Origin of the sequence: Tenacibaculum bernardetii, from assembly GCF_029125915.1 — a bacterium.
GTDB lineage: Bacteria > Bacteroidota > Bacteroidia > Flavobacteriales > Flavobacteriaceae > Polaribacter > Polaribacter bernardetii.
This window is the reverse complement of the sequence record NZ_JAQJCU010000008.1, coordinates 1-115,343: the sequence shown is the minus strand read 5'-3', so window position 1 is coordinate 115,343 and position 115,343 is coordinate 1. Positions and strand designations below refer to the sequence as shown.

Genomic DNA, 115,343 nt, shown 5'->3' with positions numbered 1-115,343 from the left:
TATAGATAGAACAGATAGAAAACCTGAACGTTGGAAAAACATGGCTAAAATAGCCTTAGGACAATATAAAATGGTACGTCGCCCAGTTTCTGGAATTTTACACGTAGTAGTTTATGTAGGTTTTATTTTGATTAATATCGAAATGTTAGAAATCGTTATAGACGGTTTATTTGGTACACATCGTGTTTTTCAACCAATCTTAGGAGATGCTATCTATGGATTCTTAATTGCTAATTTCGAAATTTTAGCAGCCTTAGTTTTTGTAGCTGTTGTTATATTTTGGTTTAGAAGAAATATCGAAAAAGTAAAGCGTTTTTGGAGTAAAGAAATGACAGGTTGGCCTAAAAATGATGGAAACATTATTTTATATTTCGAAATGGTTTTAATGTCGTTATTCTTAATAATGAATGCTACGGATGCTGCTTTTCAAGAATCAGGAGCGGGAAATGTAGTTTCTCAATTTATAGCGCCTTGGTTTTCTGGGTTTTCACCAGAAGTATTACACACTATAGAAAAATCAGCTTGGTGGGTACATATTATAGGTATTTTAGTTTTCTTAAACTACTTATATTACTCTAAGCACTTACATATTTTATTAGCTTTCCCAAATACATTTTTCGCAAATTTAAAGCCAAAAGGACAGTTTAATAACTTAGAAGCTGTTACGAATGAAGTAAAAATGATGATGGATCCAGATGCAGATCCGTATGCAATGCCAGAAGAAGGAGCAGAAGAGGAAGTGCCAGCAAAGTTTGGTGCGTCGGACGTTACCGATTTAAACTGGGTACAGTTAATGAATGCATATACGTGTACAGAATGTGGGCGATGTACATCTTCTTGTCCTGCAAGTTTAACGGGTAAAGAGTTGTCGCCTCGTAAAATTATGATGGATACCCGAGATCGTTTAGAGGAGGTAGGGAAAAACATCGATGCAAACAACGGTATATTTAAAGATGACGGAAAGCAGTTATTAAATGATTATATTTCTCCAGAAGAATTATGGGCATGTACAAGTTGTAATGCTTGTGTGCAAGAATGTCCTATAGGTATTGATCCTTTATCTATTATTATGGAAATGCGTCGTTATTTAGTAATGGAAGAATCTGCAGCTCCACAAGAGTTAAATGCAATGATGACCAATATCGAAAATAACGGAGCACCTTGGCAGTATAGTCAACAAGATAGATTAAACTGGAAAGACGAAGATTAATCAATACATCAATTTGACAGTGTAATTATTGTCAGTTCGAGTGATTTTTCTGGAGAATGAAGAAAAATTGTATAGAGAATATTTAGAAAAAAAAGCATATCAATTAAAAAACATAAAATTATGAACGTACCAACAATGGCAGATATGATGGCTCAAGGAAAACAACCAGAAGTGTTGTTTTGGGTAGGAGCAGCTGGAAGTTATGATGATAGAGCAAAGAAAATAACCAAATCGTTTGTAAAAATATTAAATACAGCAGGAGTAGATTTTGCTGTTTTAGGGACAGAAGAAAGTTCAACTGGTGATGCTGCTAAGCGTGCAGGAAACGAGTTTTTGTTTCAAATGCAAGCAATGACAAATATCGAAGTTTTAAATGCTTACGAAGTAAAAACAATAGTTACCTGTGACCCACATTCATTTAATACATTAAAAAATGAATACCCTGGTTTGGGAGGTAAGTATGAGGTATATCACCACACGCAGTTTATTAGTAAATTAATAAGCGACGGTCGTTTAGCTATAGATGACGCTAATTTAAAGGGAAAACGAGTAACCTATCACGATCCTTGTTATTTAGGTCGCGCAAACGATGTATATGAAAGTCCGCGTGCTTTAATTCGTAGTTTGGGTGTTAAAATGACAGAGATGAAGCGTAGTAAGTCTACTGCTTTATGCTGTGGTGCTGGTGGCGCACAGATGTTTAAAGATGCCGAAAGAGGAGACAAAGAGATAAATATTTTAAGAACAGAAGATGCTTTAGAAACCAATCCGCAAATCATCGCAACCGGTTGTCCTTATTGTAATACAATGATGACTGATGGTGTAAAGTTTAAGTTAAAAGAAGATCAAGTAGTTGTAAAAGATATTGCCGAACTAATTGCAGAAGCAAATAATTTATAAAATAAAAATATAGTGAATAATTCTCGACTGCGCTCGAACAGACACTAAAATAGGTCTTTTCGAGCGCAGTCGAGAGGTTTTAATCAAAATTTAAAATGATAAAAAACTATATAAAAGCAGCACGTTTACGAACCTTACCATTATCTATTTCAGGAATTGTTGTGGGGGCTTTTTCAGCAAAATTTTCAGTTCCTCTTATAGGCGGAGTTGAATTTGACGGGCTTTTAGATGTTAATTTTTTGAATGAAAAAAACTATTTAATTTTTATTCTTGCGATACTCACAACGATTGGTTTTCAGGTTTTATCTAACTTTGCGAATGATTACGGAGATGGTGTAAAAGGAACAGACGATAATAGAGAAGGGGAAGCTCGTATGGTTTCATCGGGGGCAATTACGCCAAAACAAATGAAAATGGCAATGATCGTTACCGGAGCAATAACTTTGGTAATCGCACTTTTACTTATTTATGTTTCTTTCGGAAAAGACAATTTTTTGTATTCATTGATTTTCTTTTTATTAGGAGCCACATCTATCGTTGCAGCAATTAAATACACCGTAGGTAAATCAGCCTATGGTTATAGTGGTTTTGGTGATGTTTTTGTCTTTATTTTCTTCGGATTATTAGCAGTTGTAGGAACTTATTTTTTATATACAAAACAGTTGAACCTTGTTGTTTTTTTACCCGCAATAACTGTCGGTTTACTAAGTACAGCAGTTTTAAACTTAAATAATATGCGAGATCGTTTAAACGATGCAAAGGTTAATAAAAATACATTAGTAGTTAAAATAGGTGCGAAATCTGCTAAAAATTACCATTATACTTTAATTATTTTATCGCTTATAACAGCAGTATTATATGTGGTAATAAAGTACCAATCGCCATGGCAGTTTTTATTTTTAATAGCCTATATACCAATAGTAAAACACGTAATATTTGTGTATAAAAATAAAGAAGAAGTATTGTTAGATGGCGAATTAAAAAAAGTAGCATTAAGTACGTTCTTGTTTGCAATACTATTCGGATTGGGTAATATTTTGTAAACAGAAAAAACAATTTTAAAGAACAATTATGAAAACAATAAAGATAATTTTAGGAATCGTTTCTGCTTTAGTAATCATGTTTTTACTAACAGGAGTAGTTATTACCGAGGTTACTTATACTGCCGAAATAGAAATAGATAAACCAATAAGCGAAGTTTTCGAAAACGTTGCAAATGTCGATTTAATGAAAAACTGGTTGCCAGATATTAAGTCCATCGAAGTAATCGAAGAAGAACCAGGAATGGTAGGAAGTACTTATACTATTACTGCGATAAATAACGGACAAGAAATAAAAATGATTCAGAAAATAACGGCCTATATTCCGAATCAAAAAATCACTTATCAGTTCGATTCAGCTCAAATGATAAAAACAGATGATTTTAACTTTATCGCCAACGGAAATAAAACAAAACTAGTCCAAAACTGCAGTGTAAATAGTAAATCATATATGACCGCTTGTTTGTTTCCTTACTTTAAAGGAACTTTTAAAGAGTTAAGTTTAGGCTATATGAATCAATTAAAAACAACGCTAGAAAAATAATTTTTTGGGCGTTCGAGCGGGCTTTACATTACAACCTTTTGCTCGTGCCTCACAAAAGGATTTTCATTGCAATCCCTAACGCAAACCAATAATCGGTTAAAATGATAACAGCAACATATCATAAACACATTCTTAATTTTAAACAAGCTAGCGGAACATCTCGCGGTGTTTTAAAAACCAAAGAAACTTGGTTTATCAAGTTGTCAAAAGATAACAAACAAGGTTTTGGTGAATGCGGATTGTTTAGAGGATTAAGTGTTGATGATACACCAAATTACGAAGAGAAACTAAAATGGGTTTGCCAAAATATTAATGTAAGTTTAGTAGTTTTATTAGCAGAAACGATTCATTATCCGAGTATTCAATTCGGATTAGAACAAGCGTTTTTATCGTTAGAAGCTAAAAATCCGTTTGAATTATTTCCATCAGATTTTACAGAAGGAAAACAGAATATATCCATCAACGGATTAATTTGGATGGGCGATAAATCTTTTATGCAACAGCAAATAAAAGATAAATTACAACAAGGCTTTTCAACAATTAAAATGAAAATTGGTGCAATTGATTTTGATACAGAAATCAACTTGTTAAAATCGATACGAAAAGAATTCTCATCAAAAGAAATCACTTTACGCGTTGATGCAAACGGAGGATTTACACCAGAGAATGCTTTAGAGAAATTACATAGATTGGCTGAATTGGAAATACATTCAATCGAACAGCCTATAAAGCAAGGTCAATGGCAAGAAATGGCAGCTTTGTGTGAAAACACACCATTACCAATTGCTTTAGACGAAGAGTTGATAGGTGTTTTTACATCCGAAGAAAAAGAAAAATGCATCCAAACCATACAACCACAGTATATTATTTTAAAACCGAGTTTAGTAGGCGGATTTAAAGGTAGTGAAGAATGGATTTCTATAGCCAAAAAATACAATGCCGATAATTGGATCACGTCAGCATTAGAAAGTAATATTGGGTTAAACGCCATTGCACAATGGACGTATATTTTAAACACTAAATTGCCACAAGGTTTAGGGACTGGTAGTTTGTTTACCAATAATTTCGAGAGTCCGTTAGGAGTTTTAAACGGGAGTTTAGCATACGATCCATTAAAGAAATGGCAATTTAATTTAGACTAACGTCATTCTGAACTTGTTTCAGAATCTCATAAATATTTATAACATATGAATTTCATACAGCAAGCATATAAAGGGCGAAATGATTGGATTTATTATTTAGCGGGTATTTTGTTTGTTATATTCGGTTGGCAATTTATAGGCATTATTCCTTTGTCAGTTGTTGCGGCATTGCATTCGGATGATTTTGCTGAATTTTCTCGTGCTGCAAATGATAGCTTTATGAGCTTAGGAATCAATAAAAACTTGTTTTTGTTTTTAATGATATTCATGTTTGCTATCGGTTTACTTTTTTTATTCTTAACGATAAAGTATATTCATAAAAGAGCTGTAAAAACACTAATAACAAGCAGAGAAACTATTGATTGGAATCGATTTTGGTTCGGATTTATAACTTGGGGAATTGTAGCTTTAAGTATTACATTATTAGGCGTTTTTTTAGAACCAGAACATTACACATGGAATTTTAAGCCGCTTCCGTTTTTTACTTTAGTAGCTATTTCTTTTTTGTTTTTGCCATTGCAAACAAGTTTCGAGGAATTGTTATTTAGAGGTTATTTTATGCAAGGAATAGGAACTTGGTTTAAAAACAGATGGATGCCTTTAATTATAACTTCAGTAGCTTTTGGTTTGTTACATGGTGCAAATCCTGAAGTTGAAAAATTAGGCTATATTTCTATGGTATTTTATATTGGAACAGGTTTCTTTTTCGGAATTACAACTTTAATGGATGAAGGGACAGAATTGGCTTTGGGTTTACATGCCGTAAATAATATTATAGCAGCTTTTTTAGTAACTACCGATTGGATGGTTTTTCAAACAGATGCTTTATTTATTGATACTTCTGAGCCTTCAGTTGGTTCTGAAATGTTTTTATCTGTTTTTGTGTTGTATCCGTTGCTGTTGTTTTTGTTTTCTAAAAAATACGGTTGGACAAACTGGAAAGATAAGTTAGTGGGGAGAATTGAAAAACCATTAGAAATAGAATCTTTATAGTTTACGTATTGTCTTTTCTTTATGATAAATGCAATTCGTTCAACCTGAACTTGTTTCAGGTTTTCATAATAAGGAGCTGTTTTTAATTGATGAGGTTCCGAAATAAATTCGGAACGACGTAAAAAGTGTAATTATAACCGGAAAATAAATCCTAACGTCATTACGAGGCAGAATAACGAAGTAATCCCTAACTTGATATTAGTTTATTTTAGTAAAAATAGATACATGAAAAATCAGTTTCATAAAAATTTTAAATTAAACGGAGCATCATTTTCATCCGAAGAAGAACTGATTGCTTTTTCTGAAAATATTTCAAGTTCGGTAACTTCTTTTTTAACGGACTGGTTTAATGAAAAGGATTTTGTAATTGTACAAACATCGGGTTCTACAGGAAAACCAAAACCAATACAGTTACAAAAAGAGTTTATGAGAAACTCGGCTTTTGCTACAGGAGCTTTTTTTACATTAAAAGAAAATACAACAGCGTTGTTGTGTTTGTCTACCGATTATATTGCGGGTAAAATGATGTTGGTACGCGCTTTAACTTTAGGTTGGCAGTTAGATGTTGTTACCCCAGGTTCTAGCCCGTTAAAAGGCTTAAAAAAGCAGTATGATTTCTCAGCAATGGTTCCGTTACAGCTAAGAAATTCGTTGAATGAATTGCATAAAATAGATCAATTAATTGTTGGCGGTGGCGTAGTATCAAATGATTTAATTTCAGCGATTCAAAACATTGCTACAAAAGTATTTGCTACATACGGAATGACAGAAACGATTACGCATATTGCTGTTAAGAATCTAAATAATTTGTCACTTCGAGCGGAGTCGAGAAGTCTTTATAAAACACTTCCAAATGTTTTAATAAGTCAGGATGATAGAAACTGCCTAATAATCGAAGCTCCAAAAGTAACATCAGAAATAATTACGACGAATGATGTTGTAAAACTTCTTTCTAAAACGGAGTTTGAATGGTTGGGTCGTTATGATAATGTTATAAATTCAGGCGGAATAAAACTACATCCAGAGAAAATAGAAGAGAAGTTATCAGAAATTATCGAGCAACGTTTCTTTGTATCAGGAATTAAAGATGAAGTTTTAGGAGAAAAGTTAATATTAATTATTGAAGATATTACTTCAAGCGAAGTAGAGAGTTTTTTGTTATCAGAAATTAAAAAAGAGACATCACTTTCTAAATTCGAAATCCCTAAAGAAATTTATTTTCTACCTCAGTTTATAGAAACGGAAACAAAAAAAATCCAACGAAAAAAAACGTTGGATTTAGTTAAGTTTTAAAATATTTCTATGATTATTACATAACCATACTGTGATATACATTTTGTACATCATCATCTTCTTCTAATTTTTCTAAAAGCTTTTCAACGTCAGCCTGCTGTTCTTCTGAAAGCTTAGTAGTAGTAGTTGGAATTCTTTCAAACCCTGAAGAGATAATTTCTATATTATTTTCTTCAAAATAAGATTGAATAGCGCCAAATTGTTCAAACGGAGCATAGATAATAATACCTTCATCGTCGTTAAAAACTTCTTCAACCTCAAAATCGATTAATTCTAGTTCTAACTCTTCTAAATCGACTTTAATATCTTCTTTTTTAACTGTAAAATTACAAACACGATCAAACATAAAAACTACGGATCCTGATGTACCTAAGTTACCATCACATTTATTAAAAATAGCACGTACATTTGCTACAGTTCTGTTATTATTATCGGTTGCAGTTTCTACAACAATCGCAATACCGTGTGGCGCATAACCTTCAAATAAAGCTTCTTTGTAATCGCTTGTATCTTTATCGGCAGCTTTTTTAATAGCGCGTTCTACATTGTCTTTAGGCATGTTTGCTGCCTTTGCGTTTTGCATTACAGCTCTTAAACGCGAATTTGTATCAGGATTCGGACCTCCGTCTTTAATTGCCATTACAATATCTTTACCAATTCTGGTAAATGTTTTAGCCATTGCAGACCAACGCTTCATTTTACGTCCTTTTCTAAGTTCGAATGCTCTTCCCATTTTTTAAGTTTTGTTTATGCAACGGCAAATGTAACTATTGCATTATTTAATTACAATTAAAATCTTTTTTTGATAATCAGATTATTTTCTTTTTCGTCGTAAGCTCGCCATGTACCCGATTTCTTTCCGTTTTTGTAGCTTCCTTTTATTTTTATATTTCCATTAGGGTAATACATTTTATATCTTCCGTCTAGTAAACCATCATCTAGTTGTACTTCAAACTTTAGTTTTCCGTCACTATAATATTCCTTGTACTCATTCGCGCTTAAATCAGAAGGATTAATTTCTTTGATGTTAAAAATAGCATCAGCAGGTTTTACAGAAAGGCTGTCTTTTTTGGGACTTAGTTTTAAAGTGAGTTCTTTTTTTAATTTTTGATTAATAGATACCTGTTCTTTAACATATCCTGGTTCATTAAAAGTAGTTGTGATATTACTTTTAAAAATATTTCCTTCAGAAGTTAGTTGAATACCAAGTTGATTGAAACAGATAAAATAATCTTTGTTTTCCTTTATTTGAAGCTGTGTTTTTTTATCAACAAAACTAACTAAATCATTATAAATGTAAGGCGTATTTATATAGGTGAAAATGGTAGATTTATCATCAAATAGATAGTTGAATTCTTTAAATTCTTTTGAAGACGCTAAAGTGTAATTGGTAATGTTGTTATTTATAATTTCTTTTAAAGTATTCGGATTCGCACTAAAAACAACATAATCATTAATGATAGTAAAGTATGGTTTTTCCATTTTTTTAAACATATTACCAGCAACTATTTTAAAGAAGCCTTTAAGGTCTAAAAAATTAATAGTGTGCTTTTTGTAGGTAATTTGTTTAAACTGTAAAGGTGTTTTTTCTTTGATTTTTGATAAAATGAAATTCAAATTTTCAGAAGCGTCATCAATATCGGTAGTTTTAAAAATCGCCGCAACATCTTTTTTGTTTCTAGAAAGCGAAGAATTGAAGTGTATCAATGCAACTTCGTCACCAATCCAACTATACACATTCTCTTTTATATTGATGTCGAGTGTGTTTTCGATTTCTTTAATTTGCTGATTATAAGTTTCGAACTCTAGAGGCTTTTCTTTTTTTAATTCTTCGAAGTTTTCTTGAAAGGTATTAAAGCTATCAAAAGCAAAACTTACGTATAACGCAGTATTTTTTGGAGCGACATTGGCAATAGTTCTTTTCCCTTTTCCTGATCTTTGAATAGCGGTTAAATAGCTTTCTGAATTTTCTTGCACATTGGTAAATCCTTCTGCCTGAATAATAGTTCCTTCGATTAAAGAAACATCAAAACCAGAATAATAAAGTGAGTTTTGAATATTTTCAACGACTTCTTTGTTGGCTTTATTTGTAAAACAAGAAAGATATTTATGTAAGTATTTGTACTGAAAAAACACTTTAAAAAATCCGTCTTCAGGAGTTTCTTTAGTAATCTCCACAAAATTAACATCTCTACCAATTACGGGTTTTTGATATTGATTTATTGAGTTTTCTACTAAAATATGTGTGTACGAAGCTATTAACTGATTTTTAATAAAAGCGATATGTAATGTTTCTCTTTTATTCTTGTCGTACAGCTCTGTTATTTCATGGTTTTGAAATATTCTTTTTGTAATTTTAAAACCATCGCCTGTTAGTTGTGATATACTGCTTTTAAAAAAATCGAGTTTCGAAAGTTTCTCTAGGTCAACAATATATAAAAAGTCATAATTTTTAGGTTTGTAAACATGTGCAGATATTAATACATCTCGCTCGCCAATAAAATTAAGAATGCTTTTTTGCTCTTTTACAATATTATCGAGTGTATTGGCACTTTTACTAATGTCTTTAAAATAGGCGTTCTTTTTAAGATGTTGCAATATTTCACTAGCATTAATTTCTTCCCAAGTATCAATAGGTCTTTCGGTATCTAAAATAAAAACAGCATCATTAGGTACAAGGTAAATAGGCTTTATATTATCTTCTTCAGCAAGTGTAAAAACATAAGTTTGATACGCTAAAAACCCCAAAAAGGCTAGTAGCAAAGTCCATAAAATCTTTTTTCTCATAACTAATGATGTGTGAAATTATACTTGAATAACGCCTAAATTAAATTTCTTTTCGATAGGAGCATGATCAGCAGCTTCAATACCCATAGAAATCCACGTTCTGGTATCTAACGGATTTATAACTCCGTCTGTCCAAATTCTTGCAGCTGCATAATACGGTGAAATTTGCTTATCGTAACGAGATTTTATTTTGTCGAATAATTCAGCTTCTTTTTCAGGAGTAATTTCTTCTCCTTTTTTCTTTAAAGAGGCAGTTTCAATTTGTAATAAAACCTTTGCAGCAGAGTTTCCACTCATAACAGCTAATTCAGCACTTGGCCAAGCAGCAATTAATCTTGGGTCGTAAGCTTTACCACACATAGCGTAGTTTCCTGCTCCGTAAGAATTACCAATAACGATGGTGAATTTAGGAACAACTGAATTACTTACAGCGTTTACCATTTTGGCACCGTCTTTTATAATTCCGCCATGTTCAGATTTAGAACCTACCATAAAACCGGTAACATCTTGTAAGAAAACTAAAGGGATTTTTTTCTGATTACAGTTCGCTATAAAACGTGTTGCCTTGTCGGCAGAATCGTTATAGATCACTCCACCAAATTGCATTTCGCCTTTTTTAGTTTTTACTAACTTTCGTTGATTGGCAACAATACCAACAGCCCAACCATCAATACGACCGTAACCTGTAATAATTGTTTTTCCGTAACCTTCTTTATATTGCTCAAATTCAGAATTATCAACCAAACGATTGATAATTTCTAACATGTCGTATTGTGCATTTCTTTCTTTCGGAAGAATCCCAAAAATATCTTGTTCGTTTTCTTTTGGAGGAAAAGCTTCTTTACGGCTGTAGCCAGCTTTGTCGTAATCTCCAATTTTATCAACAACAAATTTTATTTTATCTAAAGCATCTTTGTCGTCTTTTGCTTTATAATCGGTAACACCAGAAATTTCGCAATGTGTTGTTGCGCCACCTAATGTTTCATTATCAATACTTTCGCCAATTGCAGCTTTTACTAAATAACTTCCTGCTAAGAAAATACTTCCTGTTTTGTCTACAATCATAGCTTCATCGCTCATAATTGGCAAATAAGCACCACCAGCAACACAGCTACCCATTATAGCAGAGATTTGGGTAATTCCCATACTGCTCATAATTGCATTGTTTCTGAAAATTCTTCCGAAGTGTTCTTTGTCCGGAAAAATTTCATCTTGTAATGGTAAATAAACACCAGCAGAATCTACTAAGTATATAATTGGTAATTTATTTTCTATTGATATTTCTTGTGCTCTTAAATTCTTTTTTCCTGTAATAGGAAACCAAGCGCCAGCTTTTACAGTGGCATCATTTGCAACAACAATACATTGTTTACCGCTAACATAACCTATTTTTACAACCACACCACCAGATGGGCATCCGCCGTGTTCTTTGTACATTTCTTCGCCAGCAAAAGCACCGATTTCTATCGATTTAGTATTGTCATCTAAAAGATATTCAATACGCTCTCTTGCGGTTAATTTCCCTTTTTCGTGATGCTTATCAATACGTTTTTGTCCGCCACCTAATTTTACTTTGGCAAAGCGTGTGCGTAAGTCTGATGCTAAAAGTTTATTGTGGTCTTCGTTTTTGTTGAAGTTAAGATCCATTTGTAAGTTATTTGTTTGCGATTGCTAAAGTAAGAAAAACAGTTTATACTACAAGTCGTTTAAGTGTAGGATTGAATGATGTTTTCTATGGTTTTTGCAATTTCGTTGTTTCTAGATTGTTTGTTTAAAATGCGTGGTTCGGCTACACGTTCTTTACAGTTTTTAATAGCGCAAGTTTCACAAGTAACACCTACCGTTTTTTTTGTAAAGGTGTCTTCTTTAAAAAACTGAATTTTTTTCTTTAAATGAGGTGAAAGTAACATCCCTATGTTTACACTTCGGTTGTTGTTATCTTTAAAAGGATCGGCAGTTGCGGCAGATAATACTAAGTATTCGTTTTTAGTGTTTTCGTAAGAGGAAATTTGTATTCCGTAAGAAGAGTTTTTATCTGTCGATTTTTCTAATTCTTTTATTGTTTCTATAGAAAGCCATCTTCTGCAATAATGTTCGTTGTTTCTATTGGCATGTGGTGCTTGTTGCTGTGTAATATGTAGTTCTTTAGATAGTTTAAAAAATTCTGAGTTTTCTTTATGTGTAAGCCGTAAAAAGAATAAATTTTTTATATTAAAATGCTTCGGTAAAATATTAGTTAATCGCTGATAAAACGTTTCGTCAGAGCAATTATAATTTTTAGTTATTTTATGTAACTGTAGCGGTTGCCATTCTTTTAATGAGAAAAAATGAGTTAAGTTTTTAATAAGATTTTCTTTCGGAATTATTAAAGCACCAGCAAAATAAGAGGCTATAAAATTATTTAAAACCTGATCGAAACTCTCGAATTTTATCCAAGGAAAAGTATATAAACGGTTTTCAATTTTTAAATAGTTATACGCTATTTCTTTGGCGTATATGAATGTTTTTTGAGCTTCGTTTACAGTGTCGTAAATTAATAATGTTTTGTTTTTAGGGATGTAAATAGTTCTTAATTCCGATAATTTTCGATGCTTAGAAAGTTCCTCGTTATTAATAGTATAACCATATTCGCTAACTAAAATATCTTCTAAATCTTTAGAGTTGATAGGTTTGTTTAGGTTTATGTGGTATGCTTTGGCAAAAGCGACAACATTGTTTTCTATATCTTCAAAATAATTATTATGCGCCTCTTGGTAAGAGCGTAATGAAGCTAAGAAGAAATTTTCTCGAGTTAAATTATAGTTCTGAGATATTTTTATAATCGTACTAATAAAGGCATTTACTTTAGCTGGAGCATTTGCTACAATATCTATTAAGTTGCTTTCTTTAATCCCGAATAAATCTAACGGAATTTCTTTTAAAATTTTAGATTGTAAAATCTCACCAATAGGAGCCAGATTTTTATCAAGTTTTAAAGAAACTAAATGATCATAAGCAACTTCTAACTTTTCTGAAAGAATAACAATTTTATCTGTTTTAGGATATTTCTTCCCCTTTTCAATCTCGTTTAAATAAGATTTTGATAAACCGGTAAGTTTAGCTAGCCCGAAAAGGGATAGTTTTTTGTCTGTACGTATTTGTTTTAGTTTTAATCCAAAAACAAGTCTAATATATTCTTCTTCCAAAATTTAAAATTAAAAGATTCGCAATTCAAAGGTATTAAAATTAGCGAATTAATAAAAACTAGAATATTTTATGTATTTAGCGAACGTTCGCTATTTATTTTCATTTATTTTTTATATCATTGAACTATCAATAAAAAAATAAGTGGTTATGAGTCAGGATGTTTTAGTAAAAGGAATTCAATATGTAGGTTTTAATGAGGCTAATTATAAAAGTGTTTTAACAGATGAGGCAAAACTGTTTTTAACTAATCTTCATGAAGAATTCAACAAAAAACGATTACAATTATTAGAGGAAAGAGAAATTGATCAGGCTTATTTTAATATGGGTAATTATCCTTCTTTTCCTTCAGAAACAAAAGCTATTAGAGAAGGTGATTGGGTGTGTGCAGAATTGCCTCACGATTTATTGGATAGAAGAGTTGAGATTACTGGGCCGGTAGATCGTAAAATGGTTATTAATGCTTTAAACTGTGGTGCTAAAACTTTTATGGCAGATTTTGAAGATAGTAATTCTCCTAATATCTTAAATAATTTAGAAGGTCAGATTAACTTAAGAGATGCAAACAATAAAGTAATCTCGTTTTATAATGAGAAAAAAAATAAAACATATTCATTAAATAATCAAACCGCAACGTTATTGGTAAGGCCAAGAGGCTTGCATTTAAATGAAAAACATTTTGTTATAGATGGACAAGAAATGTCTGGCTCTTTAGTTGATTTTGGATTGTATTTTTTTCATAATATTAAAACCTTGCAGGAGCAAAACTCAGCAACTTATTTTTATTTACCAAAATTAGAACATTATAAAGAAGCTCGTTGGTGGAACGATGTTTTTGTGTTCGCGCAAGACTATTTAAACATTCCGCAGAAAACAATAAAAGCAACGGTGTTGATTGAAACAATTACGGCTAGTTTTCAGTTAGATGAAATTATATATGAGTTAAAAGATCACATGGCTGGTTTAAACTGTGGTCGTTGGGATTATATTTTCTCATATATTAAAAAGTTTAGAAATCACAAAGGTTTTATGGTTCCTAATAGAGATCAGGTAACAATGAAAACTCCGTTTATGGAAGCGTATTCATTACGTGTAATTCAAACATGTCATAAACGAAAAGTACATGCAATGGGAGGTATGGCTGCTCAAATTCCGATTAAAAATGATGAAAAAGCTAATGACGCTGCCTTTGCGAAAGTATTTGTAGATAAGGAGCAAGAGGTGAGGAATGGGCACGATGGTACGTGGGTTGCACATCCAGGCTTGGTAAAAGTAGCAATGGATGTTTTTAATGAAAATATGACTACGAAAAACCAAATTCATGTTTCTAGAGATGATGTAAAAATTTCTGAAGCTGACTTAGTTGAAATGCCAAAAGGAACTATTACTGAAGAGGGAATTAGAAAAAATATAAATGTTGGGGTCTTATATATCGAAAGTTGGTTGCGCGGAAACGGAGCGGCAGCTTTGTATAATTTAATGGAAGATGCTGCTACTGCAGAAATTTCAAGAACTCAGGTTTGGTTGTGGTTACATCGTAATGTAAAGATTGAAGATGGTAGGAATTTTAATCTTTCGATGTATCAATCATTAAAGAAAGAAGAGTTAGAAAAAATTAAAGATTTAGTAGGCGAAAGTAATTTTATAAATGGAAAATTTACACTAGCAATTGAGCTGTTTGATGAATTAGTTGTATCAAAAGAATACAAAGAGTTTTTAACGCTTTCGGCATACAAACACATATAAAAAAAAGTGTCTCGCAACTACGGCAATAGTTTGCGAGACGGAATTATCAAAATCTAGAGAACTTTAATAATTAAAAACAAACTTATGAAAAATTTAGCGCAAGGAAGTTATAATTCGGCATTAGAAACCGTAAAACTTCTTAAGAAAAAATACGGTAGTACTTGGGATGCTATTACTTCTGAAAATGCAGCTAGAATGATTACACAAAATCGTTTTAAAACAGGTTTAGAAATTGCTAAATATACAGCAGGTATCATGAGAAAAGATATGGCTGAATATGATGCAGATTCATCAAAATATACCCAATCTTTAGGTTGTTGGCACGGATTTGTGGCGCAGCAAAAAATGATAGCAGTAAAAAAACACCATCAAACAACTAGTAAAAGATATTTGTATTTATCGGGTTGGATGGTAGCAGCGTTACGATCTGAATTTGGACCACTTCCTGATCAATCAATGCACGAAAAAACAGCTGTTTCTTCATTAATTAGTGAGATTTATGATTTTTTACGTCAAGCAGATGGAATTGAGTTAAATGATTTATTTAGAAGATTAGAAAACGGTGAAGACGTACAAGATAAAATAGATAATTTCGAAACTCATATTGTACCAATTATTGCAGATATTGATGCAGGTTTTGGTAACGAAGAAGCAACATACCTTTTGGCTAAAAAAATGATTGAAGCTGGAGCTTGTGCTATTCAAATCGAAAATCAGGTTTCTGATGCAAAACAATGTGGTCATCAAGACGGAAAAGTAACGGTTCCTCACGAAGATTTTATAGCGAAGTTAAATGCAATTAGATATGCATTTTTAGAATTAGGTGTAGAAGACGGAGTTATAGTGGCGCGTACCGATTCTGAAGGCGCAGGTTTAACTCAAAAATTACCAGTAAGTCAAGAACCTGGAGATTTAGCATCGCAATATTTAGCTTTTGTAGAAGCAGAAGAAATTGCAATTGACCAAGCTAAAGAGGATGATGTTTTATTGAAGAGAGATGGAAAATTAGTGCGTCCGGTAAGATTGGCTAACGGATTGTATAAATTTAAGGAAGGTTCTAATATTGATAGAGTTGTGTTAGATTGTGTTACGAGTTTACAAAATGGGGCAGATTTATTATGGATCGAAACGCCAACTCCGCATGTAGGACAAATTGCAAATATGGTTAATAAGGTAAAAGAAGTGGTACCTAATGCCAAATTAGTATATAATAATTCACCTTCTTTTAATTGGACTTTAAACTTCCGTAATCAAGTATATGATGCCATGTTTATTGATGGAAAAGATATGTCTTTTTATGATAAAAATAATTTAATGGATGTTATGTATGATGGCTCGGAATTATGTAGAATAGCGGATGAGAAAATCAGAACTTTTCAAGCAGATAGTGCGCGTGAAGCAGGTATTTTTCATCATTTAATAACTTTACCAACATATCATACAACAGCGCTTCACATGAATGATTTAACGGAAGGTTATTTTGGAGAGGACGGAATGTTAGCTTATGTAAAAGGAGTACAAAGGCAAGAAATTAGAAAAGGAGTTTCGTGTGTGAAGCATCAAAGAATGGCAGGTTCTAACCTAGGAGATGATCATAAAACCTTTTTTGCAGGTGATAATGCTTTAAAAGCAGGAGGAGAGAAAAATACGTCAAATCAGTTTGAAGTAAAACAAGTAGAAAAAAGAAAAATTAAAATGGCTGTTTAATAAATTAGAAATGTATAATTAGTTAATTATATATTTTATTTTGAAGTGAAAACTCCAGCGAAAGCTGGAGTTTTTTAATTATTTAGATGTAGTTCCATTTTAATATTGCAACGTTCGTATGGACAATTTTCTTCAACCGGAATTTCTATAAATCCATATTTTTTATAGATGTAAATAGCGTTTTCTAAGGCGGTATTAGAATATAAAATTAGGTTGTTTAATTGTAAATCAGTTTTAGCAAAATTTATACAATGCTTCATTAATTGTTGTCCGATTTTAAAACCTCTGTGTTTTGGTGAAACGGCCATTTTCGTTAACTCGAAAGTAGTTCCTTTAGGCATTAAGGCAACTGTACCAACAATTTCATCATTTAATTTTGCAAAAAATATATGTCCGCCTTTATTAATGATGTATTTAGTAGGGTTGCTTAAAACCTCTTCATCAAAAGGTTCAACAAAAAAAAAGGTTTTCAGCCATTCTATATTCAGGTCATAAAAATGAGCAGAATATTGAGTTTTAAAATTTTCTATTTCTATTGTATTCATTTTACAAAAGTATAAAATACTATTGTTTTAAAATATTGAAATTTACCTTGAAATTAATATCCATGGAAAATAAAATATAATTTAGTATCTTTGTGTAAGGTTTTAAACATATGAAAATGAAAAAAAATAAAATTATATATTACGTAGCAACAGGTTTATTGTCATTATTAATGTTGTTTTCTGCAGGAATGTATTTGTTTAATCATGAAGCAGTAATGCAGATGTTTACAAACTTCGGATACCCAACATATATTATTTATCCGTATGCAGCGGCAAAAATATTAGGGCTAGTTGCTATTTGGTTTGTAGCAAATAAAACAATTAAAGAATGGGCGTATGCAGGTTTTTTCTTTGCATTTATACTTGCTTTTTTTGCACATGTTATGATTGGTGATGGTGAGCAAACAGCGGCATTGGTTGCAATGATTTTATTAATAATTTCATACGTGTATAGTAAAAAAATATAAAGACAAATGGCAAGTAAAGTATCTTCAGAAACCATATTAACAACTAATAATTATTTTGCAGAGGCAACTATGCGAAATTATAAGGCGGTAATTGATGTGCCAACAAATAAAGGAGGTAATGATAAAGGACCAACGCCTGTAGAGTATTTATTAACAGCAATTGGAAGCTGTGTCTCAATTACATTACGAATGTATGCAGAGCGTAAAAACTGGGATGTTGGTAAAATAACTGTGAATGTAACTCAGAAAGAAGAGTTAACATCCGAAGGAATTAAAAAAACACTAACAGAAGAAATATCTTTTGAAAAAGAAGTTACAGAGATGCAAAGAATTAAGTTGTTAGAAATGGCAGCGAAATGTCCTGTTGCAAAAATGGTAAAAGGAGCAACTCCTATAACATCAAAAATAATATAAGAATGAAAAAAATAATAGCATTTGCAGGAAGCAATAGTAAGAAATCAATTAATAAAGAATTAGCAATTTATGCTGCTAGTTTAGTTGATGGGGCAGAAATAAATGTCTTAGATTTAAATAACTTTAGTTTACCTGTGTATGGAATCGATGAAGAGAATGTAAATGGAATACCGAAGAATGCTCAGAAGTTTTTTGATTTAATTCAAGATGCAGACGGAATTATCTTATCGTTAGCAGAACATAATGGGAATTTTACCGTGGCATTTAAAAATATGTATGATTGGATGTCTCGTATTAATTCGAAATTATGGAATAACATTCCGATGTTATTAATGGCAGCATCTCCAGGAGCAAGAGGTGGAGCATCTGCTTTATTAATAGCTAAAAACGGATTTCCACATTTGGGTGGAAACATAGTTGCAGATTTCTCTTTACCTAGTTTCTTTGATAATTTTAAAGAGAATACTATTGTTGATGAAGCTTTAAAACATCAATTAGAAAAAGCTGTTTTAATATTTAAAAAATCATTGTTATAAATTACGTGAACTGATTTTATATTCCTTGGAATTTAAAAGTGTTTTTGTGTAAATTTGTATTAATTAAAGAAATAAAAAATGAAGATTGTTATATACGGAAGAAAAGGACACGCCCACACGGTAGCTTTTAAAAACTATTTACGAATGGCAGATATTCCATTTGAATATAAGGATGTAGCAACTGATGAAAAAGCCAAACAGCATACAAAAGAATTATATGATGGCGTTTTAAAATACCCAACATTATTTATTAATGATGAGGTGTATTTAACACCAACTTCTGATGATTTTAATAAAATATTAAAGGAAGCTAGCCTAAAAGGTTAAGCTGACTTTATACTAATTACGATTAATTAAAAATGGGAGATATTTCTAAAGACATAAAATCTAAATTTCCAAGTAATAAAGTAAAAGCATTAATAAATATTAAATATACTGCAAATTGGTTAAGTAGTAACGAAAATGAATTTTTTAAACCTTACGGAATTTCACCGCAGCAATTTAATATTCTAAGAATTTTACGAGGAGCAGGAGAAGCTATAAAAGTACAGGTTATTAAAGACCGAATGATAGAGCGTGCTCCTAACGCAACTCGTTTAATGGATAAGTTATGCGAAAAAAAATTTATAGAAAGAATTCGTTGTGAACATGACAGGAGGGTAGTTTATATTAATATTTCTAAACAAGGATTAGAATTATTAACTACAATTGATAAATCATTAAATTTAGATTATTTAGGTAATTTAACCGAAAAAGAAGCTGCTCAACTAAGTGACTTATTAGATAAAATAAGATAATATATTTAGTAGTTAATATATTGAAATTGAATAATTATGTAAAAGTATTTTCCATGGAGATTATTTAGTGTTAAATCAATATAAAATGAAGAAACTAAAAACAATACAACATAAAGTAGCGAGTCCTTTAGTTAACATGGGGCCAATAAAACTGCGACAACCATTGCCAACAGAAGGGATCGAAAATGTAGATCCTTTTTTATTATTACACCATTACGGACCGTATGCAATTAGTGAATTTAACAATCCGTTTGATTTACCACCGCATCCACATCGTGGTTTTGAACCTATTACATTGTTATTTAAAGGCGAGCAATTACATAGAGATTCTTTAGGAAATGAAATGATTGTAAAAGCGGGAGATGTACAATGGACAACTGCTGGAAGAGGAATAATTCATGGAGAAGGACCATCAAAAGAATTTATTAAAAAAGGAGGTGATTTAGAAGGAATCCAATTGTGGTTAAACTTACCAGCGTCAAAAAAAATGATGCCAGCTAATTATCAACATTTAAAAAGTGAATATATCCCTGTAATTGAAAACGATGATGAAACTATTCAGTTAAAAGTTATTGCCGGAGAGCAGGCTAGTAAAAAAGGTGTGATAAAAACGCAAACAGCAGTGAATGTTTTTACGTTAAAAGCTAAAGAATCAGGAAGTGTAGAAATTAATATTCCTGAAGATCATCAGTCGTTAGTTTATTTATTAGATGGGGAAATTCTGATAAATGAATCAACAATATTAAAAAAAGGAGAAATACAAATGGTTGTTTTTAATAAAGACGGAAACTTAATAAAAATTGAAGCAAAAGGTACATCCAACTTGTTGGTACTTTCAGGAGCGCCTATTAAAGAAAAAATAACGCAATACGGACCTTATGTAATGAACACGCAAACCGAAATTATGGAAGCTATGCGTGATTATCAAAAAGGAAAGATGGGTTATTTATATTAATATTTTAGAAAATACTTTTGGTTCTAACAAACACCATTATATACTTTATGAACGCGATAAATATTTAAAACGATGAAAAAAATAATTCACAAAGCAGCCTCTAGAGGTTATGCAGATCATGGTTGGTTAAAGTCTAATCACACGTTTAGTTTTGGAAGTTATCAGGATTTTGAAAGAATGAATTTCGGAATGCTCCGTGTTTTAAATGATGATATTGTACAACCAAAAATGGGCTTTGGTACCCATCCTCATAAGAACATGGAGATTATTTCTATTCCAATTTCAGGTGCATTGTCTCATAAAGATAGTATGAATAACAAGCGTTCGATAGAAGTAGGAGAAGTGCAGGTGATGAGTGCCGGAACAGGAGTAACACATTCTGAATTTAATGATAGTAAAACAGATGAAGTTAATTTTTTACAACTTTGGATTATTCCAGAAATAGAAAATGTAACACCATATTACAATCAAAAAATGTTTGATGCTTCCGGAAGAAAAAATAAATTTCAAACATTAGTATCGCCAAGAAATAAGCAAATAGCAAACTCTTTACCTATAAATCAACAAGGATATTTAGCAATGATTGATTTAGATAAAGGTATAGAAGTTACCTATGAATTAAAAAATGCAGATTATTTTTTCTTAATAGGCGGATCTATTGATATAGAAAATGACACGCTAGAAACAAGAGATGCAATAGGTATTTATGATGTAGATGTCGTAACTATTACTGGTAACAAAAACAGTAAATTATTGGTTATTGATGTACCCATGAATATGTAATAATAATTGAATTTATTTATTCAAAAACCTTAGTTCTCTTTTAAGATCTCTTTAGCAGAAGAAAAGAGGTATAAATATATTAGTTTAATATATCCGTTATAATTTATCTTCCTTAATAGATCTTAATATGATAGGATTTATTTATTAATATTTTATGATTTTGTAATTAGTTGTTTTACTTTTTAAGTTCAAAAAATAAACATATATTGCAAAGTATTATGCATGCATAATACTTTTAAACATTCAATTCATGAAATACAAACATATATTTGAGCCATTAGATTTAGGTTTTACAATCTTAAAAAATCGAATTTTAATGGGATCTATGCACACTGGTTTAGAGGAAGAAAAAAACGGAACTGAGAGAATTGCAGCATATTATGCAGAACGTGCTAGAGGAGGAGTAGGATTAATTATTACAGGTGGAATATCACCAAATATTCAAGGTTGGACAGCGCCATTTTCTGCTCGAATGAGCACAAAAAAACATGCAAGAGAACATAAAGTCGTTACAGATGCAGTGCATAAAGAAGGTGGTAAAATTTGCATGCAAATTTTACACTCAGGTCGTTATGGCTATCACCCATTAACAGTAGCACCATCAAAAATACAAGCACCAATTAATCCGTTTAAACCGTTTGCTTTAAAACAATCGGGAATTCGAAGAACGGTTAAAGATTTTGTGAACTGTGCAAAACTATCACAAGAAGCTGGTTATGACGGAGTAGAAATTATGGGTTCAGAAGGTTATTTAATTAATCAATTTATTGTAAAAAGAACCAATAAAAGAACCGATAACTATGGAGGTAGTTACGAGAACAGAATTCGTTTAGCAGTTGAAATCGTTGAGAAAATTCGTAAAAGTGTAGGTGAAAATTTTATTATCATTTACCGATTATCAATGTTAGATTTGGTAGAACAAGGAAGTTCATGGGAAGAAGTTGTTCAGTTAGGTAAAGAGATTGAAAAAGCAGGAGCCACTATAATAAATACAGGTATTGGTTGGCACGAAGCACGAATTCCTACCATTGCAACATCGGTACCAAGAGCAGCGTTTACTTGGGTAACACAAAAAATGAAAGAAGAATTATCAATTCCGTTGATAACTTCTAACCGTATAAACATGCCAGAAACGGCAGAGAAAGTATTAGCAGAAGGACATGCAGATATGGTTTCTATGGCGCGTCCGTTTTTAGCAGATCCTGAATGGGTAAATAAAGCGAGAGAAGAAAAGGATGATGAAATAAATACCTGTATTGCTTGTAATCAAGCGTGTTTAGATCATGCTTTTCAGAAAAAAGTAGCTAGCTGTTTGGTAAATCCGAGAGCTTGTCATGAAACAGAATTCAATTATAATCCAGCAGAAAAAAAGAAAACAATCGCAGTTGTAGGAGCAGGACCTGCAGGTTTGGCAGCGTCAACCATTGCTGCTCAAAGAGGACATGATGTAACACTTTTTGATGCTGATAAAGAAACTGGAGGTCAGTTTAATATCGCAAAACAAATTCCGGGTAAAGAAGAGTTTTATGAAACAATCCGTTATTTTAATAAGCAATTAGAACTGCATAATGTAACTGTAAAATTAAATACAAGGGTATCTGCAGATGATTTAGAAAAAGGTAATTTTGATGAGGTTGTAATTGCAACAGGAATAAAACCTAGAGAGTTAAAAATTAACGGAATTGATCATGAGAAAGTATTAAGTTATATTGATGTCGTTAAATTAAAAAAATCAGTAGGCAAAAGAGTTGCCGTTATTGGTGCAGGAGGAATTGGGTTTGATGTATCAGAATACTTAGCACACGAAGGAGAAAGCACTGCTTTAAATATTGATGCTTGGTTAAAAGAATGGGGAATCGATAAAACTCTTACCGCAAGAAGTGGAATAGAAGGTGTTAAAGCAGCAATACATCCATCACCAAGAGAAATTTTTATGTTCAAACGAAGTAAGGGTAAGTTTGGTGCAAATCTTGGAAAAACAACAGGTTGGATTCATCGTGCAACTTTAAAAAAGAAAAAAGTACAATTTATTAATGAAGTGCAATACACTAAGATTGATGATGAAGGATTGCATTACACTCAAAATGAAGAACAAAAAGTATTAGCAGTTGATCATGTAATTATTTGTGCAGGTCAAGTTCCGTTAAAAGAATTACTAGAGCCTCTAGAGGCCAAAGGAATAAAAACCCATGTAATTGGAGGTGCAGATTTCGCATCAGAGTTAGACGCTAAAAGAGCTATAAATCAGGGTAGTAGGTTGGCTGCAGAAATATAGCAACAAGTAAAATTAAAATATTAAGAATCCTACATCAAGTAGGATTTTTTTGTTGCATAATTAAACAGTATTTTTAGCAAACTAATCAGAAAAAACAAACATGAAATCATTCACAATAAAAGAAATTAACTCATTATTAAAGGGGGAATTAATCGGAGATTGTTCCGAAGAAATTACCGCTCCAGAGCAAATTGAAAAAGCAAAAAAAGGTCAAATTACTTTTATTGGAAATAAGAAATTTGCTCGTTTATGGGATAGTTCTAACGCTAGTGCCGCAATTATTGATGCTAAAATAGAAATTGAACCAGGAGTTGATAAAGCATTTATAAAAGTAACAAATGCGGATCTAGCAATGGCAACATTATTAGAAGTATTTCAAGAAGATGGTCCTCATTTTGAAACTGATATTCATCCAACGGCAGTAATTGATAAAACAGCAAAAATTGGTGTAGGTTCTAAGGTTGGTGCTAACACATATGTTGGTAAAAATGTGGTTATATCAGAAGGCGTTATTTTGTATCCGAATGTTTCAGTTTTTGATGATACTACTATTGGTAGTAATACAATCGTTTGGTCGGGTACCGTAATCAGAGAGCGAAGTGTAATTGGTAATGATTGTATTTTTCACGCAAATGTAAGTATTGGAGCAGACGGATTTGGTTACAGACCAAGTGAAAAAGGTTTAACTAAGATTCCACATATAGGAAATGTTATTATCGGAAATCAAGTAGAAATAGGAGCAAATTCTTGTGTAGATAGAGGTAAGTTTAGTTCTACTATATTAGGAGATGGATGTAAGATTGATAATTTAGTGCAAATCGGTCATAACTCTGTGTTAGGTAGATTTTGCATCATGGCAGGAAATAGCGGTTTAGCAGGTTCGGTAACATTAGGTGATGGCGTTGTTATTGGAGGAAGTGCTTCAATAAAAGATCATACAACAATTCATTCAGGTGCAAAGGTAGGAGCAGGATCAGGAGTTATTGCAGATGTTGCCGCAGGAAAAACAGTAGTTGGTTATCCTGCAACAGATGCTCGTGAAATGATGAAACAATGGGTTGCTTTACGTAAGTTAGCAAGAAGTTAAAAAATAAATTTACTTTTAAAAATCTTACTTCTGGTAAGATTTTTTTATGCGAATTATTTAAAGAGAAAATAAATGTCGATATTTGCAGTTCACATTTTTTATAAAGAGTAAATTATGGCAATGAATAAAAATACTGTCCTAGCTTGGGCAACGTTTATAATGATTTTAATAGGTCTTTTACTAGTAGGTTTAGGGGCTTTTAGATATGATGAAGTAGCTGGCTATGGATTTGCAGCAGTAGGTTTAGGTTTCTTTGCAAATGCATGGGTTTTTAATGCATTAAAAGGAAGAGTTTAATTAATAAAAAACAATAAAATGTCAGACGATAAGAAGGTCATTTTTTCAATGAATAAGGTTTCAAAGACCTATCAAAGTACTAATAAACAAGTTTTAAAAGATATTTATTTAAGCTTCTTCTACGGAGCCAAAATTGGTATTTTAGGTTTGAACGGATCGGGTAAATCTACCTTATTAAAAATCATCGCAGGAGTTGAGAAAAATTTCCAAGGAGATGTAACTTTTTCACCAGGATATAAAGTTGGTTATTTAGAGCAAGAGCCTAAATTAGATGATAGTAAAACAGTTATCGAAATCGTAAAAGAGGGAGTTGCTGAAACGGTGGCTATTTTAGAAGAATACAATAAAATCAACGATATGTTTGGTTTAGAAGAAGTGTATTCTGATGCAGATAAGATGGATAAGTTAATGGCGCAACAAGCAGAGCTTCAAGATAAAATTGATGCTTCGAATGCTTGGGAACTAGACACCAAACTAGAAATTGCCATGGACGCATTGCGCACTCCAGATGGTGATACACCAATTAAAAACTTATCAGGAGGGGAAAGAAGAAGAGTTGCTTTATGTAGACTTTTATTACAAGAACCTGAAATTTTATTGTTAGATGAACCAACAAACCACTTAGATGCAGAATCTGTTCACTGGTTAGAGCATCATTTAGCACAATATAAAGGAACTGTAATTGCGGTAACGCACGATAGATATTTCTTAGATAACGTTGCAGGTTGGATTTTAGAATTAGACAGAGGTGAAGGAATTCCTTGGAAAGGGAATTACTCTTCTTGGTTAGATCAAAAATCTTCAAGAATGGCACAAGAAAGCAAAACAGCTTCTAAGCGTCAAAAAACATTAGAACGAGAATTAGAATGGGTTCGTCAAGGAGCAAAAGGTCGTCAAACAAAGCAAAAAGCGCGTTTGAAGAACTATGATAAATTGATGAGTCAAGATCAGAAACAAACTGATGAGAAATTAGAAATCTACATTCCTAACGGACCTCGTTTAGGAACCAATGTAATTGAAGCGAGTGGAGTTTCGAAAGCGTTTGGAGATAAATTATTATATGATAATTTAGAATTTAATCTTCCGCAAGCTGGAATTGTTGGAATTATTGGACCAAACGGTGCTGGTAAAACCACCATTTTTAAAATGATTATGGGAGAAGAAACTCCTGATGGCGGAAACTTTAAAGTAGGTGAAACAGCTAAGATTGCTTATGTAGATCAGGCACACTCTAATATCGATCAAGATAAATCTATTTGGGAAAACTTTTCTGAAGGTCAAGATTTAGTAATGATGGGCGGTAAGCAAGTAAATTCTAGAGCTTATTTAAGTCGTTTTAATTTCGGTGGAAGTGAGCAAAATAAAAAGGTTTCTACACTTTCTGGTGGTGAGCGTAATCGTTTGCATTTAGCGATGACTTTAAAAGAAGAAGGAAACGTTTTATTATTAGATGAGCCAACAAACGATTTAGATGTAAATACTTTAAGAGCCTTAGAAGAAGGTTTAGAGAATTTTGCTGGTTGTGCGGTTGTTATTAGTCACGATAGGTGGTTTTTAGACAGAATTTGTACACACATTTTAGCTTTTGAAGGAAACAGTGAAGTATATTTCTTTGAAGGTGGTTTCTCTGAATATGAAGAAAATAAGAAGAAACGTTTAGGAGGAGATTTAATGCCGAAACGTATTAAATATAGAAAGCTAATTAGATAATTACTTACTATATTTTATTATAAAAAACAAAAACTCGAAGCTAGCATACTTCGAGTTTTTTCTTTCCTTTTCATTTAACAATTCTCCCACCAATAATAAAAACTGTTTAGTAGATAGTTTTTCATAGTTTGTGTTTTATGTTAAAGAATTGTTAACTACAATAAATGTGCCAAAAAATAACAATATTTATTACAAATACATAAAAAGTTTATAAATAGTGTTTATTTTTAACATTTAAGAAGTGTATTTTGTATTGTTGCTAAAGGTTTTAAACTAAGAGTAAGTGCTCTATTTAATATTTTAAAATAGTTTTATTAAAAATGATAAAGAAAAAGTATCAAAATAGTATAAAGATTTTAAGTGTTTTATTACTATTATTAATAGGAGTAAATTTTTATATATCAACTAAGGTAGAAAAATTTCTTTTAAAAAAATCGATTGAAAATAAAATTACATTTACAGGTAATGTATCAACAAATGTATTGCTTGGTAATGTATCAGTAAACAATATTGTAATTAAAAAGGATAGTTTAGAGGTAGAAGTAGAAAGTGTATTATTAAAAGGTTTTTCATATTACTCATATTTTAAAAACAAAAAAATATCAGCAGATTTAGTACAGTTAAATACATTAGAACTTGAAGGAAAACTATTAAAAGATATTGTAAATAAATCAACAAAAGGCAGTACTAAAACGAATGCGACAGAAATAGAAATAGGTGCTGTAGAAGTAAATGGTTTAAAAGTAGATGTTATTGATTTAAAGAATAATTTTCTTAAAGTAGAGGAAGTTGTATTAAAAGTTACGGAAGTTAAATATGATGCATCTCTAAAAAACGCTATTCCTTTTTTGTATAAAGAAATGTTTGTGTCTGTAAATAATTTTGAAAGAAAAACTTCAGAAACGCAAGCTTTTAAAATAGGTAATTTATCTTTTGAAAATTCAAAACTTACAATTGATAGTCTAGAAATAGTACCGTTAAAATCTAGAAAAAATTATATATACCATGTTGCTTATGAAACAGACTTATTAAGTCTTTTTATAAAAAAAATTAATATACCTGAATTAAAAGTTATTAATAAAGAGAAATTATTTTTTGAAGCAAAACAGTTATTTATAGATGAAGGTGATTTTAATGTATACTTAAATGGAACAGTTTTAGAGGATGCAAATGAACGAAAAGACTTATACAGTAAAAGTTTACGAGAGTTGCCGCTTGAACTTAAATTAGACACGGTAAAAATTAGTAATAGTAAAATTGTATATGAAGAGTTAGCGGATGTTGAAAGAAAAGCCGGACTTATTAGTTTTCATAAAATAAATGCAACTATAAGTAACTTATTAAACATAAAAGTAAAAGATAGTTTTCCTACAACTAAAGTAATAATAAACTGTAGTTTTATGAATACATCTCCTTTAGAAATTGATTGGAGGTTTAATGTAGGTAGTTTAAATGATGCTTTTCAAATTAAAGGAAAGTTAGGAGCAGTGTATTCAGATAAAATAAATTCATTTATAAAACCAAATTTAAATGTAGAGTTAGATGGAGAAATTTCAAAATTATTTTTTAATTTCTATGGAAATGATACTGAATCTAATGGAGATTTTGCAATTCAGTATAAAGGATTAAAAGTAAAAGTATTAAATAAAGATAGACAAATAAAAAAATTAGTGTCTTGGATTACTAGTTTAATAGTGAAAAACTCCTCTAAAGATGGTATAGAAAAAGTGAAAATTTTAAAACTTGAGCGAAATAAAACTCGTTCTTTTTGGAACTTTTTATGGGAGAATATTAAAGAGTCTTTGAAGAAAATTTTACTATAAAAAAACCTCACCAAATAGGTGAGGTTTTTTTATAGTAAAATTTATATTTTTTCTTTCTAACTATGAAAAGCAGCGTTATGTGCTAAATCTCCAGCACAACTATTACATTTACCAGCGGCATCTCCACCTCCTGCACATCCATTAGCACAAGTATAGTGGTATTGGCCAGCAGCGTTTGGTCCGGCAGCTGTTGGTGCTACAGGAGTAGATATTGGTGTTGTAACGGGTGTTTGTGATGTGTTATGAAAAGCTTGGTTATGAGCAAGCGCTGTGTTACAAACCGGGCAAGCACCTTGAGCGCTTGAGCTTCCTCCTTTACATTTCTTAGGGCATATATAATGTGCACCACCTACAACATTAGTAGCGGAATTATTCATGCTTGGAAGTACAGGAACAGGACGTTCGTTAAAAGGAACGTTTAAAGGATGTGTAGCAGCTTTTTTTTCTTCCGTTTTACAAGAATAAAAACATACTACTAACAATGCGAATATAGGGATCAATTTTTTCATCCTCAAAGATAAAAAAAAAAACCTCGCCTAATAAATAGGAGAGGTTTCATTTATATAAACTTTAAGAGTTTTATAAGTGAATTACTTCATCATAAGCATCAGCAACAGCTTCCATCACTGCTTCACTCATTGTTGGGTGTGGGTGGATAGTTTTTAATACTTCATGACCTGTAGTTTCTAATTTACGGCCTAAAACAGCTTCAGCAATCATATCGGTAACACCAGCACCAATCATATGGCAACCTAACCATTCACCATACTTAGCATCAAAAATTACTTTTACAAAACCATCAGGAGTTCCAGCTGCAGTAGCTTTACCAGAGGCAGAGAAAGGAAATTTACCAACTTTTAATTCGTAACCAGCTTCTTTTGCTTGCTCTTCTGTGAATCCAACAGAAGCAATTTCTGGAGTAGCGTATGTACAACCAGGAATGTTTCCGTAATCGATAGCTTCAGTATGTACACCAGCTAATTTTTCAACCAAAGTAATTCCTTCGGCAGAAGCAACGTGTGCTAATGCAGGTCCAGGAGTAACATCTCCAATAGCATAATAACCCGGAATGTTAGTTTGATACCAGTCGTTTACTAAAATTTTATCTCTATCAGTTATAATACCAACATCTTCTAAACCGATGTTTTCAATATTCGTTTTAATTCCAACAGCCGATAATAAAATATCTGCTTCTAAAGTTACTTCTCCTTTTTTAGTTTTAACGGTCGCTTTTACGCCGTCACCAGAAGTATCAACAGATTCTACAGAAGAACTTGTCATTACTTTAATTCCAGCTTTTTTGAAAGAACGTTCCATTTGCTTAGAAACATCTTTATCTTCAACAGGAACAATATTTGGCATAAACTCTACAACAGTAACCTCAGTTCCCATTGAGTTGTAAAAATGCGCAAATTCAACACCAATAGCACCAGAACCTACAACTATCATAGATTTTGGTTGGCTTGGTAAGCTCATTGCTTCACGATATCCAATTACTTTTTTACCATCTTGTGGTAAATTAGGTAATACTCTAGAGCGAGCACCAGTAGCGATAATAATATTATCAGCGCTATATTCAGTTATAGTTCCGTCTTCGGCAGTAACATCAACTTTTTTACCAGTTTTAATTTTACCAAAACCGTTAATAATATCAATTTTGTTTTTCTTCATTAAAAAAGAAACACCTTTACTCATTCCTTCAGCAACACCACGACTACGTTTAATAACAGCTTCGAAATCTTTATCGATTGCTTCTGCCTTTAAACCATATTGGTCTACATGTTTTAAATAATCATAAACCTGAGCAGATTTTAACAATGCTTTTGTAGGAATACATCCCCAGTTTAAGCAAATTCCACCTAAGCTTTCTTTTTCAATTACTCCAACCTTAAATCCTAATTGAGATGCTCTAATAGCAGTTACATAACCTCCAGGACCACTTCCGATTATTAATACGTCGTATTTCATGTCGTTTATTTTTACTTGTTGTTTGTTTATTCGTTTTTATTTATGTCATCTCGAGTGATTTTATTTTTAAAATCATATCGATAAGTTGGGCGTTCGAGCGGGCTTTCACTACTCGCTTTTTTAGTTTTGTTCTCGATACAAATTTATTCATTCTTCATAAATTTACTCGAACTGACAACTAAAAAGAGCTCAAACACACCGTTCAATCCCTAACGCGTGTACTTGTTAATTATCTACATTCTTTCAGGAACCTGAATTCCTAATAAGTTAAATGCTGATTTTATAGTATCGGCTACCTTTTTAGATAACTGAACTCTAAATACTTTTTTATCTTGATTTTCTTCTCCTAAAATATGCACGTTTTGGTAAAAAGAATTAAACTCTTTTACCAGCTCATACGTGTAATTAGCAATCACTGCAGGTGAATAATTTTTTGCAGCTTGCTGAATTATTTCAGGATATAATTCTAATTGTTTTATTAATTCTTTTTCTTTAGGGTGTAATTCTATCTCGGCTGCGCTCGATATGACATTGTAGTCGAAATCTGCTTTTCTTAAAATAGATTGAATTCTAGCATACGTATATTGAATAAAAGGTCCTGTATTTCCTTGAAAATCTACCGATGCTTTTGGGTCAAACAAAATACGCTTTTTAGGATCTACTTTTAAAATAAAATATTTTAAAGCACCTAAACCTATAATTCTATATAACTCTTCTTTTTCTTCGTTAGAATACCCTTCTAACTTTCCTAATTCTTGCGAAATAGTTCTTGCTGTTCCAGTCATTTCATCCATCAAGTCATCAGCATCTACAACAGTTCCTTCACGAGATTTCATTTTTCCAGAAGGTAAATCAACCATTCCGTAACTTAAATGATGTAACTGTTCTGCCCAAGAGTATCCTAATTTTTTTAAGATTAAGAACAATACTTTAAAGTGATAATCCTGTTCGTTACCAACTGTGTATACCATTCCGCCAACATCAGGCATGTCTTTAGAACGCTGAATAGCGGTACCAATATCTTGAGTCATGTAAACTGCTGTTCCGTCTGAACGCAATACTAATTTTTCATCTAAACCATCATCTGTTAAATCGCACCAAACAGAACCGTCTTCTTTTTTAAAGAAAACACCACTTTTTAATCCTTCATCGATAACATCTTTACCTAAAAGATACGTGTTACTTTCGTAGTATAATTTATCAAAATTAACTCCGATGTTTTTATAAGTAACGTCAAAACCTTTATAAACCCAAGAGTTCATTGTTTCCCAAAGAGTAACAACTTGTTCGTCACCAGCTTCCCATTTACGTAACATTTGTTGTGCTTCAATAAATAAAGGTGCTTGTTTTTTAGCATCATCTTCAGAAATTCCTGAAGCAACTAAAGTTGCTATTTCTTTTTTATATTCTTGATCGAACTTTACGTAGTAATTACCAACTAATTTATCACCTTTTAATCCGGTAGACTCAGGAGTTTCTCCGTTTCCGAACTTCTCCCAAGCCAACATCGATTTACAAATATGAATTCCGCGATCGTTTATAATTTGTGTTTTGTATACTTTTTTACCTGATGCTTTTAAAATTTCAGCAACCGAATATCCTAATAATACATTACGAACATGCCCTAGGTGTAAAGGTTTGTTGGTGTTTGGTGATGAATATTCTACCATACGAGAAGAGTCATCCGCCGAAGGCGAAACAAATCCGTAAGTAGTATCTGTAGCTATTTTATTAAAGAAATCAGTATAAAAACTATTTTCAATTACTAAGTTTAAGAAACCTTTTACCACATTAAAATTAGTAATTTCAGTAACGTTTTCAACTAAATAAGCGCCTAAATCGTTACCTATTTGAACAGGGTTTCCTTTTTTATACCTTAAAAGAGGAAAAACCACCACGGTGATATCTCCTTCAAAATCTTTACGAGTTGCTTGAAATTCTACTGTAGGAATTTCTATATTATATAAGGCTAAAAATCCTTCTTTTACTTTGGTTTCTATTAAGGTTTGTATGCTCATTAGTTGTTGAAAATTGAAGTGCAAAATTACATAATTTATTTGGATGATATTTAAACTGATTATAACAATTTATATGGTTAGTTTTGCAGTAAGTTTTGTCTTTAATATTTCTGAATATTATTTCAGGTAATTATTTGTTAATTAACAGTATCGAAACTTCTTCTTAAAATAAAAATTATGGATAAAGATTTAGAGAATTTAGAAAAATTAGCAGCAGACGTAGAAAAGCAAAATAAAAAATACTTTGCCACCATAAAAAAGCGAGTACCTAAAAATTTTGATGTTGTAGTACAAGATATACATGAGAAGGAATTTGCAAAAACAGATTGTTTAGATTGTGGTAATTGTTGTAAAACTACAAGTCCGATTTTCACTGATAAAGATACAGAGCGTATTTCTAAGCATTTAAAAATGAAGGTTCGTGATTTTGAAGCGCAATATTTAGAGCGTGATTCTGATAATTTTATGGTGTTAAAAACAGCGCCCTGTTCATTTTTAGATGAAAGTGATAATTCATGTTTTATTTATGATGTGCGTCCGAAAGCATGTTCAGAGTATCCACATACAAACCGTAAGAAATTTATTCAAATAGCAGATTTAACAATAGCAAATACAGCTATTTGCCCTGCAACATATAGAATTGTTGAAGAACTTAAAAAACGTTTACCAGTTAGATCTAACGAGAAAATAAAAAGATTAGGTTAGTATTTTTTTCTTATTTTTAGAAAAATATTTTAACATTGGAAACCCTTATTCATTATTTTGAGACGATACCGTCTAGTCATCGAAGTTTAATTTTAGTTGGCGGAATTACTTTTTTCTGGTTATTAGAAGGAGCGATTCCTTTATTTGGATTTAAATATAGTAAGTGGAAACACGCTTTTCCTAATTTGTTTTTTACAGCAACTACCATTGTAATTAATTTTGCGCTTGCTTTTTTGTTGCTAAAAACTGCAGACTGGGTACAAGTAAATAATTTCGGATTGATTAATTGGTTGCCAGAAATTCCTTTATGGCTATATGTAGTTTTAGGCGTATTGTTTTTAGATTTTTTCGGAGCATATTTAGCACATTTAACCGAACATAAGATTCCAAAACTTTGGATGGTGCATTTGGTACATCATACCGATCATGAGGTGGATACAACTACGGCGAACCGTCATCATCCTTTAGAAAGTGTAATTCGTTTTAGTTTTACTTTGGTTGGTGTTTTCTTGGTAGGAACCCCAATAGCAATTATAATGTTATATCAATCAATGTCGTTAATTTTTACACAGTTAACACACGCAAATATAAAGATGCCAAAAAAGCTTGATAAAATATTGAGTTATATTATTGTATCACCTGATATGCATAAGATTCATCATCATAATATGTTGCCTTATACCGATTCTAATTACGGGAATATTTTTTCTATTTGGGATCGCTTATTCGGAACATATATGGAATTCGATAGAGAGAAAATTGTATATGGAGTAGATACTTTTCCAGATGCTGAAAAAAATGCCAGTTTAAAAGAGTTATTAAAACAACCTTTTGCAGGTTATAGGAAACCTACTAATTTAGAAGAATTAAAATAGATAAAAAAAAGAGCTTATATGGCTCTTTTTTTGTTTATCAAATCTAAAATATATTTTCCACGAGCTTTACAACCTTTACTTTCATGAATAATTTTAGTTCTTATTAAGTGTTGTAATTCGGTATGGACCCAATCTTTTTGTAATCCGAATAAATATAAAAAATTCATAGTATAAGCACGTACCGCTATTTTTTGATCGGTAATCAACCAATCAAAGCCGACTTCAATAATTGTATCTATATGCTTTTGTGTTACTATAATTTGTGTTTCGTTTTCCTTTTTAGAAGTATATGCGTTTGCCAAATGTTCACAAATTTTAGCACAAGGTCGCACAGCACTATCATAATATACTCTCGATATATTATCAACAAAATTAGTAACGTAAGGATGTATATATTCAATTCCGTGATGCGTACAAATCCATTCCAACACCCAAGCGGCCTTAATAGATATTTTATTATTTACATCAAAAGTTAAATCAACTAATTGTTTTATTAAATTTGGTTGCGCCAGTACAATATTAGCAGCCTTATTTCTGTTTACCCTAGCAGGATTTTTCATATCATTTAAAACAGAAATTAAAAAATCAATACTCATATTGGTACGGTTTGTGTATTTTTGGTTTTAGTAAATCATCAAATTAAGTAAAAAAATTATCAATGCTAAATATAAAGAGGATATTTTCAACAGTTATTTTATTATCAGTTTTTTTTGTGGTTTCTGTAGAAGCTCAGAAATTAAATAAATTAGATGTGAACGGAAAAAGAACTGGGGTTTGGAAAAAGAATTATGATAATGGGAAAATTCGTTATTCAGGTACTTTTAAAAACGGAAAAGAAATAGGAGTTTTTAAATTTTACAATATCACATCATCTACCATACCAACAATTATAAAAACGTTTGTTAATGATACAGCAGATGTTAAATTTTACAATCAATTAGGTAAACTAAAAAGCGAGGGTAAAATGATAGGTAAAAAGCGTATTGGTAAATGGGTTTATTATTTTTCTAACGGGAAAATTTTTTCAGAGGAAGAATATAAAGATGGAAAACTAGATGGAAATCTTAAAAATTATTACCCTAACGGAAATCTAACACAAGAAACATTTTATAAGCAAGGTAAAAAAGATGGAGTTTCTAAAACGTATACTGATTCTGCAATTTTAATAGAAGAGGTATTTTATGTAAACGGAATGTTAGAAGGTGAAGGTAAGTATTTTGATTTAAAAGGAGTTATAAAAGAAAAGGGAGTCTATAAAAACGGAAAAAGAGTAGGTAAGTGGGAGTTTTATATGGACGGTGAAATTGTTGATAAAAGGAAAAAAGAAAAACTATCTGACTTAAAAAATAAGAATTAATAGTTATCAATTAAATTGATGATTCTATTAGTTTTATCCATTATATAAACAGAAACTTATTCGTAAATTTGTAGCTCATAAAAGTAAAGAATGAAAAGAGTAGTAGTAGGACTTTCGGGAGGTGTAGATAGTAGTGTAACCGCTTATTTATTAAAAGAACAAGGGTACGAAGTAATTGGTTTGTTTATGAAAAACTGGCATGATGATTCGGTAACTATATCTGATGAATGCCCTTGGTTAGAAGATAGCAATGATGCAATGATTGTTGCAGATAAATTAGGAATTCCTTTTCAAACAGTAGATTTAAGCGATCAATACAAAGAACGTATTGTAGATTATATGTTTAATGAATATGAAAAAGGACGCACACCAAATCCGGATGTTTTATGTAATCGAGAAATTAAGTTTGATGTTTTTATGGACATTGCTTTAAGTCTTGGTGCCGATTATGTGGCAACCGGTCATTATTGTAGAAAAGATGAAGAAGTTATTGATGGTAAGCCTATTTATAAACTTTTAGGAGGAAAAGATAATAATAAAGATCAATCGTATTTTCTATGCCAATTATCGCAAGAACAATTATCTAAAGCAATGTTTCCTATTGGTGAATTAACAAAGCCAGAAGTAAGAGAAATAGCTAAAAAAGCAGATTTAATTACTGCGGATAAAAAAGATTCTCAGGGATTATGCTTTATAGGTAAAGTTCGTTTACCAGATTTTTTACAACAAAAATTACAACCTAAAGAAGGTGTAATTGTACAAATTCCTTCAGATTTTGAACAATATACGCGTCCAATTCCGAAGTTTAAAAACAAAGAAGCAGAACTAAGTTATTTTTCAACAAAATTCTCTTATAACAAAGAGAACGGAAAAACAGTTGGTAAACATCAAGGAGCGCACTATTTTACAAAAGGACAACGTAAAGGTTTAAATGTAGGAGGAACCAAAGAAGCTTTGTATGTTATTGAAACTGATGTGAACGAAAATGTAATTTATACAGGTGAAGGTAAAAATCACCAAGGTTTATATCGTAATGTATTATTTGTATCTAATGAAGAGTTACATTGGGTTCGTGAAGATTTAGCTTTAAAAATAGGCGAAACCTTGAAAGTTGAAGCTAGAATTCGTTACCGTCAGAAATTAGAAAAAGCAACGCTTCATAAAGTAGAAAATGGATTGTATGTTGAGTTTGAAAACAAGCAATCTGCTATTCAAGAAGGGCAATTTGTAGCTTGGTATGCAAATGAAGAATTACTTGGCTCTGGAGTTATTTCTTAAAGAAAATCATAAAAAAAATAAAAGAAAAAGATATGAAAAAAGTATTGCTATTATTAATCTTATTAGTGAGTTTTAAAGGGTATTCTCAAAAAGATTCTATTGTTAATTATTTAGATAAAAAAGGAAAGATAACAAAGGATAAGGAGATAGCTAGATCTTTTGAAATAATAACAAAGAAATCAGATTCTTTGTGGTTTGTTAGAAAATTTAGAAGAAGCGGAAAGTTATATAATTATACCTATTATAAATCAAAAGATAAAAAAAATAAGATTGGCGAGTCGGTTAATTTTAACAAGTATGGGAAAATGACTTCTTTATTATATTACAATAATAAAGGAGAAAAACATGGAAAAGAAATACGTTGGTTTGACAATGGAAATAAGAATATAGAAGCCTTATATTTAAAAGGAAATAAAGAAGGGGTTTGGAAATTATATCATTATAATGGAACAATTGCCAGTAGAGGTGTTTTTAAGAATGATTCCCTATTAAAGTCTACTTTCTATAATTTGCAAGGAAATAAAATTGATTTTAAATACGTTGATTTTAAGGTTAAAAAACCAAAATTTAAAGATGGAAATAAAAAATATATTGATAAACTTAAAAAGTTAATAAGAAGTATAGACTTTAAGGTTAAAGGAAAAGTCAACGTTTATTATGTAATAGATACTAAAGGAAGGATTAAAGATGTTACTATAGATGAGGAACTTCCCACCAAATTAAAGAAACAAATAACCACTTTTTTTGAAAATATTGAAGGTTGGATTCCTGCAACACATTTAAATAGAACAATTCCATTTAATTTTTCTCAACCATTAAACTTTAGAGGTTAAAATGCAAAACAAAATCACACAACTTTTTAATATTAAATACCCAATTATTCAAGGAGGAATGATTTGGGTTTCTGGATGGAAATTAGCGTCTGCTGTTTCTAATGCAGGCGGATTAGGTTTAATCGGTGCAGGATCTATGTATCCTGATGTTTTACGTGAGCATATACAAAAATGCAAAAAAGCAACAGATAAACCTTTCGGCGTAAATGTACCAATGTTATATCCTGATATTGAAAAAATCATGGATATCATTATTGAAGAAGGTATTAAAATCGTTTTTACATCCGCAGGGAATCCTAAAACGTGGACTTCTTATTTAAAAGAAAAAGGAATTACGGTTGTACATGTTGTAAGTTCTGTAAAGTTTGCTTTAAAAGCTGAAGCTGCTGGAGTAGATGCTGTGGTTTGTGAAGGTTTTGAAGCTGGTGGACATAACGGACGCGAAGAAACTACTACGCTTACCTTAATACCAATGGTAAAGCAAGAAGTTAAAATACCTGTGATTTCTGCAGGAGGAATAGGATCGGGTAGAGGAATGTTAGCAGCGATGGTTTTAGGAGCAGACGGCGTACAAATTGGCAGTCGTTTTGCGGCAACTATAGAGTCTTCAGCACACGATAACTTTAAGAAAACAATTGTTGACGTAAAAGATGGAGGAACACAATTAACATTAAAAGAATTAGCGCCAGTTCGTTTGATTAAAAACAAGTTTTTCAATCAGGTTCAGGAGTTGTACGCTAATAATCCATCATTAGATGATATAAAAGAATTATTAGGACGTGCAAGAGCCAAAAAAGGAATGTTTGAAGGTGATTTAGAAGATGGAGAATTAGAAATTGGACAAATAGCAGGAATTATAAATGAAATAAAGTCAGCTAAAGAGGTTATCGAAGAGATAGTGACAGAATACGAAGAGATTAAATTATCAATAAACAATTTATAATTAGTTAAATTTATAAAAATAAAAAAAAGGAAGCTCTAGAGCTTCCTTTTTTTTATTTTATAAAATGCATGTTTTAGTAATTTACATAATCTACAATTTCTAATCCGTAACCAATCATACCAACACGTTTGGTTTGTTTTGTGTTAGAAACTAAACGCAATTTATGCAAGTGTAAATCGTGTAATATTTGTGCTCCAATACCAAAATCTTTGTTATCCATCACAACATTAGGAGCCTTCATTTCACCATTAGCTTGGTTGTCTTTTAAACCTCTTAAACGGTTTAATAAGTTTAAAGCTTGATTTTCTTGATTGATAAAAACAATAGCACCTTTACCTTCTTCATTAATGACATTAAACATTTGATCTAGTTTTTTGTCAGCATTGTTGGTTAGAGTACCAAGAATATCATTGTTAATTAAAGTTGAATTAATTCGAGTTAACACAGCATCATCTTTTGTCCAATTACCTTTCGTTAAAGCGATATGGATTTGTTTATTGGTAGTTTGTTGATAAGCTCTTAAACGAAAATCACCAAAACGAGTTTGTATATTAAAATCCTCTTTCTTTTCAATTAAAGAATCATGTTCCATTCTGTACGCCACTAAATCTTCAATAGAAACAATTTTTAGTTCGAATTTTTTGGCTACTTTTAATAGCTGCGGTAAACGAGCCATCGTACCATCTTCATTCATGATTTCTACAATAACACCTGCTGGTTTTAAACCGGCTAAACGTGCAAAATCAATTGCAGCTTCGGTATGACCGGTTCTTCTTAAAACACCTCCGTTTTTTGCTTTTAAAGGAAAAATATGTCCTGGACGAGCAAGATCGAAAGGTTTCGTATCAGCATCAACTAGAGCTTTAATTGTTTTAGATCTATCGGCAGCAGAAATACCGGTGGTAACACCTTTTCCTCTTAAATCTACAGAAACGGTGAAAGCAGTTTCTAAAGGATCTGTATTGTTGTTAACCATCATGTTTAACTCCAGTTCTTTACAACGATCTTCGGTAAGTGGTGTACAAATTAAACCTCTACCGTGTGTTGCCATGAAGTTAACCATCTCTGGAGTAATTTTTTCGGCCGCAGCTAAAAAATCACCTTCATTTTCGCGATCTTCATCGTCTACAACAATTATAACTTTTCCGTCTCTAATATCTTGTATGGCCTCTTCAATTGTATGTAATTGAATTTTAGTTGCTGTTTGTGTTGTCATTGTTATGTTGTTTTCTCTTTTTAGAGAATAGGTTTTTAAATAAATTGACAAGCGGACTAATAAAGGTTTTAAAATCGAACAAACCTTTGTCTTTACTTGCTCTAATAGTTAATGTTATAGCCAAAGGTAGCATTAAAAATACACTTAGCCAAGAGCCTGTTATAGCTGTTACAGAGCTTTCTTCAGCTAGGTTTCGTCCAAAAGTATTTGTAAAAAAATAAAGAACATATATACCAATGGCTAAAATCATGGGTAACCCCATTCCTCCTTTTCGTATGATAGAACCTAGTGGTGCCCCTATAAAGAAAAGTAATAGGCAAGAAAGTGAAAAAGCAACTCTGTTGTAAAATTCAATATCATATAAGTTAAGATATTTTCTTCTTCTTTTTAGTGTTTCTTTACTGGATTTATAATTATTTAAGCTACGTTTAATTTTCGAGTTTGCAGTATTTATTATATTTTGTTTTTCTCTAACCTCAAAATTTTTAAGTATATCAGACGAAAGTTCTTTATTAACTAAAGAGTCTGGATATGAATGTAAATCTTCAATATCAATACTTAAAAATAAATTTTTAGATCGACTAGTAATAAAAGCGTCATAGTTTTTTTTTAGGGTAGGCAGCGTATCTTTAAGTTGTGCTAAACTTAACATGTTGTATTGCCTTGTGTATTTTTCTTCACCAATATCATCTTCACTAAAAGAAGAGATGTCTATATTAATAGTGTATTCATCAAAATAAGCATGAGAAGCAGGCATTTTTTGCTTTTCCTTAAATGTCATACCGTTACTAATATGATGCTCAAAATAATATCCCTCTTCTAAAATTAGGGTCATATATCTGCTTCCTTCTTCAGAAATTATTCTTCCTCTTTTCGCTGTTATAATTTTATTATTTCCTTTTTTAGCAGATAAATCATAAATCATTACTTGTTTAAGAAGGTTGTTTTCTTCACCATACTTTTCTTCAAATTTAATTTGAAAGTTTGGTAATTCGGTATTAAAACTTCCAGCGACTAGAGCAATTGCAGGTTGTTTCTTCTTAATATTTACCTTCATGTTTAGTTGTTTTAACATTGCATACGGATATACATTGTTTAAAAACACAAAGTTTACAGCACTTAAAAAAATAGTTAAAAACATTAAAGGTCGCACCATTCTAGGTAACGAAATACCAGCGGATTTTGCCGCTGCAAACTCATAGTTTTCAGATAAGCCTCCTAAAGTCATAATAGAAGAAAGTAAAACTCCAATAGGTAAAGCTTGCGGTGCCATAAGTAGCATTGTGTACCAAAGAAATTTTAAGATAATAACAAGGCTAATTCCTTTACCCGCAAAATTATCAAAAGCAAGCCATAGAGCTTGCATTACTAATACGAATAGTATTATTAAGAATGTTGCGAAAAAAGGCTGTAAGAAGCTTTTTAAAATATATTTGTCTAATGTTTTCACAGTAGCAAAGGTAGTGGGTTAGATGAATAAAAGAGTATAAATTTTGTTAATGATTTTTACAATCATTAACAAAATTTATACTTTGAGTTTAATCGATAAAGTATCCTTGTTTTAGGAACTTTTCTTTATCGAATGAAAATAGATTTTTAGAAATAGGTTGATTACTTTTAAACTTAGTTATTGTAAAAGTTGTTTCAGCTCCGTTGGAACCTATTTGAACTAATTTATAAATATGCTTTGTTTTGGCATCTATACCTAATTGAACTTTTATAATATCAGAATTACTATCAATAGGGGTTAGGTTTACAAACTGTACTTTACGGCCGTTGTTGTTTTCTAGTTTTCCCATAGAAAAAGTATAGCCTTCTTTATAAAAAGTTAATAGTTTAGATGGATAAATAAATCCGTCTTCTTCTTCTAAATCTCCATTAGATATATTTACTTCTTTTTCTTCTTTATTGATTACAACTAATTTTCTACCATCAAAAACAAAGTTATTTCCCAAATAATCTAAATTGTATTTTTCGCCAGATAGTGTAATTACTCCACGTATAGGAGGATCGTTTGTTATACCAGCTTCTTTATTTATTAAAGAAGAGTTAAAACCAATAAGCATGTTATTGTAAGCGCCCATTTTGCTAGAAACTTCATCTAACAACTGTTTAGCCTGCGTAGAAGTGTTTTGACCAATGGTGGTTACACTAATAAATAATCCAATAAATAATAATGCTAGTTTTCTCATTTTATATCTTTTTTCCGTTACGGGAATATTTTTATAACTATTAATTTTTTTCGTTTTCTAGTAATTGTTCTAAAGCAACAAAATCAGGAACTAGAACTTGCCTAGCTTTGCTTCCTTCAAAAGGTCCCACAATACCAGCAGCTTCTAGTTGATCTATTATTCTACCAGCTCTATTGTATCCTAATTTTAATTTACGTTGCAATAAAGATGCCGAACCTTGTTGTGCTGTAACAATAACTTCGGCAGCACTTTTAAACAATTTATCCCTGTCTTCAATGTCTATATCAACATTTGTGCCACCTTCTTCACCTACATATTCAGGTAGTAAATGGGCATCAGGATAAGCACGTTGAGAGCCAATAAAATCTGTTATTTTTTCAACTTCAGGCGTATCAACAAAAGCACACTGAATTCGGTTTAAGTCATTTCCTGCGGTATATAATAAATCTCCACGACCAATTAATTGATCTGCTCCACCAGCATCTAAAATTGTTCTAGAATCTATTTTAGAAGTTACTCTAAACGCTATTCTTGCAGGGAAATTTGCTTTAATAATACCTGTAATTACATTTACAGAAGGTCTTTGTGTAGCCACAATTAAATGAATTCCTATGGCACGTGCTAATTGTGCTAAACGAGCAATTGGTGTTTCTACCTCCTTACCAGCAGTCATAATTAAATCGGCAAATTCATCAATTACTAAAACGATATATGGTAAAAATTGATGTCCGTCATTCGGATTTAACTTACGTGCTTTAAATTTCGTATTGTATTCTTTAATATTACGAACCATGGCGTTCTTAAGCAAGTCGTAACGGTTGTCCATCTCTATACATAAAGAGTTCAAGGTGTTTACAACTTTGGCAGTGTCGGTAATAATAGCCTCTTCACTGTCAGGTAATTTAGCCAAATAATGACGTTCAATTTTATTAAATAATGTCAATTCTACTTTCTTCGGATCTACTAAAACAAACTTAACCTCTGCAGGGTGTTTTTTGTACAATAAAGAAGTTAAAACAGCATTTAAACCAACTGACTTTCCTTGACCTGTTGCACCTGCCATTAACAAGTGTGGCATTTTAGCTAAATCGACCACAAAGGTTTCATTAGAAATTGTTTTACCCAAAGCAATAGGAAGCTCCATTTGAGATTCTTGAAATTTCTTTGATGCAATAACAGAATGCATAGAAACAATTGTCGATTTTTTATTCGGAACCTCAATACCAATAGTCCCTTTACCAGGAATAGGAGCGATGATACGAATACCTAAAGCAGAAAGAGATAAGGCAATATCATCTTCTAAATTCTTTATTTTCGAAATTCGAATACCGGCTTCAGGAACAATTTCATATAATGTAATTGTTGGCCCTACAGTTGCTTTAATTTGTTCAATACCAATTTTATAGTTCTTAAGTGTTTCTACAATTCGGTTTTTGTTAGCCTCAAGTTCTTCCGGATCTATAGAAATAGTTTCGTTATATTCTTTTAATAAATTAAAGGTTGGGAATTTGAAGTTTCCTAAATCTAATGTGGGATCAAATTCACCAAAATCTTTAACTAATTTATCAGATAAGTTTTCAGCAACACTTTTTTCTTCAGAATTTTGTTCAATAGCAATCTCAATCTCTTTTTTTGTTTCTTCGGATACTTTTACTGAAGGTTCGTTCTTTAAAGCTACATTTAAAGTAATCTCTTCTCCTTCTTCTTTTTCTTTTGGTTCTGTAGTGGTTTTTACTCCAGAATGTTTAGAAATAGTAGGTTGCAAGTTTTCTACAGATAATTCAAATCCAGACTTTGGCTCTGTAGCTTTCGCTTTAAGAGGTTCTTTAACAATATCTTGATTAACGATTGTTGTGTCTACTATTTTGTTTTCTTTTGCAGCTTTTACTTTCTCGCTGATTTTTTCAGGAGTAATACTAAAACGAATAATTAAATAAGCAATCAAAAAGAAAAACAATAAAATGCTTAATCCTGTTTTTCCTAAGAATGTTTGTAAGTATTCATTTAATTCAAAACCAATAACACCAGATAAAAGTGCATTCTTCTTTTCTACAAATCCTAATGAAATAGATAACCAAAGGATTATTAATAAACCCCAATTCCATGAAATTATGATTCTTTTTAAATTGGTTTGAAGTAAGATTCTTGCTCCCGTTAAAAATAGCGTAACAGGTATAATAAAAGCACCTAAACCAAAGCCCTTATAAATAAAGAAGTTGCTTAGTTTAGCTCCTATTTTACCTAATAGATTTTTAGTAGGAATTGCTTTATTAGAGAACTGTGATAAAGCACTTTGATCTTCTTGCCAAGAGAAGAAAAAAGAGATAAATGCAACAGTTAAAAATATTGAAAAAAGCACCAAAAAAGCACCTAAAATAGTTTGGTTGTGTTTGTTAGAAAAAAAGGAATATACTTTTTTTAACGAATTACTTTTAGGTTGTTTCTTTTGAGTGGTTGTCTTTTTTTTTGCCATGTATTTAGGTTAGAAATAAATTGAACGTTACAAGATAGCTATTATTTTAGGAAGATAAATTATACCTGCAATAATCAATGAGGTAAAGGCTGCAAAAGCGGGTGCGCCAGCTGCAATATCTTTTATAAAACCTATTTTTTCATGATAATCAGGATGCACAAAATCAGCTACTTTTTCAACAGCAGTATTTAAAGCTTCTGCTACTAAAACCATTCCGATAACTAAAGTTTGAAGCATCCATTCATTCATAGAAATGTTAAAACAAAAACCTAAAACAGTAGCAATAAAGCCAAAAAAAAGTTGTGCTTTAATACTATCTTCAGTAGTAATTAATAACCACATTCCTTTTAAAGCAAAGGTCATACTACGCAACCTTCCTTTAATAAAACCATCATTAGGATTTTTCATAAAATATTATAAAGCTTTTAAAGCTGTTTCGTAATTTGGTTCATCAACAACCTCACTTACTTGTTCTGTATATACAACGTTTCCTTCTTCGTTAATTATAACGATACAACGAGAGTGTAAGTTAGCTAAAGGACCATTTGTAATTTCTAAACCATAATCTTTACCGAATTTTCCAGTAGCAAAATCAGATAACATAATTACGTTTTCAATTCCTTCAGCGCCACAAAAACGACCTTGTGCAAAAGGTAAATCTCTAGAAATACATAAAACTTTTGTATTGTCTAAACCTGCAACTTTTTTATTGAATTCTCTAACAGATGCAGCACATGTACCTGTATCTACACTAGGAAAAATATTTAAAATTAATCTGCTACCTGAAAAATCAGCTAATTTTTTAATTGATAAATCGGTTGCAACTAAAGAAAAGTCAGTTGCTTTACTACCATTTTTTGGTAAATTTCCTGTTGTATTTATTGAATTCCCTTTTAGTGTTATTGTAGCCATTTTCTGTTTGTTTTATAAAAATCAAAGGTAATTAAATTAATTAAAAAATGAAGAAGATAAAGATAGCGGACTGTTAAAAAAGTTATCTTCGCATTTTGAAATACAATACCTTTTGAACTTACAACAATACACATCAGAATTTAAATACAACCTAAAGCTTGCAGCCCCAGTAATGTTAGGAATGTTAGGGCACACTTTTGTAAGTTTTGTAGATAATATTATGGTAGGGCAATTAGGAACGGCCGAGTTAGCAGCTGTTTCTTTAGGAAACAGTTTTATGTTTATTGCAATGTCTTTAGGAATCGGGTTTTCTACAGCAATTACACCACTAATTGCAGAAGCAGATTCTTCTAACAATTTTAAAGAAGCAAAAGCTACCTTCAAACACGGTTTGTTTTTATGTACCACTATAGGTATTTTAATGTTTCTATTGGTTTTCTTATCAAAACCTTTAATGTATTTAATGAAACAACCTTTAGAGGTTGTTGAATTAGCAATTCCGTATTTAGATTTGGTTGCTTTTTCTTTAATTCCGATGATTGTTTTTCAGGCATTCAAACAATTTAGTGATGGTTTGTCTATGACACGTTATCCAATGTATGCTACAATTTTAGCGAATGTTATAAATGTAGTTTTAAATTACTTGTTGATTTTCGGGAAATTCGGATTTCCAGAAATGGGAATTGTAGGTGCTGCATACGGAACCTTGTTATCTAGATTTGTAATGGTATTTCACCTTTGGTGGATTTTAAAAAGAAAAGAACGCTCGGAGCTATTGGTAACTAATATCAAATTATTTGTACTCGATAAATTAATGCTTCGTAAAATAATAAACTTAGGAGCACCAAGTGCTATGCAAATGTTTTTTGAAGTAGCTATTTTTACAGCAGCCATTTGGTTAAGCGGATTGTTAGGTAAAAATGCTCAAGCAGCAAATCAAATAGCCTTAAACTTGTCTTCAATGACATTTATGGTCGCTATGGGATTAGGAGTTGCCTCTATGATTAGAGTAGGAAATCAAAAAGGGTTAAAAAACTTTATAGCCCTTAGAAGAATCGCCTTTTCTATCTTTTTGTTAGGAATTATATTAGCAATAGGTTTCGCAACCATTTTTTACCTATTTCACAAATCGCTACCTAATTTATATGTAGATTTAAGTGATGCTGAAAACTATGCGGATAATATGGAAGTAATGAAGATTGCAGCAAATTTATTAATTGCGGCAGCTATTTTTCAAATATCAGATAGTATTCAGGTTGTAATATTAGGAGCATTAAGAGGGTTACAAGATGTTAAAATACCAACAATAATTACTTTTATATCGTATTGGATTGTAGGTTTTCCTATCAGTTATTTTTTAGGAACTGAAGAAACTTATGGTAGTTTTGGTATTTGGTTAGGTTTATTAGCAGGTTTAACAACAGCATCTGTTTTACTTTTTATTAGATTTAATAGATTAACTTTAAAATTGATTGAAAGAAACTCCGTTATTGGGGCTAAATAAAATATAAATAATACGTTTTTTATGAATTTACCTAAATTTTTATTAGCAGATAATAGTAATCATCCAGAAGATATTTTTGTCTTACATACAGAATTTCCACGTTTTTTAATCAATTTAAAAGATGATGAAGTAGAATGGTTTGAAGATTTAACAGGGGAAACAGAAGAAGATATTACTACCGAATTAGCCGGTTTAATGGATAAGGCAGGAGAGTTTTATGATAAAGAAATGGAAGGCTTAGAGTAAGTTTCTTTCTAAAAACTTATTCTCCAATAATAGATTGCTTGCTCAATCTAATTTTAAAAGATTTAGCAAGCAATTTTTTTGTAATCAGGTTAAGACGAAATAATTAAAGGTTAATAAAATTATAATCAATTTTTTCTTCTGTAAAATTTAGTTTTAAATAATTTGGGGTTTTATTATCATCTTTCAAGTCATCCACGACAATGTGAGTTGTATTACCCAAAATAGCAGTATTTTTCTTGTGGTCATGACCAGTAGCTACCACATCTACACGATGTCTTATAAATAAGTCTAATAAAACTTGCACCTCTTCACCTATAAGTGGTAAATTAGATTTTGAATCTAAGCGAAATAGACTGTTATGAGTAAATACATTACAGTATCTGTAATCTTTTCTTTTCGCTTCTAAAAGTTTTTTAAACCATTTTAGTTGTTTGTCACCTAAAGTTCCTCCACCAGTATCTAAACAAATAAAAAGATCGCTTGCAGCTGGAGTATTTACAACAAAGTAATAAGACGATGAGCCAAATAAAGAATAAAAACTTTTCCAACCATCATAATATAAGTCATGATTTCCTGCAATAGGATAGTACATTAGCAAATCTTTTGAAGGAATGTGTTCTGCAAAAAAATCATAATCATCTTTACGCCCAGATGTTAAATCGCCTAATAATACAGCAGCGGTGGCTTCCTTATCTATTGCTTCTTTAAAGAAAGCATCTATACCTTTTATTCCGCCAATATGAGAATCTCCCATTAAATGTAGCGCATACGTGTTTTTATCTAAATTTAATTCAGAATACCCATACTGCTCATTCCAGTTAAGAGATTGCTCAAAACGTTTATTTGCATCTTCGTAAGAGGTGAAAAAACCACGGAATTCATTATCATCACAAGACAATAGAGAGAATAATAGACAAAGTAATAATATTTTTATTTTCATATTTTCCATTTTATACCTCCTCTAAAAAAATAACCAAAATGATTAGCACTGATATTAAAAATACCCGAACGCCTATACCATGAGTCAAGATATAAAGTTAGATTAGGTTTTAGTTTATACTTCATTTGTAAATTAATACGAGGATGAACTAATTGATCAATTGCATAATAATCAAAATTAGTAACAGAGAAACCAACATTCCAATCACTATCATGAGTTTTAAGGAAAGCAGTAACTAAGTACATTACGATATAATTTTCATGTAATTTACTATTCGATTTATCAATGTTATATTCTTTTCTGGCTTTTGCATTTATTGCATACGTTTTAAAATTTGTACCAACTTCAAAAAGGATATGTTTAAACTTTCTTGTTTCTAATCGTATTCCGTAATTGGTTTCATACATTAAATCTGAAAATCTATTTAGCATAAAAAAACCTTTAACGTCAAAAGAAAAGTTTTTTATTAAAAATTTTCTAGAACCTATGATATCAATCCCGGTAAGTGTGTTTGGATTACTACTCATTAAGTCAAATTGTATTCCAGTTTCAATATTATATTTTTTATACTGATAATTACCTCTATAGGCATTTTTTATATATACACCTTCTGATACATTATTTTCACCAATATCTATAAAAGATTCGAGTTCTAATTGTGCATTCATACTATTAATGATAATTATGATTATCAATGTTGTTAGTGAATGTTTTAATTTACTCTCTTTATTGTATTGTATTTTTTTTGTGTTCCAAGTATTTTTATATATCGTAATCATAATTAGTGAAACCTCGCTAATAATATAGTAAGTATATTTTAAGAATTTGTTAAGTTTAACAAATCTTTCATAGATTTTTTTTAGTAATAGAATCATGTATTTGATTTCCTCGAATTAATATATTAGTAAATTTAGTTAAGGTTAATAGTTTATGTTTTTTTTTAACTTTTGAATAATTTTATTTTTGTTTGATGATAATTTTAGTGGTATAGATGGTTTTAATTCATCAAAAAAATGAATTCGCAAAGTTCGCTTATTTTTAATAATAAATTAAGATAAGATTACCTATTTTTTAGCACGTTCTACCAATTCTAACTGTTCTAGTTTTGCTTTGGTTGTAAATAAACCATAATTGATAAAAACAGTTTTCTTTTCAATTTTATCAATTGTTCCAACAGAGTTTCCATCAATTAATCTAACGCGGTCATTTACACAGTAAACGTAAGCAGCTTTTTCGATTGCTATTTTTTTAGCTTCTTCTTTCTTTTCAGCTCTAACTTTTACTACTTTTTGAAGCACTTCTTTTTCTACTTTTTTTATAGCTTCTTGTTGCTTCTGAGTAGTAATTTTATCTTGTTTTTTTTCTAATTTTGTTAACTTTTTAAGTGGTGCTTTTTTTATGCGTTTTGTGTTTTCTGCAGCAACCCATTTAAAAAACTCGGTAGATAATTCCTTTTTATTGTTGGTTTGAAAATACTTATTAAGTAATTCGTTTGTCTTTCTTCCCAAGGTAAGCATTCGTTGATTGTTATCGTACAACTCTTGAAAACCAGAAAGTTTGCTTTGTATTTTTTGCTCTTTTTCCTGTAAACTGTCAATATGTTCTTGTCCTTTAGATTTTTGTTTAACCAAACTGTCGGAAGTTTTTTGTAAACGATTGCGTTCTTTCTGAAGCTTAGAAATAGTTTTATCCAGTCTAATTTTCTCAGTTTCTACTCTTTTTTTAGCTCTGTTGATTAAGCTGTACGGAATTCCGTTTTTCTGAGCAACTTCAAAAGTAAAAGAACTACCTGCTTGTCCTATAAATAATTTATATAAAGGCTCTAAAGTACGTTCATCAAACTGCATGTTTGCATTAGTAATATTATCTAGTTCGTTAGCCAAAACCTTTAAATTAGCATAATGCGTTGTAATAATTCCGAATGCTTTTCTTTCGTAAAATTCTTCTAAGAAAATTTCCGCCAAGGCACCTCCTAATTCAGGATCAGAACCAGTACCAAATTCATCAATTAAAAATAAGGTATTGTCGTCACATTTTTTTAAAAATAAGCGCATATTTTTTAATCGATAACTATAGGTACTTAGTTGATTTTCTATAGATTGATTATCACCAATATCTGTTAATATAGTATTGAATAATGTGGTTTCACTTCGTTCGTGAACAGGAATCAATAATCCGCTTTGTAACATCAACTGTAATAAACCAATTGTTTTTAAAGTGATACTTTTTCCACCAGCATTGGGACCAGAGATAACAATAATTTGTTGTTTTTCATCTAACTGAATCGTTTGAGGGAATGTCTTTTTATTTTGATCTTGATTCTTTTTCCATAACACAGGATGATATGCATCTTTAAAAAGAATCTTTTTTTCTTTGGTAATTTTAGGCAATAATCCGTTGATGCTTTTCGCGTACTTGGCTTTAGCAGCAACCGCATCTAAATGCGTTAAAAAAACTGTGTATTCGTTTAATAAAGGAGTAAAAGGGTGAATTTTACTAGCTAAGGCTCTTAATATTTTAACAACCTCTTGTTTTTCTTCATAAACTAAGTTTTGTAATTCTCTGCTATAAGCTAAGGTAGCTTGTGGCGCGATATAAACGATATTTCCCGATTTAGAAGCACCTAGTAAACTTCCTTTAATTTTACGACGATGCATTGCTGTAACAGCTAAAACACGCTGATTGTCTATAATCGTTTCTTTAATATCATCTAAATAACCACTAGCAATATTTCTGCTTAAAGCATGTGTAAAACTTTCCGATATTTTTCCGCGTATGTTGTTAACATCTTTACGTATTTGTTTTAAAACAGGCGAAGCGTTATCTGCAACTTTACCATATGAGGTAATAATTTCTTTTATACTATCAGAAACAAAAGTTGTAAGTTCTATCTGATCACTTAAAGTAAATAAAGTAGGGTAGTATGTTTTAAATTTTTTTAAAAACTTTTTCATTTCGTTTACAGTTTCTGTAACTGTAGCAACTCTTAAAAAAGATTCGGTTTCTAAAAAACTATTTTCTATGGCTAATCGTTTAGTTTCTTCTGTTATGTCTTCAAAAAAGTGATTTGGAAGTCTGTTTTCATTTTCAAAAGAAGACAGGTATTCGTTTACTAAATTTAATTCGAAAAATAATTTTCTTTTATTTGATATTGGCTGAACAGTAAGCGTTTTTTTCTTACCTAAATTTGTAATACAATGTTCTGCAACTTGTTCTAAAACTGTTGTGAATTCTAAATCTTGAAGTGTCTTTTCTGAAATGTTTTTAGTCAAAATAGTATATTTGAAACGGATACAAAAATAACAAACAATGCAACTAAATATTAGTGATAGCTGGAAAAATATTTTACAAACTGAGTTCGAAAAGCCATATTTTAAAAATTTAACCAGTTTTGTTGATAATCAGTATGATAATCACACCTGTTTCCCGTGTAAAGAAGCTGTTTTTGCTGCTTTTAATTATTGTTCTTTTGATGATTTAAAGGTTGTAATTATAGGACAAGATCCATATCATGGAAAAGGGCAGGCAAACGGATTGTGTTTTTCTGTTAAAGACGGAATTAAGCATCCGCCGTCATTAAAGAATATTTTTAAAGAAGTAGAAACTGATGTTGGTGTTCCGTCTGCTGTTTCTGGAGATTTGTCTCGCTGGGCTATACAAGGAGTTTTGTTACTAAATGCTACTTTAACGGTAAGAGAAGGTGAGGCAGGAAGTCATCAGCAACAAGGCTGGGAAGAGTTTACCGATGTTGTTATTAGAAAAATATCCGAAGAAAAAGAAAATGTTGTGTTTTTACTTTGGGGAAAATTTGCAGAAAAAAAAGGAAAGGTTATCAATTTAGAAAATCACACTATTTTTAAAGCTCCGCATCCATCACCATTAGGAGCTTGGCGAGGTTGGTTTGGTAGTGGTCATTTCTCTAAAACAAATGATTTTCTGAGGAGCAAGGGTTGCAATGAAATAAAATGGTAAAAGAAAAAGCTTGGTAATTTAATTACCAAGCTTTTTTTATTATAAAATTAAGACTGCTTATTTGTTGTACAACACCCAAGTTCCTTTTTCTAATAAAGGTATTGCTTGTTTGTATTTAACATCTTTTTCTTCGCCAGACATTACATTTTTAATAGTAACTTTTTCGTTACGACCAATTTTTGGTTGCTCACGAACTACAGTTTCAATAACTTGTTCTTCTTGAGTTTGCTGATTACGAGCTCTGTTCATTGCTTGCTGAGAAGAGTTTTGAACCTCGTCTTTACGAGTATCTAATTGTTCTCTTTTTTGTTCAGTAGCTTCTGATACTTGTGATGCATCTTGACTTGGCAACTGACCTTTAAATAAGAAAGATAAAACCTCTTTGTTAATCTTGTCAACAGTTGCTTGGAATAATTCGAAAGCTTCAAACTTATAAACTAATAAAGGATCTTTTTGTTCATACGTAGCGTTCTGAACGGTTTGTTTTAACTCGTCCATTTTACGTAAGTGATCTTTCCAGTTTTCATCAATAATAGATAACGTAATATTCTTTTCGAAATCGTTTACTAATGACTTTCCTTCAGATTCGTAAGCTTCTTTTAAGTTGGTTACAACTTGTAATGTTTTTACACCATCAGTAAAAGGAACCACAATACGTTCGTAACGATCACCTTCTGTTTCAAAAACATTTTTAATTACAGGAAAAGCATTATCTGCATGTCTTTCTGTATCATTTTTATAATGAGCAGAAACAATAACATATAATTTATCGGTTAACTCTTCTTCTGTTAATTTGTTGAATTCTTCTTCAGAGAAAGGAGAGGTCATTGATGAAAAACGAATTAATTCGAACTCGAAGTTCTTATAATCGCTATTCATTTTATTTTGCTTTACAATTGAGCTACAAGTATCATAAATCATATTTGCAATATCAATCTGTAAACGCTGACCATCTAATGCATGACGACGGCGTTTGTAAACAAACTCACGTTGTGCATTCATAATATCATCATACTCAAGTAAACGCTTACGAATACCAAAGTTATTTTCTTCTACTTTCTTTTGCGCTCTTTCAATAGATTTAGAAATCATAGAATGCTGAATTACTTCACCTTCTTTTAGCCCCATTCTATCCATCATTTTAGCAATTCTATCAGAACCAAATAAACGCATTAAGTTGTCATCTAGTGCTACATAAAACTGTGTAGAACCAACATCACCTTGACGACCTGCACGACCACGTAACTGACGGTCTACACGACGAGAATCATGACGCTCTGTACCAACAATTGCCAAACCACCAGCTTCTTTTACCTCTTTTGATAACTTAATATCAGTACCACGACCTGCCATGTTTGTAGCAATAGTTACTACACCAGCATTACCAGCTTCGGCAACAACATCAGCTTCACGTTTGTGTAATTTTGCATTTAATATGTTATGTGGAATCTTACGCATTTGTAACATTCTACCTAATAACTCTGATATCTCTACAGAAGTTGTTCCGATAAGAACTGGGCGACCTTGGTTAGATAATTCTACAACATCATCAATAACAGCGTTGTATTTTTCACGAGTAGTTTTGTAAACTAAATCTTCTTTATCATCTCTTTGAATAGGTCTGTTTGTTGGAATTTCAACAACATCTAATTTATAGATTTCCCAAAACTCACCAGCTTCTGTAATCGCGGTACCTGTCATACCAGATAACTTACGATACATTCTAAAATAGTTTTGTAAAGTAACGGTTGCAAAGGTTTGTGTTGCATCTTCGATATTTACATTTTCTTTAGCTTCTAATGCTTGGTGTAATCCGTCAGAGTAACGACGACCATCCATAATACGACCGGTTTGCTCATCAACAATCATTACTTTATTGTCCATTACAACATATTCAACATCTTTTTCAAAAACAGTATATGCTTTTAAAAGCTGATTCATTGTATGTATACGTTCGCTTTTTACACTAAAATCGCGATATAATTCTTCTTTTCTATTTGCTTTTTCTTCAGGAGAATCTTCACTACTATCAATTTGACCAACAATAACACTGATGTCTGGTAAAACAAAAAATGTATCGTTAGTTGTTTTTTCTGACAAATGAGCAATACCTCTATCCGTTAAATCAATTTGATTATTTTTTTCTTCTACAGTAAACCATAATTCAGTATCAACCTCTGGCATCAACTTATTATTGTCTTGCATATAAAAGTTTTCTGTTTTTTGAAGAATTTGCTTGATTCCTTCTTGTGATAAAAACTTAATTAATGCTTTGTTTTTAGGAAGACCACGGTAAACTCTTAATAATAAAAAACCACCATCTTTTGTGTTTCCTTCTTTTAGCAATGCTTTAGCTTCTGCTAAAACACCAACTAAGTATTTATTTTGTAGTGAAACTAAATCGGCTACTAATGGTTTTAATTCGTTAAATTCATGACGATCACCTTGTGGCACAGGACCAGAAATAATTAAGGGTGTACGAGCATCATCAACTAAAACAGAATCTACTTCATCAATAATTGCGTAGTTAGGTGCTCTTTGTACTAAATCGTTTTTAGAGCTAGCCATATTATCACGTAAGTAATCGAAACCAAACTCATTGTTGGTACCGTATGTAATATCGGCATTATAAGCTTTTCTACGTTCCTCTGAATTAGGTTGGTGAAAGTCGATACAATCGGTGCTTAAACCATGAAATTCGAAAATTGGCGCCATCCAAGCGCGGTCACGTTTTGCTAAGTAATCATTTACAGTTACTACATGCACACCGTTACCTGTTAAGGCGTTTAAGAAAACAGGAAGGGTAGATACTAGTGTTTTACCTTCACCAGTCATCATTTCTGCAATTTTACCATTGTGTAAAACAGATCCACCAATTAATTGCACGTCGTAATGAATCATGTCCCAAGTAACTTCTTTACCTGCAGCATCCCATGAGCTAGCCCAATAAGCTTTGTCGTTATCTAAAGTAATATGTTCTCTAGTGGCAGATAATTCTCTGTCGAAAGCAGTTGCTGATACCTCTAGTTTATCATTATTCGTAAAACGTTTGGCAGTTTCTTTAACTACAGCAAAAGCTTCTGCCATAATATCTAATAAAACAGCTTCAGATGTTTGGTAAGATTCGTCTTTTAATTTATCAACTTCAGTATATATTTCTTCCTGACGATCAATATCAGCAGTTAAAGCTTCTTCTTCTAACGTTGCTATCGTTTCAGTAAAAGATTTTGTAGCTTCTTTTATCTTCGATTTAAATTCGATTGTTTTTGCTCGTAACTCATCGTTAGATAAATTATTTAATGAATTTTCGAAAGATCGTACTTTCTCAACAATCGGTTGTAGAGATTTTAGGTCTTTTTGTTGTTTATCACCAACAAAAAGTTTTAGAATCGAATTTAAAACGCTCATTTGTAAAATATTGTTTTATAGCTAGTTAACTTTTGGTTAATAGCGTTAATTATATAGTGGTGTTTATGCTTAAAAGTAAGCAAAAAAAAAGCCTCTTATATTAGAGACTTTTTGTGATTGTATTTTTAGTATTCGTCTTCGTTCCAAAGATAATCTTCTTCAGTCGGATAGTCTGGCCAAATTTCAATTATCGAATCGTATGAATCTCCTTCATCTTCAATATCTTGTAAATTTTCAACGACTTCTAAAGGCGCTCCAGTACGAATAGCGTAATCAATTAGTTCGTCTTTAGTTGCAGGCCAAGGTGCATCTGCTAAATATGATGCTAGTTCAAGTGTCCAATACATTTATTTGTCTTTTTAGTAAGATTCTCGCAAAAATAATTTTTTTTTGGAGAAAGTCAAGTTTTTTTTAAAAAAATGTGAAATCAATAAAAAAAGAACTTAGTTACAGTTTTTCAGGAATCCATTTAACCTCCTCTGCGTTTAAGTCTTGGGACAACTTTCGTGCCAGTACAAAAAGGTAGTCAGAAAGTCGGTTTAAATACATTAAAACAGCACTGTTAATTTCTTCTTCTTCATTTAAAGCTACTGATAAGCGCTCTGCTCTTCTACAAACACAACGTGCTATGTGACAGAATGACACAGTTTCGTGTCCTCCTGGTAAAATAAAATGAGTCATTTGCGGTAAGCTCTTGTTCATAAAATCCATCTGATCTTCTAAAAACTGAATAGAAGCAGCTGTTATTTTATGTATATTTAAACGCTCTTTACCATTTTTTAAGGTTTCTTTTTCTGGCGGAGTTGCAAGCATTGCACCAAGTGTAAATAATTCACTTTGAATTTTAGAAAGTGAGTTTCTTAATAAGTCATCTGTATTTTTGTCTCTTATTAAACCTATATATGAATTTAATTCATCTACAGTACCATAGCTTTCAATTCGTAAATGGTGTTTAGGAACTCTAGTTCCACCAAAAAGAGCTGTAGTTCCTTTATCGCCAGTTTTAGTATATATTTTCATTATGCTTTTTATTATTGTTTTGGTAAAGTTAGTTTTTCCAAAATATATTTAGGGCAACGCATTGGTTTTTTTGTATTCATATTTATAAAAGCTAAAATAGTGTTGCCTGTGCAAATTAATTGATTGTCTTGATTGGTAATTTCGTAGTCAAATTCTATTTTAACAGAAGGTGTTTTTTTTATAACAGTTGTAATTGTTATTTGATCGTCATATACGGCTGATTTTTTAAAATTACACGATAATGAAATAACTGGCAGCATTACCCCATTTTTTTCCATATATTTGTATGTAACACCTGTAGAACGCAGTAGTTCTGTGCGGCCGATTTCGAAGTATTGTGCGTAATTACCGTGATATACCACTCCCATTTGGTCAGTCTCTGAATATCGAACACGGATTGTAGTTTTGTTTTTTAACAAATTATATTTTGTTTTTAAGATGCAATAACGTTACGTAAAAAATAGTTAAGAATCAATAGGAGATTGATTTTTTTATACTGAATTTTATTCACACTTTTGTTCGCTCAAACAGGTGTACCTGTAGCCCCCAGAAATCGAATAAAAATTAACAACTAAAATTGTTTTTAACCCAAATGACTAAAACTGCTGATTCAGTTTGGAATGAATGCTTGTCTTTTATAAAGGACAACATTAAGCCCCAAGCATATAAAACTTGGTTTGAGCCTATTAAGCCAACAAAATTGGCCGGGGAAGCTCTTACAATTCAGGTGCCTAGTAAATTTTTTTACGAATGGCTAGAAGAGCATTATATTAAATTATTAAGAGTAGCTTTAGTAAGAGAGTTAGGGAGCGAGGCCAAATTAATTTACGATGTACGTATGGAAAATACGTATAGTAGTAATAGCCCTCAAACAGTAAAAATACCGAGTTCAAACCGTAACCCGTTAAAACCTCAAAAAGTAACAGTTCCTTTAGAATCTAAAAGAGAATTAAAAAATCCTTTTATTATTCCTGGGTTACAAAAGGTAAAAATAGAATCTCAATTAAATCCGAATTATAATTTTAATAATTTTGTTGAAGGTGATGCAAACCGATTAGCACGATCTGCGGGTATGGCAGTAGCTAATAAACCAGGAGGAACTTCATTTAATCCGTTATTAATTTACGGAGGAGTTGGTTTAGGTAAAACACATTTAGCACACGCTATAGGAGTAGAGATAAAAGACAAATATGCTGATAAAACAGTTTTATATATTTCATCAGAAAAATTTACACAACAATTTATCGATTCTGTAAAGTCGAATACTAGAAATGATTTTATTCATTTTTATCAAATGGTTGATGTTTTAATTATTGATGATGTTCAGTTCTTATCAGGAAAAACAGGTACACAAGATGTATTCTTTCATATTTTTAATCATTTACATCAAAATGGAAAGCAAGTAATTTTAACTTCTGATAAAGCGCCTGTAGATATGCAAGACATAGAGCAGCGTTTATTATCTCGTTTTAAATGGGGATTATCAGCTGAATTACAAGCACCAGATTTTGAAACACGTGTTTCTATTCTTCAAAATAAATTATATAGAGATGGTGTTGAAATGCCAGAAGAAATTGTAGAATATATAGCAAAGAATATAAAGTCTAATGTTCGTGAATTAGAAGGTGTTATTATTTCGATGATTGCACAAGCTTCTTTTAATAGAAAAGAATTTACGGTTGAATTAGCAAAAGAAATTGTTGACAAATTTGTAAAGAATACAAAGAAAGAAGTTTCTATCGATTATATTCAAAAAGTAGTATCGAAGTATTTCGATATGGATGTTGCTACTTTACAATCTAAAACTCGTAAAAGACACATTGTTCAAGCACGTCAGTTAGCGATGTTTTTTGCGAAGCGTATGACCAAATCTTCATTAGCAAGTATTGGAAGTCAGATTGGTAAAAGAGATCACGCTACCGTTTTACACGCCTGTAAAACTGTTGATAATTTAACAGAAACAGATAAACAATTTAAAAAATACGTGGAAGATTTAACAAAGAAGTTAACTTTGTAATTATGAAAAAAATACTGATGGTTTGTTTGGGAAACATTTGTCGTTCACCATTAGCCGAAGGTATTTTACAATCAAAATTATCAAGCGAATTTTTTAAAGTTGATTCTGCTGGTTATCATGTTGGTGAATTACCAGATGAAAGATCTATTGAAGTAGCTAAAAAATACGGAATAGATATAACAAACCAACGCTCAAGAAAATTTGTGAAATCAGATTTTAAGGGATTTGATTTAATTTATGCAATGGACGAAAGTAATTATCACAATATTCTTTCGATAATTGATGATAATGAAGATGCTCAAAAAGTAAAAATGATTTTAAACGAGCAATATCCAACTGAAAACAGAAATGTTCCAGACCCATATTACGGAGGTAATCAAGGTTTTGAAAATGTATATAAAATGTTAGATAAAGCCTGTGAAATTATTGCTTCAAAATTAGAGAACTAATGAAAGGGAAATTATACTTAATACCAACAACTTTAGGCGAAACTGAACCATTAGAGGTAATGCCTATATCAGTTAAAAAAGTAATAGAACATCTTGGCCATTTTATTGTAGAAAATGAAAAATCTGCAAGAAGATTTATAAAAAGGATTACACCAAATAAAGCACAACCTTCTTTAGAGTTATTATTGTTAGATAAATATTCTAACGATATTGAAATTCGAAATTATTTAGATATTTGTGATAAAGGAATTTCAATTGGTTTATTATCAGATGCAGGTGTTCCTGCGGTTGCAGATCCTGGCGCAAGTATTGTGAAATTGGCACACGAAAGAGGTGTTCAGGTAGTGCCTTTGGTAGGACCTTCGTCAATATTAATGGCGATGATGGGTTCTGGTATGAATGGGCAGAACTTTGCTTTTAACGGTTATTTACCTATCGATAAATCAGATAGAAAAAGAGCTATAAAAGAACTAGAAAAAATTTCTAGAGATAAAAATCAATCTCAAATTTTTATAGAAACACCGTATCGAAATGAAAAGATGTTAGATGATTTGCGTACAATTTTATCTCCTGAAACACGTGTGTGTGTAGCGTGTGATATAACATTACCATCAGAATATATAAAAACACATACGGTTAATGAATGGAAAAATATAAAAACCGATTTACACAAACGACCTACCATTTTTATACTTCATAAAACATAAAAAAATCGCATCTTACTAAGATGCGATTTTTTTATGTTTTTTAACGTTTTAAACGCGCGCTTTTTTATTAGGTTTGATGTTAGAAACATCATAGCCGGCGAATTTTTTCATGTAAGATTTTATAGATGTTCCAAATGCATCGTTAAATCTAAAAACACCGTTTGATCGCAAGTATTTTTTAACGTTACCAGCACCACTTAAATGTGCTGCAGCTAAAATACCAGATTCGGTAATTTTAGTACCATTAATAGTTTTACCTACACTTCTTCTAATGTCTTTTCTTAAAATCCATTTATTTACTTTACAGTAAGCCACGAATGCCTTTTCTTGTAATTCAGGAGTTTTTAAGAAGTTTTGCGTATTGTAAATTCTAAACCTTTTTAAGGTTTCTCTTCCAAATTGGTATTTCCCTAAATAGCCTAGTTTGTTTACAACTCGGTATTTTCCTTGTGATTCTTTAAAAGCTAAAGCTTCTTTAAAGCCAACAAAATCTTTAACCAAGAAAGGAATATTAAAGTTATCAGCATAATATGCTGTTTTCTTTGGTTTAGGTGTTGTTTTATCTTTTTTAACTTTTGGAGTTGTAAAGCTAACGAGCGCTACAAAACCTATTAATAAAAATACTAAATACTTGATAATTAGTTACTTTCTGTTTAGCGATGCAAATGTACACTAATTAATGTAAATCATTAGCAATCAATACGTTAAGATTGTTGTAAAATATGAATATCTCTCGTTATTGATGTTTTTGTTATTTAAAAATCAATGAAATGATAATTAGATTATCTTATTTGTGGTTTTTTTGATGTTTTACTGAGAATAAAATTTTGTTAAAATTACCTAACAATTCCTCGTTGATTAACCCACCGTTGGTATTTAGCAGCATTTCTGTTATGTTGAGCTAAAGAGCTTGCAAAATCATGAAAACCAATTTTTTCAACGCTTGCACACATATAGTGGTAGTTATATAGTACATTAGAAAAAAGATTTAGGCTCAATATCTAAAATTTTACAGATAGCTAAAAAACGATACATATCAAGTTTCGTTTTTCCAGTTTCTAATTTATAGTATGCGTTTTGACTTAAACCAATTTTTTCTCCAAAATCCACTTGCGACATCCCCGTTTTTAATCTTTCTTCTTTTAACTTTATAAGAATTAAAGAAAGTTCAATTTCTGTAGACTTTTTCATGCTCTTTTTTTGTGCTAAAGATATTATTATTATTATTATAAAAATAGCTTTTGCGACTAATGGTTAACCCTATTTTAAAATAGGGTTAACCATTAGTCGCAAAAGGAGTAGGAATATTTTTGTGTCAGTTTTTTAAATGTATAGTTTTGAAAAACATTGCAATTTAGTCAATATGCTATGGTTGACTATAAATATTTCATAGATTAACTAAATATTTTATTAAATTAAAAATTATGAAAAAAGTATTTTTAACAGCACTATTTTTAGGTGCTTTTGTTACAGCGAATGCAACAGGTTTAGAAAAAATGAATGATAACAATATTGAGTCATTTAAAGTAGAAAACTTTGTAAAAAAAGATGTTAAAACAATTTCTACTATAAGTTATGATGAAGTTAGTGGTGACTGTAGTATTCATATTAAGAATAATCAAACAGGACAAACTGTAGTTAATATTACTGTGAAAACAGAGACGGCAGCAGATTGTAAGCAGCTATTGTCAGACTTGTTAGATGCATTACAGTAATAATTAATTTTAAAGGTTTTGCATGTATTAAAAAACATGTAAAACCTTTTATGTAATAAGAAAAAAATGAAATTTATTTTACTATTACTTATGCCTTTATTAGGGTTTTCACAACAAAATAAGATTACTGTTGAGTATGATTTTTATGATAATTCTAGATATAATGAAACAATTGCAGTATTAAATTGTGATAATGAGAAAGCCATATTTAAAACTTTTTTAGAAAAATTAAATACAGGTAACAAGGCAAGAATAACTTCTTCTAATGAGATTACTATAGGTGGAGATAGAATTGATATTTATAGATTAACCAATAAAAAAAACAATACACTTATTAGTTATGATATAAGAAAAAAAACTATTTATGAAATAGTTGAAGAAATTCCAAAAATGAATTGGAAAATAGATTATACAGAAACAAAAAAAATAGCTAACTATAATTGTAATAAAGCAACAGTTAATTTTAGAGGTAGAGATTATAAAGCATGGTACTCTATAAAATTACCTTTTTCTTTTGGTCCATGGAAATTTAATGGTTTACCAGGTTTAATTCTAGAAATAAAAGATGTAACGAATACTTTTAAATGGAGAGCAAGTAAAATTAAATATCCAGGTGTAAAAAAAATTGAAGTTCCTTACAAAAAAGTTAAAAGAGTATCCTTAAGAAAACTTATTAAAATTGAAGAAGAGAATTCGAAAATAATGAGGGCTAAACTTATGAGTTTATTACCAAAAGATGCAATTGTTACAATACCTAAAAATGATAGAAATGACCTTGAATTAGTATATGAATGGGAAAAATAAATTTATTTTTTACAGTTTATTTATTGGTATTTGTTAATAGTTTGTTCTCTCAATCTAAAATTCATGGATATATAAAGAATAGCCGTAAAGAAAATATTAATAGTGTTGCTGTTATTTTAAAAGATAAAAACACTAAAAGTATTGTGTCTTATTGTTATTCAAATGAAAAAGGATATTTTTATTTTGATAAAGTTAAAAAGGGACATTATTCTTTAACATTTTCCTCGTTGCCTTATAAAGAATTAACTATTGATTTACTTGTTGATAATAAGCTAGTAGTTATTGAAAAAAAGGTTGTTCTTGAGGATAATAAAATAACATTAGATGAAGTAATTGTAAAAAGTAAGCGTTCAATTATTGTTAAAAAAGATACAATACTCTTTAATGTGTCATCTTTTATAGATGGAAGTGAATATTCTGTAGAGGATTTATTAAAGAAAATTCCCGGGCTTACTGTAGATAGTGAAGGAACTATAAAAGTAGGAGATAGGGAGATAGAAAAATTAATGGTAGATGGTGATGATTTCTTTGAAAAAGGTTACAAGATATTATCTAAAAACATGCCTTCTTATGCTATAAAAGAAGTAGAGATACTAAAAAAATATTCTAATAATCGTTTATTAAAAGGTATAGAAGATAGTGATAAAGTTGCTTTAAATTTAAAACTAGATAAAAATTCAAAAAGAATTTGGTTTGGTAATTCTAAAGCAAGTATTGGTAATAATAATTTTTATCATTTCAAGGGGAATTTAATGAATTTTGGAAAGAAGAATAAGTATTATTTTCTTACCAATTTAAATAATTTAGGATATGATGCGGTAGGTGATGTACAAGAGTTAATAAATCCGTATAGATTAGATGAACCTGGTAGTATTGGAGATGATCAAAAAGCAACAAGTTTATTAGAATTATCAAATATAAATTTAAGCTTTAATAAAAATCGTACAAATTTTAATAATGCAAAGTTACTATCATTAAATGCAATTTTTAATCCTTCAGATAAACTAAAGATAAAAGCTTTAGGTTTTTTTAATAGTGATATTGTTGGTTTTACTAAAAACAGCCTAGAGATTGTTGATTTAGATAATATTAGTTTTGATAATAAAGAAAATTATAAGCTAACAAAAAAGAATAACATCGCTTTTGGTAAACTGGATATAAATTATAATATATCTAAAAATAAAATGTTGGTATCTTCTCTAAAGTATAATCAAGGGGATTTTAATAGCGTTTCCAATTTAGTGTTTAATGGTGATACAACAATTGAAGGAGTAAAATCTAAAAATAAACTGTTTGATCAAAAAATAACCTATACTCATAAATTAGATGACAAAAAGGTGTTGTTATTAACAGGGAGATTAATAAATGAAGAAACACCTCAAAATTACAAAGTAGATAGATTTTTGTTTAGTGATTTATTTGTAAACACCGATAAAGTTAACAATGTAAAACAATATAGTGCGAACTATATGCAATTTGCAGGTGTGAGTGCTCATTTATTAAATAGAAAAAAAAATGGGAGTTTATTAGAATTACAATTAGGTAATAAGTTTAGAGGAGATGAGCTTACATCTAATTTGTCTTTACTAGAGAATACTAATGTTATAAGTACGCCTGTTGGATATCAAAATAAAACTATTTATAGGGTAAATGATTTGTATCTTAAGAGTAAATATCTTTATAAGCTTAAAAAAATTAATTTTTTGGGAGAATTAAATTTTCATCAAATTCTTAATTTTCTAAAAAATGAAAATACTACAAAAGAACAAAAACCTTTTTTTATAAACCCTAAGATAGGGGTTAGTTGGGCTATAAATGATAGAAATAAAATTTCATCTTATTATTCTTATAATAAAACAAATACAAGTATAATAGATGTTTATAGTAATTATTTACTAACTGATTTTCGATCTTTTTCAAGAGGAATCAATGAATTAAATCAATTGAGCACATCTAACTTAAGGTTTAACTATAATTTAGGTAATTGGAGTGATCGTTTTTTTGCTAACATTTCAATGTTTTATAATGTAAATCATGATTTTTTTTCCTCAGATATTAATTTAAGTCAAAATTACGTTCAAGTAAATAAAGTTTTAATTAAAGATAGAAAGTTAATAGGAATTGTAGCAAATGCAGACTACTATTTTAAGTTTATTAATTCAATTTTAAAACTAAAAACTGGTTATGTTAAGAGTGAATATAAAAACACAATTAATAATTCTAGTTTAAGAGAAATAATAACAAAGAATTATAATTATGGTTTTGAATTACGTTCTAGTTTTCGAGGTTTTTTTAATTACCATATAGGGTCAGAATGGAAAGATATTCAAATAAAAATTATAGAAAATAATTCTTTTGTAGATAATGTTAGCTTTTTAGATTTATCCTTTGCATTTAACAAAAGTCTTAATTCTAAAATAAAATTAGAACACTATTCTTTTGGAAATTTAAAAGTAAATAATAGGTATACTTTTTTAGATTTTGAAAGCACTTACACGTTAATTAAAAATAAATTAACAATGGAGTTAGTTGGTAAGAATTTGTTTAATGTAAAGCAGTTCAGAGATTCTAATATAAGCGATATTGGAACTTCGACAACAGAATACAATCTGCTGCCAAAATCTATACTAATAGGTTTGGAATATAGGTTCTAAAGAATAAACTTACCTATTTATTCCACGTTGATTAATCCACCTTTGGTATTTAGCCGCGTTTCTGTTGTGTTGTGCTAAAGAACTTGCAAAATCATGAAAACCAATATTATCTACACTTGCACACATATAATAGTAACCATGTTTTTTGTAGTTTAAAACTGCATCTATTGATGATACATCTGGCATTGCAATTAATGATGGCGGTAAACCTGTATTTTGATACGTATTATAAGGCGATTTAATTTTAAGATCGTTATTAAGTACACGTTTTACAATAAAGTCATCACCTTTAAGTTGTTTAATCGCATATATAACTGTAGGGTCTGCCTGTAAATGCCAACCATCTCTTAACCTGTTTAAATACAAACCAGCTACAATTGGGCGTTCGCTTTTTTGCGCAGTTTCTTTTTGTACGATAGAAGCCAAGGTAATAACTTCCTTTTTTGATAAGTTTAGTTTTTTAGCTTTAGCTAATCTTGCTGTATTCCAAAAGCGATTGTATTCAATAAGCATTTTACTGCGGAATTTTTCAGCAGAGGTGTTCCAATAAAATTCATAACTATTAGGAATATACATACCTAACGCATTTTTTTGATTGAAACCATTTTTCACTAAAAAGTCTTTCTCTCTCATTACTTTTACTAAAGAAGTGGAGTCAGTTTCAATTTGTTCTGCAATTCTACCTGCCAGTTTTTCTAATGAATCTTGATTGTTAAAAGATAATTTTATAGGAGTTTGGTTTCCGCTCCTTAATAAGTTTACCAAATCGTTTAAACTCATTCCTTTTTTAAGAATGTATTTTCCGCCTTTCGGTTTTGTGAATTTTTTCTTTTCGGCAACCCAAATAAAGTTTTCAGGTTTATCGATGTAATTAGATAGCTGTTTTTTTAATCCATCAAAAGTATCATCAGATTTTATATAAATAGCGCCGCTTTTAGTAACCGCATTGCCAAATATTTTCTGATAAAAATTAAAACCAATAGTTCCGCCAATTAAAAATATAATGGCAATAGCTATGTATATTATTTTCTTATTCATTTATCAATTGAAATAAAATTTCGTCTTTATATATATTGTTGCTTAGAATCCAATCTTTTTTAACACCGATTTCTTTAAAATTGTGTTTTGTAAAAAGATGAATGCTGTTTTTATTATCGCTTGTAATATTAGCGTATAATTGGTGTATTTGTAAGTATGTAAAACAATAGTTGTTTAATAGTTGTAAAGCTTCAGATGCAAATCCGTTTTGTTGATAATCAGGGTGAATTAAAATTCCGATGCCGGCTCTTTTATGCTGCGGATTAAAATCAAAAACATCAATCATACCAATAGCATTTAACGAAGTGTTATCTTCAATAACTAGGCGTAATTGTTTTGCTTCATATATATCTAAATGGGCATTTTCTAAATATTGCTTTAGAATAAATTTAGAAAACGGTGCTTGCGTATGGCTAATTTCCCAAAAAGATTCATTGTTTTCTATTTGAAATAGAAACTCCAAATCATAGGGTTCAAGCGCTCTTAAATTTATATGTGTACCTTTTAATGTATTCATTACAATTCAATTTCGCCTTTAAAGACAAAAAGGGCAGGTCCTTTTAGAAAAATATTTGTGTAATTTCCGTTTTCTTCATCAAAACTAACTTCTAATAAACCGCCTTCTACAGGTAGTTTAATTAAAGTTTCAGTTGTTCTTTTAGTAGCGTGCATTGCAATAGCAACTGCTGTAACGCCTGTTCCGCAGGCTAAAGTTTCATTTTCCACACCTTTTTCATAGGTTCTAACCCTAAAAGTATTGTTGTTTATTTGTTGTGTGAAATTAACGTTGGCACCAGGAGAATCGTAACTATATCTTATTTTTTTCCCGTTTTCAAAAACAGGGTAATTATCTAAGGATTCAACTATCTCTACATGATGTTGTGTGCCTGTAAATGCATAAACAGCGTCTTTTTTTATGTTGATTTCGTTTACGTTTACCATGTGTAATGAAATAATGCCATTGTCAATTTCGGCATAATGTTCACCATCAAAAGCAGTAAAAGTTGTTTTACGATCAATAATGTTTAGTTTTTTAGCAAAGGCAACGGCACATCTTCCGCCATTTCCGCACATAGTTTCGCTTCCATCTGCATTAAAATAAATCATTCTAAAATCGGTTGTGTTGTGATTTTCAATTAAAATCACGCCATCGGCACCAATTCCAAAATTTCTATTACATAGTTTATTAATAAAAGCAATGTTATTTTTCGGAAATATTTTTGTGCGGTTATCGACTATAACAAAGTCGTTACCTGTTCCTTGGTATTTGTAAAAAACTAAATTCATAAGAAGCAAATATACAAGATTTCTAATGAATTAAAATGTGTTAAATAGCGGTTAAAATCCGTTAAAACAACGTTAAACAACTTTTTTGAAAATGTTAAAATATTATATTTGAATAGATAAATTTTGTAAGCAAATGAAAAAAACAATTAAAACATTAGGAATCGCCATTTTAGGAGGCGTAATTACACTTGCAGGATATAAGATGTTTATTGAAAGTCCGCAAGAAATAATTCAGGTGAGCGAAATACAATCACCATTAAAAACAATACCAGCAAACTATTCATCAACAGTCATTAATTCGGAATTAAGTCCTACTGATTTTACCGAAGCGGCAGATAAAACAGTGCATGCAGTAGTGCATGTTAAAAATACAGCGGTAAGAACACAGCAGAATCCGTATGCGCAACTTTTCGGGCGAAGCGGTACACGTAAATATGAGCAAGTAGGAACGGGAAGTGGAGTTATAATTTCACCTGACGGATATATTGTAACCAATAATCATGTGATAGAAGGAGCGAGTGAAATTGAGATTACCTTAAATAATCGTAAAAAGTTAAAAGCTGTTTTAGTAGGAACTGATAAAAGTAATGATATTGCTTTGTTAAAAGTAGCTACAGACGAGGATTTACCGTATTTACCTTTTGGTAATTCTGATAATGCAAAAATAGGAGAATGGGTTTTGGCAGTAGGAAATCCTTATAATTTAACATCAACAGTTACAGCAGGTATTGTAAGTGCAAAGGGAAGAGATTTAGATGGAAATAGAAATATTGAAGCTTTTATTCAAACAGATGCAGCCGTAAATCCTGGTAATAGTGGTGGAGCTTTAGTAAATACTAGAGGAGAATTAATAGGGATAAACACAGCAATATCATCTAAAACAGGTTCTTTTATTGGGTATTCTTTTGCAGTGCCATCTAACATTGCTAAAAAGGTAGTGGATGATTTGTTAGAATTCGGATCTGTACAAGAGGCTATAATTGGTATTAGCGTTGATAATTCAATAAAAGATATTGAAGGTGTTAAAATAGGTGAAATAGAAAGTAATAGTGAAGCAATAAAAGCAGGTTTATTAGAGGGGGATATTATAACCAAAGTAAACAATATTAAAATAACTAAGTTCTCTGATTTGAAAGGGCAATTAACGGCAAAAAGACCAGGAGAATATGTAAACTTAACGGTTACTAGAGATGGTGAAGATTTAATGAAAACTGTTAAGTTGGCTAAAAAAAGTACATTCACCTCGTTTTCTTTCGGAGTACAATTAAAAGATTTAACATCAAAAGAAAAAAGAAAGTATAATATAAAGCAAGGTGCAAAAATTACGGCAACTAAAAACAAAGGGTTTCAGTATTATAAAGTAGGTGCAGGTTATATTTTAACTAAAATAAACGGTAAAGAAATAACAAGTGCTTCTGAAGCTGTTACTGCTTTAGATGCTTATACTGGTAATCAACAAATGATACTAGAATTAATGAGTCCTGAAGGTAAAAAAGAATATTTTAGATTTTAAAACATATAGCTAAAAGGTACAAATGTCGTTGAAAATTATTTTTTAGCGACATTTTTCTTTGATGAAACTATTTATGAAACCGTTTGAAATCCTTATTTTTACAGCAAATTTTAAAAAAATTAGTTAACACACAACTATGTCAACAATAACAAATTACGAAAGTGAAGTAGTAGGTCAAGCGCAAGTAAGACGAGCTACGGTTGAGTTTATTAATATCGTTAATGATTTATGGTACGATAAATCTATAGAATTAGTATTATTTAGAAATCCGTTAGTAGATAAAAGAGCTAGTGAGGTTTTAAATTTAATAGATTATGCTAGAGAATTCGTAGCAAAACCAATTTCTATAAACGATGCTTTAGAAATAGCAAAAGCAATACAATCTATCGATTTACCAGCATCAAAATTAGATATCGGTAAATTAGCATACGAATATCATTTACAAGACGATGACAATGCTGATAAATTAGCTTTTGTACAAAATCAATTAAAAGACGCTACACAGGCAGAAAATATTCAGCCTAAAGATGTTGTGTTATATGGTTTTGGACGTATCGGTCGTTTATTAGCGCGTGAGTTAATGAGTAAAATGGGTAAAGGTTCTCAATTAAGATTAAGAGCAGTTGTTACTCGTGGTGAAATTAACGAAGCAGTATTAGAAAAAAGAGCATCTTTATTAAGTATCGATTCAGTTCACGGAGATTTTTTAGGAACTGTTCAAGTTGATGTAGATAACAATGCGTTAATTATTAACGGAACTACAGTATATATGATTTCTGCTGGTAAACCAGAAGATATCGATTATACTAAATACGGAATCAACGATGCATTAATTATAGACAACACAGGTGCATTTAAAGATAAAGAAGCATTAAGTCGTCATTTAGTACCAAAAGGAGCAAGTAAAGTATTATTAACTGCGCCAGGTAAAGGAATTCCGAATATCGTACACGGAGTAAATCATGCCGAAAACAACCCTGATAATATAGATATTTTCTCTGCAGCCTCATGTACAACCAATGCAATTACACCAGTTTTAAAAGTCTTAGAAGATAACTTCGGAATAAAAAAAGGACATTTAGAAACAATACATGCTTATACTAATGATCAGAATTTAGTAGATAATATGCATAAAAAATACCGTAGAGGTAGAGCAGCAGCTTTAAACATGGTAATTACAGAAACTGGAGCAGGTAAGGCTGTTGCAAAAGCATTACCAGCTTTAGAAGGTAAATTAACATCAAGTGCTATTCGTGTTCCAGTACCAAACGGATCATTAGCAATATTAAACTTACAATTAAATTCAAGCACCACGGTAGAAGCTGTAAATGCTATTATGAAGCAATATGCTTTAGAAGGTGATTTAGTAGAGCAAATTCAATACTCATTAAATAATGAATTAGTATCATCAGATATAGTTGGTACAACAGCTCCTTCAATTTTTGATAGTAAAGCAACTATTGCAGATGGTAATACAATTGTAATATATGTTTGGTATGATAATGAGTACGGGTATTCTCATCAAGTAATGCGTTTAGCAAAGCATATCGCTAAAGTTAGACGTTATACATATTATTAGCATAATATAATAAATTAGTAAAAATAGGTCAAAACATTTTTTGTTTTGACCTATTTTGTTATATTTGAGGATTATAACCCCTAACTCCCCAAATTATGAGAAAAGTATTCCCTATGCTTTTGTTGTTGCTAAGTGTCGTAACAACATCTTTTTCGCAAGAAATTAATGAACTAGATTTTTTAACGTCAGGTAAATGGCAGGTTGAGTCAGTACAAATCGGTGATGAAATTCAAAATTATTCAGATGATAACAGTTGGATGGTTTTTCACAAAGATGGTAAGTACCAAGTTGTAATGAGTGATGATGAAAAGAATGGTAATTGGAAGTTTGTAGAAGCTACCAAATCTATTAAATTAGAAGGAGATGAAAGTTTAATTGATGGTTTAAAAATTAAGCTATTAAATGACAAAGAGCTTTTGTTTTCTGCAACAGAAGGAGATATCGTTTACTCGATGAAATTAAGAAAATAATATATAAAGCATCATATATTAAAAAAAAGACTAAAGCGAAAGCTTTAGTCTTTTTTTTGTTAAAAAATTAGTATGTATTTTAAATTTTGGTTTTTAATTGTAAATAATTAAATTTATTAACTTTATTTTTAAGAATAAATTATATTACTGAAGGTTTTATGTAGTAGTGAAAACAATCTATACATAAAATGATACCATCTATACAAAAGTGTTTTTGTAAAGCGTTTTTTCGTTGCATATTTGTAGTATAATACACAGGGAAAATCATATTGATAAATTGGGGGATTAATCAATATGGAAAATTTTAAAAAAGCATCACTTATTTTAGGTGATGCTTTTTTGTTTGTGTTTTTTTAGTGATTGAGTTAAAAATCAATTGCACATATTACTACTTGTATATGTATTAGTGATTTCTATTTTAAACAACTACACAACTTTTGTTATTGACGATTAATACCCAAAACTTTTTCTTAAATTAGCTTTAAAATTAAAGATATGAAATTATTTTTTCCTTCTATTTTAATAATATTAATGATTGCAACAACTAATGCGCAAACAAGATTACCATATTACGAGATTCCGGAAGCAGCAACGGAATATACTGCAGGAGCAGTTGCTAGTAGAATCATAGACGGATTAGGTTTTCGTTATTATTGGGCAACAGAAGGATTAACAGTTAAAGATTTGGATTTTAAGCCAAATAAAGAATCAAGAAGTTCAATGGAAACAATAGATCATATTTTAGGCTTATCTCAGGTTACTTTAAATGCGATGTTAAAGAAACCGAATGGAGAAAAACAACCTGAAATGACATTTACAGAGAAACGTAAAAAGACGTTAGAAAATTTAAAAGATGCAAGTGATATTTTAAGAGTAAGCAAAGATGTATCACAATATAAAATTATATTTGGAGAAAAAGAATTCTCGTTTTGGAACACTTTAAACGGACCAATATCGGATGCAACTTGGCACGTTGGTCAAATAGTTTCTTTTCGTCGTTTTTCTGGGAATCCAATATCAAAAGGAATTCAGTTTTTAACAGGTACAGTAAAAAAATAATATATTGTTAGTCCTACTATTTTAATGACAATTCAACAACAAATACAATCGCTTCGCGATGAACTAAATCTGCACAATTATAATTATTATGTGTTAGATAATGCAACTATTTCAGATTATGATTTCGATATAAAACTGAAAGAGTTGGAAAAGTTAGAGTTAGATAATCCACAGTTTTTTAATTCAAATTCGCCAACGCAGAGAGTAGGAGGAGAAATTACTAAAAATTTCGAAACTATTACTCATAAAAACAGAATGTATTCTTTAGATAATTCTTATTCTAAAGAAGATTTACAAGACTGGGAAAAGCGCATTCAAAAAATGTTAGGCTCTGATGATATTGAATATACATGCGAGCTTAAATACGATGGCGCATCTATAAATTTAACCTATGAAAAAGGTCAGTTTGTAAAAGCGGTAACACGAGGAGATGGTTTTCAGGGAGATGATGTAACCACTAATATTCGTACTATAAAATCAATCCCGTTAACACTTAATGGTGATTTTCTTGCTGATTTTCAGATGCGTGGAGAAATCATCTTACCTCTTGAAGGATTCCGTAAAATGAATGAAGCAAGAGTTGTAAATGGAGAAGAAGAATATAAAAACCCTAGAAATACAGCAAGTGGAAGTTTAAAATTGCAAGACAGTGCTGAGGTTGCAAAACGCCCATTAGATTGTTTTTTGTATCAAGTAGTTACAGAAGAACGTAAATATAAAACACATTATGAGAATTTAGAGAATGCTCGAAAAGTAGGTTTTAAAGTGCCAGAAACAATTACACTAGCAAAAACTATCGATGCTGTTTTTGATTTTGTAAATAACTGGGATGTTAAAAGACATGATTTGCCATATGAAACAGACGGAGTTGTAATTAAAGTTAATAATTTACAACAACAAGAAGAACTTGGGTATACGGCAAAAGCACCGCGCTGGGCAATAGCTTATAAGTTTAAAGCAGAACAGGTATCAACAGTTTTAGAAGAAATAACGTATCAGGTAGGCCGAACAGGAGCTATAACGCCAGTAGCAAATTTAAAACCTGTGCAATTAGCAGGAACTGTAGTGAAAAGAGCTTCGTTACATAATGCTGATCAGATTGAAAAATTAGATATTCGAATAAATGATACTGTTTTTGTAGAAAAAGGAGGTGAGATTATTCCGAAAATTATAGCAGTAGATGTATCAAAAAGACCTGATGATTCTGAACCTACAAAATATGCAACCAATTGCCCAGAATGTAATACCGAACTTATAAGAAATGAAGGTGACGCAAAACATTACTGTCCGAATGAGTTTGGGTGTGCACCACAAATTACAGGAAGAATTCAACATTACATCAGTAGAAAAGCCATGGATATAGATGGTTTAGGAGGAGAAACGGTCGATTTATTGCGTAAAGAAGGATTGATTGAGAGTTATGCTGATTTATATGATTTAACAGTTGATCAGATAATTCCGTTAGAGAGAATGGCTGAAAAGTCTGCTAGAAATATGATAGCAGGAATTGAGAAGTCAAAAGAAATTCCGTTTGAAAAAGTACTGTTTGCTTTAGGAATTCGCTTTGTGGGAGAAACTGTAGCAAAAAAACTAGCAAAGCATTTTAAGTCGATAGATAATTTATTAGCGGCCGATTTAGAAACGCTAATTTCTGTAGATGAAATAGGAAGTAGAATAGCCCAAAGTATTATCGATTTTTCAAACAATTTAGAAAATATTCAATTAATTAATAGGTTAAAAACTCACGGAGTTCAGTTAGAGGTTTCTGCAGAAAGTTTAGAAGGTCAGACAGATAAACTTGCTGAAAAAGTATTTGTGGTTTCTGGTGTTTTTCATCAAATGAGTAGAAATCAACTTAAAAAAGCTATTGAAGATAACGGCGGAAAAGTAAGTTCATCAATCTCTAAAAAAACAAGTTTTATTGTTGCTGGAGATAATATGGGACCAAGTAAATTAGCGAAAGCAGAAAGTTTAGGTGTTTCTATTATTTCTGAGCAAGATTTTATCAATATGATTAATTAAGAAAATATTTTTAAAAACATAAATTTACTCAAACTCATATTGTAATATGACAAAACAGATTAAAATAACGATTGCATCCATTATTTTTTTATTAGTAGTTATTATAGATGTGTATGCGGTGATAATTCAGGATAAAAGTTTAGAAATGATTTTTAAACCTTTACTAATGACAACCTTGGTAATAGTTTATTTACTATCTGTTAAGAAACCTAATTTCTGGTTGGTTTCAGCATTGTTTTTTTCATTTTGGGGTGATGTATTTTTATTAGATAAAACAAATTATTTTGTATTCGGATTGGCTTCTTTTTTAATAGCACATGTTTTGTACGTAAAAATGATTTCTAAATTTTTAGCAAAAAAATCTATTGTTAAAATATTAAAAGCAGCGGTGATTTTTGTGCTGTTGTTTTTGGGAGTATTGTATTTAATAAAAGATAATTTAGGAGAAATGTTAGTTCCTGTAATTGTATACGGAATTGCAATTTCAGGTTTTGGTACTTGTGCTTTGTTAAATTATCAACAAGAAAAATCATTAGCAAATTTATGGTTATGGCTAGGTGCTATCTTGTTTATAGTATCCGATAGTTTAATTGCTTTAAATAACTTTTACAGTCCAATGTATTTCTTAGATTTTTTAATAGTTGTTTTGTATATTGTATCTCAATATTTTATATGTAAAGCGTTAATTTTAAAATAGATGTAAATGTCTCTCAGAGTTATTGAGCTTATATTAAGAACATTTTTTTTTATTGTTTCCGCAATATATTTATATGTAGTTTTTATGGGGATAGATATTTTAAAGCCATTTTTAATATCCTTACCAGTAATTTTTCTAGGTACTCTCTATGTGTTAAAAGTTAAAAAGAAAGATATTTTAGTAGTAATAGCTTTTGTTTTAACGATATTAGGAAGTGTTTTTAGCACTTTTAAAGAGTTTTACTTGTTAGCAGTAGTTTTATCTTTATAGAGCACTTGCTATTTATAAAGCTAATAATAAGTTATATAAAACCTAAAGAAAGAGGTTTAGTGCCTTTGTATATCTTGTTGTTTTTAGCTTTTTTTATACTACTATTTTTAATGATTTATGGAGAGGCAGAAAGAGATATAGGTTATATAGTAGTTCTTGTTTATGGTTTTACAGCGTTTTCTTTAGGCGCATTAGCTTTTGCTAATTTTTTATACAAAATGAACAAAGCTAATTTTTTACTTCTTTTAGGTTTTTTTATGAGTATTGCTTCAGATTCGGTGTATGCAATTGATTTACTCGATGAAAAAAATTCATATTATTTGTTTTTAGCGGAGTTGCTGTATTGGTTTTCTTATTATGTTATTTATACAGGATTTACTAATAAAAATAAAAAAGCAATAAAACAATAATTGTTAAAAATTAGATGTCTTCTTTTTTAAGGTTTGAGTATGTATAAGTTATGAGAAATCCCTTATTAAAGGATTTTTTTTCTGTTTACAAATATTAGTATAATTGCAGAAAAAAGAGTTACTGTAGCGCTTATAAATAAAATCCCGCCATCATTATTATGTTCAATACCTAGCTTTGTTAAATGAGCAGTAATTGCTCCGCTCATTAAACCTATTGTTAATACAGCACCTAACCATAAGTGTTTAGGTGTAAATAGTAATACAACGGCGACAAACTCTAATATGCCAGTTATTATTCTCATAAAAGCTTCATTTTTACCAGCTAACTTGGTAAATAACTCAATACTCTCTTGTGCACCGGTAAACTTAAAAAACAATGTTTGTATCATAATAATACTAATAAGTAGTTTTAATAAAAAAGGAAAATATTTTTTCATTTATATTAAGTTTATGTTATAGACGGTCAGTATTTTAACGCCTTACATTTATATAAAAACTCTTTTTTTTTGAAGTTATTATACCCTTAGTATTTGAGTTTGATTTGTAGTAAAAATTAATAATAATATTCTAGAGAGACTATATCATAGGGAGTTAATTAAATTGAATATAGGAGCTATAAAAAGTGTATTAACAAGAAAAAACTTCTTATTTTTGCCGTCTTTTTAAAGAAAATCAATGTGTACTGTTATTGATAAAAAGTGAAATTTAGAGTTGTTTTTTTATAAAATTCTATAAAACATGATAAGAAAAAGGATACTGTTAGTATTGTTGATGTTGTTTTTTATTGTTTCAGTTACAGATATATTTGCTGTGATAACTCAAAATAAAACAATGGAAATTATATTTAAGCCATTGTTGATGCTTTCACTTATAGCTATATACTTTCTTTCTACTAGAAAAGTTAATTTATGGTTAGTGGCAGGTTTGTTTTTTGCATTTTTAGGTGATGTTCTTTTATTAGATCAAAAAAAATATTTTGTATTTGGTATTGCATGTTTTTTAGTTACACATGTGCTGTATATAAAACTGACAATAGATTTGATAAAGAATATATCCTTTACAAGAATAGTATTTTCGTTAATACCATATATATTATATTTTCTAGCTATAATGTATGTTGTTTATGATAATTTAAAAGATATGTTGGTTCCGGTAGTAGAGTTCGGATTAGTAATATCAATCTTCGGATCAGTTGCTTTTATAAATTATCAAAAACAAAAAACAAAAGCCAATTTTCTTTTGCTATTAAGTGCAACTTTTTTTGTAATTTCAGATGGTTTTATTGTTTTAAATATTTATAATGAGTACAGTAAAATACTTGACTTTTTTGTAATCCTGTTATATATAACAGCTCAATATTTAATAGTAAGAGCAATTATATTAAAAGATAAATATGTAGAGGCTATAAAGTGATATTTTATAAAAATGAGAAAAATAATAATTTTACTTGTTGTATTTTGTAGTGCAGCATGTAAGCCAGAAAGAGTGTCGTTAAAATTTTTAAATGAATTTGTAGTTAAAGACTCATTGAGGTTTAAAAATACAATAATAGGCGGTATTTCAGGAATTGACTTTAATAATAACCAATATTACATGGTTGTTGATGATGCCAAGAATCCTAGAGTTTTAATAGGGAACATATTTGTGAAAAACGATTCAATAAAATCAGTAGATTTTAAGACTATAATTCAAATAGACACTACAAGTCAGTTTTATAAAAATAACATATTAGATATAGAATCTGTTTTCGTTGAAAACCATCAAATTAATTTGGTAAGCGAAGGGTCAATAAATAAGGGTAAAAATCCTAGTGTTTTTAAGATAGATAGTTTAGGTAAGTTTATAGAAAGTGCTAAAATTCCGGCATATTTCTATGCTGGTTCTAAAGCAAAACCAAAGCACAACGGAGCTTTTGAAGGTTCTTCGAAAAGTTACGACAAAAAAGGTTTTTGGGTAGCTATGGAAGCCCCACTTGAAGCAGACGGAGAGGAGTCAACATTTTACGAAACACAATCGCCCATAAGAATAACTTATTTTGATAAGAAAACAACATCAGCAACAAAGCAATTTACTTATCAATTAGAAAAAATAGACAAACCAGCAAAAGGAAAGGTGAACCTAAATGGTGTAACAGCTATTTTAGAATATACCGAAAATAGTTTTTTCGTTGTAGAAAGAATTTATCAAAGTGGTTATGGGTCTTTTGGTAATACGGTTAGGATTTTTAAAGCAACCATTAACGAAAAAACAACAAATACATTAACACTTCAATCTTTAAAAGAAGAAAAGTATATTACTCTTAAAAAAGAATTATTATTCGATTTTACAGATATTAAAGAAGTGTTAACAGATAAAATTATTGATAATATTGAAGGGATTACTTTTGGTCCGGTACTATCAAACGGAAACCGATCTTTAATTTTGGTATCGGATGATAATTTTCAAATATATGGCAAGCAACTCAATCAGTTTTTATTACTAGAAATTGAAGAGAAATAATGTACTTTAGCAGTAGTAATTATTAAAGATGATAAGTAAACTTAAACAAAAATCTATTCAGAAAATTTACGATAATAGTATTGTAAAAAATACAACAAAGATTTATAATGCCAACAAAGTAAGCAAGGTGGTAATTTTACTAGATAATGGATCTTTAGAAAATGTAATGGTGGCTAATTTGATAAATAAATTACCATTTAAGAAAGAGAATATTGTTGTATTAATTTTTAGAGAATATTCAAAGAAACAAGAAACATCTTCTAAATTTTTTACAGATAATGATTTTGGCTATAAAGCGAGTTTAAAATCAGACAATTTAAAAAACTTCGTTAAAAACGATTATGATTTACTTATTAACTACGTAAAAACGCCAAATTTATATACCAATATAATAACTTTGTTATCTAAAGCATCTCTAAAAACAGGTTTTGCAGGAATTGATGATAGGTTGTATGATCTTGTTATTTCTGATAAAGGATTAAATGAGGCTGTTTTAAATCAGGAATTAAAAAAATATTTAACAATATTAAATAAAATATAATGCAAAAATTTGTTGGTACAGGAGTCGCTTTAGTAACCCCTTTTAACGAAGATTTAAGTGTAGATTTTAACGCACTTAAAAAGTTAGTGAAATTTAATATCGATAACGGTACAAATTACTTAGTTATTAATGGAACCACGGCAGAAAGTGGAACTATTACAGTAAAAGAAAAAGAAGAGATAATTAAAGTAATTGTAAGTGAAAACAACGGTGTGTTACCTTTAGTTTTAGGTGTTGGTAGTAATAACACACAAACAGTTATAGACGAATTAAATTCTTTAGATTTATCTAATATCGATGCTATTTTATCGGTAGCGCCATATTACAGTAAACCAACACAAGAAGGTTTTTATCAGCATTTTAAAGCTATTTCTGCAGTAAGCACTAAGCCAATTATTTTATATAATGTGCCTGGTAGAACTGCTAAAAATATGGAACCGGCTACTATTTTAAGATTAGCAAATGATTTTAAAAATATAATAGGTGTTAAAGAAGCAGCAGGAAGTCAGCAACAATATTTAGAATTATTAAAAGATAAACCAGAAGATTTTTTAATTATTTCGGGTGATGATGATTTAGCTTTAGGAGTTGTTTTAGCTGGTGGAGCAGGAGTAATATCTGTTATAGGACAAGGATTGCCAAAAGAGTTTTCAAAGATGATTCAGTTAGGTTTGGTAGGAGAAAATAAAAAAGCGTACAAAATTCATTATCAATTAATGGATATTGTAAACTATATCTTCGAAGAGAATAACCCTGCAGGAATTAAATCAGTATTAATGAAACAAGGAATTTGTTTAGATGAGGTTCGTTTACCATTAGTAAAAGCAACGGAAGAATTACAAACAAAAATATCTGATTTTATAGACAATCTATAATTTGTCTAAACAAAAATATCATTTATAAGAGGCTACAGTGTTTTAATTGTAGTCTTTTTTTAGCATCTTTGTTTAATAGTTTTCTTATCTAAATTAAGTTCTGGTAAGAAATATAATTTCAAAAAAGTAAAAATATGTTATCAAAGTCAATAGAAGCTGCTTTAAATAAGCAAATAAAAGTAGAAGCAGAGTCATCACAAATATATTTATCAATGGCATGTTGGGCAGAAACTCAAGGTTTTGAAGGAGTTTCTCAATTTATGTATGCACATTCAGACGAAGAGCGTATGCACATGTTAAAGATGGTAAAGTTTGTAAATGAAAGAGGCGGGCATGCACGAGTTTCTGACTTAGCAGCGCCACCAGCAGAATTTGGTTCTTTTAAAGATATGTTTCAAACCTTATTTGATCACGAAGTAATGGTTTCAGAATCTATTAATGATTTGGTGCATATTACGTTACAAGAAAGAGATTATGCAACACATAACTTCTTGCAATGGTATGTATCTGAACAAATAGAAGAAGAAGCCTTGGCAAGAAATATTTTAGATAAAATTAATTTAATTGGCGATGATAAAGGAGGTTTATATTTATTTGATAATGATATAAAGCAAATAGTGGCGCAAGGTGCTGCTAACACTGCTGAATAAGATTAACAAACATTTAGGTATTTATACCTGTTATTATAACAGATTTTATGGTTTATTGCAATACTCTACTTAGAGTTAAAAAACGTTTTAATAATCCATAATTAATCACTAATTTTGCCAAATGCAAAAAATTAAAAATTTAGCGTATTTAGTTGTAGCACTAATAATGTTACAATCTTGTAGTTCATATCACAAAACCTTAAATAAGGGAAGTGTTGAGGAGCAATACAAAATGGCCGTAAAAATGTACGAAACACAAAAGTACAGTAAAGCCTTACGTTTGTTCGAGAAAGTAACACCTTCATTTCGTGGTAAACCACAAATGGAACGTATACAATTTATGGTTTCTCAATCTAATTTTAATGAGAAAAACTATAGTATAGCAGGATATTACTTTAATAGATTTACAAGAAATTATCCTAAAAGTTCTAAAAGAGAAGAAGCAGCTTTTTTATCAGCATTAAGCTATTATAAAGCAGCGCCAAGTTTTAGTTTAGATCCAACAGATACAAATAAAGCCTTAGAATCTTTTCAAGGATTTATTGATAGGTATCCAGATTCTGATAAATTAGACGAAGCAAATAAGTATTATGCTGAGTTGCGTAATAAATTAGAGAAAAAAGCATTTGAAATTGCAAAAACATATTACAAAACAGCTGCTTATGATTCTAGAAATTACAGAGCAGCAATTGTTGCTTTCGATAATTTGTTATCTGATTATTTAGGAACTAAATATAAAGAAGAGGCATTATATTTTCGTTTAAAAGCAGCACATGATTTTGTGTTAAAAAGTACGCAACGTAGAAAAGCTGAAAGAATTAAAGCGGCTATAAAAGCGTATGATAAGTTAAAGAGAAGCTTCCCTGAATCTAAATTCATGGGAGATTCAAATGAAATGTTAGCAACATTAAACAAGGAACAAGAACAATTAGTTAAAAGTTAAAAAATGGATTATAAAGAAACGAAAGCGGCATTAAGTACTATTACTTATAACAAAGAAGCTATCGAAGCTCCAACAGAAAACATTTACGAAGCTATTTCTATCATAGCAAAAAGAGCGAATCAAATTAATTCTGATTTAAAGAAAGAATTAGTTGATAAGTTAGATGAGTTTGCTACTTATAACGATAGCTTAGAAGAAGTGTTTGAAAACAAAGAACAAATTGAAGTTTCTAAATTTTACGAGCGTTTGCCAAAGCCTCATGCTATAGCATTAGACGAATGGCTAAACGGTAAAGTATATCACAGAACTCCAGACGTAGAATAATATGTCTGTATTAAGCGGTAAAAAAGTATTACTTGGTGTTACCGCTGGTATTGCCGCGTACAAAACAGCGAACTTAGTTCGTTTATTTATAAAATCTGGCGCAGAAGTTACGGTAGTAATGACTCCTGCGTCTAAAGATTTTATTACTCCACTTACACTTTCCACATTATCTAAAAACCCGGTTCATTCTACTTTTTACGAAAAAGAAGATGAAAACGAGTTATGGAACAATCATGTTGATTTAGGTCTTTGGGCAGATATTATGATTGTTGCTCCTGCTACCGCAAATACCTTGTCTAAAATGACAAACGGTACTTGTGATAACTTATTGTTAGCAACATATTTATCAGCAAAATGTCCAGTTTATTTTGCACCAGCAATGGATTTAGATATGTATCAACACCCATCAACTAAAAAGAGTCTAGATAGTTTACAAGACTTTGGAAATATATTAATCCCAGCTACTTCAGGTGAATTAGCGAGCGGATTGGTTGGAGAAGGTCGTATGGCAGAGCCAGAAGATATTGTTTCTTTTATAGAAAAAGATATTGTTTCTAAATTACCTCTTCGCGGAAAAAAACTATTACTTACGGCAGGTCCCACTTATGAAGCTATTGATCCTGTTCGTTTTATAGGAAATCATTCTTCAGGAAAAATGGGATTTGAAATAGCAAAAGCAGCTGCTAATTTAGGAGCCGAAGTTTTTTTAATTTCAGGGCCATCACATCAAAAAGTAAATCATTCTTTTATTCATAGAGTTGATGTAAAATCTGCAGAAGAAATGTATAATGCTTGTCATAAATATTACGGTGAAGCAGATATTGCTATTTTATCGGCAGCTGTAGCAGATTATCGACCAAAAAATGTGGCTACTCAGAAAATAAAAAAGAAAGATTCGTCGTTAGTAATAGAGTTAGAACCTACAAAAGACATTTTAAAATCTTTAGGCGAAACTAAAAAGAATCAGTTATTAGTCGGTTTTGCTTTAGAAACAGAAAATGAAGTAGAAAATGCTAAAGGCAAAATAGTAAAAAAGAATTTAGATTTAATTATCTTAAATTCACTGCAAGATAAAGGGGCAGGTTTTGCAACTGATACAAATAAAATTACGGTTATTGATGCAGAATTCAATGAGAAATCATTCGAGTTAAAATCTAAAAAAGCAGTAGCGGTAGATATTATAAACGAGATTATAAACAAAGTTAGTTAAAATAACGATCGTCTTCTCGAGTATTATTGAAAGGTAGAATGTTTTACTTTGAAGATATAAACGCAGTTTATCGAAAGATTTAATAGATATCTACTGTACTCGAACTGACAAATAAAATTATATTAAATGCGTAAGTTTTTCTTTTTAGTTTTTATTTTATCATCAGTTTTTACAATACAGTCGCAAGAGCTTAATGCTTTAGTTACTATAAATACAGATAAAGTTCAGAGTAGTAATAAGCAGGTTTATGAAACCCTTGAAAAATCATTAACTGAATTTATTAATGAAAAACAGTGGACAAACAAAAGTTTTAAACAACAAGAACGTATTAATTGCGCTTTTACAATTATTGTAAACGAGCAAAATGGCAATAATTTTAGAGCAAGTATTCAGGTACAATCTACAAGACCTGTTTACGGTTCTAGCTATGCAACACCAGTATTAAACCTTAATGATACTAATTTTAATTTTCGTTACAACGAATTTGATCCGTTAAATTTTAACCCTAATACTTACGAATCAAATTTAATATCAATCATTGCTTTTTATGCATATACAGTTATCGGTGTAGATGCAGATACGTTCGCTTTAAAAGGAGGAACAGATTACCTGAAAGCAGCAGAAAATGTAATCTTACAAGCACAATCTAATGGCGAATTAGGTTGGCAAAATCAAGTAGGAAAACAAAACCGTTTTGCGTTGATAGATAATTTATTGTCATCTAAATTTAGTTCGTTGCGTACTATTTATTACGATTATCATAGAAACGGATTTGATAACTTCTCAAACACTAAAGAAGTTGCTAAAGAAACTATAGAGAAAAATGTAATAGCGTTAGATAAGCTATACAATATAGCAATAGGTAATTATATGGTACGTGTTTTTTTAGATGCAAAAAGTGATGAAATAGCAAGTGTTTTTTCTGACGGGAAGCCTACTAAAAACACACAGCAAATGTTAAGTGTTTTATCGAAAATAGCACCTACCTATAAAGGTAAGTGGAAGAAAATTAAGTAGGTAAAAAACTAGAATAGTTTCTATAACAGTTCTTTCAATTAGTATCTTATATGTGATTTCAACTGGAATTATAAATAATGGCTTGGGTAAAACAAGAAGTTTTTTACTAGCTTTTGTGTTTTTATCAATTATAATTGATAACGTATTTTCAAGAAGAAAAAAACAATAAACTTCCGTTCTTTTTAAAGTGCTATAATTCAATCAAAATTTGTATTTTTATTCTTTTAAAGAATAGAATTTGCTTATACAATTATCCATACATAATTACGCGTTAATCAATCAGTTATCGATTGATTTTACAAAAGGTTTATCAATCATAACAGGTGAAACCGGAGCAGGGAAATCCATTTTATTAGGAGCCTTGGGCTTGGTAATGGGAAACCGTGCAGATTTATCATCTTTAAAAAACACTGAAAAAAAGTGTGTTATTGAAGCTAAATTTGCTGTTGAAGGTTATGATTTACAACGTTTATTCGAAAAACTAGATGTAGATTATGAAACAGAAACGATTATTCGAAGAGAAATTCTTCCTTCTGGTAAGTCGAGAGCTTTTGTAAATGATACACCTGTAAACTTATCGGTTTTAACAGCTTTAAAAACAAAACTGATTGATATTCACTCTCAACATCAAACATCACAACTTTCCGATGTTAGTTTTCAGTTTTCTGTGCTAGACGCCTTGGCTAAAAACCAACCAAAAATAGCATCTTATAAAAGAGGGTTAAAAAAGTATTCAGCATTAAATAAAGAGCTTAAAATTCTTCAGCAAGAAACTGAAAAATCCAACGAACAGCATGAGTATAATTTGCATTTATTTAACGAGTTAGAAGAAGCAAATTTAAAAAGTGATGAGCAAGAAGCCTTAGAAGAAAAATTAGAGCGATTAAATAACATAGAAGAAATAAAACTGAGTTTATCAGAATCTTTAGAGATATCAGTAAATGAAGAAATAGGATTACAAAATTTATTGTATTCGCTAGAAAATAGTTTGCAAAAAATAAAAGGATATTCTAAAAAATATGAAGAAATTTCTAACAGAGTTACAAGTATTAAATTAGAGTTAGATGATGTTGTTTCTGAACTAGAAAATGAGAATGAAGCGGTAGATTTTAATCCGAATGAAATAGAAGAATTAAATGATAGATTGCAATTAATTTACAACCTTCAGAAAAAACACTCGGTAGATTCGATTAAAGATTTACAGGCTATCCACGAAACATTATCAGAAAAAGTATCGCAAGTAGCCAATGCAGGAACGTTAATTGAAGCAAAAAATGCTGAGATAAATGAAGTTTCTAAAAAGTTAGATGAAGTTGCAGTAATGATAACAAAATCTAGAAACAAGGCAATTCCGAAATTACAAAAAGCCTTAGAGTTTTTGTTAACAGAATTAGGAATGCCAAATGCACGTTTTTCTATAAAACTAACAGCATCAAAAGAGTATTTTACAAACGGAAAAGATGTATTAGATTTTTTATTTTCTGCAAATAAAGGTGGTAATTTCGGAGAACTTAAAAAAGTAGCTTCAGGAGGAGAACTATCAAGAATAATGCTTTCAATAAAAAAAATATTATCAGAAAATATACAATTACCGACCATTATTTTTGATGAAATAGATACCGGAGTTTCAGGTGAAGTTTCAAACAAAATAGCAAAAATAATGCAAGATATGGGTACAGGTATGCAAGTAATTACTATTACGCATTTACCACAAATTGCAGCAAAAGGATTACAGCATTATAAAGTTTATAAAGGCGAAGAAAAAGGCGTTACAACATCTAATTTAAAGTTGTTGTCTAATGAAGAAAGAGTAATAGAAATAGCAGAAATGTTAAGCGGAAAAGACATTTCTGAAAGCGCTTTAACACACGCCAAAGAGTTATTGAATTAAAATTATGAGCGAAGACAATGCAGAAAACTTATTTTTTGAAGCAGATCAATTAATAGAAGAAAATAAAATTATTGAGGCAAAAGAAGTTTTAAGAGATTTATTAAATGAATATCCAGATTACGGTAGGGCACATAATCATTTAGGTTGGTTGTACAGTGTGAAATTTAACAATCATCCAAAAGCCAAAAACCACTTAGAATTGGCTATAAAATTCGCTCCAAATCATCAAGGAGTTTATACGAATTATGCCTATTTACTTATAGAAATGAATCTTTTTGATCAAATGCTAGTTTTCGGGAAAAAAGCAATTGATAATAATATTGCAGACAAGGGAACTATTTATAATAAAATGGGACAAGCATATGAGTTAAAAGGGGAATTAATGAATGCTTTTAAACAATATAAACTATCTGTAAAATCAGCTATTAATAACCAGTTTATAGAAGAAGTATATGCATCTGTAAATAGGGTTAAAAGTAAAATGAGTATTTTACAAAAGTTAAAACTTATTAACGATTAAACATATAATTATGTACAATTTATTAAAAGGTAAAAAAGGAATTATTTTTGGCGCATTAGATGAAAACTCTATTGCTTGGAAAGTAGCTGAACGTGCACATGAAGAAGGAGCAGAGTTTGTATTAACCAATGCACCGATTGCAATGCGTATGGGGAATATTAAAGAATTAGCAGCCAAAACAGGATCAGAAATTATACCTGCTGATGCTACTTCTATGGAAGATTTAACAAATTTAGTTGAAAAGTCTATGGAAATTTTAGGAGGTAAAATCGATTTCGTTTTACACTCAATCGGTATGTCGGTAAATGTTCGTAAAGGACGTCATTATACCGATTCTAAATATGATTTTACTACCAAAGGTTGGGATGTTTCTGCGGTGTCTTTTCACAAAGTAATGAATGTTTTATACAACAAAGAAGCTATGAATGAATGGGGAAGCATTGTTGCGTTAACCTACATGGCGGCGCAAAGAGTTTTTCCTGATTATAACGATATGGCCGATAATAAAGCCTATTTAGAGTCGATTGCCCGTAGTTTTGGATACTTCTTTGGTCGTGACCAAAAAGTTCGTGTTAATACGATTTCTCAATCACCAACACCAACTACTGCTGGACAAGGAGTAAAAGGGTTTGACGGATTTATTTCATACGCCGAAAAAATGTCTCCACTAGGTAATGCAACCGCATTAGAATGTGCAGATTATACGATTTCGATGTTTTCTGATTTAACTAAAAAAGTAACTTTACAGAATTTATTTCATGATGGCGGATTCTCTAATATGGGAGTGAGTGAAGCCGTAATGGAAAAATTCGAGTAATATTAGGTAAAGTGATAAAGAATAAAAAATGCAAGTCGTTAGATTTGCATTTTTTATTGATAAAATTATTAAAATGAATACAATTTTAGATATTGAAAAAGAGTTGGCTCCTTTAAGAAAACAGTTAAAAGAGCATACTTTATATACATCCTTAAAAACGATAGAGGATGTAAAGATATTTATGGAGTCACATGTTTTTGCGGTATGGGATTTTATGTCGTTGTTAAAAGCTTTACAAGAAAAATTAACATGTACTACCTTGCCTTGGCTTCCTGTAGTAAATCCTAAAACAGCAAGATTTATTAATGAAATAGTTTTAGGGGAAGAAACAGATGTAAATGAATTAGGAGAACCTAAAAGTCATTTCGAAATGTATATTGATGCTATGAAGCAAGCAGAAGCAAGTACAGTTGAAATAGCTAGTTTTATAAATAGCATTATAGAGCATAATACTATTGATGAATCTTTAAACAAGTGTTTAGTTTTAAAAGAAGTAAAGGAGTTTGTGTCATTTTCTTTTAACGTAATTAACACTCAAGAACCTCATATTATAGCGGCTAGTTTTACTTTTGGAAGAGAAGATGTGATTCCGGATATGTTTTTAGAAATTATTAAGAATACAGAAGATAACTCAACTTTAAACTACAATAAACTAACCTATTATTTAAAAAGACATATAGAGTTAGATGGAGACGAACATGGGCCATTATCTTTAAGAATGATAGAAGAATTATGCGGTAATGATGCACAAAAGTGGAATGATGTTTTATATTATGCTAAAGAATCTTTAAGGAAAAGAATTAATCTTTGGGACGGAATATCAAGGCAAATAATATACAATACTGTGAACTAATGAAACTAAATTTCTCCATAATAATTCCGGTTTACAATCGTCCGCAAGAAATAGATGAATTGTTAGAAAGTCTTACAAAACAAGATTTTTCTGATAATTTTGAAGTTGTTATTGTAGAAGATGGCTCAGAAGATTCGTCGGAGAATATTGTAGAGAAATATAAAAATCAACTTGATTTAAAATATTTTTTTAAAGAAAATAGCGGAGCAGGAGCAAGTAGGAATTACGGAATGCAACAAGCTACCGGAAACTACTTTATAATTTTAGATAGTGACGTTATCGTTCCGCCTCAATATGTATCAGAAGTAAAAAAAGCCTTAGAAAATAATTTTACAGATGCTTTTGGTGGTCCAGATGCCGCGCATAAAAGTTTTACCGATTTACAGAAAGCAATTAATTATTCGATGACGTCGGTTTTAACTACAGGCGGAATTAGAGGTAAGAAAAAAGGTGTTGGTAAGTTTCAGCCACGAAGTTTTAATTTAGGTTTATCGCGGAAAGCTTTCGGAAAAACAAATGGGTTCTCTAAAATGAAAACCGGTGAAGATATCGATTTAACATTTCGTTTATGGGAAAACGGATTAGAAACACAGTTAATTGAAAAAGCCTTTGTATATCATAAACGTAGAAGCACGATACTTCAGTTTTTTAAACAAATTTATTCATTCGGAACAGCAAGGCCAATTTTAAATAAAAAGTATCCAGAAACAGCTAAAATCACGTATTGGTTTCCGAGTTTATTTATTATCGGATTTGATATGAGTGCTCTTTTTGCAATTTTTGGCTATTGGTATTTTATTGCTTTCTATGGATTTTACTTTACGCTACTGTTTATAGATGCATTAATTGAGAATAAAAATATAAAAGTAGCTTTTTTAAGTATTATCACTTCTTTTACACAGTTTATTGGTTACGGTTTGGGTTTTTTAGAATCAAAGTTTTTTCCTGAAAAATAAAATTACGTCATTCCGAATTTATTTCGGAATCCCATAAAGGTTGACAATTAATCATGACGTCAAGCTGAAACAAGTTTAGCTTGACGGGAAATGTATCGTCATTACGAGGAAGAATGACGAAGTAATCTCACCTCTCAAAAAGAGATTGCTTCACTTCGTTCGCAATGACGATCAGAATTTACTACATCATTTTGAGTTTATCTGGGGTAACTATAAAGCTAGATAAAAAGTTCAGACAGACGATGATTACTTCGTCATTACAAGAAAGAATGACGAAGTAATTTTGCTTCATAAAAAAGAGACTACTTCGCTTGGTTCACAGTGAAGCTGATATTAAATAATATCTAAAATACTTTCTGGTGGGCGCCCAATAACAGCTTTATCTCCATTAATAACAATAGGACGTTCTATTAGTTTAGGATTAGCAATCATGGCTTGTATAATTTCAGCATCAGACAATTCTTTTCCTTTAAACTCTTCTTTCCAAACTTTTTCATTCTTACGAACTAATTGAATAGGAGTGATGTTTAATAAGTTAATAATCGTTTTTAATTCGGTCTCTGTAGGAATATTCTCTAAGTATTTTATAACTTCAAATTCCTTACCTGAATTTTCTAAAATTTCTAATCCGCAACGCGATTTACTACACCTGTTATTGTGAAATATTTTTATCATTTTGTTTTAAGTTTTATCAGTTCGAGTAATTTTCGATTTCAAGAGAAAATTATATCGAGAACTTTTTTATGAATTATCTTTTTGTCCGTTTAACATTAAATACGATTTTAAAAACGGATTTATGTTTCCGTCCATCACCGCATCTACATTTCCCGTTTCGTGTCCTGTACGCACATCTTTTACTAATTTATAAGGATGCATTACGTAATTACGAATCTGACTTCCCCATTCGGTTTTAAGCTTACCAGCTTCAATATTTTCTCTTGTAGCCAAACGTTTTTGCAATTCAATTTCATACAATTGCGACTTTAGCATCTTTAAAGCGGTGGCTCTATTATCATGTTGCGAACGCGAGTTAGAACACTGAATTTGAATTCCGCTTGGTTTATGAGTCAACTGAACCTTGGTTTCCACTTTGTTTACATTTTGCCCACCAGCACCACTAGAACGAGCGGTAACAATTTCGATATCAGCAGGATTTATTTCTATTTCAATGGTATCATCAGCAACAGGAAACACATATACAGAGCCGAATGTGGTGTGTCGTTTTCCGTTACTATCAAAAGGAGAAATACGAACCAATCGATGTACACCATTTTCACCTTTTAACCATCCGAAGGCATAATCACCATCAAACTCAATAGTAACTGTTTTTACACCGGCAACATCACCGGCTTGGTAATTATGTGTTTTTAATTTAAAACCTTGCTTTTCTGCCCACATGGTGTACATACGCATTAACATTTCTACCCAATCACAACTTTCGGTACCACCAGCACCAGCAGTAATTTGAATGGTTGCACTTAAATTATCACCTTCTTCAGAAAGCATATTTTTAAACTCAATATCTTCTAAAAAATTAGCCGTTTTTTCAAACTGTTCTATTACTTCGGTTTCATCAACAGCATCTTCTTTATAAAAATCATATAAAACAGTAAGATCATCATTCATTGAAATAACCGAATTGTAATCGCTTACCCATTTCTTTTTAAAACGGAGCGATTTCATTAAAACTTCGGCTTCTTTAGGATTGTTCCAAAAATCAGGATTAACAGTTTTTTCTTCTTCATTATTAATTTCAATCAACTTCTTGTCAATCTCTAAATATCCTTTTAACTTGCCAATTCGTTCAGTAATATTTTTAAGCTGTTCGTGTGTAATCATACAACAAAAATACATTTTAAAATCGTAGATAAAAATGGAAATAAACTTAATAAGCGATACTGTTACCAAGCCAACAAAATTAATGATGAAGGCAATGATGAATGCAGAAGTTGGTGATGATGTTTTTGGTGCTGACCCGACGGTAAACGCATTGCAAGAAAAGGTTGCTAAACTTTTTAATATGGAGGCTGCTTTGTTTTTTCCTTCGGGAACAATGGCAAATCAAACAGCTATTAAAATTCATACACAACCTGGCGATAGAATGTTTTGTGATAAATGGGCACATGTGTATAATTATGAAGGTGGTGGAGCCGCTTTTAACTCAGGAGTAACCTCTCATTTAATCGATGGGCAAAGAGGTATGTTTACCGCAAACCAATTAAAAGAAGCCGTATCAGGAAGAGCAGATATTCATGCACCATACAGTCGTTTGGTTTGTATAGAAAACACCACAAATAAAGGAGGAGGTGCTTGTTGGGATTTTGAAGAATTAAAAAAGATTCAGAAAGTAGCTAAAAAGAATGAATTAGCTTTTCATTTAGATGGCGCGCGTTTATTTAATGCGTTAGTGGCTAAAAACGAAACTCCTGCTCAGTATGGCGAATTATTTGATACGATTTCTATTTGTTTGTCTAAAGGATTAGGAGCTCCTGTAGGTTCTATTTTAATAGGAAGTAAAAAGGATATGGAAAAAGCTTTACGTGTGCGTAAATTATTTGGTGGGGGAATGCGACAAGCTGGTTTTTTAGCAGCTGCAGCAATTTATGCGTTAGATAATAATGTAAATCGTTTAGCAGAGGATCATCAAAAAGCGCAACAGATAGGAGCTGTTTTAGAAGGATGTTCTTATGTTACAAAAGTAGAACCTATTGAAACTAATATTATTATCTTTTATGTAGATGATAATATTGATCCGATGGATTTTATCAATAAAATGGCATCAAAAGGTATTTTATTAATCTCGATGGGGGAAGGGAAAATACGAATTGTTACGCATTTAAATTTTACAAATGAAATGCTGACTATTTTACTAAAAGAACTTAAAAGTTTTTAGAAAAAGATTCTAATAAAAGGAGAGAAAGCATTTGCATAAATGCTTTTATCTTCTTTATATAATACATCGTACTGAACACCAAAAGTAACTTTACCAGTAATATAAGCTGCCCCAATATTTAAAGAAGGATAGCTATAGTTATCTTTAACGGCACCAATTTTTTTATTAACATAAGATTGTAAAAGCTCACCAGAAAATTCTATTTCAGGTATTGGTCTATATAAAGCAATAACACTTGCAGAATACATATTTGCACTATAGTCACTACTTTTATTATATAGGTAACCAATACTACCACCAAAAGAGAACTCTTCGTTAAAATCATAAACGGCACTTGGCGATATAGAAAGAGTAGTCGTATTGCTACCAAAACTAAAACCAAAACTACCACCAAAACGTGTGTTATTCCAAAAATCAGATTCTTGAGAGAATAAACTTATTGATAATAAAAATAAAGAAAGTGTAATAAATTTTTTCATGAAAGTATTTAATATAGTTCGCGTAAAAATAAGAAATTTAATTGGTTAAAATGAAAAAGAGATTGTAGTGAAACAATCTCTTTTTTTAGTACTTAATTCAAGTCTTCTAGTTTAGATAACTCTTTATGATTTTTGTTTAATTTACGTAATAGAATACCGTAAATTAACTGGTAAAACAACCAAAGTAATACTAACATTATTAAAGACATAATAGCTGTAACTGCAATAAAAACTAGCATTTTTGAATTGGTAAACTCTGGATGAGATTTAACAGTTGCAACAGCAACAGCAACAGCAATTACAAATAAATACGATAAGTTAAACAAAACGTAATACTTAACTGTTTTTCTCGTATTTACAATTTTTGTCATTAATTCTTTGGTAGAGTCTGTAACTGATATACGTTTATAATTTAAGTAAAACTTCATCAAAAAATAAAACAATATGATGTAGGCTACTATTTGAGAATAAAAAACAAACTGACCTAAACCTATTTTTTCATATTCCTTATTGGCTTCATCCATATCAACGAAAAAATACATGGAGTTTAAGAGTATAAACTCTAATACTCCAATAATAAAAATCCATTTTACGATTGATGATGATCTTGAATGTGCCATTTTATAGATATCAACTTTAGAAACCGTATCTGTTTCTTGAGGCTGGTTATCCCATGCTTTTTTATATTTATCTAAATCCATTATTATGGGTTTAATACTTTTTTTAATTTATCCTTTGCTCTGTTCATCTTCACACGAGCATTTACTTCACTAATACCTAAAGTTACAGATATCTCTTTGTAAGGTTTATCTTCTAGATATAAAAATATTAGTGCTTTGTCAATGTCATTTAATTTTCTAATGGCATTGTAAAGTGCTTTTAATTGTAATTCTTCTGTTTCATCATAGTCAACGGCTTTAATTTTAAAAGCATAGTCGGTAATATCTTGTGTTTTTACAGTTCTAGTAGATTTTCTGTATAAAGAAATTGCGGTGTTTAAAGCCACTCTATACATCCATGTACTAAATTTAGCATCTCCTCTAAACTTACTGTAGTTTTTCCATAGTTGAATTGTTACCTCCTGAAACAAATCGTTATGAGCATCTTGGTTTGTAGTATAAAGCCTACAAATTTTATGCACAATGTTTTGATTGGCTTCAAAATCAGATAAAAATTTATTTTCTAACTCTTTATTCACTAAGTTTAGTATGGTTGATTGGTTATAAGTAGCTCAAAAATACGAATTGTTACAGTTCATCCTAAAAAAAATACAGTTCAGTTGTTTTTAGTTTTAAAAACGATAGATCAGCAGCATATTTGTAGTGTAATTAACCAATAAAAAAGAAGAATCATGAAATTCTTAACTACAACATTAATATTAATTCAACTCTTTATAGTGGCCGAATTAACAGCTCAGAATAAAGAAATACAAGTAACAGTTGTAAATGCGACTTCAGACTTAGGTAAAATAAGTTATGCTTTATATACTAAAGACAATTTCAGGAAAAAACCAATAAAAGCAGCATCAACGATAATAAAAGAAGGTAAAAGTACGGTTGTTTTTAAAGACGTACCATTAGGAGAATATGCTGTTATTTGTTTTCACGATAAAAATAATAATGGTAAAATGGATTTTAAATCGAACGGAATGCCATTAGAAGATTACGGTTCATCAAACAATGTAATTAATCCATATGGGCCGCCACAATATGAACAAGCAAAATTTACGGTTGCTGATAAAAATGTATCTTTAAAAATTAAATTTTAGTAATAAGATAGCAATGGAAAAATATACATCCAATACATTTATAAGTTTGAAAAAAGATTTTTTAGTTTGTTTAAAACTTACGATCATTTTTGGTGTAATTTTTACAATTATAAATCAGCAATTTACTATTAAAGGAGCTGCAGTTGTATTTTTGTTTTCAGCAATGTATTCTTTTATATTGGGCTTAGGAAACGGAATAATTAATAATTATTTAAATACTAGATGGAACTGGGCTACACAAACGAACGAAAGAGTTTGGGCTGGAGTAATTGCAACCATTTGTTACACTATTATAGCGGTTTTATTAATTCATTACATACAATATGTACTAATTTTTAAGCATGATTTTTCTGGTTTTTTTGATGGGAAGTTATTTTGGTCTCATTTATTTGCTATTATAATTTCTTTAGGAATTGCAAGCTTTTTTCATGCACGTAGCTTTATGATTAATTGGAAAGCTTCGTTAAAACAAGAAACTACTCAACACGAAATTGTAGCGAAAACAGAAAGCGCAAAGTTTGAAACTTTAAAAAGTCAGTTAGATCCGCATTTTTTATTTAATAGTTTAAACGTTTTAACCTCTTTAATAGACGAAAATCCAAAGCAAGCAGAAAGGTTTACCACCAAATTATCAAAAGTATATCGTTATGTTTTAGAGCAGCGAAATAAAGAATTAATTCCGTTAGAAGAAGAATTAAGGTTTGCAAAAACATATATGGAGTTGTTACAAATGCGATTTGAAGATGCTGTGCAATTTAATATTCCAACCACGGTAAGTAACTCAGATTTAAAAATAGTGCCATTGTCTTTACAATTATTACTCGAAAATGCAGTAAAGCACAATGTAGTTTCATCAAAAAAACCTTTACAAATTCACATTTTTGAAGAAGATGGTTTTTTGCAAATTCAAAATACGGTTAACCCTAAAGAAGCAATAGGTAAAAGCACAAAAGTAGGGTTAAGAAATATTGCAGATCGTTATGGTTTAATAACTGATGAACGGGTAGAAATTAAAAATAATAATAAAACATTTACAGTGAGTTTACCGCTGTTAACAAAAACAAATAATATGTCATACAATTCAAAAAATATAGAAAACAGCAAGTATGTAAGAGCTGTAGAAAAGGTAGAGAAATTAAAAGAATTTTATCAAAACTTAGCCTCTTACTGTATTGTAATTCCTTTTTTAATATTTATAAATTTAAGATTTTCACCAGGTTTTCATTGGTTTTGGTTTCCGATTTTTGGATGGGGAGTAGGCTTAACGTTTCATTTTTTAGAAGTAAATAATTACAATATTTTCTTAGGGAAAAATTGGGAAGAGCGTAAGATTAAAGAAATGATGAAGGACGATAAAAATTATAAGTAAGATGGAAGATAAGTATATAGCAGAGCAAAAGTATACACAAGCAAAAAAAAGAGTAAAAAAAATTAAAGGGTTTTATACACACTTAGCAATATACTGTATTATTATACCTGTAATAATTTTTGTAAACTTAAAGTTCGAACCACATTTTCATTGGTTTTGGTTTTCTGCATTAGGGTGGGGAACAGGTCTTTTTTGCCATTGGTTAAATGTTTTTGGGTTTAACAAAACAGGTTTAACAAAAAACTGGGAAGAACGAAAGATTAAAGAATTAATGAACGAAGATAAAAACTATAAATAAGATGGAAAGAGATTATTCTGAAGAGCAAAAATACATACTTGCAAAAAAGCGAGTAGAAAAAATTAAAGGATTTTATATTCATCTAGCAGTTTTTATTGTTATAAATATTTTCATATCAGCAGTTATTGTATTCGGCTTAATGAACGATGGTACCTATAATTTTATAGAAGCGGTTACGCATTTTGGCACGTATTCTACTTGGTTGTTTTGGGGAATAGGACTGTTTTTTCATTGGTTAGGAGTTTTTGGTTCTAATTTATTCTTCGGAAAAGATTGGGAGAAAAAAAAGATAGAACAATATATGGACGATAATAAATTTTAATTATGGAATCGGAAACAAATTATTTACAAGCAGAAAAAAAAGTAAAAAGGATTAAGAATTTTTATAACCATTTGCAAATATTTGTAATTATGATGGTTGTATTAGCTGTTTTTTCGAATACAATATTTAGTTTTTTTGAAAACCATATTCATAATGCAGGAACTTTAAAGTGGATACGAGCTAATATGTGGATAAACTCTTTATTATGGGCTTTTGGTGTTTTAATTCACGGTTTGTATGTTTTTAAAAGTAAAATAACTTTTTTTGATGCCTGGGAAAACAAAAAAGTAAAGGAGTTTATGAATGAAAAAAAATAAAATTATGGAAACTAATAATTACTCAGAAAAATACCTAGTAGCTCAAAAAAAAGTTGAAGAACTTAAACAATTTTACAAACATTTATCTGTATATATACTTGTAAATTTGTTTTTTATAGCACGCCGAATTTATAAAGATATTAAATTAGGTGATTCATTTAAAGAAGCTTTTTTTGATATAGATAATTATCGTTTTTTCTTGTGGTGGGGAATTATTTTGGTACTACACGGTGTAAAAGTGTATAGCAAACAAAACCTGTTTAGTAAAAACTGGGAAGAGCGAAAAATAAAAGAATACATGGATGAAAAATAATAAATAAGAACTATGAATGTTATTATTATTGAAGATGAAAAGCCAGCAGCAAGACGTTTAAACAGAATGTTGTCTGTATTAGAAATAGAAGTAAAAATGATGTTGCATTCTGTAGAGGAATCTATTAATTGGTTTCAGAATAACGAGCATCCAGATTTAATTTTTTTAGATATTCAATTATCAGACGGGTTATCTTTTGAGATTTTTGAAGAAGTTGAAGTTAAATCGGCCATTATTTTTACAACAGCTTACGATGAATATGCATTAAAAGCATTTAAATTAAATTCAATTGATTATTTGTTAAAACCACTCGATGAAGACGAACTAAAGGTTGCAGTAGATAAATTTAAAGAAAATCAAACCCAAAAATCTGAAGTAAAAGTTAATATTGATGATATTCGTAAACTCCTGATAAATCCGGTTGATAGAAAATTTAAAAAACGATTTACAATTAAGGTTGGCCAGCATATAAAGATCATACATATTGATGAAATTGAGTGTTTTTATTCAGAAAATAAAGCAACTTATATACACACAAACTCTAATCGAAATTATTTAATAGACGATTCATTAGAGCATTGGCAAGAGCAATTAAATCCAGAACATTTTTTTAGAGTAAATAGAACTTTTATTGTGCATATAAATGCCATAAAAGATATTGTTTCATATACAAACTCACGCTTGCAATTAGTATTACATTCTTATACTGATGCCGAAATAATAGTAAGCAGAGAGCGTGTAAAGGAATTTAAAAATTGGATTGATTAAAAAATTAGTTATAAAAAGTAACTCACATTGGCTAAGAGTTAAGCATAATGTGAGCTACTGTATTTATTAAAAAGAGGTTGTTTTTATTTTAAGTCAAACCTATCAGCATTCATTACTTTAGTCCAAGCTTTTATAAAGTCGTTAACAAATTTTTCTTTATTATCATCTTGTGCATAAACCTCAGCATATGATCTAAGAATAGAATTAGAACCAAAAACAAGATCCATACGAGTGGCTGTCCAAATAACTTTACCTGTTTTTCTATCACAAATTTCATATAAATTATCAGCGATAGGTTTCCATGTATAACTCATGTCTGTTAAGTTTACGAAGAAATCATTCGTTAATTTCCCAACAGTATCAGTAAAAACACCATGTTTTGTATTGTTGTAATTTGCATCTAACATTCGCATACCACCTACAAGAACTGTCATTTCTGGTGCAGTTAAACCCATTAGTTGTGTTTTATCCAGCATCAACTCTTCAGGGCTTACGACATAATTTTTTTTACTCCAGTTACGATATCCGTCAGCTAAAGGCTCTAAAGGCTCAAAAGAATCTACATCTGTCATTTCATCAGTAGCATCTCCGCGACCTGGTGAGAAAGGAACAGTTTTGTTAAAACTTGCAGCTTTAGCAGCTTTTTCTACACCAATATTTCCTGCTAAAACAATAATATCAGCGATGCTAATATTAAACTGAGAAGCAATAGGTTCTAAAACAGCTAATACACGAGCCAAACGTTTTGGCTCATTTCCTTCCCAATCTTTTTGAGGAGCTAAACGAATACGTGCACCGTTAGCACCACCTCTTTTATCTGATTGTCTAAATGTACGAGCGCTATCCCAAGCAGTCGTTACCATTTCTGAAATAGTTAAACCTGATTCCTCAATTTTTTTCTTTACAGCATTTACATCATAATTATTATTTCCTGCGGGAATTGGGTCTTGCCAAAGCATGTCTTCTTTAGGTAAGTCTGTACCAAAATAATTTGCGCTAGGCCCCATATCTCTGTGTGTTAGTTTAAACCAAGCACGTGCAAATGTTTCGGAAAAGTATTTTTGATCTTTCATGAATTTCAAAGAGATCTCCTTGTAAATAGGATCTACTTTCATAGCCATATCTGCATCGGTCATCATTGGATTATGACGAATAGTAGCATCATCAATATCTTTTGGTTTATCTTCTTTTTTAATAGTTACAGGTTCCCATTGCCAAGCACCAGCAGGACTTTTAACAGATTCCCATTCATGATTAAACAGCATTTGAAAAAAACCATCATCCCATTTTGTAGGGTGTGTAGTCCAGGCTCCTTCCAAACCACTTGTTACCGTATAACGACCTTTTCCTGATTTGTTTGGGTTGTGCCAACCAAAACCTTGTTCTTCTACATTTGCATTTTCAGGATCTGGGCCTAAAATACTAGCATCACCATTACCATGTGTTTTACCAACAGTATGACCACCAGCTGTTAAAGCAACTGTTTCTTCATCATTCATCGCCATACGTGCGAATGTTTCACGTACGTGGGTGGCTGTTTTTAAAGGATCTGGTTTTCCATTAACACCTTCAGGGTTTACATAAATTAACCCCATTTGTACAGCAGCTAAAGGATTTTCCATCGTTGTTGGTTCATCTACATTTTCATAGCGTTCATCACTTGGTGCTAGCCATTCTTTTTCTGCTCCCCAATAGGTATCTTTTTCTGGTTGCCAAATGTCTTCACGTCCAAAACTAAAACCAAAAGTTTTTAACCCCATGTTTTCATAAGCAATAGTACCTGCCAAAATAATTAAATCGGCCCAGCTAATTTTATTACCATATTTTTTCTTGATAGGCCATAACAATCGTCTTGCTTTGTCTAAACTAGCATTATCTGGCCAAGAATTTAAAGGAGCAAAACGTTGGTTACCAGATCCACCGCCACCACGACCATCAGATATTCGGTAAGAACCAGCAGAGTGCCAAGATAAACGGATAAATAAACCTCCGTAATGACCCCAATCTGCAGGCCACCATTCTTGGCTATCTGTCATTAACGTATGCATATCTTTTTTTAATGACTCTATATCTAATTTTTTTAGTTCTTCATGATAGTTAAAATCTTCTCCTAAAGGATTTGTCTTTGTATCATGTTGATGTAAAATATCAAGATTTAGTGCGTTAGGCCACCAATCGGTAACAGCTGATTTTGTAGTTGTATTACCTCCATGCATTATTGGGCATTTACCAGAAGATGTAACTTTAACACTTTCTTTTTGTTCTTTATGCATGGGGCATTTGCTTTCATTATTTAATGAGTTTGAATTGTTTTCGTTTTCCATCTATGAAAGTATTTATGAAGTTAATAAATTATGATACCCAAATTTAATAAACTATTATTTATAAAGCTTTATTAGTCAGTGTAATAATTTATTTAATTATAGAGTTATTTTATAGGAAAGTTTATTTTTATTAGTATAAGCTTTTGTTAGAGGTTTTAAAAAAATAAAAAATACAAAGAAAGTGTGTACGAAGATGTAAAGATTAAACAGATAAATATAAAATACTGTTTGTTATTTAGAGAAATTATAAGAAAATAAACTCTAATTATTTAACAAGCAACGATTGCTTTGCTTTTATAAAATCAGAAATTAAATAACTAATAAATTTACCAACTTGATTTATAGCCGAAGGGTCTTGAATAATAGTGGGCGAACCTTCACAAATATGAATATAACTTGCATTTTTATTTTTAGCAAAATGATGAACAAACTCTCTAGTTTGTTGCGATGTAAATCCAGAGGGAGTCATAGCACTACTAGGAAAATTTTGGATACAATCTAAGTCAATCTCAATACCAAAAGACTTTTCTTGAATAAAGTTTTTAGCACGCAACAACTCATTTTCAAACGGAATTGATTTGTAAACTTGTAATTCTTCATAAGTATTATAATCAATGTTTGTGTTGCTATGAATATAATCGAAAACATATTGCGGAGTGTAGTTTTCGTGTAAGCCAAACATAAAATATTTTTCTAAATATTGATGTTCTATAGCATACGAAAATCCGTTGCCGCTATGACGTTCTTCTAAACGACGTAAATCGGTATGTGCATCTAAATTAATAACATTAATAGGTTGTTTTTTTCCTTCGGATAAACCTTTTAAATTTCCGTAAGCGTTATTATGCCCGCCACCAATTACAATCGGAATTTTATCAGCTTCAATAATTATCTTAATAACAGATGATAATTCTTTATCAATAGCTTTTACAAGCAAATCTCCTTTTTCTCTATCAGAACTATCAAAATTTAAAACCTCATTTAAAAAGTCTAAATAGCCTAAAACAAGAATATCTTTTCCGTTAATAAATTGATTCTCTTGCGTATTTAAGAACGATTTTAAAGCTGGTGTAAAAGCAGTATGCGCGCCACCTTTTCCGTAATTCATTTTTACACCAATATCTTCTGGTACGCCAATAATAACAAATTTAGCAGTAACCTTTTTAAGGTTTTCAAGAGTAGAAATTACTTGTACAGATTGCCCTAATTTTATTTCTCCTTCACGAGGATTTACAAAATCATTAATGTTGTTTTGAGAAAATATTTGTAACATAATTATTAGGGTGGTTAATAAAGTAAACTTTTTGTATGATTTCGACGTATTTTGGTGATGAAATTAATAATACGTTTATTGTATTTATAAATTTAAAACTGAAATATTTTTTTATTCAATTTTTTTTGATCAATATTTGAGTTTTCATTTAAAACGATAGATGTGTGTATTATTTGGATTCCTTTTAATATGTTAAAAGAAAAACCAACTAGTCGATTCTTAGAATTGTAAATTTCATACACATTATAATCATCACATTCAATTTCAAACTTAGATGTTCTCTTATATTTTATAGACTCTGAAGAACTTTCTTCGAAATTTGATCCTAAGATATAAGTTTTGAAGTAAAATTTCATTGAACTAATATCATCTTGTGAATATGTATACGTAGAAGAACTTATACCTCCAATGTTTTTTTCTTTAAAAGTGAAGTTTTGAGAATATTTAAATTTCGTTTGTGCACTAGCCGTGTCGATTTCTTTTTCAAAATCAGGTTTGTCTAATTGATATAAATTCAGTTGATCATTTAATAAAATATCTTCAGCTAGAATTAACATTTCTTTATCTAATTCATTAAACTTTACATTTATAAAAGTGTTTTTACAATTTAATAGTAGAAAGAATGTTAATATTAATAATGCTTTTTTCATTTTAAATTGATTTACCGTTAATAAATACCGCATCAATTAAAACAGAACCAAAGTTGTAAGGAATAGCACCGTAACTTAAAATTTCTTTTGTAACGATAATATTAGCTTTTTTACCTTTTGTAATACTACCAACTTCATCAGATAAATTCATAGCATAAGCACCATTTATAGTAGCTGCATTTATAGCTTCTTCGGGTGTCATTTTCATTTTAATACAAGCAGTAGCAACTACAAAATTCATATTACCAGAAGGTGTAGAACCTGGATTGAAATCAGTTGCCAAAGCTAGTGGTAATCCTGCATTTATAATATCTCTAGCTGGAGTGTACGGAATACTTAAAAAATAAGAACAAGACGGTAATGCTACAGGCATTGTACTTGTTCCTTTTAAGGCATAAATATCATCTGTACTCATAACCTCTAAATGATCTACAGATAAAGCATTGTGTTTTACACTTACCTGAACTCCGCCTATAGTTGTAAACTGGTTCACGTGTACTTTTGGTATTAATCCGTGCTTTTTACCTGCTTCTAAAATTCTATCTGTATCTTTTACAGAGAAATAACCAGTTTCACAAAAAGCATCTATAAAATCAGCCAATTTTTCTTTAGCTATTTTGGGTAACATTTCATTAATAATTAAATCGATGTAGCCATTTTTATCATCTTTGTATTCTTTTGGAAAAGCGTGTGCTCCTAAAAATGTAGCTTTGATGGGTAAGTTGTAGTTTTCGCGTAACCTTTTAATAACGCGTAACATTTTTAATTCAGCATTAACAGTTAATCCGTAGCCTGATTTAATTTCAACAGCGCCAGTACCAAGTTTCATAACCTCTTCTAATCGAACTGCTGATTGCTCATACAAATCTTCTATTGAAGTTTCTTGAAGTTTCTTGGCTGAATTTAAAATTCCGCCACCATTATTAGCTATTTCCTCATAGGTTAATCCGTTAATTCTGTCAACAAATTCTTGTTCTCTATTACCAGCATATACGATATGAGTATGAGAGTCACACCAAGTAGGAAGAATCATTTTACCCGTGCAATCGATAGTTTTGTCTGCTTTAGCAGATAAATTAGTCATCATACCAAAATCCAGAATTCTATCATCTTTAATTAATAGAAAAGCATTTTTTAAAGTAGGTAAAATACTCATTTCTTTTCCAGAAACTTTCTTAATATTAGCTTCTCTAACCTGAATTAATTCTTTGATGTTTATGAATAATGTTGTCATTATCGTTTTATGAAATTTGTTACACAAACTTACGGTAAAAACAATAAAAGCTATAGTTTTTAAATGAGAATACTTTTAAACAACCGTAAAAATTTGATGTTTTTAGTTTTTTAAAAGGTGTGTTTTTTCTTTTAATAAACGAATAAATACGGTAGTAAAAAAGATGAAAAATAACCAATCATTTACTCCGTAAATAGCAAAGAAAGCACCTGCCATTAGGTCTTTTTCAAAAACATTAGAAATGGTATTGTTGAGTATCCAATTTATCCAAATACAACCATAAATAAATTTTTCAATAGCAAAAACACCTACTAACCATTTTACTTTGGAGTAATTTTTTGCGATACTCATATATGCCAATCCCCAAATAAGTATCATTAAAAGTCCGAAATTAGACATTACGACCGGATCAGCTTCGTTAATAACAGTATTCGTGAAAAATTTCGAAAAAATAAGGACTGTTGTGTTCATTAATCCGGCAATAATAAATCCCTTTGTAATTGTAGTGTTGTTTATTGTCATAATGTGTAGTTTATGGAAAGTAAATATCTATAATAATTTATACAAAACACCTAAATCTACCCAATTCGTGTTCCGTTTTTAATTTTTCTATCCGGAGAAATAAGCGTTATTTCATGCTGCTCACCAACAGCACCTAATACCAAACATTCACTCATTATGTTGGCAATTTGTTTTTTTGGAAAATTGATAACAGCTACTATTTGGTTGCCTATTAGTTCTTTAGGATCGTATAGTTTTGTAATTTGAGCAGAAGTTTTTTTAATACCAAATTCACCAAAATCTATCTGCATTTTATAAGCAGGTTTTTTTACTTGTTTAAAAACATCGGCAGTAAGTATTGTTCCTACGCGCATTTCTACTTTTGTAAAATCATCCCAAGTTAAAGTATTGTCTTTCATAAATATTTATTATTACAGGTAGCATTTTAACCAAACACCCATTATGGGTTTTCATAGTTTTTATTTAGTAATCTATTGGCAGCAGTAAATGGCGTTGTTTTTCCGTTTTCTAACTTTTTAAACTCTTCTTTTAGTAAAATTTTTATTTCAGAATTGTTATAAAAATTGCTTTTTAACTGTTGATTGATTGTTTCTAATAACCAGTATTTATTTTGATCATTTCTTTTTTGTTGAAAATAAAAAGTATTAATTGCTGAGGTTATATACTCGTTAATCATTTTATAAACGTCAGCAATACCTTTATTATGTAGCGCACTTGCTAATAAAACTTTAGGTTGCCAACCACTATTTTTTGGTGGATATAAATGTAGTGCTCTGTTGAACTCAACTTTTGCAATTTTTGCATTTTTCTCGTTACCACTATCTGCTTTATTAATAACAATGGCATCAGCCATTTCTATAATTCCTCGTTTAATACCTTGTAATTCGTCACCTGCACCGGCAAGTTTTAATAATAAAAAGAAATCGGTCATAGAATGTACGGCAGTTTCAGACTGCCCAACGCCAACGGTTTCTATAATAATAGTATCAAAACCAGCAGCTTCACACAAAATAATAGATTCACGTGTTTTTTGAGCAACACCACCTAAAGAAGTTCCTGACGGAGAAGGTCTTATAAATGCATTTTTATCGGTAACCAATTCTTCCATTCTCGTTTTATCACCTAAAATACTACCTCTATTAATAGAGCTACTTGGGTCTACAGCTAAAACAGCTACTTTTTTACCTAACGAAGTTAAGTGCTTACCAAAAGCCTCAATAAATGTACTTTTTCCAACTCCAGGAACACCCGTAATACCAATTCTTACCGATTTGTTTGAGTGTGGTAAACAAGCTTCTAAAATTTCATTAGCTTGTTGTTGATGTTTTGCATTGGTGCTTTCAACCAAAGTAATTGCTCTGCTTAAAAAAGGAATACTTCCTGCTAGTATTTCACGAATATATTTAGGAGTGTCAGCCTTTTTTCTTCTACTTATTTTTATTTTTTCAGCAGCAGATTTACTGGTCGTTTCTGGTTGAGAAACGCCATCTTTTTCAGAAAGAGCAGATTTGTTGATATTAGCCATATTTTAGTAAAAACGAAATAATAAGGTAAATTTAGAAATAAAAATTCAGCAAAATGCAACGAAGCTTAAAAAGTATCGTCTTTAGTATAAGAAATCAATAATGAAGTCGACCAAACAGTTACATCAATCAATTATAAAGGCGTGTAAAAACAACGATGCAAAAGCACAAATGCAGTTGTATGATTTGTATTGCGAAGCGATGCTTACTGTTGCAAATCGTTATGTAAAAGATACATTTATAGCAGAAGATATTATGCAAGAAGCTTTTATAAAGGCTTTTAAAAATATGAAAATGTATAAAGAGGAAGTAGCATTCGGAGCTTGGTTAAAACGTATTGTAATTAATCAAAGTATTGATTGGTTAAAAAAGAAAAAGCTTGAGTTTGTTGCAATAAATGAAGAAACTACAAAAATAACAGCAGATGATAATTGGGAGGTGGAAACCGTTATTTCATACCAAGAAATTATAAACTGCATTCAAAAATTAAAAGATAAATACAGCGTAGTACTAACCTTGTTTTTGCTAGAAGGTTATGATCATGGTGAAATTTCCGAAATATTAGGAATTTCAGAATCAACATCTAGAACTCATTTGTTAAGAGGTAAAAAGAAAGTGCAAGAACAATTAAAAGCAGTATATAATGTCTAAAGATATTAGAGAAATATTAAAAAATAATAGTGAAGATAACGCAAAGTTATCAACAAATCATAGGCAACGTTTTCAACAAAAAATGATGGACGAATTGCATGATAAATCATCAGGAAAAAAATCATTTCAATGGTTATATGCAGCGGCATCAATTGTAATATTGTTAGGGATAGGAATAACATTTTATCCATCAGAAAATATAAATACACCAATTAATAACACCCCAAATACTATTAGTTTAGGTACTATTTCACCAGAATTAAAAACAATAGAATCGTATTATATAAATACGATAAATTACGAACTAAGTCAGTTAGAATTAACTGATGATACTAAAGACTTTTTTGATGGTTATTTTGCTAAAATAGGCGAGCTAACCAACGAATATAAATCGTTAACCGAAGAGCTCAATAAAAAAGGAATTAACGATAATACGATCAATGCATTGATTGGGAACCTGCAATTGCGTTTACAGCTGTTAAAACGTATGCAAAAACAATTAAATGAACTTAAAAATCCAATTCAAAATGACATTCAAACAATTTAAAATAAGTACTTTTTTATTACTCGCAACAAGTGTTGTGTTTGCTCAGAAATACGATAAGAAATTTAGCGAAAACTTTAAAACAAATAAAGATGTAATCGTTAATATTAATGCATCTAATGCGGGTGTAAATGTAACTACGTGGAATAAAAATGAAGTTTCTGTAGAGGCTGTTATAGAAATAGAAGGACTAGATAAAGCTGAGGCTGAAAAGTACTTTAAAAACTGGCAGTTTGAAGCTTTAGGAAATAAAAGTAAAGTGCAAATTAATGCTAAAAGCAATAGTTTTCATTCTTTAAATACGGATGATATAATATTTTTTAATTCGTCAAAAAACAATAACGCTAACGTTTATCATTACAATACTAATGGATCGAATGTTATTGTATTGCCAGAGATGCCTGAATTACCAGAAATGCCCGATATGTCGGAGATTGAAATCCCTGAAATCAACTTTGAAGAAATAGTATCTGATTTAGATTATATGGAGTTCGATTTTGATAAGTATGCCAAAGATGGTGAGAATTATTTTTTTCAGTGGAAAGATGGTGTTAACGGTATTACTATAAAGTCAAAAAAAGAATGGGAGAAGTTTAAGAAAAGTGAAAAATATAAGAAGTTTAAAGAGAGTATTAAAAAAAGTAAAGAAACAATGAGAAAAAGTCGTTTAACGATGCTGAAAAGCAGAGAAACGTCGAGTAAACACAGAGCTATAGCTGAGAAATCTAGAAATAAAGCTCGTAAAAATGCTATAGAGATGTTACAGAAATCTCGTTTATCAGAAAAAGAATACTCGAAAGAAATTAAAGAAGCATTATGGAAAGCTCAGGAATCACTTAAAAACACCAAATTAGATTTTGTTTTTTTAAATAAATCAGGAGCAGTTACAGTAAACGGAAAAAAAGTAAAAGTCACTAAGAAGATTACTATAAAAGTACCTAAAAATGCAACTTTCGATTTAAATACACGCCATTGTAAAGTGAAATTACCAAAAACAAAAGCTTCAGGAAAAGTAAGTTATGGTACTTTTAACGCAGATGTTTTAAGCGGAGGTGAATTAAATATATCATATTCACCAGTAACAATAAATTCACTAAATACTACTAAATTATTTTTAAATAATGTAACCGATGCTCATATAGTATCGGTTGCTAACGCTACATTAAATACTAATTCATCAAAATTAATTATAGATCACGTTTATGAAGAAGTTTCAATAAAAAATGAATTTGGAGAATTATTGATAAATAAAATTGATTCAAAAATGAATAACTTAATGGTCTTCTTAAATTATTCAAACAGTACAATAAATATATCAGACATAGATACCACAATAGATGTTAGCACTAAAAACGGGAAATTTGAATTTGATGAAAAGTTAGGGAAGTTAAATAAAGCAACTAAAGATTCAGAGGGATTTATTAGATATAAACGAGCATCAACAACGTCTATTAATAAATTTATTGTAGTATCTAATTACGGCGATATTAAACTGAAATAAGTTTTATATTTTAACTAAAACTTCACTAAAATTCCATTTCATTATTCCTTATAAAGTGCCTATCTTTAGCATCTGTAAATAGCCACTTTTTCGATGAAATTATATAAAGAAAATCAATTAAAAGTATACAACTCTTTATCAAAAACTAAAGAGCCTTTTAAAACTGTAAACGACGGATATGTAGGTATGTACGTTTGTGGTCCTACCGTATATAGCAATGCCCATTTAGGAAACGTACGTACATTTATGTTTTTTGATGTGGTATATCGTTATTTATTACATTTAGGTTATAAAGTGCGTTATGTGCGTAATATTACCGATGCTGGGCATTTAGAAAATGATGCAGATGAAGGAGAAGATAGAATTTCTAAAAAAGCACGTTTAGAAGAAATCGAACCAATGGAAGTGGTGCAGAAGTATACTGTAGACTTTCATGATGTTTTAAAAAATTACAATTTTTTACCGCCAAGTATCGAGCCTACGGCAACAGGTCATATTGTTGAACAAATTGAAATGATTAAAGAAATCATGGAAAAAGGGTTGGCGTACGAAGTAAACGGATCAGTGTATTTTGATGTTTTAAAGTACAACGAAACTGGTAATTACGGAATCCTTTCTGGTAGAAAAATAGAAGATGCTATTCATAATACAAGAACCTTAGACGGACAGTCGGATAAGAAAAACCCACAAGATTTTGCCCTTTGGAAAAAAGCCGATGAGCGCCATATTATGCGTTGGCCTTCTCCTTGGAGTGATGGTTTTCCTGGTTGGCATTTAGAATGTTCGGTAATGAGTACAAAATACTTAGGAGAGCAATTTGATATTCATGGTGGAGGAATGGATTTAAAATTTCCACATCACGAATGTGAAATAGCACAATCACAAACTTGTAGTGGTGTCACTCCAGTAAATTACTGGATGCATACCAATATGTTGTTGTTAAATAGCCAGAAAATGGCAAAATCAACAGGTAATTTTATTTTACCAAACGAGATTTTATCTGGGGAAAATGAAATATTACCAAAAGCATTTTCAGCAAGTGTGGTACGTTTCTTTAATATGCAAGCGAACTACAGAAGTATTCTTGATTTTTCTGGCGAAGCTTTAGAAGCATCAGAAAAAGGACATACCAAATTAATGGATGCTGTAAATTACTTAGATAAGATTGAAGCAGGAAACACTTCAACTTTCGATGTTCAGAAATGGAAGACAGAATGTTATGCAGCCATGAACGACGATTTTAATACACCTGTATTAATTTCTCATTTATTTGAAGCCGTTAAAATTGTAAATCAGATAAAAGAACAAAACGCTAGTTTAACTTCGGGTGATTTAGAGGATTTAATAGCAACAATGAAAGCGTTTGTTTTTGATGTTTTAGGATTGATGAACGAAGTTTCTGAAGGAAATAATTCTGATAAATTAAGCGGAGTAGTAGAGATGCTTATTCAAATGCGAAAAGAAGCACGAGAAGATAAAAATTGGGCACTTTCTGATGAAATTCGCGATAGATTATTAGTATTAGGAATTCAGCTAAAAGACGGAAAAGAAGGAACGAGTTTTTCTGTTAATTAATTGAAAAAAATACTCACATATCCGTTTATACTATTGGTGCGATTTTATCAAACAGCCATTTCACCATTTACACCAGCAACATGTAGGTATTCACCAACATGCTCTAGTTACACAATTGAAGCATTGCAAAAACACGGATTGTTTTATGGCGGTTGGTTGGCAACAAAAAGAATCTTTAGTTGTCATCCATGGGGTGGAAGTGGTTACGATCCAGTGCCTGAAAAAAAGAAATAATAATTGTTACCTCGAGTATTATTTTTAATAAAAATATTTTTTGTTGAAAAAAGAAACGTAGTTTACAAGAGGTTTTAGTAAGAATATATTAATAAATAGGTCTCGACTGCGCTCGACCTGACATATAATAATAATAATAATAAATGAATTTTTTATCTATAGTATGGGATTTAGATCCTGAAATTATAAAAATTGGTAGTCTAGGTATTCGTTGGTACAGTTTAATGTTTATCGCAGCCTTTGTATTGGGACTTCGTTTAATGAAGAAAATTTATATAAATGATAAAATTCCTGTTGAAAAACTAGATCCTTTATTTATGTATGTATTCATTTCTATGTTAGTAGGAATGCGTTTAGGAGATGTTTTCTTTTATAGCTGGGATTATTACCAGAATCATTTATTAGAAATATTTTTACCAATAAAAGAAAGTGTAAATAGTACGTTGTTCGGATTTATTGAAGGATGGAAATTTACAGGATTTACTGGTTTTGCAAGTCACGGAGCAGCAATTGGTATTCCTTTAGCATTATATTTTTATGCAAAAAAACATTTAAATAAACCATGGTTATTTATTTTAGATAGAGTAGGTATTATTGTTGCCTTAGCAGGATTTTTTATCCGTTTAGGAAACTTTTTTAATTCAGAGATCTATGGAAAACCAACAGGAAGCAGTTTCGGAGTTATTTTTAAAAGAGCTGGAGAAACCGTGCCGTGTCATCCAACACAATTATATGAAGCATTTAGTTATTTAGCATTGTTTTTTGCATTGTGGCATTTCTATTGGAAAACAGATAAGAAGAACCAATCAGGGTTTTTATTCGGATTGTTTATGGTGGTTTTGTGGTCGTTACGTTTCTTTATAGAATTTTTAAAGAAAGCACAAGTAGATGGAAGAGAAGACTGGGTATTTAACTCATTAAACACAGGGCAGGTATTAAGTATACCGCTTGTTTTAATAGGTTTTTGGTTGATGTTTAGAAAAACGAAATAAGTTAGATTTTAGATACAAAAAAGCTCCAAGTTTAAACTTGGAGCTTTTTTATTTATATTTTTTTTGATTTAAAGAGGTATATTACTTGTAAGCTTATCAGTTGATTTTTTTAAGTTTTAAATACTCATTAAACTTCAATGTGTATACTAAAATTTTATCATTGAAATAACTATATTTATTTTCAGATATTTTTTTCTCATTGTATTGAGACATATCCAAATACTGAAAAAGAGTTAAAATCAATTTTTCTTTTATTTTATCTTTGATAAAATTAGGGCTTACAATTTCAACTTTAAGTTTTTGGTTATACCTTAAAGCAATCTTTAGACATTCGTTAAGGTGTTCGTCTCCAAATGAGTAACCTATTATGTAAATTTTATTACCGTTCAAGCAATCGCGGTCAAATGAAGAATGTAGTTGCTTGAATGGAGTAACCATTGATTTTTGGGCCTTTTGATAACCAGTAATAATGTTTGTTAGGTAAACAGGTTTTCCTTTTTCGATTTCTACATTAGATATTTCGTCATTATCAGGTAATTCAGGGCATCCTGTAAATACAATTTCAGGGTTGGGTAACTGACCATTGTCATATGGTAAAACTTTCCAGAAAATTGAACCATGGAGGTTGTAATGTACGTTGCTTTCAGAGTCATTAGTAATTCTAAGGACATCTGCTCTAATTCCATTCATGTCCTCAATTGTATCAGTTGTATCAAAGCCTTCGAAGCAATCAATACCAATATCATCTAATAATACTTTGAAAACCCTGTCATAATTTAGAGTATAAAGCCTTAAAGTGTTCTCTTTTGCATTTTCTTTCATCCAATTCTTAAAAAGTTGACTTTCATCTGATTTTGTGTCAATTACAGAATGTGATTTTGTATGATAAGAATAATTTGATATTCTAGAAGTTATATTGGTTAATATTGATGATAGTAAATGAAGTAAAAAGAACTGGTTCGGGTTTTCATCTTTATAGGAGGGGTGCGAGAAATCATAGTTTATTCCATCTGGAATTTGGATTTTATAACCATGTTGCCTCTTTCCATTGGTTATAGCAAAATTTAATATAGTTTTAATACTATCATCATTTTTAATGAAGCATCTAATTAGTGATGGAGTCTGTTTTTTGCGATTGTATTCAGAAAAGTAAATCGCTAGTTCTTCAATAACATTTATTATGGTCTCGAAATTGACTTCTGTTTGAGAATAACCATTTTCCAATAATTTTTGATTAATATATTCCGTTATAGTTGTTTCAGAACCTCGAATCGGAAATGAATATTTTTTAATTAATTTTGAGAGTTCAGAAGTAAGAGGACCACCCCAGTCAATTGCAGCACCTGCACCAAATAGGAATATTTCTTTATTTTTTTTCATTTTATGATAAAGCTAATTGTAATGATATAACGTTAGCGAAATTTAATGCATAATAAGTAGAGAAGCAAGTTTACACTTAGCCCATAAAAAAATCCCAAAGATTAGTTTGGGATTTTTTATTTCTAGTATTCTATTTTGTCATTCTTTTCGCTCCATTTTTCAAAAGGCTCTAAGGCAATTTTTCTTCCTACTTGTTCAAACGGAATGTTACGTTCTTCGTATGGTAACGGAATTTCTTTATAAATAAATTCGTCATCAAAACCAATATTAGCAGCATCTTGTTGGTTACTTCCGTAGTATACCTTATCTGGTCTAGCCCAATAAATTGCACCTAAACACATAGGGCAAGGTTCGCAAGAAGTATATACGATACAACCATCTAATTGAAAAGAACCTAAATTTTTACAGGCATCTCTAATAGCGGTAACTTCAGCATGTGCTGTAGGATCGTTTGTAGAAGTAACTTTATTATTACCACGACCAACAATTTCTCCGTCTTTTACAACGATACAACCAAATGGTCCGCCTTCGTTATTACTCATTCCTTTTAAAGCTGCTTTTACAGCTTCACTCATATATTCTTCGTGTTTGTTCATCTATTTTATTTTTAAAAAAAGGATTACAAAATTAGGTTTTTCTTTTGTGTGGTTCGTTAAATAAATTAAAAATTATTAAGAATAATGATTGTTATAAACGCTTGTGATTAATATTTACTTTTATATGACTCTAGAATAGGCTGTCATGACATTTTTTTTGAATGGCTTTATTTAAGATGATAACTTTGTTAAGATATTATTAAAAACTATCAAACCATGAAGAAATCATTTAAATTTACTTTAAAAACGTTACTCTTACTAAGTATAGTGTTTTTAAATTCTTGTGATAAGAAAAAACAAGAATCAGAAAAAAAAGCAACAGCTGTTGCTTATAATAAAATTGTATTAGAAAACTTATGTGAAAGCGATTGGTTTCCACATTCACAAACTCCTGCACCAGAAGAAGGAAAAGGAAGCCCGTTTGATGTAGATACGAGTACCAATGCTATTTTTCATCAATGGTCTTGGCAAAAATTTTTATGGTTGACAAAGCCAGAATATCAAATAGAAAAACTTTTGGTTAAAGTAGATGGAAAAGATGTGCCTTTATATATAGGGGAAACATTACCACTGTTTTTAAATCCCAAAAAAATGCATCAGGTAGACTCTCATTTAGGAAGTGTAAAGTCAATTCCAGGAGCATCCGTAGTTTTAGAAGATACAGCACAAGCAGGTTCTTCGGGTATTTTAAGAACTAATCCAGCATATAATCCTGTAAATAATAAAGAGGAAACAGTATTTTATTCAATCCATATTTCACCAACGTTTAAAATAGCTGCAGAAAAATTTAAAGACTCAATTTTAAATGGTTCGTTGGCGAAAGATAACTTAGCATCTTTTCCTGTAGGTTCCTTAGAGTTAAAAGTTTCATGGACTACAGTAACAGCCATTCCTAAAAATAAACGTGTCAATTATTTTACTACGGTAGGAGCTGTTGATGACGGCAAAGGAAATTTTGTTAATACAGAAGTTGCTTTGTTAGGAATGCATGTTGTTGGCGTGGTAGAAAATCACCCGGAATTTATTTGGGCAACTTTCGAACAAGATGATTTAGCTCCGTTTTATAATAGAAAAGATAATGAAGCAAGTTCTTCTTCAGATAAACTATTATTTGCAAAAGGAAACACTACTGGTATTGGAGGTATTTATTGGGATACAATTACACAACAGCCATCAAAATTGTATAAAGCATACGATTTATTTAAATACGGTGTACCAAGAGATAGTGAAGGTAACTTTATGAAAACTTGCCAACAAGAACCTATTAATTTTAAAAATATTAAAAATATAAACACATGTGTTAAAAAGAGCTTAAACGACGTTTGGGGTAATTATTTCTATAACGGCTCTATTTGGGTAGATACTGATGGTTTGAATACACAAGCTCAATCACAATTGTTAGTTGACTTAGGAGGGGCAATAGGTAATGCAACTCCAGGTTCATCAGCAAGAGGTTCTTTAAATAATGCAAATGTAACTATGGAAACTTTTACGCAAACATTTAATAGTAGTCTTAAAAGCATTAAAGTAGATAATTTAGCAAATTGTTTTAGCTGCCATAATGCTGTGAGTTATACAAATAATAAGTCGCCAATATATATAAGTCATGCATTTGATGCTTATATAAAGAGAGCTGAAGGAAAAACACATGATGAAGTAGAAATGTTAAAAGCGAAGCAAGAAGTACAAGAATTTATAAATAATAGGCTGAATTAATTTAAAAAATTAACTATAAAAAAACCGAAACTGTTAGGTTTCGGTTTTTTTATGATTACAAAAGTAAGTTTTTATTTTAATCCACCAGTCATGTTTTCAGGTTTTACCCATTCATCATATTCTTCAGGTGTTACATAGCCTAAACGTACTGCTTCAACTTTTAAAGTTGTACCATTTGCGTGTGCTGTGTTTGCAATTTCTGCAGCTTTATAATATCCTATTTTAGTATTTAAAGCAGTAACTAGCATTAAAGAATTGTTTACCAACTCTGTAATTCTATCGTGATTTGGTTCAATACCAGCAGCACAATTTACATCGAAAGATACACAAGCATCTCCAATTAACTGAGCAGACTGTAATACGTTAGCTGCCATCATTGGTTTAAATACATTTAATTCGTAATGTCCTTGCGTACCACCAACAGTTACAGCAACATCGTTACCCATAACTTGTGCACAAACCATTGTGATTGCTTCTGCTTGGGTTGGATTTACTTTTCCTGGCATAATAGAAGAACCTGGTTCGTTTGCAGGAATAATTAATTCACCAATTCCAGAACGTGGCCCTGAAGCCATCATACGAATATCGTTTGCTATTTTATTAATAGAAACCGCTAATTGCTTTAAAGATCCGTGTGTTTCAACAAATGCATCATGAGCAGCTAAAGCTTCAAATTTATTTTCAGCAGTAATAAAAGGTAAACCTGTAAATTCAGCAATATATTTTGCCACTAATACGTCGTAACCAGCAGGTGTGTTTAAACCCGTTCCTACTGCAGTTCCTCCTAAAGCCAATTGCGATAAATGCTCTAAAGAGTTTCTTAATGCTTTTAAACCAAAGTTTAATTGTGCAACATAACCAGAAAATTCTTGCCCTAAGGTTAGGGGAGTAGCATCCATTAAGTGCGTACGTCCAATTTTTACAACATCCTTAAAAGCTTCTGATTTTGCTTGTAAAGTATCACGTAATTGCTCTACACCAGGAATGGTTACTTCTACAATTTTCTTGTAAGCAGCAATGTGCATACCTGTAGGAAAGGTGTCGTTTGATGATTGTGATTTGTTTACATCATCATTTGGTTGAATAGTTTTTTCGCCTTCACCAATTATTTTTCCAGCAATTTCATGAGCCCTGTTAGCGATTACCTCGTTACAGTTCATGTTAGATTGCGTACCAGAACCTGTTTGCCAGATTACTAACGGAAATTGATTGTCGTGTTTACCTGTTAAGATTTCGTCACAAACTTGTGCAATTAAATCTCTTTTTTCATCAGTTAAAACACCTAATTCTGCATTTGTATAGGCAGCAGCTTTTTTAAGATAAGCAAAACCATATACTATTTCTAATGGCATAGAGCCAGCAGCACCTATTTTAAAGTTGTTACGAGAGCGTTCTGTTTGTGCTCCCCAATATTTATCAGCAGGAACTTCAACATTTCCCATTGTGTCTTTTTCGATTCTGTACTTTGTCATTTTAAAATGATTTAAAAGAATATAAATTAACGATAGTCAAAATTACAAATTCTAATAGTTTTAGTAGGTGATTTTTATCAGATTTTATTGCTTTCAAAGAAAAATAGTTATAATTTTGTCGCACAACAATTATTAATAGGAAACAAATGTTAGATTTTTCAGAATTTTCAGGATTGGTATTATTCATGTTTATTTTTACAACCGGATTTTGGTTGTTAATTTTCTTATTAACATTTGTAGTTCCTTATTGGATTGGTGGAACAATCTGGGAAAATATAAAGTTAAAGAGAGAAGCTAAAAAAGCTGCAGAAGGTAAGTAGTTTTTAAATTGATATAAAATAAGCTCGTTCATGTATTTGAACGAGCTTTTTTTGTTTATGGGCGTTTAAACAGGCTTTTCGTTATATCTTTTTTATAGTTACAAAAAACGAGGTTTACTTTTTAATTAACTATGGCAGTCTAAGAATTTGATGAGATTGCTTCGTTCCTCGCAATGACGGATATATATTAAGCTTTAAAAAAGGATGCCACTGCAATCCTTAACGCGTGTGTATTTTTTATGTGGAAGAGATTGCTTCGTTCCTCGCAATGACGCATATTTATTAAGCTTTAAAAAAGGATGCCACTGCAATCCTTAACGCGTGTACTTTTTATGAGGAAGAGATTGCTTCGTTCCTCGCAATGACGGATATATATTAAGCTTTAAAAAAGGATGCCACTGCAATCCTTAACGCGTGTGTATTTTTTA

General features: G+C 30.6%; 117 protein-coding genes (1 of these 117 running past the window's edge). 74 read left to right on the top strand and 43 right to left on the bottom strand.

Annotated features, from left to right (window positions below; genetic code table 11):
* From P2G10_RS08595 to P2G10_RS08565, 7 genes are all read left to right on the top strand, one after another.
* On the top strand, positions 1–1,210 hold the 3' portion of the coding sequence (locus P2G10_RS08595; RefSeq protein ID WP_275316116.1) for a 4Fe-4S dicluster domain-containing protein. The gene continues 110 nt to the left of window position 1, outside the view; the window shows 1,210 of its 1,320 coding nt (coding positions 111–1,320); the start codon falls outside the window, past its left edge; its stop codon occupies positions 1,208–1,210.
* Between the two features lie 120 nt (positions 1,211–1,330).
* Positions 1,331–2,110 carry a (Fe-S)-binding protein gene (locus tag P2G10_RS08590; protein WP_275316115.1) on the top strand — a complete coding sequence of 260 codons (780 nt, stop codon included), beginning with the start codon at positions 1,331–1,333 and terminating at the stop codon, positions 2,108–2,110.
* Positions 2,111–2,205: 95 nt separating this feature from the next.
* Entirely contained in the window at positions 2,206–3,153 is a 948-nt protein-coding gene (gene menA, locus P2G10_RS08585; protein WP_275316114.1) for a 1,4-dihydroxy-2-naphthoate octaprenyltransferase, read from the top strand.
* Between the two features lie 28 nt (positions 3,154–3,181).
* A complete protein-coding gene (locus P2G10_RS08580; protein ID WP_275316113.1) occupies positions 3,182–3,694 on the top strand; it encodes an SRPBCC family protein in 513 nt (170 codons plus the stop codon).
* Between the two features lie 101 nt (positions 3,695–3,795).
* The gene (locus tag P2G10_RS08575) at positions 3,796–4,836 is read left to right on the top strand and encodes an o-succinylbenzoate synthase (RefSeq protein ID WP_275316112.1); all 1,041 of its coding nucleotides are present in this window, start codon (positions 3,796–3,798) and stop codon (positions 4,834–4,836) included.
* 45 nt (positions 4,837–4,881) lie between these two features.
* Complete coding sequence (locus P2G10_RS08570; RefSeq protein ID WP_275316111.1) at positions 4,882–5,829, top strand: CPBP family intramembrane glutamic endopeptidase; 948 nt, start codon at positions 4,882–4,884, stop codon at positions 5,827–5,829.
* Positions 5,830–6,054: 225 nt separating this feature from the next.
* Positions 6,055–7,122: an AMP-binding protein gene (locus tag P2G10_RS08565; protein WP_275316109.1), complete on the top strand. Its 1,068-nt coding sequence runs from the start codon at positions 6,055–6,057 to the stop codon at positions 7,120–7,122.
* Positions 7,123–7,138: 16 nt separating this feature from the next.
* Here P2G10_RS08565 and P2G10_RS08560 read toward each other — a convergent pair whose 3' ends face one another.
* Genes P2G10_RS08560 through P2G10_RS08545 form a run of 4 tightly spaced genes read right to left on the bottom strand, consistent with a single transcriptional unit; the run spans position 7,139 to position 13,094 of the window.
* Positions 7,139–7,855, bottom strand: a complete 717-nt coding sequence (locus tag P2G10_RS08560) for a YebC/PmpR family DNA-binding transcriptional regulator (RefSeq protein WP_275316108.1) — start codon at positions 7,853–7,855, stop codon at positions 7,139–7,141.
* 56 nt (positions 7,856–7,911) lie between these two features.
* Complete coding sequence (locus P2G10_RS08555) at positions 7,912–9,909, bottom strand: DUF3352 domain-containing protein (protein WP_275316106.1); 1,998 nt, start codon at positions 9,907–9,909, stop codon at positions 7,912–7,914.
* Positions 9,910–9,927: 18 nt separating this feature from the next.
* Positions 9,928–11,556: an acyl-CoA carboxylase subunit beta gene (locus tag P2G10_RS08550; protein WP_275316105.1), complete on the bottom strand. Its 1,629-nt coding sequence runs from the start codon at positions 11,554–11,556 to the stop codon at positions 9,928–9,930.
* Between the two features lie 59 nt (positions 11,557–11,615).
* A complete protein-coding gene (locus P2G10_RS08545) occupies positions 11,616–13,094 on the bottom strand; it encodes a helix-turn-helix domain-containing protein (RefSeq protein WP_275316104.1) in 1,479 nt (492 codons plus the stop codon).
* Between the two features lie 148 nt (positions 13,095–13,242).
* On the opposite strand from P2G10_RS08545, the gene aceB reads away from it, so the two are divergent.
* A complete protein-coding gene (aceB, locus tag P2G10_RS08540) occupies positions 13,243–14,838 on the top strand; it encodes a malate synthase A (RefSeq protein WP_218772865.1) in 1,596 nt (531 codons plus the stop codon).
* 84 nt (positions 14,839–14,922) lie between these two features.
* Entirely contained in the window at positions 14,923–16,545 is a 1,623-nt protein-coding gene (locus P2G10_RS08535) for an isocitrate lyase (RefSeq protein ID WP_275316103.1), read from the top strand.
* Between the two features lie 74 nt (positions 16,546–16,619).
* Here the strand turns inward: P2G10_RS08535 and P2G10_RS08530 are convergent, their stop codons facing one another.
* Positions 16,620–17,090 (bottom strand): GNAT family N-acetyltransferase, encoded by a 471-nt coding sequence (locus tag P2G10_RS08530; RefSeq protein WP_275316102.1) that lies wholly within the window; start codon positions 17,088–17,090, stop codon positions 16,620–16,622.
* Positions 17,091–17,206: 116 nt separating this feature from the next.
* Between P2G10_RS08530 and P2G10_RS08525 the strand changes: the two genes are divergently transcribed.
* From P2G10_RS08525 to P2G10_RS08470, 12 genes are all read left to right on the top strand, one after another.
* Positions 17,207–17,557, top strand: a complete 351-nt coding sequence (locus P2G10_RS08525; RefSeq protein ID WP_218772862.1) for a DoxX family protein — start codon at positions 17,207–17,209, stop codon at positions 17,555–17,557.
* A gap of 6 nt (positions 17,558–17,563) precedes the next feature.
* Positions 17,564–17,971, top strand: coding sequence for an OsmC family protein (locus tag P2G10_RS08520; RefSeq protein ID WP_275316101.1), 408 nt, complete (start codon positions 17,564–17,566; stop codon positions 17,969–17,971).
* Between the two features lie 2 nt (positions 17,972–17,973).
* On the top strand, positions 17,974–18,507 hold the full coding sequence (locus P2G10_RS08515) for an NADPH-dependent FMN reductase (protein ID WP_218772860.1): 534 nt from the start codon (positions 17,974–17,976) through the stop codon (positions 18,505–18,507).
* Positions 18,508–18,585: 78 nt separating this feature from the next.
* Positions 18,586–18,834 carry a glutaredoxin family protein gene (locus P2G10_RS08510; protein ID WP_218772859.1) on the top strand — a complete coding sequence of 83 codons (249 nt, stop codon included), beginning with the start codon at positions 18,586–18,588 and terminating at the stop codon, positions 18,832–18,834.
* A gap of 32 nt (positions 18,835–18,866) precedes the next feature.
* Positions 18,867–19,304, top strand: coding sequence for a MarR family winged helix-turn-helix transcriptional regulator (locus P2G10_RS08505; protein WP_218772858.1), 438 nt, complete (start codon positions 18,867–18,869; stop codon positions 19,302–19,304).
* 85 nt (positions 19,305–19,389) lie between these two features.
* On the top strand, positions 19,390–20,259 hold the full coding sequence (locus P2G10_RS08500) for a pirin family protein (RefSeq protein WP_275316100.1): 870 nt from the start codon (positions 19,390–19,392) through the stop codon (positions 20,257–20,259).
* Between the two features lie 72 nt (positions 20,260–20,331).
* Positions 20,332–21,042 carry a pirin family protein gene (locus tag P2G10_RS08495; RefSeq protein WP_275316099.1) on the top strand — a complete coding sequence of 237 codons (711 nt, stop codon included), beginning with the start codon at positions 20,332–20,334 and terminating at the stop codon, positions 21,040–21,042.
* 250 nt (positions 21,043–21,292) lie between these two features.
* On the top strand, positions 21,293–23,317 hold the full coding sequence (locus tag P2G10_RS08490; protein WP_275316098.1) for an NADPH-dependent 2,4-dienoyl-CoA reductase: 2,025 nt from the start codon (positions 21,293–21,295) through the stop codon (positions 23,315–23,317).
* A gap of 100 nt (positions 23,318–23,417) precedes the next feature.
* Positions 23,418–24,404, top strand: coding sequence for a UDP-3-O-(3-hydroxymyristoyl)glucosamine N-acyltransferase (lpxD, locus tag P2G10_RS08485; protein ID WP_275316097.1), 987 nt, complete (start codon positions 23,418–23,420; stop codon positions 24,402–24,404).
* Positions 24,405–24,518: 114 nt separating this feature from the next.
* On the top strand, positions 24,519–24,701 hold the full coding sequence (locus P2G10_RS08480) for a CAL67264 family membrane protein (RefSeq protein ID WP_218772853.1): 183 nt from the start codon (positions 24,519–24,521) through the stop codon (positions 24,699–24,701).
* An 18-nt stretch (positions 24,702–24,719) separates the two neighbouring features.
* Entirely contained in the window at positions 24,720–26,411 is a 1,692-nt protein-coding gene (ettA, locus tag P2G10_RS08475) for an energy-dependent translational throttle protein EttA (protein ID WP_218772852.1), read from the top strand.
* 320 nt (positions 26,412–26,731) lie between these two features.
* The gene (locus P2G10_RS08470) at positions 26,732–28,234 is read left to right on the top strand and encodes a hypothetical protein (RefSeq protein WP_275316096.1); all 1,503 of its coding nucleotides are present in this window, start codon (positions 26,732–26,734) and stop codon (positions 28,232–28,234) included.
* Between the two features lie 56 nt (positions 28,235–28,290).
* Here the strand turns inward: P2G10_RS08470 and P2G10_RS08465 are convergent, their stop codons facing one another.
* The 3 genes from P2G10_RS08465 to argS form a co-directional block, all read right to left on the bottom strand.
* Positions 28,291–28,743 (bottom strand): heavy metal-binding domain-containing protein, encoded by a 453-nt coding sequence (locus P2G10_RS08465; RefSeq protein WP_275316095.1) that lies wholly within the window; start codon positions 28,741–28,743, stop codon positions 28,291–28,293.
* A gap of 70 nt (positions 28,744–28,813) precedes the next feature.
* On the bottom strand, positions 28,814–30,202 hold the full coding sequence (gene lpdA / locus P2G10_RS08460; RefSeq protein ID WP_275316094.1) for a dihydrolipoyl dehydrogenase: 1,389 nt from the start codon (positions 30,200–30,202) through the stop codon (positions 28,814–28,816).
* A 233-nt stretch (positions 30,203–30,435) separates the two neighbouring features.
* Positions 30,436–32,220: an arginine--tRNA ligase gene (gene argS, locus P2G10_RS08455; RefSeq protein ID WP_275316093.1), complete on the bottom strand. Its 1,785-nt coding sequence runs from the start codon at positions 32,218–32,220 to the stop codon at positions 30,436–30,438.
* 177 nt (positions 32,221–32,397) lie between these two features.
* On the opposite strand from argS, the gene P2G10_RS08450 reads away from it, so the two are divergent.
* On the top strand, positions 32,398–32,925 hold the full coding sequence (locus P2G10_RS08450; protein WP_218772847.1) for a YkgJ family cysteine cluster protein: 528 nt from the start codon (positions 32,398–32,400) through the stop codon (positions 32,923–32,925).
* A gap of 35 nt (positions 32,926–32,960) precedes the next feature.
* The gene (locus P2G10_RS08445; RefSeq protein WP_275316092.1) at positions 32,961–33,800 is read left to right on the top strand and encodes a sterol desaturase family protein; all 840 of its coding nucleotides are present in this window, start codon (positions 32,961–32,963) and stop codon (positions 33,798–33,800) included.
* 14 nt (positions 33,801–33,814) lie between these two features.
* Here the strand turns inward: P2G10_RS08445 and P2G10_RS08440 are convergent, their stop codons facing one another.
* Positions 33,815–34,396, bottom strand: coding sequence for an adenylosuccinate lyase (locus tag P2G10_RS08440; protein WP_275316091.1), 582 nt, complete (start codon positions 34,394–34,396; stop codon positions 33,815–33,817).
* 62 nt (positions 34,397–34,458) lie between these two features.
* Here P2G10_RS08440 and P2G10_RS08435 point away from each other — a divergent pair, with 62 nt between their 5' ends.
* From P2G10_RS08435 to P2G10_RS08420, 4 genes are all read left to right on the top strand, one after another.
* The gene (locus tag P2G10_RS08435; RefSeq protein WP_275316090.1) at positions 34,459–35,157 is read left to right on the top strand and encodes a toxin-antitoxin system YwqK family antitoxin; all 699 of its coding nucleotides are present in this window, start codon (positions 34,459–34,461) and stop codon (positions 35,155–35,157) included.
* Positions 35,158–35,247: 90 nt separating this feature from the next.
* Positions 35,248–36,435 carry a tRNA 2-thiouridine(34) synthase MnmA gene (gene mnmA / locus P2G10_RS08430; protein WP_275316089.1) on the top strand — a complete coding sequence of 396 codons (1,188 nt, stop codon included), beginning with the start codon at positions 35,248–35,250 and terminating at the stop codon, positions 36,433–36,435.
* 32 nt (positions 36,436–36,467) lie between these two features.
* On the top strand, positions 36,468–37,268 hold the full coding sequence (locus P2G10_RS08425) for a toxin-antitoxin system YwqK family antitoxin (protein WP_275316088.1): 801 nt from the start codon (positions 36,468–36,470) through the stop codon (positions 37,266–37,268).
* A 1-nt stretch (position 37,269) separates the two neighbouring features.
* Positions 37,270–38,211 (top strand): NAD(P)H-dependent flavin oxidoreductase, encoded by a 942-nt coding sequence (locus P2G10_RS08420; protein WP_275316087.1) that lies wholly within the window; start codon positions 37,270–37,272, stop codon positions 38,209–38,211.
* 73 nt (positions 38,212–38,284) lie between these two features.
* Here P2G10_RS08420 and ribB read toward each other — a convergent pair whose 3' ends face one another.
* The 6 genes from ribB to tpx form a co-directional block, all read right to left on the bottom strand.
* On the bottom strand, positions 38,285–39,427 hold the full coding sequence (gene ribB, locus P2G10_RS08415; protein WP_275316086.1) for a 3,4-dihydroxy-2-butanone-4-phosphate synthase: 1,143 nt from the start codon (positions 39,425–39,427) through the stop codon (positions 38,285–38,287).
* On the bottom strand, positions 39,405–40,877 hold the full coding sequence (locus P2G10_RS08410) for an LptF/LptG family permease (protein ID WP_218772838.1): 1,473 nt from the start codon (positions 40,875–40,877) through the stop codon (positions 39,405–39,407). The genes ribB and P2G10_RS08410 overlap by 23 nt, the downstream gene beginning before the upstream one ends.
* Positions 40,878–40,965: 88 nt before the next feature.
* Entirely contained in the window at positions 40,966–41,619 is a 654-nt protein-coding gene (lolA1, locus tag P2G10_RS08405; RefSeq protein WP_218772837.1) for an outer membrane lipoprotein periplasmic chaperone LolA1, read from the bottom strand.
* Between the two features lie 40 nt (positions 41,620–41,659).
* Complete coding sequence (locus P2G10_RS08400) at positions 41,660–44,092, bottom strand: DNA translocase FtsK (RefSeq protein WP_275316085.1); 2,433 nt, start codon at positions 44,090–44,092, stop codon at positions 41,660–41,662.
* A 27-nt stretch (positions 44,093–44,119) separates the two neighbouring features.
* Positions 44,120–44,500: a diacylglycerol kinase family protein gene (locus P2G10_RS08395; protein ID WP_275316084.1), complete on the bottom strand. Its 381-nt coding sequence runs from the start codon at positions 44,498–44,500 to the stop codon at positions 44,120–44,122.
* Between the two features lie 6 nt (positions 44,501–44,506).
* On the bottom strand, positions 44,507–45,004 hold the full coding sequence (tpx, locus tag P2G10_RS08390) for a thiol peroxidase (protein ID WP_275316083.1): 498 nt from the start codon (positions 45,002–45,004) through the stop codon (positions 44,507–44,509).
* Positions 45,005–45,116: 112 nt separating this feature from the next.
* Between tpx and P2G10_RS08385 the strand changes: the two genes are divergently transcribed.
* Together P2G10_RS08385 and P2G10_RS08380 are read left to right on the top strand one after the other, a co-directional pair.
* Complete coding sequence (locus tag P2G10_RS08385) at positions 45,117–46,508, top strand: MATE family efflux transporter (protein WP_275316082.1); 1,392 nt, start codon at positions 45,117–45,119, stop codon at positions 46,506–46,508.
* Positions 46,509–46,529: 21 nt separating this feature from the next.
* Positions 46,530–46,754 (top strand): hypothetical protein, encoded by a 225-nt coding sequence (locus P2G10_RS08380; protein WP_218772832.1) that lies wholly within the window; start codon positions 46,530–46,532, stop codon positions 46,752–46,754.
* Positions 46,755–46,857: 103 nt separating this feature from the next.
* On the opposite strand, the gene P2G10_RS08375 is transcribed toward P2G10_RS08380, so the two are convergent.
* The 3 genes from P2G10_RS08375 to P2G10_RS08365 all read right to left on the bottom strand — a co-directional run bounded on the left by P2G10_RS08375 (position 46,858) and on the right by P2G10_RS08365 (position 50,966).
* Positions 46,858–47,694: a metallophosphoesterase family protein gene (locus tag P2G10_RS08375; RefSeq protein WP_218772831.1), complete on the bottom strand. Its 837-nt coding sequence runs from the start codon at positions 47,692–47,694 to the stop codon at positions 46,858–46,860.
* Complete coding sequence (locus tag P2G10_RS08370; RefSeq protein ID WP_275316081.1) at positions 47,691–48,473, bottom strand: hypothetical protein; 783 nt, start codon at positions 48,471–48,473, stop codon at positions 47,691–47,693. Before P2G10_RS08370 ends, P2G10_RS08375 begins: the two co-directional genes overlap by 4 nt.
* Before the next feature lie 285 nt (positions 48,474–48,758).
* Positions 48,759–50,966: an endonuclease MutS2 gene (locus tag P2G10_RS08365; protein WP_275316080.1), complete on the bottom strand. Its 2,208-nt coding sequence runs from the start codon at positions 50,964–50,966 to the stop codon at positions 48,759–48,761.
* A gap of 37 nt (positions 50,967–51,003) precedes the next feature.
* Between P2G10_RS08365 and ung the strand changes: the two genes are divergently transcribed.
* Complete coding sequence (gene ung / locus P2G10_RS08360; protein ID WP_275316079.1) at positions 51,004–51,666, top strand: uracil-DNA glycosylase; 663 nt, start codon at positions 51,004–51,006, stop codon at positions 51,664–51,666.
* Between the two features lie 57 nt (positions 51,667–51,723).
* Here ung and secA read toward each other — a convergent pair whose 3' ends face one another.
* The 4 genes from secA to P2G10_RS08340 form a co-directional block, all read right to left on the bottom strand.
* Positions 51,724–55,074, bottom strand: coding sequence for a preprotein translocase subunit SecA (gene secA, locus P2G10_RS08355; RefSeq protein WP_275316078.1), 3,351 nt, complete (start codon positions 55,072–55,074; stop codon positions 51,724–51,726).
* A gap of 125 nt (positions 55,075–55,199) precedes the next feature.
* Positions 55,200–55,421, bottom strand: a complete 222-nt coding sequence (locus P2G10_RS08350; RefSeq protein ID WP_028889331.1) for a DUF2795 domain-containing protein — start codon at positions 55,419–55,421, stop codon at positions 55,200–55,202.
* Positions 55,422–55,521: 100 nt separating this feature from the next.
* The gene (locus tag P2G10_RS08345; RefSeq protein WP_218772825.1) at positions 55,522–56,094 is read right to left on the bottom strand and encodes a cob(I)yrinic acid a,c-diamide adenosyltransferase; all 573 of its coding nucleotides are present in this window, start codon (positions 56,092–56,094) and stop codon (positions 55,522–55,524) included.
* 11 nt (positions 56,095–56,105) lie between these two features.
* Positions 56,106–56,513 carry an acyl-CoA thioesterase gene (locus tag P2G10_RS08340; protein ID WP_218772824.1) on the bottom strand — a complete coding sequence of 136 codons (408 nt, stop codon included), beginning with the start codon at positions 56,511–56,513 and terminating at the stop codon, positions 56,106–56,108.
* A 173-nt stretch (positions 56,514–56,686) separates the two neighbouring features.
* On the opposite strand from P2G10_RS08340, the gene dnaA reads away from it, so the two are divergent.
* From dnaA to P2G10_RS08325, 3 genes are read left to right on the top strand one after another with little or no spacing between them, the layout of a single operon-like run.
* A complete protein-coding gene (dnaA, locus tag P2G10_RS08335) occupies positions 56,687–58,111 on the top strand; it encodes a chromosomal replication initiator protein DnaA (RefSeq protein ID WP_275316077.1) in 1,425 nt (474 codons plus the stop codon).
* A 2-nt stretch (positions 58,112–58,113) separates the two neighbouring features.
* Positions 58,114–58,560 carry a low molecular weight protein-tyrosine-phosphatase gene (locus P2G10_RS08330; protein ID WP_275316076.1) on the top strand — a complete coding sequence of 149 codons (447 nt, stop codon included), beginning with the start codon at positions 58,114–58,116 and terminating at the stop codon, positions 58,558–58,560.
* On the top strand, positions 58,560–59,267 hold the full coding sequence (locus tag P2G10_RS08325) for an SAM-dependent methyltransferase (protein ID WP_275316075.1): 708 nt from the start codon (positions 58,560–58,562) through the stop codon (positions 59,265–59,267). Before P2G10_RS08330 ends, P2G10_RS08325 begins: the two co-directional genes overlap by 1 nt.
* A gap of 48 nt (positions 59,268–59,315) precedes the next feature.
* Here the strand turns inward: P2G10_RS08325 and P2G10_RS08320 are convergent, their stop codons facing one another.
* Together P2G10_RS08320 and P2G10_RS08315 are read right to left on the bottom strand one after the other, a co-directional pair.
* On the bottom strand, positions 59,316–59,906 hold the full coding sequence (locus P2G10_RS08320) for a peptidoglycan-binding protein LysM (RefSeq protein WP_275316155.1): 591 nt from the start codon (positions 59,904–59,906) through the stop codon (positions 59,316–59,318).
* Positions 59,907–60,242: 336 nt separating this feature from the next.
* Complete coding sequence (locus P2G10_RS08315) at positions 60,243–60,458, bottom strand: helix-turn-helix domain-containing protein (protein ID WP_218772820.1); 216 nt, start codon at positions 60,456–60,458, stop codon at positions 60,243–60,245.
* A gap of 233 nt (positions 60,459–60,691) precedes the next feature.
* Here P2G10_RS08315 and P2G10_RS08310 point away from each other — a divergent pair, with 233 nt between their 5' ends.
* The 3 genes from P2G10_RS08310 (at position 60,692) to P2G10_RS08300 (ending at position 64,440) form a co-directional block, all read left to right on the top strand.
* Positions 60,692–60,982, top strand: a complete 291-nt coding sequence (locus P2G10_RS08310; RefSeq protein ID WP_275316074.1) for a hypothetical protein — start codon at positions 60,692–60,694, stop codon at positions 60,980–60,982.
* A gap of 66 nt (positions 60,983–61,048) precedes the next feature.
* Positions 61,049–61,786, top strand: a complete 738-nt coding sequence (locus P2G10_RS08305; RefSeq protein ID WP_218772818.1) for a GLPGLI family protein — start codon at positions 61,049–61,051, stop codon at positions 61,784–61,786.
* Entirely contained in the window at positions 61,774–64,440 is a 2,667-nt protein-coding gene (locus tag P2G10_RS08300; RefSeq protein ID WP_275316073.1) for a carboxypeptidase-like regulatory domain-containing protein, read from the top strand. Before P2G10_RS08305 ends, P2G10_RS08300 begins: the two co-directional genes overlap by 13 nt.
* Before the next feature lie 9 nt (positions 64,441–64,449).
* Here the strand turns inward: P2G10_RS08300 and mltG are convergent, their stop codons facing one another.
* Genes mltG through dapF form a run of 3 tightly spaced genes read right to left on the bottom strand, consistent with a single transcriptional unit; the run spans position 64,450 to position 66,765 of the window.
* Positions 64,450–65,478 (bottom strand): endolytic transglycosylase MltG, encoded by a 1,029-nt coding sequence (gene mltG, locus P2G10_RS08295; RefSeq protein ID WP_275316072.1) that lies wholly within the window; start codon positions 65,476–65,478, stop codon positions 64,450–64,452.
* On the bottom strand, positions 65,471–65,995 hold the full coding sequence (locus P2G10_RS08290; protein WP_275316071.1) for a GNAT family N-acetyltransferase: 525 nt from the start codon (positions 65,993–65,995) through the stop codon (positions 65,471–65,473). Before P2G10_RS08290 ends, mltG begins: the two co-directional genes overlap by 8 nt.
* Complete coding sequence (dapF, locus tag P2G10_RS08285) at positions 65,995–66,765, bottom strand: diaminopimelate epimerase (protein WP_275316070.1); 771 nt, start codon at positions 66,763–66,765, stop codon at positions 65,995–65,997. Before dapF ends, P2G10_RS08290 begins: the two co-directional genes overlap by 1 nt.
* Before the next feature lie 133 nt (positions 66,766–66,898).
* Here dapF and P2G10_RS08280 point away from each other — a divergent pair, with 133 nt between their 5' ends.
* The 8 genes from P2G10_RS08280 (at position 66,899) to P2G10_RS08245 (ending at position 74,785) form a co-directional block, all read left to right on the top strand.
* Entirely contained in the window at positions 66,899–68,278 is a 1,380-nt protein-coding gene (locus P2G10_RS08280) for a trypsin-like peptidase domain-containing protein (RefSeq protein ID WP_275316069.1), read from the top strand.
* Between the two features lie 136 nt (positions 68,279–68,414).
* Positions 68,415–69,857 carry a glyceraldehyde-3-phosphate dehydrogenase gene (locus P2G10_RS08275; RefSeq protein ID WP_275316068.1) on the top strand — a complete coding sequence of 481 codons (1,443 nt, stop codon included), beginning with the start codon at positions 68,415–68,417 and terminating at the stop codon, positions 69,855–69,857.
* 95 nt (positions 69,858–69,952) lie between these two features.
* Entirely contained in the window at positions 69,953–70,327 is a 375-nt protein-coding gene (locus P2G10_RS08270; RefSeq protein WP_275316067.1) for a hypothetical protein, read from the top strand.
* A 495-nt stretch (positions 70,328–70,822) separates the two neighbouring features.
* The gene (locus P2G10_RS08265; RefSeq protein ID WP_275316066.1) at positions 70,823–71,386 is read left to right on the top strand and encodes a hypothetical protein; all 564 of its coding nucleotides are present in this window, start codon (positions 70,823–70,825) and stop codon (positions 71,384–71,386) included.
* Positions 71,387–71,410: 24 nt separating this feature from the next.
* Entirely contained in the window at positions 71,411–73,408 is a 1,998-nt protein-coding gene (ligA, locus tag P2G10_RS08260; RefSeq protein WP_275316065.1) for an NAD-dependent DNA ligase LigA, read from the top strand.
* Between the two features lie 46 nt (positions 73,409–73,454).
* Entirely contained in the window at positions 73,455–74,105 is a 651-nt protein-coding gene (locus tag P2G10_RS08255) for a lysoplasmalogenase (RefSeq protein WP_275316064.1), read from the top strand.
* 6 nt (positions 74,106–74,111) lie between these two features.
* Positions 74,112–74,375, top strand: coding sequence for a hypothetical protein (locus tag P2G10_RS08250; protein WP_275316063.1), 264 nt, complete (start codon positions 74,112–74,114; stop codon positions 74,373–74,375).
* A gap of 5 nt (positions 74,376–74,380) precedes the next feature.
* Positions 74,381–74,785, top strand: a complete 405-nt coding sequence (locus P2G10_RS08245; RefSeq protein WP_275316062.1) for a lysoplasmalogenase family protein — start codon at positions 74,381–74,383, stop codon at positions 74,783–74,785.
* A gap of 65 nt (positions 74,786–74,850) precedes the next feature.
* Here P2G10_RS08245 and P2G10_RS08240 read toward each other — a convergent pair whose 3' ends face one another.
* Entirely contained in the window at positions 74,851–75,222 is a 372-nt protein-coding gene (locus P2G10_RS08240; RefSeq protein WP_218772806.1) for a DoxX family membrane protein, read from the bottom strand.
* A 394-nt stretch (positions 75,223–75,616) separates the two neighbouring features.
* On the opposite strand from P2G10_RS08240, the gene P2G10_RS08235 reads away from it, so the two are divergent.
* The 14 genes from P2G10_RS08235 (at position 75,617) to P2G10_RS08170 (ending at position 87,881) form a co-directional block, all read left to right on the top strand.
* A complete protein-coding gene (locus P2G10_RS08235; protein ID WP_218772805.1) occupies positions 75,617–76,198 on the top strand; it encodes a lysoplasmalogenase in 582 nt (193 codons plus the stop codon).
* Positions 76,199–76,210: 12 nt separating this feature from the next.
* Positions 76,211–77,284 (top strand): esterase-like activity of phytase family protein, encoded by a 1,074-nt coding sequence (locus P2G10_RS08230; RefSeq protein ID WP_275316061.1) that lies wholly within the window; start codon positions 76,211–76,213, stop codon positions 77,282–77,284.
* Between the two features lie 28 nt (positions 77,285–77,312).
* Entirely contained in the window at positions 77,313–77,825 is a 513-nt protein-coding gene (locus tag P2G10_RS08225; RefSeq protein WP_275316060.1) for a DUF6913 domain-containing protein, read from the top strand.
* A complete protein-coding gene (gene dapA, locus P2G10_RS08220) occupies positions 77,825–78,700 on the top strand; it encodes a 4-hydroxy-tetrahydrodipicolinate synthase (RefSeq protein ID WP_218772802.1) in 876 nt (291 codons plus the stop codon). Before P2G10_RS08225 ends, dapA begins: the two co-directional genes overlap by 1 nt.
* 134 nt (positions 78,701–78,834) lie before the next feature.
* Entirely contained in the window at positions 78,835–79,350 is a 516-nt protein-coding gene (locus P2G10_RS08215) for a ferritin (RefSeq protein WP_218772801.1), read from the top strand.
* Positions 79,351–79,471: 121 nt separating this feature from the next.
* Positions 79,472–80,293: an outer membrane protein assembly factor BamD gene (locus tag P2G10_RS08210; protein ID WP_275316059.1), complete on the top strand. Its 822-nt coding sequence runs from the start codon at positions 79,472–79,474 to the stop codon at positions 80,291–80,293.
* 3 nt (positions 80,294–80,296) lie between these two features.
* On the top strand, positions 80,297–80,617 hold the full coding sequence (locus P2G10_RS08205; RefSeq protein ID WP_218772799.1) for a DNA-directed RNA polymerase subunit omega: 321 nt from the start codon (positions 80,297–80,299) through the stop codon (positions 80,615–80,617).
* Between the two features lies 1 nt (position 80,618).
* The gene (gene coaBC / locus P2G10_RS08200) at positions 80,619–81,827 is read left to right on the top strand and encodes a bifunctional phosphopantothenoylcysteine decarboxylase/phosphopantothenate--cysteine ligase CoaBC (RefSeq protein ID WP_275316058.1); all 1,209 of its coding nucleotides are present in this window, start codon (positions 80,619–80,621) and stop codon (positions 81,825–81,827) included.
* Between the two features lie 126 nt (positions 81,828–81,953).
* A complete protein-coding gene (gene porD, locus P2G10_RS08195; protein ID WP_275316057.1) occupies positions 81,954–82,844 on the top strand; it encodes a type IX secretion system protein PorD in 891 nt (296 codons plus the stop codon).
* Between the two features lie 238 nt (positions 82,845–83,082).
* Positions 83,083–84,735 (top strand): DNA repair protein RecN, encoded by a 1,653-nt coding sequence (recN, locus tag P2G10_RS08190; protein WP_275316056.1) that lies wholly within the window; start codon positions 83,083–83,085, stop codon positions 84,733–84,735.
* A gap of 4 nt (positions 84,736–84,739) precedes the next feature.
* The gene (locus P2G10_RS08185; protein ID WP_275316055.1) at positions 84,740–85,255 is read left to right on the top strand and encodes a tetratricopeptide repeat protein; all 516 of its coding nucleotides are present in this window, start codon (positions 84,740–84,742) and stop codon (positions 85,253–85,255) included.
* Positions 85,256–85,265: 10 nt separating this feature from the next.
* Positions 85,266–86,072, top strand: a complete 807-nt coding sequence (locus P2G10_RS08180; RefSeq protein ID WP_275316054.1) for an enoyl-ACP reductase FabI — start codon at positions 85,266–85,268, stop codon at positions 86,070–86,072.
* A 73-nt stretch (positions 86,073–86,145) separates the two neighbouring features.
* Entirely contained in the window at positions 86,146–86,925 is a 780-nt protein-coding gene (locus P2G10_RS08175) for a DUF3050 domain-containing protein (protein ID WP_275316053.1), read from the top strand.
* The gene (locus P2G10_RS08170; protein WP_275316052.1) at positions 86,925–87,881 is read left to right on the top strand and encodes a glycosyltransferase family 2 protein; all 957 of its coding nucleotides are present in this window, start codon (positions 86,925–86,927) and stop codon (positions 87,879–87,881) included. The genes P2G10_RS08175 and P2G10_RS08170 overlap by 1 nt, the downstream gene beginning before the upstream one ends.
* Before the next feature lie 333 nt (positions 87,882–88,214).
* On the opposite strand, the gene arsC is transcribed toward P2G10_RS08170, so the two are convergent.
* Positions 88,215–88,556 carry an arsenate reductase (glutaredoxin) gene (gene arsC, locus P2G10_RS08165; RefSeq protein ID WP_218772791.1) on the bottom strand — a complete coding sequence of 114 codons (342 nt, stop codon included), beginning with the start codon at positions 88,554–88,556 and terminating at the stop codon, positions 88,215–88,217.
* Positions 88,557–88,622: 66 nt separating this feature from the next.
* Positions 88,623–89,720: a peptide chain release factor 2 gene (prfB, locus tag P2G10_RS08160; RefSeq protein WP_275316051.1), complete on the bottom strand. Its 1,098-nt coding sequence runs from the start codon at positions 89,718–89,720 to the stop codon at positions 88,623–88,625.
* Positions 89,721–89,754: 34 nt separating this feature from the next.
* On the opposite strand from prfB, the gene P2G10_RS08155 reads away from it, so the two are divergent.
* A complete protein-coding gene (locus P2G10_RS08155) occupies positions 89,755–90,774 on the top strand; it encodes a threonine aldolase family protein (RefSeq protein WP_275316050.1) in 1,020 nt (339 codons plus the stop codon).
* Here P2G10_RS08155 and P2G10_RS08150 read toward each other — a convergent pair.
* The 3 genes from P2G10_RS08150 to P2G10_RS08140 form a co-directional block, all read right to left on the bottom strand.
* Complete coding sequence (locus P2G10_RS08150) at positions 90,771–91,253, bottom strand: hypothetical protein (protein WP_275316049.1); 483 nt, start codon at positions 91,251–91,253, stop codon at positions 90,771–90,773. The two genes, P2G10_RS08155 and P2G10_RS08150, sit on opposite strands and share 4 nt — an antisense overlap.
* Before the next feature lie 92 nt (positions 91,254–91,345).
* Entirely contained in the window at positions 91,346–91,954 is a 609-nt protein-coding gene (locus P2G10_RS08145; RefSeq protein WP_255554321.1) for a hypothetical protein, read from the bottom strand.
* Between the two features lie 2 nt (positions 91,955–91,956).
* Positions 91,957–92,451, bottom strand: coding sequence for an RNA polymerase sigma factor (locus P2G10_RS08140; RefSeq protein WP_218772787.1), 495 nt, complete (start codon positions 92,449–92,451; stop codon positions 91,957–91,959).
* Between the two features lie 153 nt (positions 92,452–92,604).
* Here P2G10_RS08140 and P2G10_RS08135 point away from each other — a divergent pair, with 153 nt between their 5' ends.
* Genes P2G10_RS08135 through P2G10_RS08105 form a run of 7 tightly spaced genes read left to right on the top strand, consistent with a single transcriptional unit; the run spans position 92,605 to position 96,408 of the window.
* A complete protein-coding gene (locus tag P2G10_RS08135; RefSeq protein WP_218772786.1) occupies positions 92,605–93,021 on the top strand; it encodes a DUF2141 domain-containing protein in 417 nt (138 codons plus the stop codon).
* Between the two features lie 46 nt (positions 93,022–93,067).
* Complete coding sequence (locus P2G10_RS08130) at positions 93,068–94,390, top strand: 2TM domain-containing protein (protein WP_338056311.1); 1,323 nt, start codon at positions 93,068–93,070, stop codon at positions 94,388–94,390.
* Position 94,391: 1 nt separating this feature from the next.
* Positions 94,392–94,688: a 2TM domain-containing protein gene (locus P2G10_RS08125; RefSeq protein ID WP_218772784.1), complete on the top strand. Its 297-nt coding sequence runs from the start codon at positions 94,392–94,394 to the stop codon at positions 94,686–94,688.
* A 1-nt stretch (position 94,689) separates the two neighbouring features.
* Entirely contained in the window at positions 94,690–95,010 is a 321-nt protein-coding gene (locus tag P2G10_RS08120) for a 2TM domain-containing protein (protein ID WP_218772783.1), read from the top strand.
* Positions 95,011–95,012: 2 nt separating this feature from the next.
* Positions 95,013–95,327, top strand: a complete 315-nt coding sequence (locus P2G10_RS08115; RefSeq protein WP_275316048.1) for a 2TM domain-containing protein — start codon at positions 95,013–95,015, stop codon at positions 95,325–95,327.
* Complete coding sequence (locus P2G10_RS08110) at positions 95,314–95,640, top strand: 2TM domain-containing protein (protein ID WP_218772781.1); 327 nt, start codon at positions 95,314–95,316, stop codon at positions 95,638–95,640. The genes P2G10_RS08115 and P2G10_RS08110 overlap by 14 nt, the downstream gene beginning before the upstream one ends.
* Before the next feature lie 12 nt (positions 95,641–95,652).
* Positions 95,653–96,408, top strand: coding sequence for a LytR/AlgR family response regulator transcription factor (locus P2G10_RS08105; protein WP_275316047.1), 756 nt, complete (start codon positions 95,653–95,655; stop codon positions 96,406–96,408).
* Positions 96,409–96,491: 83 nt separating this feature from the next.
* Here the strand turns inward: P2G10_RS08105 and katG are convergent, their stop codons facing one another.
* The 7 genes from katG to meaB form a co-directional block, all read right to left on the bottom strand.
* Positions 96,492–98,732: a catalase/peroxidase HPI gene (gene katG, locus P2G10_RS08100; RefSeq protein ID WP_420833285.1), complete on the bottom strand. Its 2,241-nt coding sequence runs from the start codon at positions 98,730–98,732 to the stop codon at positions 96,492–96,494.
* A 265-nt stretch (positions 98,733–98,997) separates the two neighbouring features.
* Positions 98,998–100,005, bottom strand: a complete 1,008-nt coding sequence (locus tag P2G10_RS08095; protein WP_275316046.1) for a formimidoylglutamase — start codon at positions 100,003–100,005, stop codon at positions 98,998–99,000.
* Between the two features lie 92 nt (positions 100,006–100,097).
* Positions 100,098–100,655, bottom strand: coding sequence for a hypothetical protein (locus P2G10_RS08090; RefSeq protein WP_275316045.1), 558 nt, complete (start codon positions 100,653–100,655; stop codon positions 100,098–100,100).
* A 1-nt stretch (position 100,656) separates the two neighbouring features.
* Positions 100,657–101,889 carry an imidazolonepropionase gene (hutI, locus tag P2G10_RS08085; protein WP_275316044.1) on the bottom strand — a complete coding sequence of 411 codons (1,233 nt, stop codon included), beginning with the start codon at positions 101,887–101,889 and terminating at the stop codon, positions 100,657–100,659.
* Between the two features lie 102 nt (positions 101,890–101,991).
* Entirely contained in the window at positions 101,992–102,411 is a 420-nt protein-coding gene (locus tag P2G10_RS08080; RefSeq protein ID WP_275316043.1) for a hypothetical protein, read from the bottom strand.
* Between the two features lie 56 nt (positions 102,412–102,467).
* On the bottom strand, positions 102,468–102,809 hold the full coding sequence (locus P2G10_RS08075; protein ID WP_275316042.1) for a tRNA-binding protein: 342 nt from the start codon (positions 102,807–102,809) through the stop codon (positions 102,468–102,470).
* 41 nt (positions 102,810–102,850) lie between these two features.
* Positions 102,851–103,936, bottom strand: coding sequence for a methylmalonyl Co-A mutase-associated GTPase MeaB (meaB, locus tag P2G10_RS08070; protein WP_275316041.1), 1,086 nt, complete (start codon positions 103,934–103,936; stop codon positions 102,851–102,853).
* A gap of 100 nt (positions 103,937–104,036) precedes the next feature.
* Here meaB and P2G10_RS08065 point away from each other — a divergent pair, with 100 nt between their 5' ends.
* The 6 genes from P2G10_RS08065 (at position 104,037) to lgt (ending at position 109,431) form a co-directional block, all read left to right on the top strand.
* Complete coding sequence (locus P2G10_RS08065; protein ID WP_275316040.1) at positions 104,037–104,585, top strand: RNA polymerase sigma factor; 549 nt, start codon at positions 104,037–104,039, stop codon at positions 104,583–104,585.
* Complete coding sequence (locus P2G10_RS08060) at positions 104,578–105,132, top strand: hypothetical protein (RefSeq protein WP_275316039.1); 555 nt, start codon at positions 104,578–104,580, stop codon at positions 105,130–105,132. Before P2G10_RS08065 ends, P2G10_RS08060 begins: the two co-directional genes overlap by 8 nt.
* Positions 105,113–106,630: a hypothetical protein gene (locus P2G10_RS08055; protein WP_275316038.1), complete on the top strand. Its 1,518-nt coding sequence runs from the start codon at positions 105,113–105,115 to the stop codon at positions 106,628–106,630. The genes P2G10_RS08060 and P2G10_RS08055 overlap by 20 nt, the downstream gene beginning before the upstream one ends.
* Positions 106,631–106,723: 93 nt before the next feature.
* Entirely contained in the window at positions 106,724–108,205 is a 1,482-nt protein-coding gene (cysS, locus tag P2G10_RS08050) for a cysteine--tRNA ligase (protein ID WP_275316037.1), read from the top strand.
* A complete protein-coding gene (gene yidD, locus P2G10_RS08045; protein ID WP_068705109.1) occupies positions 108,206–108,439 on the top strand; it encodes a membrane protein insertion efficiency factor YidD in 234 nt (77 codons plus the stop codon).
* A gap of 143 nt (positions 108,440–108,582) precedes the next feature.
* The gene (lgt, locus tag P2G10_RS08040) at positions 108,583–109,431 is read left to right on the top strand and encodes a prolipoprotein diacylglyceryl transferase (RefSeq protein ID WP_275316036.1); all 849 of its coding nucleotides are present in this window, start codon (positions 108,583–108,585) and stop codon (positions 109,429–109,431) included.
* A 96-nt stretch (positions 109,432–109,527) separates the two neighbouring features.
* Here lgt and P2G10_RS08035 read toward each other — a convergent pair whose 3' ends face one another.
* Complete coding sequence (locus tag P2G10_RS08035) at positions 109,528–110,811, bottom strand: SIR2 family protein (protein ID WP_275316035.1); 1,284 nt, start codon at positions 110,809–110,811, stop codon at positions 109,528–109,530.
* A gap of 122 nt (positions 110,812–110,933) precedes the next feature.
* Positions 110,934–111,407, bottom strand: coding sequence for a nucleoside deaminase (locus tag P2G10_RS08030; protein WP_275316034.1), 474 nt, complete (start codon positions 111,405–111,407; stop codon positions 110,934–110,936).
* A 216-nt stretch (positions 111,408–111,623) separates the two neighbouring features.
* On the opposite strand from P2G10_RS08030, the gene P2G10_RS08025 reads away from it, so the two are divergent.
* Positions 111,624–113,123 (top strand): hypothetical protein, encoded by a 1,500-nt coding sequence (locus P2G10_RS08025; protein WP_275316033.1) that lies wholly within the window; start codon positions 111,624–111,626, stop codon positions 113,121–113,123.
* Between the two features lie 71 nt (positions 113,124–113,194).
* Here the strand turns inward: P2G10_RS08025 and fumC are convergent, their stop codons facing one another.
* Positions 113,195–114,595 carry a class II fumarate hydratase gene (gene fumC / locus P2G10_RS08020; protein ID WP_275316032.1) on the bottom strand — a complete coding sequence of 467 codons (1,401 nt, stop codon included), beginning with the start codon at positions 114,593–114,595 and terminating at the stop codon, positions 113,195–113,197.
* 146 nt (positions 114,596–114,741) lie between these two features.
* On the opposite strand from fumC, the gene P2G10_RS08015 reads away from it, so the two are divergent.
* The gene (locus P2G10_RS08015; RefSeq protein WP_218772764.1) at positions 114,742–114,915 is read left to right on the top strand and encodes a hypothetical protein; all 174 of its coding nucleotides are present in this window, start codon (positions 114,742–114,744) and stop codon (positions 114,913–114,915) included.
* Positions 114,916–115,343 lie beyond the last annotated feature (428 nt).

Excerpts from the sequence above, each read along its gene's own strand:
- P2G10_RS08590 (WP_275316115.1), top strand. The coding sequence starts at position 1,331 with ATGAACGTACCAACAATGGCAGATATGATGGCTCAAGGAAAACAACCA.
- menA (WP_275316114.1), top strand. The coding sequence starts at position 2,206 with ATGATAAAAAACTATATAAAAGCAGCACGTTTACGAACCTTACCATTA.
- P2G10_RS08580 (WP_275316113.1), top strand. The coding sequence starts at position 3,182 with ATGAAAACAATAAAGATAATTTTAGGAATCGTTTCTGCTTTAGTAATC.
- P2G10_RS08575 (WP_275316112.1), top strand. The coding sequence starts at position 3,796 with ATGATAACAGCAACATATCATAAACACATTCTTAATTTTAAACAAGCT.
- P2G10_RS08570 (WP_275316111.1), top strand. The coding sequence starts at position 4,882 with ATGAATTTCATACAGCAAGCATATAAAGGGCGAAATGATTGGATTTAT.
- P2G10_RS08565 (WP_275316109.1), top strand. The coding sequence starts at position 6,055 with ATGAAAAATCAGTTTCATAAAAATTTTAAATTAAACGGAGCATCATTT.
- P2G10_RS08560 (WP_275316108.1), bottom strand. The coding sequence starts at position 7,855 with ATGGGAAGAGCATTCGAACTTAGAAAAGGACGTAAAATGAAGCGTTGG.
- P2G10_RS08555 (WP_275316106.1), bottom strand. The coding sequence starts at position 9,909 with ATGAGAAAAAAGATTTTATGGACTTTGCTACTAGCCTTTTTGGGGTTT.
- P2G10_RS08550 (WP_275316105.1), bottom strand. The coding sequence starts at position 11,556 with ATGGATCTTAACTTCAACAAAAACGAAGACCACAATAAACTTTTAGCA.
- aceB (WP_218772865.1), top strand. The coding sequence starts at position 13,243 with ATGAGTCAGGATGTTTTAGTAAAAGGAATTCAATATGTAGGTTTTAAT.
- P2G10_RS08535 (WP_275316103.1), top strand. The coding sequence starts at position 14,923 with ATGAAAAATTTAGCGCAAGGAAGTTATAATTCGGCATTAGAAACCGTA.
- P2G10_RS08530 (WP_275316102.1), bottom strand. The coding sequence starts at position 17,090 with ATGAATACAATAGAAATAGAAAATTTTAAAACTCAATATTCTGCTCAT.
- P2G10_RS08525 (WP_218772862.1), top strand. The coding sequence starts at position 17,207 with ATGAAAAAAAATAAAATTATATATTACGTAGCAACAGGTTTATTGTCA.
- P2G10_RS08520 (WP_275316101.1), top strand. The coding sequence starts at position 17,564 with ATGGCAAGTAAAGTATCTTCAGAAACCATATTAACAACTAATAATTAT.
- P2G10_RS08515 (WP_218772860.1), top strand. The coding sequence starts at position 17,974 with ATGAAAAAAATAATAGCATTTGCAGGAAGCAATAGTAAGAAATCAATT.
- P2G10_RS08510 (WP_218772859.1), top strand. The coding sequence starts at position 18,586 with ATGAAGATTGTTATATACGGAAGAAAAGGACACGCCCACACGGTAGCT.
- P2G10_RS08505 (WP_218772858.1), top strand. The coding sequence starts at position 18,867 with ATGGGAGATATTTCTAAAGACATAAAATCTAAATTTCCAAGTAATAAA.
- P2G10_RS08500 (WP_275316100.1), top strand. The coding sequence starts at position 19,390 with ATGAAGAAACTAAAAACAATACAACATAAAGTAGCGAGTCCTTTAGTT.
- P2G10_RS08495 (WP_275316099.1), top strand. The coding sequence starts at position 20,332 with ATGAAAAAAATAATTCACAAAGCAGCCTCTAGAGGTTATGCAGATCAT.
- P2G10_RS08490 (WP_275316098.1), top strand. The coding sequence starts at position 21,293 with ATGAAATACAAACATATATTTGAGCCATTAGATTTAGGTTTTACAATC.
- lpxD (WP_275316097.1), top strand. The coding sequence starts at position 23,418 with ATGAAATCATTCACAATAAAAGAAATTAACTCATTATTAAAGGGGGAA.
- P2G10_RS08480 (WP_218772853.1), top strand. The coding sequence starts at position 24,519 with ATGGCAATGAATAAAAATACTGTCCTAGCTTGGGCAACGTTTATAATG.
- ettA (WP_218772852.1), top strand. The coding sequence starts at position 24,720 with ATGTCAGACGATAAGAAGGTCATTTTTTCAATGAATAAGGTTTCAAAG.
- P2G10_RS08470 (WP_275316096.1), top strand. The coding sequence starts at position 26,732 with ATGATAAAGAAAAAGTATCAAAATAGTATAAAGATTTTAAGTGTTTTA.
- P2G10_RS08465 (WP_275316095.1), bottom strand. The coding sequence starts at position 28,743 with ATGAAAAAATTGATCCCTATATTCGCATTGTTAGTAGTATGTTTTTAT.
- lpdA (WP_275316094.1), bottom strand. The coding sequence starts at position 30,202 with ATGAAATACGACGTATTAATAATCGGAAGTGGTCCTGGAGGTTATGTA.
- argS (WP_275316093.1), bottom strand. The coding sequence starts at position 32,220 with ATGAGCATACAAACCTTAATAGAAACCAAAGTAAAAGAAGGATTTTTA.
- P2G10_RS08450 (WP_218772847.1), top strand. The coding sequence starts at position 32,398 with ATGGATAAAGATTTAGAGAATTTAGAAAAATTAGCAGCAGACGTAGAA.
- P2G10_RS08440 (WP_275316091.1), bottom strand. The coding sequence starts at position 34,396 with ATGAGTATTGATTTTTTAATTTCTGTTTTAAATGATATGAAAAATCCT.
- P2G10_RS08435 (WP_275316090.1), top strand. The coding sequence starts at position 34,459 with ATGCTAAATATAAAGAGGATATTTTCAACAGTTATTTTATTATCAGTT.
- mnmA (WP_275316089.1), top strand. The coding sequence starts at position 35,248 with ATGAAAAGAGTAGTAGTAGGACTTTCGGGAGGTGTAGATAGTAGTGTA.
- P2G10_RS08425 (WP_275316088.1), top strand. The coding sequence starts at position 36,468 with ATGAAAAAAGTATTGCTATTATTAATCTTATTAGTGAGTTTTAAAGGG.
- P2G10_RS08420 (WP_275316087.1), top strand. The coding sequence starts at position 37,270 with ATGCAAAACAAAATCACACAACTTTTTAATATTAAATACCCAATTATT.
- ribB (WP_275316086.1), bottom strand. The coding sequence starts at position 39,427 with ATGACAACACAAACAGCAACTAAAATTCAATTACATACAATTGAAGAG.
- lolA1 (WP_218772837.1), bottom strand. The coding sequence starts at position 41,619 with ATGAGAAAACTAGCATTATTATTTATTGGATTATTTATTAGTGTAACC.
- P2G10_RS08400 (WP_275316085.1), bottom strand. The coding sequence starts at position 44,092 with ATGGCAAAAAAAAAGACAACCACTCAAAAGAAACAACCTAAAAGTAAT.
- P2G10_RS08395 (WP_275316084.1), bottom strand. The coding sequence starts at position 44,500 with ATGAAAAATCCTAATGATGGTTTTATTAAAGGAAGGTTGCGTAGTATG.
- tpx (WP_275316083.1), bottom strand. The coding sequence starts at position 45,004 with ATGGCTACAATAACACTAAAAGGGAATTCAATAAATACAACAGGAAAT.
- P2G10_RS08380 (WP_218772832.1), top strand. The coding sequence starts at position 46,530 with ATGAATTTACCTAAATTTTTATTAGCAGATAATAGTAATCATCCAGAA.
- P2G10_RS08375 (WP_218772831.1), bottom strand. The coding sequence starts at position 47,694 with ATGAAAATAAAAATATTATTACTTTGTCTATTATTCTCTCTATTGTCT.
- P2G10_RS08370 (WP_275316081.1), bottom strand. The coding sequence starts at position 48,473 with ATGATTACGATATATAAAAATACTTGGAACACAAAAAAAATACAATAC.
- ung (WP_275316079.1), top strand. The coding sequence starts at position 51,004 with ATGCAACTAAATATTAGTGATAGCTGGAAAAATATTTTACAAACTGAG.
- secA (WP_275316078.1), bottom strand. The coding sequence starts at position 55,074 with ATGAGCGTTTTAAATTCGATTCTAAAACTTTTTGTTGGTGATAAACAA.
- P2G10_RS08350 (WP_028889331.1), bottom strand. The coding sequence starts at position 55,421 with ATGTATTGGACACTTGAACTAGCATCATATTTAGCAGATGCACCTTGG.
- P2G10_RS08345 (WP_218772825.1), bottom strand. The coding sequence starts at position 56,094 with ATGAAAATATATACTAAAACTGGCGATAAAGGAACTACAGCTCTTTTT.
- dnaA (WP_275316077.1), top strand. The coding sequence starts at position 56,687 with ATGACTAAAACTGCTGATTCAGTTTGGAATGAATGCTTGTCTTTTATA.
- P2G10_RS08330 (WP_275316076.1), top strand. The coding sequence starts at position 58,114 with ATGAAAAAAATACTGATGGTTTGTTTGGGAAACATTTGTCGTTCACCA.
- P2G10_RS08325 (WP_275316075.1), top strand. The coding sequence starts at position 58,560 with ATGAAAGGGAAATTATACTTAATACCAACAACTTTAGGCGAAACTGAA.
- P2G10_RS08315 (WP_218772820.1), bottom strand. The coding sequence starts at position 60,458 with ATGAAAAAGTCTACAGAAATTGAACTTTCTTTAATTCTTATAAAGTTA.
- P2G10_RS08310 (WP_275316074.1), top strand. The coding sequence starts at position 60,692 with ATGAAAAAAGTATTTTTAACAGCACTATTTTTAGGTGCTTTTGTTACA.
- P2G10_RS08305 (WP_218772818.1), top strand. The coding sequence starts at position 61,049 with ATGAAATTTATTTTACTATTACTTATGCCTTTATTAGGGTTTTCACAA.
- P2G10_RS08300 (WP_275316073.1), top strand. The coding sequence starts at position 61,774 with ATGGGAAAAATAAATTTATTTTTTACAGTTTATTTATTGGTATTTGTT.
- mltG (WP_275316072.1), bottom strand. The coding sequence starts at position 65,478 with ATGAATAAGAAAATAATATACATAGCTATTGCCATTATATTTTTAATT.
- P2G10_RS08290 (WP_275316071.1), bottom strand. The coding sequence starts at position 65,995 with ATGAATACATTAAAAGGTACACATATAAATTTAAGAGCGCTTGAACCC.
- dapF (WP_275316070.1), bottom strand. The coding sequence starts at position 66,765 with ATGAATTTAGTTTTTTACAAATACCAAGGAACAGGTAACGACTTTGTT.
- P2G10_RS08280 (WP_275316069.1), top strand. The coding sequence starts at position 66,899 with ATGAAAAAAACAATTAAAACATTAGGAATCGCCATTTTAGGAGGCGTA.
- P2G10_RS08275 (WP_275316068.1), top strand. The coding sequence starts at position 68,415 with ATGTCAACAATAACAAATTACGAAAGTGAAGTAGTAGGTCAAGCGCAA.
- P2G10_RS08270 (WP_275316067.1), top strand. The coding sequence starts at position 69,953 with ATGAGAAAAGTATTCCCTATGCTTTTGTTGTTGCTAAGTGTCGTAACA.
- P2G10_RS08265 (WP_275316066.1), top strand. The coding sequence starts at position 70,823 with ATGAAATTATTTTTTCCTTCTATTTTAATAATATTAATGATTGCAACA.
- ligA (WP_275316065.1), top strand. The coding sequence starts at position 71,411 with ATGACAATTCAACAACAAATACAATCGCTTCGCGATGAACTAAATCTG.
- P2G10_RS08255 (WP_275316064.1), top strand. The coding sequence starts at position 73,455 with ATGACAAAACAGATTAAAATAACGATTGCATCCATTATTTTTTTATTA.
- P2G10_RS08250 (WP_275316063.1), top strand. The coding sequence starts at position 74,112 with ATGTCTCTCAGAGTTATTGAGCTTATATTAAGAACATTTTTTTTTATT.
- P2G10_RS08240 (WP_218772806.1), bottom strand. The coding sequence starts at position 75,222 with ATGAAAAAATATTTTCCTTTTTTATTAAAACTACTTATTAGTATTATT.
- P2G10_RS08235 (WP_218772805.1), top strand. The coding sequence starts at position 75,617 with ATGGAAATTATATTTAAGCCATTGTTGATGCTTTCACTTATAGCTATA.
- P2G10_RS08230 (WP_275316061.1), top strand. The coding sequence starts at position 76,211 with ATGAGAAAAATAATAATTTTACTTGTTGTATTTTGTAGTGCAGCATGT.
- P2G10_RS08225 (WP_275316060.1), top strand. The coding sequence starts at position 77,313 with ATGATAAGTAAACTTAAACAAAAATCTATTCAGAAAATTTACGATAAT.
- dapA (WP_218772802.1), top strand. The coding sequence starts at position 77,825 with ATGCAAAAATTTGTTGGTACAGGAGTCGCTTTAGTAACCCCTTTTAAC.
- P2G10_RS08215 (WP_218772801.1), top strand. The coding sequence starts at position 78,835 with ATGTTATCAAAGTCAATAGAAGCTGCTTTAAATAAGCAAATAAAAGTA.
- P2G10_RS08210 (WP_275316059.1), top strand. The coding sequence starts at position 79,472 with ATGCAAAAAATTAAAAATTTAGCGTATTTAGTTGTAGCACTAATAATG.
- P2G10_RS08205 (WP_218772799.1), top strand. The coding sequence starts at position 80,297 with ATGGATTATAAAGAAACGAAAGCGGCATTAAGTACTATTACTTATAAC.
- coaBC (WP_275316058.1), top strand. The coding sequence starts at position 80,619 with ATGTCTGTATTAAGCGGTAAAAAAGTATTACTTGGTGTTACCGCTGGT.
- porD (WP_275316057.1), top strand. The coding sequence starts at position 81,954 with ATGCGTAAGTTTTTCTTTTTAGTTTTTATTTTATCATCAGTTTTTACA.
- P2G10_RS08185 (WP_275316055.1), top strand. The coding sequence starts at position 84,740 with ATGAGCGAAGACAATGCAGAAAACTTATTTTTTGAAGCAGATCAATTA.
- P2G10_RS08180 (WP_275316054.1), top strand. The coding sequence starts at position 85,266 with ATGTACAATTTATTAAAAGGTAAAAAAGGAATTATTTTTGGCGCATTA.
- P2G10_RS08175 (WP_275316053.1), top strand. The coding sequence starts at position 86,146 with ATGAATACAATTTTAGATATTGAAAAAGAGTTGGCTCCTTTAAGAAAA.
- P2G10_RS08170 (WP_275316052.1), top strand. The coding sequence starts at position 86,925 with ATGAAACTAAATTTCTCCATAATAATTCCGGTTTACAATCGTCCGCAA.
- arsC (WP_218772791.1), bottom strand. The coding sequence starts at position 88,556 with ATGATAAAAATATTTCACAATAACAGGTGTAGTAAATCGCGTTGCGGA.
- prfB (WP_275316051.1), bottom strand. The coding sequence starts at position 89,720 with ATGATTACACACGAACAGCTTAAAAATATTACTGAACGAATTGGCAAG.
- P2G10_RS08155 (WP_275316050.1), top strand. The coding sequence starts at position 89,755 with ATGGAAATAAACTTAATAAGCGATACTGTTACCAAGCCAACAAAATTA.
- P2G10_RS08150 (WP_275316049.1), bottom strand. The coding sequence starts at position 91,253 with ATGAAAAAATTTATTACACTTTCTTTATTTTTATTATCAATAAGTTTA.
- P2G10_RS08145 (WP_255554321.1), bottom strand. The coding sequence starts at position 91,954 with ATGGATTTAGATAAATATAAAAAAGCATGGGATAACCAGCCTCAAGAA.
- P2G10_RS08135 (WP_218772786.1), top strand. The coding sequence starts at position 92,605 with ATGAAATTCTTAACTACAACATTAATATTAATTCAACTCTTTATAGTG.
- P2G10_RS08125 (WP_218772784.1), top strand. The coding sequence starts at position 94,392 with ATGGAAGATAAGTATATAGCAGAGCAAAAGTATACACAAGCAAAAAAA.
- P2G10_RS08120 (WP_218772783.1), top strand. The coding sequence starts at position 94,690 with ATGGAAAGAGATTATTCTGAAGAGCAAAAATACATACTTGCAAAAAAG.
- P2G10_RS08115 (WP_275316048.1), top strand. The coding sequence starts at position 95,013 with ATGGAATCGGAAACAAATTATTTACAAGCAGAAAAAAAAGTAAAAAGG.
- P2G10_RS08110 (WP_218772781.1), top strand. The coding sequence starts at position 95,314 with ATGAAAAAAAATAAAATTATGGAAACTAATAATTACTCAGAAAAATAC.
- P2G10_RS08105 (WP_275316047.1), top strand. The coding sequence starts at position 95,653 with ATGAATGTTATTATTATTGAAGATGAAAAGCCAGCAGCAAGACGTTTA.
- katG (WP_420833285.1), bottom strand. The coding sequence starts at position 98,732 with ATGGAAAACGAAAACAATTCAAACTCATTAAATAATGAAAGCAAATGC.
- P2G10_RS08095 (WP_275316046.1), bottom strand. The coding sequence starts at position 100,005 with ATGTTACAAATATTTTCTCAAAACAACATTAATGATTTTGTAAATCCT.
- P2G10_RS08090 (WP_275316045.1), bottom strand. The coding sequence starts at position 100,655 with ATGAAAAAAGCATTATTAATATTAACATTCTTTCTACTATTAAATTGT.
- hutI (WP_275316044.1), bottom strand. The coding sequence starts at position 101,889 with ATGACAACATTATTCATAAACATCAAAGAATTAATTCAGGTTAGAGAA.
- P2G10_RS08080 (WP_275316043.1), bottom strand. The coding sequence starts at position 102,411 with ATGACAATAAACAACACTACAATTACAAAGGGATTTATTATTGCCGGA.
- P2G10_RS08075 (WP_275316042.1), bottom strand. The coding sequence starts at position 102,809 with ATGAAAGACAATACTTTAACTTGGGATGATTTTACAAAAGTAGAAATG.
- meaB (WP_275316041.1), bottom strand. The coding sequence starts at position 103,936 with ATGGCTAATATCAACAAATCTGCTCTTTCTGAAAAAGATGGCGTTTCT.
- P2G10_RS08065 (WP_275316040.1), top strand. The coding sequence starts at position 104,037 with ATGAAGTCGACCAAACAGTTACATCAATCAATTATAAAGGCGTGTAAA.
- P2G10_RS08060 (WP_275316039.1), top strand. The coding sequence starts at position 104,578 with ATGTCTAAAGATATTAGAGAAATATTAAAAAATAATAGTGAAGATAAC.
- P2G10_RS08055 (WP_275316038.1), top strand. The coding sequence starts at position 105,113 with ATGACATTCAAACAATTTAAAATAAGTACTTTTTTATTACTCGCAACA.
- cysS (WP_275316037.1), top strand. The coding sequence starts at position 106,724 with ATGAAATTATATAAAGAAAATCAATTAAAAGTATACAACTCTTTATCA.
- lgt (WP_275316036.1), top strand. The coding sequence starts at position 108,583 with ATGAATTTTTTATCTATAGTATGGGATTTAGATCCTGAAATTATAAAA.
- P2G10_RS08035 (WP_275316035.1), bottom strand. The coding sequence starts at position 110,811 with ATGAAAAAAAATAAAGAAATATTCCTATTTGGTGCAGGTGCTGCAATT.
- P2G10_RS08030 (WP_275316034.1), bottom strand. The coding sequence starts at position 111,407 with ATGAACAAACACGAAGAATATATGAGTGAAGCTGTAAAAGCAGCTTTA.
- P2G10_RS08025 (WP_275316033.1), top strand. The coding sequence starts at position 111,624 with ATGAAGAAATCATTTAAATTTACTTTAAAAACGTTACTCTTACTAAGT.
- fumC (WP_275316032.1), bottom strand. The coding sequence starts at position 114,595 with ATGACAAAGTACAGAATCGAAAAAGACACAATGGGAAATGTTGAAGTT.
- P2G10_RS08015 (WP_218772764.1), top strand. The coding sequence starts at position 114,742 with ATGTTAGATTTTTCAGAATTTTCAGGATTGGTATTATTCATGTTTATT.